This window comes from Actinopolymorpha sp. B9G3 (genome assembly GCF_040120725.1).
Classification (GTDB): domain Bacteria; phylum Actinomycetota; class Actinomycetes; order Propionibacteriales; family Actinopolymorphaceae; genus Thermasporomyces.
In genome coordinates this window covers 516,136-631,478 of sequence record NZ_JBEEAB010000001.1, presented here as the reverse complement: position 1 = coordinate 631,478, position 115,343 = coordinate 516,136, and the positions used below count along the sequence as shown (strand labels likewise).

General features: G+C 67.7%; 99 protein-coding genes and 1 pseudogene (2 of these 100 only partly in view). 50 read left to right on the top strand and 50 right to left on the bottom strand.

The annotated features are described in order from the left end of the window. Positions 1–534 carry the 3' portion of a CU044_5270 family protein gene (locus tag ABNF93_RS02795; protein WP_349325898.1) on the top strand. The gene continues 405 nt to the left of window position 1, outside the view, so the window shows 534 of its 939 coding nt (coding positions 406–939); its start codon lies off the left edge, out of view; its stop codon occupies positions 532–534. Positions 535–605: 71 nt separating this feature from the next. Here ABNF93_RS02795 and ABNF93_RS02790 read toward each other — a convergent pair whose 3' ends face one another. Together ABNF93_RS02790 and ABNF93_RS02785 are read right to left on the bottom strand one after the other, a co-directional pair. Then, entirely contained in the window at positions 606–1,625 is a 1,020-nt protein-coding gene (locus ABNF93_RS02790) for a DUF4331 family protein (RefSeq protein WP_349325897.1), read from the bottom strand. 90 nt (positions 1,626–1,715) lie between these two features. Next, positions 1,716–2,630, bottom strand: coding sequence for an arginase family protein (locus ABNF93_RS02785; RefSeq protein ID WP_349325896.1), 915 nt, complete (start codon positions 2,628–2,630; stop codon positions 1,716–1,718). A 249-nt stretch (positions 2,631–2,879) separates the two neighbouring features. Here ABNF93_RS02785 and ABNF93_RS02780 point away from each other — a divergent pair, with 249 nt between their 5' ends. Both ABNF93_RS02780 and ABNF93_RS02775 read left to right on the top strand, forming a co-directional pair. Further along, positions 2,880–3,956 (top strand): Gfo/Idh/MocA family protein, encoded by a 1,077-nt coding sequence (locus ABNF93_RS02780; protein ID WP_349325895.1) that lies wholly within the window; start codon positions 2,880–2,882, stop codon positions 3,954–3,956. 80 nt (positions 3,957–4,036) lie between these two features. Then, complete coding sequence (locus ABNF93_RS02775) at positions 4,037–4,912, top strand: TIM barrel protein (RefSeq protein ID WP_349325894.1); 876 nt, start codon at positions 4,037–4,039, stop codon at positions 4,910–4,912. Between the two features lie 48 nt (positions 4,913–4,960). On the opposite strand, the gene ABNF93_RS02770 is transcribed toward ABNF93_RS02775, so the two are convergent. Further along, the gene (locus ABNF93_RS02770; RefSeq protein ID WP_349325893.1) at positions 4,961–5,347 is read right to left on the bottom strand and encodes a RidA family protein; all 387 of its coding nucleotides are present in this window, start codon (positions 5,345–5,347) and stop codon (positions 4,961–4,963) included. A 407-nt stretch (positions 5,348–5,754) separates the two neighbouring features. Here ABNF93_RS02770 and ABNF93_RS02765 point away from each other — a divergent pair, with 407 nt between their 5' ends. Together ABNF93_RS02765 and ABNF93_RS02760 are read left to right on the top strand one after the other, a co-directional pair. Next, positions 5,755–6,084, top strand: coding sequence for a YciI family protein (locus tag ABNF93_RS02765; protein ID WP_349325892.1), 330 nt, complete (start codon positions 5,755–5,757; stop codon positions 6,082–6,084). Further along, positions 6,084–6,668, top strand: a complete 585-nt coding sequence (locus ABNF93_RS02760) for an SRPBCC family protein (protein WP_349325891.1) — start codon at positions 6,084–6,086, stop codon at positions 6,666–6,668. Before ABNF93_RS02765 ends, ABNF93_RS02760 begins: the two co-directional genes overlap by 1 nt. On the opposite strand, the gene ABNF93_RS02755 is transcribed toward ABNF93_RS02760, so the two are convergent. The 5 genes from ABNF93_RS02755 to ABNF93_RS02735 all read right to left on the bottom strand — a co-directional run bounded on the left by ABNF93_RS02755 (position 6,645) and on the right by ABNF93_RS02735 (position 11,249). Further along, the gene (locus tag ABNF93_RS02755) at positions 6,645–6,785 is read right to left on the bottom strand and encodes a hypothetical protein (RefSeq protein ID WP_349325890.1); all 141 of its coding nucleotides are present in this window, start codon (positions 6,783–6,785) and stop codon (positions 6,645–6,647) included. The two genes, ABNF93_RS02760 and ABNF93_RS02755, sit on opposite strands and share 24 nt — an antisense overlap. A gap of 47 nt (positions 6,786–6,832) precedes the next feature. Then, entirely contained in the window at positions 6,833–7,585 is a 753-nt protein-coding gene (locus ABNF93_RS02750) for an SDR family NAD(P)-dependent oxidoreductase (protein WP_349325889.1), read from the bottom strand. A 215-nt stretch (positions 7,586–7,800) separates the two neighbouring features. Beyond that, positions 7,801–8,100, bottom strand: a complete 300-nt coding sequence (locus tag ABNF93_RS02745; RefSeq protein ID WP_349325888.1) for a zinc finger domain-containing protein — start codon at positions 8,098–8,100, stop codon at positions 7,801–7,803. Positions 8,101–8,370: 270 nt separating this feature from the next. After that, positions 8,371–9,564 (bottom strand): helix-turn-helix transcriptional regulator, encoded by a 1,194-nt coding sequence (locus tag ABNF93_RS02740; protein ID WP_349325887.1) that lies wholly within the window; start codon positions 9,562–9,564, stop codon positions 8,371–8,373. 137 nt (positions 9,565–9,701) lie between these two features. Further along, positions 9,702–11,249, bottom strand: a complete 1,548-nt coding sequence (locus ABNF93_RS02735) for a tyrosine-protein kinase domain-containing protein (protein WP_349325886.1) — start codon at positions 11,247–11,249, stop codon at positions 9,702–9,704. A gap of 140 nt (positions 11,250–11,389) precedes the next feature. Here ABNF93_RS02735 and ABNF93_RS02730 point away from each other — a divergent pair, with 140 nt between their 5' ends. The 4 genes from ABNF93_RS02730 (at position 11,390) to ABNF93_RS02715 (ending at position 16,768) form a co-directional block, all read left to right on the top strand. After that, complete coding sequence (locus tag ABNF93_RS02730; RefSeq protein ID WP_349325885.1) at positions 11,390–13,264, top strand: polysaccharide biosynthesis protein; 1,875 nt, start codon at positions 11,390–11,392, stop codon at positions 13,262–13,264. A 164-nt stretch (positions 13,265–13,428) separates the two neighbouring features. Further along, a complete protein-coding gene (locus ABNF93_RS02725) occupies positions 13,429–14,565 on the top strand; it encodes an MraY family glycosyltransferase (protein WP_349325884.1) in 1,137 nt (378 codons plus the stop codon). Then, positions 14,562–15,830 (top strand): glycosyltransferase family 4 protein, encoded by a 1,269-nt coding sequence (locus ABNF93_RS02720; RefSeq protein WP_349325883.1) that lies wholly within the window; start codon positions 14,562–14,564, stop codon positions 15,828–15,830. The genes ABNF93_RS02725 and ABNF93_RS02720 overlap by 4 nt, the downstream gene beginning before the upstream one ends. Further along, positions 15,827–16,768: an NAD-dependent epimerase/dehydratase family protein gene (locus ABNF93_RS02715; RefSeq protein WP_349325882.1), complete on the top strand. Its 942-nt coding sequence runs from the start codon at positions 15,827–15,829 to the stop codon at positions 16,766–16,768. The genes ABNF93_RS02720 and ABNF93_RS02715 overlap by 4 nt, the downstream gene beginning before the upstream one ends. 190 nt (positions 16,769–16,958) lie before the next feature. Here ABNF93_RS02715 and ABNF93_RS02710 read toward each other — a convergent pair whose 3' ends face one another. The 6 genes from ABNF93_RS02710 to ABNF93_RS02690 form a co-directional block, all read right to left on the bottom strand. Next, positions 16,959–17,684, bottom strand: coding sequence for a glycosyltransferase (locus tag ABNF93_RS02710; protein ID WP_349325976.1), 726 nt, complete (start codon positions 17,682–17,684; stop codon positions 16,959–16,961). Positions 17,685–17,698: 14 nt separating this feature from the next. After that, positions 17,699–18,343: a glycosyltransferase gene (locus ABNF93_RS34805; RefSeq protein ID WP_502877527.1), complete on the bottom strand. Its 645-nt coding sequence runs from the start codon at positions 18,341–18,343 to the stop codon at positions 17,699–17,701. A 472-nt stretch (positions 18,344–18,815) separates the two neighbouring features. Continuing rightward, the gene (locus ABNF93_RS02705; protein WP_349325881.1) at positions 18,816–20,177 is read right to left on the bottom strand and encodes an O-antigen ligase family protein; all 1,362 of its coding nucleotides are present in this window, start codon (positions 20,175–20,177) and stop codon (positions 18,816–18,818) included. A gap of 2,249 nt (positions 20,178–22,426) precedes the next feature. Beyond that, positions 22,427–23,539 (bottom strand): non-hydrolyzing UDP-N-acetylglucosamine 2-epimerase, encoded by a 1,113-nt coding sequence (gene wecB / locus ABNF93_RS02700; protein WP_349325880.1) that lies wholly within the window; start codon positions 23,537–23,539, stop codon positions 22,427–22,429. Beyond that, positions 23,536–24,648, bottom strand: coding sequence for a polysaccharide biosynthesis C-terminal domain-containing protein (locus tag ABNF93_RS02695; RefSeq protein WP_349325879.1), 1,113 nt, complete (start codon positions 24,646–24,648; stop codon positions 23,536–23,538). The genes wecB and ABNF93_RS02695 overlap by 4 nt, the downstream gene beginning before the upstream one ends. Before the next feature lie 31 nt (positions 24,649–24,679). After that, the gene (locus ABNF93_RS02690; RefSeq protein WP_349325878.1) at positions 24,680–25,714 is read right to left on the bottom strand and encodes a polysaccharide biosynthesis protein; all 1,035 of its coding nucleotides are present in this window, start codon (positions 25,712–25,714) and stop codon (positions 24,680–24,682) included. Between the two features lie 116 nt (positions 25,715–25,830). Here ABNF93_RS02690 and ABNF93_RS02685 point away from each other — a divergent pair, with 116 nt between their 5' ends. After that, entirely contained in the window at positions 25,831–26,148 is a 318-nt protein-coding gene (locus tag ABNF93_RS02685) for a hypothetical protein (protein ID WP_349325877.1), read from the top strand. Positions 26,149–26,918: 770 nt separating this feature from the next. Here the strand turns inward: ABNF93_RS02685 and ABNF93_RS02680 are convergent. Further along, on the bottom strand, positions 26,919–27,125 hold the full coding sequence (locus ABNF93_RS02680) for a hypothetical protein (protein WP_349325876.1): 207 nt from the start codon (positions 27,123–27,125) through the stop codon (positions 26,919–26,921). Between the two features lie 176 nt (positions 27,126–27,301). On the opposite strand from ABNF93_RS02680, the gene ABNF93_RS02675 reads away from it, so the two are divergent. The 4 genes from ABNF93_RS02675 (at position 27,302) to ABNF93_RS02660 (ending at position 35,073) form a co-directional block, all read left to right on the top strand. Then, complete coding sequence (locus ABNF93_RS02675) at positions 27,302–28,186, top strand: class I SAM-dependent methyltransferase (RefSeq protein ID WP_349325875.1); 885 nt, start codon at positions 27,302–27,304, stop codon at positions 28,184–28,186. 934 nt (positions 28,187–29,120) lie between these two features. After that, positions 29,121–31,505, top strand: a complete 2,385-nt coding sequence (locus tag ABNF93_RS02670; RefSeq protein ID WP_349325874.1) for a glycosyltransferase family protein — start codon at positions 29,121–29,123, stop codon at positions 31,503–31,505. Positions 31,506–31,612: 107 nt separating this feature from the next. Then, on the top strand, positions 31,613–32,422 hold the full coding sequence (locus ABNF93_RS02665; RefSeq protein WP_349325873.1) for a class I SAM-dependent methyltransferase: 810 nt from the start codon (positions 31,613–31,615) through the stop codon (positions 32,420–32,422). Next, positions 32,419–35,073, top strand: coding sequence for a glycosyltransferase family protein (locus tag ABNF93_RS02660; RefSeq protein ID WP_349325872.1), 2,655 nt, complete (start codon positions 32,419–32,421; stop codon positions 35,071–35,073). Before ABNF93_RS02665 ends, ABNF93_RS02660 begins: the two co-directional genes overlap by 4 nt. 72 nt (positions 35,074–35,145) lie before the next feature. Here ABNF93_RS02660 and ABNF93_RS02655 read toward each other — a convergent pair whose 3' ends face one another. Together ABNF93_RS02655 and ABNF93_RS02650 are read right to left on the bottom strand one after the other, a co-directional pair. Next, positions 35,146–36,111, bottom strand: coding sequence for an NAD(P)-dependent oxidoreductase (locus tag ABNF93_RS02655; protein ID WP_349325975.1), 966 nt, complete (start codon positions 36,109–36,111; stop codon positions 35,146–35,148). A gap of 164 nt (positions 36,112–36,275) precedes the next feature. Beyond that, on the bottom strand, positions 36,276–37,064 hold the full coding sequence (locus ABNF93_RS02650) for an isocitrate lyase/PEP mutase family protein (RefSeq protein ID WP_349325871.1): 789 nt from the start codon (positions 37,062–37,064) through the stop codon (positions 36,276–36,278). Between the two features lie 177 nt (positions 37,065–37,241). Between ABNF93_RS02650 and ABNF93_RS02645 the strand changes: the two genes are divergently transcribed. The 3 genes from ABNF93_RS02645 to ABNF93_RS02635 all read left to right on the top strand — a co-directional run bounded on the left by ABNF93_RS02645 (position 37,242) and on the right by ABNF93_RS02635 (position 41,923). Beyond that, positions 37,242–38,024 (top strand): class I SAM-dependent methyltransferase, encoded by a 783-nt coding sequence (locus tag ABNF93_RS02645; protein ID WP_349325870.1) that lies wholly within the window; start codon positions 37,242–37,244, stop codon positions 38,022–38,024. Between the two features lie 271 nt (positions 38,025–38,295). After that, positions 38,296–39,549 carry a glycosyltransferase family 61 protein gene (locus ABNF93_RS02640; protein ID WP_349325869.1) on the top strand — a complete coding sequence of 418 codons (1,254 nt, stop codon included), beginning with the start codon at positions 38,296–38,298 and terminating at the stop codon, positions 39,547–39,549. Positions 39,550–39,619: 70 nt separating this feature from the next. After that, the gene (locus ABNF93_RS02635; RefSeq protein WP_349325868.1) at positions 39,620–41,923 is read left to right on the top strand and encodes an asparagine synthetase B family protein; all 2,304 of its coding nucleotides are present in this window, start codon (positions 39,620–39,622) and stop codon (positions 41,921–41,923) included. A 134-nt stretch (positions 41,924–42,057) separates the two neighbouring features. On the opposite strand, the gene ABNF93_RS02630 is transcribed toward ABNF93_RS02635, so the two are convergent. From ABNF93_RS02630 to ABNF93_RS02615, 4 genes are all read right to left on the bottom strand, one after another. After that, positions 42,058–42,741 (bottom strand): class I SAM-dependent methyltransferase, encoded by a 684-nt coding sequence (locus ABNF93_RS02630; RefSeq protein ID WP_349325867.1) that lies wholly within the window; start codon positions 42,739–42,741, stop codon positions 42,058–42,060. A 73-nt stretch (positions 42,742–42,814) separates the two neighbouring features. Then, on the bottom strand, positions 42,815–46,063 hold the full coding sequence (locus tag ABNF93_RS02625) for a glycosyltransferase (protein WP_349325866.1): 3,249 nt from the start codon (positions 46,061–46,063) through the stop codon (positions 42,815–42,817). A 3-nt stretch (positions 46,064–46,066) separates the two neighbouring features. After that, positions 46,067–46,645, bottom strand: a complete 579-nt coding sequence (locus ABNF93_RS02620) for a hypothetical protein (RefSeq protein ID WP_349325865.1) — start codon at positions 46,643–46,645, stop codon at positions 46,067–46,069. Further along, positions 46,639–48,327, bottom strand: a complete 1,689-nt coding sequence (locus ABNF93_RS02615; protein ID WP_349325864.1) for a rhamnosyltransferase WsaF family glycosyltransferase — start codon at positions 48,325–48,327, stop codon at positions 46,639–46,641. The genes ABNF93_RS02620 and ABNF93_RS02615 overlap by 7 nt, the downstream gene beginning before the upstream one ends. A 133-nt stretch (positions 48,328–48,460) precedes the next feature. Between ABNF93_RS02615 and ABNF93_RS02610 the strand changes: the two genes are divergently transcribed. The 5 genes from ABNF93_RS02610 (at position 48,461) to ABNF93_RS02590 (ending at position 52,539) form a co-directional block, all read left to right on the top strand. Beyond that, the gene (locus ABNF93_RS02610) at positions 48,461–48,856 is read left to right on the top strand and encodes a Vgb family protein (RefSeq protein ID WP_349325863.1); all 396 of its coding nucleotides are present in this window, start codon (positions 48,461–48,463) and stop codon (positions 48,854–48,856) included. After that, complete coding sequence (locus ABNF93_RS02605) at positions 48,789–49,361, top strand: Vgb family protein (RefSeq protein WP_502877526.1); 573 nt, start codon at positions 48,789–48,791, stop codon at positions 49,359–49,361. Before ABNF93_RS02610 ends, ABNF93_RS02605 begins: the two co-directional genes overlap by 68 nt. Before the next feature lie 273 nt (positions 49,362–49,634). Beyond that, complete coding sequence (locus tag ABNF93_RS02600) at positions 49,635–50,867, top strand: MFS transporter (RefSeq protein ID WP_349325861.1); 1,233 nt, start codon at positions 49,635–49,637, stop codon at positions 50,865–50,867. Between the two features lie 408 nt (positions 50,868–51,275). Then, positions 51,276–51,560, top strand: coding sequence for a hypothetical protein (locus tag ABNF93_RS02595; protein ID WP_349325860.1), 285 nt, complete (start codon positions 51,276–51,278; stop codon positions 51,558–51,560). Positions 51,561–51,645: 85 nt separating this feature from the next. Then, entirely contained in the window at positions 51,646–52,539 is an 894-nt protein-coding gene (locus ABNF93_RS02590; RefSeq protein ID WP_349325859.1) for a GNAT family N-acetyltransferase, read from the top strand. A 69-nt stretch (positions 52,540–52,608) separates the two neighbouring features. Here ABNF93_RS02590 and ABNF93_RS02585 read toward each other — a convergent pair whose 3' ends face one another. Next, entirely contained in the window at positions 52,609–52,986 is a 378-nt protein-coding gene (locus ABNF93_RS02585; RefSeq protein ID WP_349325858.1) for a VOC family protein, read from the bottom strand. A gap of 299 nt (positions 52,987–53,285) precedes the next feature. Here ABNF93_RS02585 and ABNF93_RS02580 point away from each other — a divergent pair, with 299 nt between their 5' ends. The 4 genes and pseudogenes from ABNF93_RS02580 to ABNF93_RS02570 all read left to right on the top strand — a co-directional run bounded on the left by ABNF93_RS02580 (position 53,286) and on the right by ABNF93_RS02570 (position 57,067). Then, positions 53,286–54,053 (top strand): phytanoyl-CoA dioxygenase family protein, encoded by a 768-nt coding sequence (locus ABNF93_RS02580; RefSeq protein WP_349325857.1) that lies wholly within the window; start codon positions 53,286–53,288, stop codon positions 54,051–54,053. Between the two features lie 45 nt (positions 54,054–54,098). Beyond that, entirely contained in the window at positions 54,099–54,920 is an 822-nt protein-coding gene (locus tag ABNF93_RS02575) for a phytanoyl-CoA dioxygenase family protein (RefSeq protein ID WP_349325856.1), read from the top strand. 191 nt (positions 54,921–55,111) lie between these two features. Next, positions 55,112–56,227 (top strand): annotated as a pseudogene (locus tag ABNF93_RS34800) (BNR repeat-containing protein); the annotation flags it as partial. 12 nt (positions 56,228–56,239) lie between these two features. Beyond that, positions 56,240–57,067, top strand: a complete 828-nt coding sequence (locus tag ABNF93_RS02570) for a hypothetical protein (protein WP_349325855.1) — start codon at positions 56,240–56,242, stop codon at positions 57,065–57,067. A 52-nt stretch (positions 57,068–57,119) separates the two neighbouring features. Here ABNF93_RS02570 and ABNF93_RS02565 read toward each other — a convergent pair whose 3' ends face one another. From ABNF93_RS02565 to ABNF93_RS02540, 6 genes are read right to left on the bottom strand one after another with little or no spacing between them, the layout of a single operon-like run. After that, the gene (locus tag ABNF93_RS02565) at positions 57,120–58,097 is read right to left on the bottom strand and encodes an Lrp/AsnC family transcriptional regulator (protein ID WP_349325854.1); all 978 of its coding nucleotides are present in this window, start codon (positions 58,095–58,097) and stop codon (positions 57,120–57,122) included. After that, entirely contained in the window at positions 58,097–58,936 is an 840-nt protein-coding gene (locus tag ABNF93_RS02560; RefSeq protein ID WP_349325853.1) for an alpha/beta fold hydrolase, read from the bottom strand. Before ABNF93_RS02560 ends, ABNF93_RS02565 begins: the two co-directional genes overlap by 1 nt. Positions 58,937–58,939: 3 nt before the next feature. Further along, the gene (locus tag ABNF93_RS02555) at positions 58,940–59,914 is read right to left on the bottom strand and encodes an ABC transporter permease (RefSeq protein WP_349325852.1); all 975 of its coding nucleotides are present in this window, start codon (positions 59,912–59,914) and stop codon (positions 58,940–58,942) included. Beyond that, a complete protein-coding gene (locus ABNF93_RS02550) occupies positions 59,911–60,870 on the bottom strand; it encodes an ABC transporter permease (RefSeq protein WP_349325851.1) in 960 nt (319 codons plus the stop codon). The genes ABNF93_RS02555 and ABNF93_RS02550 overlap by 4 nt, the downstream gene beginning before the upstream one ends. 33 nt (positions 60,871–60,903) lie before the next feature. Then, positions 60,904–62,529, bottom strand: a complete 1,626-nt coding sequence (locus ABNF93_RS02545; protein ID WP_349325850.1) for an ABC transporter substrate-binding protein — start codon at positions 62,527–62,529, stop codon at positions 60,904–60,906. After that, on the bottom strand, positions 62,526–63,737 hold the full coding sequence (locus ABNF93_RS02540) for a dipeptidase (protein WP_349325849.1): 1,212 nt from the start codon (positions 63,735–63,737) through the stop codon (positions 62,526–62,528). Before ABNF93_RS02540 ends, ABNF93_RS02545 begins: the two co-directional genes overlap by 4 nt. A 210-nt stretch (positions 63,738–63,947) precedes the next feature. Here ABNF93_RS02540 and ABNF93_RS02535 point away from each other — a divergent pair, with 210 nt between their 5' ends. The 3 genes from ABNF93_RS02535 to ABNF93_RS02525 are packed head-to-tail and all read left to right on the top strand — an operon-like array spanning position 63,948 to position 66,989. Next, complete coding sequence (locus tag ABNF93_RS02535; RefSeq protein WP_349325848.1) at positions 63,948–65,015, top strand: ABC transporter ATP-binding protein; 1,068 nt, start codon at positions 63,948–63,950, stop codon at positions 65,013–65,015. Position 65,016: 1 nt separating this feature from the next. After that, positions 65,017–66,144, top strand: coding sequence for an ABC transporter ATP-binding protein (locus ABNF93_RS02530; protein ID WP_502877520.1), 1,128 nt, complete (start codon positions 65,017–65,019; stop codon positions 66,142–66,144). Continuing rightward, positions 66,144–66,989: an SAM-dependent methyltransferase gene (locus ABNF93_RS02525; protein WP_349325847.1), complete on the top strand. Its 846-nt coding sequence runs from the start codon at positions 66,144–66,146 to the stop codon at positions 66,987–66,989. The genes ABNF93_RS02530 and ABNF93_RS02525 overlap by 1 nt, the downstream gene beginning before the upstream one ends. A 13-nt stretch (positions 66,990–67,002) precedes the next feature. Here the strand turns inward: ABNF93_RS02525 and ABNF93_RS02520 are convergent, their stop codons facing one another. After that, entirely contained in the window at positions 67,003–68,211 is a 1,209-nt protein-coding gene (locus ABNF93_RS02520; protein WP_349325846.1) for a cytochrome P450, read from the bottom strand. 76 nt (positions 68,212–68,287) lie between these two features. Between ABNF93_RS02520 and ABNF93_RS02515 the strand changes: the two genes are divergently transcribed. The 6 genes from ABNF93_RS02515 (at position 68,288) to ABNF93_RS02490 (ending at position 73,485) form a co-directional block, all read left to right on the top strand. Beyond that, positions 68,288–69,337, top strand: a complete 1,050-nt coding sequence (locus tag ABNF93_RS02515; protein WP_349325845.1) for an alpha/beta hydrolase — start codon at positions 68,288–68,290, stop codon at positions 69,335–69,337. Between the two features lie 219 nt (positions 69,338–69,556). Then, on the top strand, positions 69,557–70,414 hold the full coding sequence (locus ABNF93_RS02510; protein ID WP_349325844.1) for a PAS domain S-box protein: 858 nt from the start codon (positions 69,557–69,559) through the stop codon (positions 70,412–70,414). Continuing rightward, positions 70,407–70,784, top strand: a complete 378-nt coding sequence (locus ABNF93_RS02505; protein WP_349325843.1) for an STAS domain-containing protein — start codon at positions 70,407–70,409, stop codon at positions 70,782–70,784. Before ABNF93_RS02510 ends, ABNF93_RS02505 begins: the two co-directional genes overlap by 8 nt. 1 nt (position 70,785) lies before the next feature. Continuing rightward, positions 70,786–71,190 (top strand): anti-sigma regulatory factor, encoded by a 405-nt coding sequence (locus tag ABNF93_RS02500; RefSeq protein WP_349325842.1) that lies wholly within the window; start codon positions 70,786–70,788, stop codon positions 71,188–71,190. 6 nt (positions 71,191–71,196) lie between these two features. Beyond that, the gene (locus tag ABNF93_RS02495) at positions 71,197–72,273 is read left to right on the top strand and encodes a SpoIIE family protein phosphatase (protein ID WP_349325841.1); all 1,077 of its coding nucleotides are present in this window, start codon (positions 71,197–71,199) and stop codon (positions 72,271–72,273) included. Positions 72,274–72,327: 54 nt separating this feature from the next. Continuing rightward, positions 72,328–73,485, top strand: a complete 1,158-nt coding sequence (locus tag ABNF93_RS02490) for a PAS domain-containing sensor histidine kinase (RefSeq protein WP_349325840.1) — start codon at positions 72,328–72,330, stop codon at positions 73,483–73,485. 54 nt (positions 73,486–73,539) lie between these two features. Here the strand turns inward: ABNF93_RS02490 and ABNF93_RS02485 are convergent, their stop codons facing one another. Further along, positions 73,540–74,376 carry an IclR family transcriptional regulator gene (locus tag ABNF93_RS02485; protein WP_349325839.1) on the bottom strand — a complete coding sequence of 279 codons (837 nt, stop codon included), beginning with the start codon at positions 74,374–74,376 and terminating at the stop codon, positions 73,540–73,542. Positions 74,377–74,519: 143 nt separating this feature from the next. Between ABNF93_RS02485 and ABNF93_RS02480 the strand changes: the two genes are divergently transcribed. Next, on the top strand, positions 74,520–75,485 hold the full coding sequence (locus ABNF93_RS02480; RefSeq protein WP_349325838.1) for a magnesium transporter: 966 nt from the start codon (positions 74,520–74,522) through the stop codon (positions 75,483–75,485). A gap of 244 nt (positions 75,486–75,729) precedes the next feature. Here ABNF93_RS02480 and ABNF93_RS02475 read toward each other — a convergent pair whose 3' ends face one another. From ABNF93_RS02475 to ABNF93_RS02465, 3 genes are all read right to left on the bottom strand, one after another. Then, positions 75,730–76,326 (bottom strand): DUF4352 domain-containing protein, encoded by a 597-nt coding sequence (locus ABNF93_RS02475; protein ID WP_349325837.1) that lies wholly within the window; start codon positions 76,324–76,326, stop codon positions 75,730–75,732. Positions 76,327–76,487: 161 nt separating this feature from the next. After that, positions 76,488–77,114, bottom strand: coding sequence for a GTP cyclohydrolase II (ribA, locus tag ABNF93_RS02470; protein WP_349325836.1), 627 nt, complete (start codon positions 77,112–77,114; stop codon positions 76,488–76,490). Continuing rightward, positions 77,111–79,738 (bottom strand): bifunctional FO biosynthesis protein CofGH, encoded by a 2,628-nt coding sequence (locus ABNF93_RS02465; protein WP_502877525.1) that lies wholly within the window; start codon positions 79,736–79,738, stop codon positions 77,111–77,113. Before ABNF93_RS02465 ends, ribA begins: the two co-directional genes overlap by 4 nt. 230 nt (positions 79,739–79,968) lie before the next feature. On the opposite strand from ABNF93_RS02465, the gene ABNF93_RS02460 reads away from it, so the two are divergent. From ABNF93_RS02460 to ABNF93_RS02445, 4 genes are all read left to right on the top strand, one after another. Beyond that, entirely contained in the window at positions 79,969–81,858 is a 1,890-nt protein-coding gene (locus ABNF93_RS02460) for an IS1634 family transposase (RefSeq protein WP_349325834.1), read from the top strand. Positions 81,859–81,869: 11 nt separating this feature from the next. Then, positions 81,870–82,715 (top strand): alpha/beta fold hydrolase, encoded by an 846-nt coding sequence (locus tag ABNF93_RS02455; RefSeq protein ID WP_349325833.1) that lies wholly within the window; start codon positions 81,870–81,872, stop codon positions 82,713–82,715. 215 nt (positions 82,716–82,930) lie between these two features. Further along, complete coding sequence (gene mptB / locus ABNF93_RS02450) at positions 82,931–84,556, top strand: polyprenol phosphomannose-dependent alpha 1,6 mannosyltransferase MptB (protein WP_349325832.1); 1,626 nt, start codon at positions 82,931–82,933, stop codon at positions 84,554–84,556. Continuing rightward, positions 84,553–85,845, top strand: a complete 1,293-nt coding sequence (locus ABNF93_RS02445; RefSeq protein ID WP_349325831.1) for a glycosyltransferase 87 family protein — start codon at positions 84,553–84,555, stop codon at positions 85,843–85,845. The genes mptB and ABNF93_RS02445 overlap by 4 nt, the downstream gene beginning before the upstream one ends. A 238-nt stretch (positions 85,846–86,083) precedes the next feature. Here the strand turns inward: ABNF93_RS02445 and ABNF93_RS02440 are convergent, their stop codons facing one another. Next, positions 86,084–86,896, bottom strand: a complete 813-nt coding sequence (locus ABNF93_RS02440) for a helix-turn-helix transcriptional regulator (protein WP_349325830.1) — start codon at positions 86,894–86,896, stop codon at positions 86,084–86,086. Positions 86,897–86,997: 101 nt separating this feature from the next. Here ABNF93_RS02440 and ABNF93_RS02435 point away from each other — a divergent pair, with 101 nt between their 5' ends. Next, a complete protein-coding gene (locus ABNF93_RS02435) occupies positions 86,998–87,771 on the top strand; it encodes a phytanoyl-CoA dioxygenase family protein (protein ID WP_349325829.1) in 774 nt (257 codons plus the stop codon). Between the two features lie 57 nt (positions 87,772–87,828). Next, a complete protein-coding gene (locus ABNF93_RS02430; RefSeq protein WP_349325828.1) occupies positions 87,829–88,266 on the top strand; it encodes a hypothetical protein in 438 nt (145 codons plus the stop codon). A 178-nt stretch (positions 88,267–88,444) separates the two neighbouring features. Here the strand turns inward: ABNF93_RS02430 and ABNF93_RS02425 are convergent, their stop codons facing one another. Next, positions 88,445–88,774 carry a hypothetical protein gene (locus ABNF93_RS02425; RefSeq protein ID WP_349325827.1) on the bottom strand — a complete coding sequence of 110 codons (330 nt, stop codon included), beginning with the start codon at positions 88,772–88,774 and terminating at the stop codon, positions 88,445–88,447. 262 nt (positions 88,775–89,036) lie between these two features. Between ABNF93_RS02425 and ABNF93_RS02420 the strand changes: the two genes are divergently transcribed. From ABNF93_RS02420 to ABNF93_RS02410, 3 genes are all read left to right on the top strand, one after another. After that, on the top strand, positions 89,037–89,909 hold the full coding sequence (locus ABNF93_RS02420) for a helix-turn-helix domain-containing protein (protein WP_349325826.1): 873 nt from the start codon (positions 89,037–89,039) through the stop codon (positions 89,907–89,909). Continuing rightward, on the top strand, positions 89,906–90,118 hold the full coding sequence (locus tag ABNF93_RS02415; protein WP_349325825.1) for a DUF397 domain-containing protein: 213 nt from the start codon (positions 89,906–89,908) through the stop codon (positions 90,116–90,118). The genes ABNF93_RS02420 and ABNF93_RS02415 overlap by 4 nt, the downstream gene beginning before the upstream one ends. Positions 90,119–90,293: 175 nt before the next feature. Further along, positions 90,294–91,457 carry a winged helix-turn-helix domain-containing protein gene (locus ABNF93_RS02410; protein WP_349325824.1) on the top strand — a complete coding sequence of 388 codons (1,164 nt, stop codon included), beginning with the start codon at positions 90,294–90,296 and terminating at the stop codon, positions 91,455–91,457. A 38-nt stretch (positions 91,458–91,495) separates the two neighbouring features. Here the strand turns inward: ABNF93_RS02410 and ABNF93_RS02405 are convergent, their stop codons facing one another. Beyond that, a complete protein-coding gene (locus ABNF93_RS02405) occupies positions 91,496–93,094 on the bottom strand; it encodes a serine/threonine-protein kinase (RefSeq protein WP_349325823.1) in 1,599 nt (532 codons plus the stop codon). 88 nt (positions 93,095–93,182) lie between these two features. On the opposite strand from ABNF93_RS02405, the gene ABNF93_RS02400 reads away from it, so the two are divergent. Next, a complete protein-coding gene (locus ABNF93_RS02400) occupies positions 93,183–95,273 on the top strand; it encodes a DNA polymerase (RefSeq protein WP_349325822.1) in 2,091 nt (696 codons plus the stop codon). A gap of 63 nt (positions 95,274–95,336) precedes the next feature. Next, positions 95,337–95,597 (top strand): DUF6458 family protein, encoded by a 261-nt coding sequence (locus ABNF93_RS02395; RefSeq protein ID WP_349325973.1) that lies wholly within the window; start codon positions 95,337–95,339, stop codon positions 95,595–95,597. Between the two features lie 96 nt (positions 95,598–95,693). Here the strand turns inward: ABNF93_RS02395 and ABNF93_RS02390 are convergent, their stop codons facing one another. Both ABNF93_RS02390 and ABNF93_RS02385 read right to left on the bottom strand, forming a co-directional pair. Continuing rightward, complete coding sequence (locus ABNF93_RS02390) at positions 95,694–96,521, bottom strand: SigB/SigF/SigG family RNA polymerase sigma factor (RefSeq protein ID WP_349325821.1); 828 nt, start codon at positions 96,519–96,521, stop codon at positions 95,694–95,696. A gap of 130 nt (positions 96,522–96,651) precedes the next feature. Next, positions 96,652–97,119: a Dps family protein gene (locus tag ABNF93_RS02385; RefSeq protein ID WP_349325820.1), complete on the bottom strand. Its 468-nt coding sequence runs from the start codon at positions 97,117–97,119 to the stop codon at positions 96,652–96,654. Between the two features lie 241 nt (positions 97,120–97,360). Between ABNF93_RS02385 and ABNF93_RS02380 the strand changes: the two genes are divergently transcribed. Then, positions 97,361–98,185: an MBL fold metallo-hydrolase gene (locus ABNF93_RS02380; RefSeq protein ID WP_349325819.1), complete on the top strand. Its 825-nt coding sequence runs from the start codon at positions 97,361–97,363 to the stop codon at positions 98,183–98,185. An 8-nt stretch (positions 98,186–98,193) separates the two neighbouring features. Here the strand turns inward: ABNF93_RS02380 and ABNF93_RS02375 are convergent, their stop codons facing one another. Next, positions 98,194–99,000, bottom strand: coding sequence for an AAA family ATPase (locus ABNF93_RS02375; RefSeq protein WP_349325818.1), 807 nt, complete (start codon positions 98,998–99,000; stop codon positions 98,194–98,196). 146 nt (positions 99,001–99,146) lie between these two features. Next, a complete protein-coding gene (locus tag ABNF93_RS02370) occupies positions 99,147–100,619 on the bottom strand; it encodes an HNH endonuclease (RefSeq protein WP_349325817.1) in 1,473 nt (490 codons plus the stop codon). 182 nt (positions 100,620–100,801) lie between these two features. Between ABNF93_RS02370 and ABNF93_RS02365 the strand changes: the two genes are divergently transcribed. Then, positions 100,802–101,677, top strand: coding sequence for an SDR family NAD(P)-dependent oxidoreductase (locus ABNF93_RS02365; protein WP_349325816.1), 876 nt, complete (start codon positions 100,802–100,804; stop codon positions 101,675–101,677). Between the two features lie 14 nt (positions 101,678–101,691). On the opposite strand, the gene hpnH is transcribed toward ABNF93_RS02365, so the two are convergent. The 8 genes from hpnH to ABNF93_RS02325 all read right to left on the bottom strand — a co-directional run bounded on the left by hpnH (position 101,692) and on the right by ABNF93_RS02325 (position 111,369). Further along, positions 101,692–102,702: an adenosyl-hopene transferase HpnH gene (gene hpnH, locus ABNF93_RS02360; RefSeq protein WP_349325815.1), complete on the bottom strand. Its 1,011-nt coding sequence runs from the start codon at positions 102,700–102,702 to the stop codon at positions 101,692–101,694. A gap of 2 nt (positions 102,703–102,704) precedes the next feature. Then, positions 102,705–104,270, bottom strand: coding sequence for a 4-hydroxy-3-methylbut-2-enyl diphosphate reductase (ispH, locus tag ABNF93_RS02355; RefSeq protein ID WP_349325814.1), 1,566 nt, complete (start codon positions 104,268–104,270; stop codon positions 102,705–102,707). Between the two features lie 161 nt (positions 104,271–104,431). Then, positions 104,432–106,396, bottom strand: a complete 1,965-nt coding sequence (gene shc / locus ABNF93_RS02350) for a squalene--hopene cyclase (RefSeq protein ID WP_349325813.1) — start codon at positions 106,394–106,396, stop codon at positions 104,432–104,434. Next, positions 106,396–107,412 (bottom strand): polyprenyl synthetase family protein, encoded by a 1,017-nt coding sequence (locus ABNF93_RS02345; RefSeq protein WP_349325812.1) that lies wholly within the window; start codon positions 107,410–107,412, stop codon positions 106,396–106,398. Before ABNF93_RS02345 ends, shc begins: the two co-directional genes overlap by 1 nt. Before the next feature lie 64 nt (positions 107,413–107,476). Continuing rightward, on the bottom strand, positions 107,477–109,027 hold the full coding sequence (gene hpnE / locus ABNF93_RS02340; protein ID WP_349325811.1) for a hydroxysqualene dehydroxylase HpnE: 1,551 nt from the start codon (positions 109,025–109,027) through the stop codon (positions 107,477–107,479). Further along, positions 109,024–109,962 carry a phytoene/squalene synthase family protein gene (locus ABNF93_RS02335; RefSeq protein ID WP_349325810.1) on the bottom strand — a complete coding sequence of 313 codons (939 nt, stop codon included), beginning with the start codon at positions 109,960–109,962 and terminating at the stop codon, positions 109,024–109,026. Before ABNF93_RS02335 ends, hpnE begins: the two co-directional genes overlap by 4 nt. Next, positions 109,959–110,837, bottom strand: coding sequence for a squalene synthase HpnC (gene hpnC, locus ABNF93_RS02330; protein WP_349325809.1), 879 nt, complete (start codon positions 110,835–110,837; stop codon positions 109,959–109,961). The genes ABNF93_RS02335 and hpnC overlap by 4 nt, the downstream gene beginning before the upstream one ends. Positions 110,838–110,880: 43 nt before the next feature. After that, positions 110,881–111,369 (bottom strand): MarR family winged helix-turn-helix transcriptional regulator, encoded by a 489-nt coding sequence (locus ABNF93_RS02325; RefSeq protein ID WP_349325808.1) that lies wholly within the window; start codon positions 111,367–111,369, stop codon positions 110,881–110,883. Positions 111,370–111,780: 411 nt separating this feature from the next. Here ABNF93_RS02325 and ABNF93_RS02320 point away from each other — a divergent pair, with 411 nt between their 5' ends. Further along, positions 111,781–113,010 carry a hypothetical protein gene (locus ABNF93_RS02320; protein WP_349325807.1) on the top strand — a complete coding sequence of 410 codons (1,230 nt, stop codon included), beginning with the start codon at positions 111,781–111,783 and terminating at the stop codon, positions 113,008–113,010. Positions 113,011–113,065: 55 nt separating this feature from the next. Here ABNF93_RS02320 and murJ read toward each other — a convergent pair whose 3' ends face one another. Together murJ and ABNF93_RS02310 are read right to left on the bottom strand one after the other, a co-directional pair. Then, on the bottom strand, positions 113,066–114,634 hold the full coding sequence (gene murJ, locus ABNF93_RS02315; RefSeq protein WP_349325806.1) for a murein biosynthesis integral membrane protein MurJ: 1,569 nt from the start codon (positions 114,632–114,634) through the stop codon (positions 113,066–113,068). A gap of 9 nt (positions 114,635–114,643) precedes the next feature. Continuing rightward, on the bottom strand, positions 114,644–115,343 hold the 3' portion of the coding sequence (locus tag ABNF93_RS02310; protein WP_349325805.1) for a sensor histidine kinase. Its footprint extends 434 nt past the window's final position; 700 of the gene's 1,134 nt are visible here — the last part of the coding sequence; its start codon lies off the right edge, out of view — the gene reads right to left on this strand; it ends in the stop codon at positions 114,644–114,646.

Sequence of the window (115,343 nt, the reverse complement as noted above, 5' to 3'; positions counted from 1 at the left end):
TGCGGGAAGTGCCCGGACGGCCTCCTGTCCTCACCGCTGGAACCTCGCGGCGAGCACGGCGGTCACGGCGAGGAGCGCACGCTGTCTCCGCAGCGGGTCTGGCACCACCACGAGTCGCTGCCGCGCGATCCGGCCCTCCTGCTGGGCGAGCTTCGCCGGCTGGGCGTGTGGGCCAGCTTCGGCGACCTCGACCCCGACCAGACCGCGGACAGCCAGGCGTTCTGGGTGGCGAGGGACCTGCTCGGTGCCGGCGGACTCCTGCCGCCACCTGACCTGCACGCCGCGCTGTTCCGCGCGCTCGCGCGGATCCCGGGGGTCCAGGTCACCGTCGACGGAGAGGACCCGGCCGGGCGCGCAGCGGTGACGATCAGGTACCAGCCGTCGACCCAGCCGCCGGGCCAGAACTTCGAGGGGTACGAGTTCCTCGTCGATCCGGAGACGTACGGGTATCTCGGGGAACGCGGTCAGGACGGAAGCGGTTCCGCCCTCCTCGAGTCCGCTCTCACCGACCGGGCCGGAGAACGGCCCCAGTGAGACCGGAGAACGGCGCCAGTGAGACAGGCACACGCGACCTGGGGCAGGGTCCCGCAACCGAAGAGGGTCCGTCAGGAGGTGCCTGCCGGGTGCGGGTCGCCGAGGTACGGGAACCTGTCCAGGGTGTCGGTGTGGGGCGTCAGGCCGGTGGGCGGCGCCTCGTTCTTGGTGAGGAACGCGACGCGGATGTCGATGACGTCTTCGGTGAATGTCCGGCCATTGGGGTACGCGGCCGGCTTGGCCGGGTCGAAGTGCAGCACGTCCGGCAGGAGGCCGTGCTCGTCGAGCGCGGTGATCGCCTCCTCACGCGAGTAGCCGCCCGTGTGGCCCAACAGGTGGACGAACTGGTCCGTCCACCTGGCCCGGTCGTTGACCGGTTCGCTGGCGTTGTACTCCTCCTTCGTGTCGTCGGTGTTGAAGAAGCTGCTCATTGACGGGTGTCCGGCCCGGTCCGCGTGGACGAGTTCGCCGTCGCGTAGGACGCTGCACCGGCCCCAGATGTGCAGCTCGGGCTTTGGCACCAGCTCCGCGGTCGGCAGTTCGATGGCCATGGAAAAGACGTTCGCCGTGCTGTTGGAGTCGACGCCGGTCCACGGGGACTTCCCGCCCAGGTGCGGTGCGGTGAAATTCCTGTTGCCGCTGGTGTCGAACAGATTCTTGATTCCGTCGAAGTCGAAGAAGAAGGCGTCACTGCGGCTACCAGCGGCGACCTTGTAGTCGCCGCTGCTGACCACGTTGGCCTCAGGACCGAAGGAAACGGCAGCGTCCGACACGATCTTGGTGCCGGCCGCCTCGGGCCTGCGGGAGTCCGCACCGGTGGCCATGAAGACGCTGTAGGTCTGCGAACCGTCGGATGCCGGCGGGCTGAAGACCCAGCTGAAGGCGACGTCGGTCAGGTAGTCGCCGTCGTTGTCGACGTTCAGGCGGTATATGGCGTCGGGGTGCAGGGCATCTGCGCGAGGATTGGCGTTGAGGATGAGGACGGTCCTGCTCGGATCGTCGGGTGCCGCGAAGGCGTACAGGTCGCACAGATCGAGGCGCTGGTCGCCAAGTGGCGGCCCGAGGCTGAGGCCGGTGAAGTGGTTGGACACGTCTGGCCCTTACCATCGCCCGCCCGCCGAAAAACCGCGGAACACCGGAACGCTCGAACGGTCGTACCGCTGACGCGTGAGCGCTCGGAGTCACCTACCCGCCAACGGTCTCAGCGCACTTGTCAGAGCCTCGGCGAGAACGCGGGCGGTCGAGCCGTCCGGTTCGCCGTGGTCGGGATTGAACTCGGCGAACGTCATCCCCGCAAAGCCCGGGTGCGCCACGATCTCGGAAAGGGCCGTCATCGCCTCGGCCGTCGTCAGCCCCTTGTTGTACAGCGGTACGTCGGCGACGGGAAGATCGTAGAAGTCGATCACGTCGACGTCGAAGTGCACCACGAAGCGATCCGCGGCGAGGGCCGCCAGCGCGCGGCGCGCGGCGTTTCGGGGATCGGCCCTGACGTCCCCGGCGGGGAACCGAGGGCTCGGGACCAGGCCGTCCCGGTCCTCCTCCGGCTCGCCATATCCGAAGAAACACAACCGTTCCGGGCTCAGCAGCGGACGCCGAGGTCCAAAGTCGGCCAGGGCGGAAGCCATGCCCGGCCGATCGAGCAGGTGGCCGACTCCGAGCCCGTCCAGCACGCCCTCAGGGTTGTCCGGGTCGTTGGACAGGTCCTGTCCTCCGTCGAAGTACAGCAACGCCACGTCCTCGTCGTGCGCCACCGCGGCACTGTAGAGCGCGATCGCCAGCGTGCACTCCCCGCCAAGCACGAGCGGGATCTGGCCGGCCTCGACGATCCGGGAGATCTGCGCCCGGGCGTCGGACAGGACGTCCAGGACCCGGCTCAGATTGTGCGGCCGTTGCTCGGTCGGGTGTGGCCGCCACCGCACGACCGGGCGGTCGCCGTGGTCCTCCAGGTCGAGCCGGGCCTCGCGGAGCAGGCGGATCAGCCCGGCGTCCCGTAACGCCGCCGGCGCCTTCTCCTGCCCAGGCCAGTGCGCCGCCGCACTCGACGGAACGCCGAGCAGTCCCAGAGTTGTCGTACCCAGAAGGTTGTCCTCGCTCATGAGCACGACCATAGGAGCAATTCCGGACGCTATTCTTCCGGATCGCAACGAGCGTCGCGTCACGGCCGAGGACGACGGCTCCCACTGCACGGCCACGCGGTCACGCGGTCACGCGGTCACGTGAAAGATCAGGGGCAGGGAGCCGCCCAGAGCTCTCCATGAGCGCCAACAGCTTGGGTCAGGTTTCGGACACACCGGTTCCCGGTTCGACTGCTAGCGTCGAGGCGAGACGACGGGAGCAGGTGAGTGATGGAGTCGACCGGAATCGGCATCGTCGGGTGCGGCAATGTCAGCCGGATGTATCTGCCCATTCTCGCAAGGATTCCCGACGTCGACGTGGTGGCGGTCGCCGACGTCGACGCGGCCCGCGCGCAGCAGACGGTGGAGGAGTTCGACCTGCCGAGGGCGATGTCCGCGGAGGAGTTGATCGCCGACCCCGCCGTCGACGTCGTACTCAACCTCACGCCCATCGTCGCGCACACCGACGTGAGCAAGGCGGCCTTGACAGCGGGCAAGCACGTGTACTCGGAGAAGCCACTCGCCACCAGTGTGGTCGCCGCACGCGAACTCGTCGACGAGGCACGCCAACGTGGGTTGGCGTTCGGCTGTGCACCTGACACCTTGCTGGGTTCGGGTTTCGAGGCCGCGCGGGAGGTCGTCGCGAGCGGAGCGATCGGGCGTCCGCTGGCAGCGTCGGCGGCGATGTTCCGCAGCGCGATGACCCGGGCGAGCTTCTACAGCGAAGGTGCGACGCCGATCTTCGACATGGCGCCGTACTATCTCAGCGCTCTGGTGAATGTCTTCGGCCCCGCGGTGCGGATCAGCGGGCTCACGCGAACTCTGTCCGCAGGCGAGACCCCGGTGGAGCCGCCGGCCGGTGGTTCGATCGCATCGTCGGGAGTCATCGAGTTCGCCTCCGGAGTGCTGACGAACGTCACACTGGTCTGGGGAAGCGACCACCGGCACGAGGTGCCGGCGTTCACCGTCTATGGCAGCACCGGGGTGGTCGACTTTCCCAATCCGAACAACTTCGGCGAACCGGCGTACGTCCGTCAGCACGGCGAGGACTCTCGGACCGAGATCCCCGGCAGTCGCCAATCGGAAAGCTGGCCACACAACCTGCGTGGTCTGGGTGTGGGAGAGATGGCCAGGGCGATCCGCGCGGGCCAGACGCCGCGGGCGAGTGCCGAGATCGCCTGCCATGTCGTGGAGATGATCGAGGGTCTGGTGACGTCGGCTCGGACCGGCAGCCGGGTGGAGCTGACGACCACGTGTACTCCCGCGCCGCCACTGTCGGCGGAGGCTCGCGAGTCGCTCGTCGGATAAGGCGGTCCAGCGGTCGGCGCGGCGTCGCGCCCCAGTCGGCTCGGGTCGAGTTCATCGTGAATGTGCCGAGGAGGCAGCTGATGCAGGTCAGGCTTGGATGCGGTCAGATCACCTGGCGGGGAACCGGCTCGGAGGAGGCCGTCCTCACCGACATCGCGCAGGCAGGCTACGAAGGTGCGCCGATGAGCGCCCGCGGCGGCCGGACGGCGCGCGATATCAAGGAGTTGTACGAAAGCCACAACCTGGTTCCCGCGCCCGGCTACTTCAGCGGCAGCTTCTGGGACGAGAGCAAACGTGACGAACACGTGGAGTCGGCGAGGCGCGTGGCGAGCATCTCGGCAGAGCTCGGCCTGACCGAGATCTACGTTGCCGACGGTGGTTTCAAGGAGCCGACCCGTTCCGGCCGCACGCGCTGGGAGGTCGCGGCCCATCCGAGTCCCGAGGATTCCTTGTCAGACGAGGATTTTGCGCGTCTGGCGGTCGGGCTCGACGCGGTGGGTCGGGCGACCCTGGAGTTCGGCGTACGCAGCTGTTTCCACAATCATGTCGGCACCTTCGTCGAGACCGAAGCCGAGATCGAGCGGTTGCTCGCCTCGGTCGATCCGGACGTGTTGTTCCTCGGTCCCGACACCGGGCACCTGGCGTGGGGAGGCGTCGACGTCGTCGAGTTCACCCGGCGCCATGCCGAACGGATCAAGACGATGCACCTGAAGGACATCGTGGAAAGCGTGTCGCAGAAGGGCAAAGCGGCCGGCTGGGACTATTCCACGTTCGAGAAGAACGCCATCTGGACCGAGATCGGCGAGGGGAGCATCGACTTCGCCGAGGTGCTGCGGATCCTCGACGGCGCGGGCTTCGAGGGCTGGCTCATCGTCGAAACGGACGTGACGCAGCTGCCCACGCCGCTCGAGAGTGCCGTCGTCAGCCGGCAGGCCCTGCGTACTCTCGGCGTCTGAGGCTTCAGGGGGTGGGAGCTCCCGGCGGGTCGAAGGAGTCGCACCGGCTCAGATCGCTGCCAGGGCGTCGATCTCGATCCGGAACGACGGGTTGACCAGGCCGCTCACCTGGACCAGCGAGCAGGCCGGCGGGGTGTCCGGTGAGAGATAGTCGTCACGTGCGGTTCGGAATGCCGCAAGGTCGGCGAGGTTGGTGAGATAGACGGTCAGCTTGACGACATGCCGCATGCCGGCGCCTGCCGCGGCGAGAGCGGCCGCGAGATTGTCGAAGACCTGTCGCGTCTGGATCTGGGCATCGTCTCCGCCGACCAGGTTGCCCTCCGCGTCGAGCGGTACCTGCCCGGAGATCGCGATCATGCGCCCGCTGAAGGCGACCGCATGGCTGTAGCCGTTGACCGGTGGAAGACCGTCGGGGCGAACGTAGTGCTGCTGCACGGATCTCTCCAGATGTCGGGTTGGCTCCAGGTGGTGCCCATCCAGCGAGTGCGAGCTGGAGCTGATCACGATAGCCGGCCATGGAGTGGACGGAGTGAGGGGAGCGGTGGATTCCCTGATCACTGCGGCGTGAGCTGTGCGACAGCTACCTGACCGGCGTCGCAAATGACCACGCTGAGCATGCCTGTAACACCAGGCACGGGCGTCGACGCCTGTCCTGCGTACACAGGCCTGCTCAGCGTGGTCATTCACAGGGCGCAGGCCTGCTCAGCGTGGTCAATCTTGGCGCCCTCCGCCGCAAAGTCCTGTCGGCCCGGCCCGAGCAAGTTTCGCCCGAGGAGTCTGTCGATTCGGCCGGCGCCCGTTCGTCATCGTCGGTGAGGACCGCCGACGAGAAGGGGAGAACGATGAAGTACATGCTGTTGATCTGCGCCGAGGAAGGGCTCGAGGTGCCGCCCGAGGAGGCCGACGCCACGCCCTGGCTCGAGGAGATGGAGCGCCGTGGCGTCCGGCTGGACGGTGATCGGCTGCGTGGTGTCAGCGACGCCACGACGGTACGGGTGCGGAAGGACGAGCTCATGGTCACCGACGGGCCGTTTGCGGAGTCGAAGGAGCAGTTGGCCGGGTACGACGTGATCGAGTGCGCCGACCTCGACGAGGCGATCGAGATCGCGTCGAAGCACCCCGTCGCGAAGTTCGGCACCGTCGAGGTGCGGCCTTTCTGGGAGGGCGACTGATGGGTACGCAAGGCGACCGCGACCAGGCGGCGGAGGTGAGGGTCACCGGCGCGCGGACCCACATCGACCTCACCATTGCCCTTCCCCAGTCCCGGGTCTGGGATCTCATTGCCGACGTCACCCGGATCGGTGAGTGGAGCCCGGAATGCGTCCACGGTGCGTGGCTCGACGACGGTGCCGGGCAGGCACACGCGCAGGTGCAGGCGCAGGTGCCGGCGCCCGCGCAGGCGTACGCGCGGGTCGGTGCGAGGTTCGCCGGCGACAACCGGTTCGCCAACGGGAACGTCAGCACTGTGACCTGCGTGGTGACGCAGGCCGAGCGCCCTCACAGGTTCGCCTGGGTGGTACTCGACGGTGCCGAAGATCCGGACCGGCCTGGGTCGATCTGGTCGTACGAACTCACGCCCGGAGGATCGGCGGACGAGACCCGCGTCCGGCACACCTTCGTCCACGGCCCGGGCGACACCGGGGTGCGCGCGGCCGTACGCCAACACCCGGAGCAGGCCGCGGAGATCGTCGACGGCCGGCTCGCCCAACTGCGCCGGCACATGATCGAGACGCTACGCGGGATGGAGCGCGCCTGATCCCGTAAGCCAGGAACGGATCTGGGCGAGATGCTCGGAGAATCCGAGTGGCTCGTCGAGCTCGGCAGCCGAACGACTGTCGATGAAGGCCACGGCCTGCTTGACGAGCCCGGCCACCCAGGGGCACGGTACGCGGCAGACCGCCCGGTCGGACGGCGGTCGCGTCACACGGCAGCGCCCCCGGTGACCGGCAGCACCACGCCCGTCACGTAGGACGCGCGATCGCTCAGCAGCCAAGCGGCCGACTCGGCGATTTCCTCCGGAGCGGCGGCCCGGCCCATCGGCGTGCTCGAGATGATCCGGTCGATCACCCCAGGGTCGTGACGATTCCACTCCTCTACCATCTCGGTGATCGTCAACCCCGGGGCGATCGCGTTGACCCGAATTCCGGCCGACGCATATGACACGGCCGCCGACTCTGTGATGCTGTTGACGGCACGCTTGGCCGCCCCGTACGCGGGCAACGCCGGGTTTCCGATCAGGCTGCCCACGCTGCTGGTGTTGACGATCGCCCCGCCGCCGCTCTGGATCATCGCCTTCACCTCCGCCGACACGGCGTAGAACACGCCCTTGAGGTTGACCCGCATGACGAGGTCGAAGTCGTCCTCCGGAAAGTCCGCGACACGGTGTGGCGGCACCCCGACCCCGGCGTTGTTGAACGCGACGTCCAGCCGCCCGTGCCGCTCGACCACAGTAGCTACCGCCCGATCGATGCTCGCAGTATCGCCGAGGTCAGCGACCACGTACGAGGCGCCAGGGATCTCCGCGGCGACGGACGTCAGGGCGCTCTCGGTACGGGCGGCGAGGACGACGGTCGCGCCCTCCCGAGCGAACAAGCGGGCCGCAGCGGCCCCGATGCCGCGGCTGGCGCCGGTGACGAGCGCGACCTTGTCCGACAGCATTCCGGAGGAAGTCATACCGGCAGAATGCCACGGAGAAGGATGAACGGCCCGGCCGCAACTTCTCCCCCGCTCGGCGATCGGCCACGGCGTGACCTTCGGTGAAGTTCGGCGGCACGGTTCCGGCGGCAGATCTCAGGTGGCCCAACAGAATGGCAGGTGGACGGCGGCGCGCGTCACGGTACTAGTGCGACAGCGCGGTGAGTACGCAGCGGCCGTAGGTCCCAGCTTCTTTAGCCTCCGGGACGCGGTGATGCATCCTCAGCACCTGGGCGAGCTCGCGGCGGCGTGCGGTGTGCCGGGCCGCCGGTGATGCGGCGGGCGACGTGCTGCCGGTCGAGGTCTTCGATTGGCCGGCCAGTGCCGGTGTTGCGGCACCACTCGCCTGGCTGGGCTTTGCAGTGCGGGCATGGGCGAGACAGCACGCGTACCAGGGTGGCGAGGTCGTGGGTCGTGTAGCCGCGACCGGCGAGCGTGCCATCGAAGATCCAGTCGAGCTTGCCGGTGTCGACGGGTTCGACCGGGTAGCTCATCGCCCAATCACCGCCACATACGCGATGCCGACGGTCATCCAGATGGTGAACGTGGCCGCTTTCCACAGCCTGGACCGCATGGAGTCCCTCCCCGCGCGTCGGGCGCGGCGACCCGCCTCCAGGCCGCCGCGCCTGTCTGTTGGATGCGACGCAGCGGCCGGGCGTGGGATGGGATGCTGGGGACATCCGACCGCCGCGTCACGGGAAAGACGGTAAAGGCGGTTCAGCAGATTCCGGGGTACTCGTTGTCCCCGGTGACGGCGAGTACCCCTAGTCGCGGAGGCTGATCCGTGACGCGATCCGCTCGACATCTTCCCGAGTCGACGGCGGCACGATCCGCAGCAGCTCACGGGTGAGCAACCTCGCCGGTGGCGAGTAGACCACGGTCTCCAGGGAGGCGTCGACGGCCTGCGCGAGCAGGTGGACAGCGCCGATGTCCTCGCCGGCCAACCGGTAGCCGCGTGCAAGTTCGAGCAGGTGGCGTGCGCGGCGTTCGGTGGAGGGGATGGACGCCGGGTCGAGGTTGGCGGCGCGTCGGCGGGCTTCGTCGCCGCGTCCCATGGCGACGGCGATCATGACGGCATAGACGTCGACAATCGCTTGGCCGACGCGCGTGTAGGGGTGGGCGTAGCCGTCGGGCAGGAGTCGTTCGGCGGCGAGCTTGGCGTCGTCCCAGTGGGACCAGGCGGATTCGTCGCCGGCTCGTGCGAGGGTGAGCGCGGCGCACAGTTCGAGGTCGACGTAGGCGGCTGCGTAGTCGCGGTCGGAGTCGATCCGGTCGCGGACGAGCGGAATGGCGTGGCCGAGTTCGGTGATGGCGTCTTCGTTGTGTCCGATGGCGCGGACCAGGTGGGCGTAGTACCAGGACGCCCGTGCGCGGGAGAGTGGGTTGTCGGCGGCTTGGGCAGCGGCGACGGCGCGGTCGGCGGACATCCAGCAGAGTTCGCGGTCGCCGTGCCATGCGAGCCATGCCTGCGTGAGGTGGTAGACCTCGGCGAGTAACCGGTTCGCTTCGCGGCGATCGTCGCCGACTGCGGCGGCGGTGCGGGCGTCGCGGATCAGCTTGGGCAGCACCTTGCCGGTCTCGGTGCGCTGTTTCGCCGAGGAGTGCCAGGTCTGCCAGGCGGAGTCGAGCATTGTGCGGATGTAGTCGGTGGCCTGGGGCGAGCCGTCGTCAGGGTGGTGGAGCAGCAGGGCGCGGCGGACGTCGGGGAGTGCTTCGTGGCTGGGCCGTTCGAGGACGGTGTAGGCAACGTCGGCGCCGAAGAGTGCGGAGAGGTCTTTGATGTTGAGTGCGCGGGCTGCGCGGACGGCCATGGTGAGGGTGAGTTCGCGGCGGCCGGTCTCGATGGCCTTGACTGATTCGGGAGAGCAGCCCATGAGGCCGGCGAGTTGGGGGCGGGATCTGCCGGCGGCTTCGCGGAAGAGTCGGAGGCGGGCTCCGGGTGACATGTCGTCGGTCATGGCGGATGTCCCCTCGTGATCGCTTCACCGCAGGGTACATCTGTACCCCTCGGGTGGCTATCCCTTCACCCGCCCGGCAGGCACAGCGTTCGACGAGGCGCCAACACACCGGCGGCGTCGGCGGGAACTGATGAGGGTCAGCTGGCGCCGGACCGCGCGCCGCCCTTCTGGGCGCTCGTCCGGTCGGGAGAGCCCGTCCACGGTCGAGCGAGCTGCCGTACGTAGTCACTGTCGGCTCGTCGGCGGCGGGTTACTGGGGCATAGCCGGTGCCGTAGCCGTAGCCGTAGCCGTACTTTCCACCGTCGCCCTTCTGCGGGCTCCGGTTGAGCAGGGTGCCGATGAGTCGGGCGTTGACCGAGTTCAGGCGGGCGACGGATCCGCGGATCTGGTCGTGGGTGGTCTTGCCGTAGCGGACGACGAGCAGGGTGCCGTCGGCTTGGGTGGCGAGGATGCCGGCGTCGGTCACCGGGAGCAGCGGTGGGGCGTCGATGATGATCGAGTCGAAGTGTTCCCGGAGTTTGGCGAGGAGTTCGGCGAGTGCGCGGGAGTGGAGAAGTTCGGCCGGGTCGGGTGGGAGGACGCCGCTGGTGAGGACGGGGATGCCGTCCGGTCCCCATCTCTGTATGGCTGACTCGAGCCGGGTACGGCCGATGAGGACGGTCGTGAGTCCGAGGGCGGACTCGAGGCCGGTGTACTCGCCGACCCGTGGCCGGCGGAGGTCGGCTTCGACCAGCACGACTCGTTGCCCGGCCTGCGCGAGAGTGGCGGCGAGGTTGCACGCGTTGGTGGTCTTGCCGTCGCCTGGCACGGAACTGGTGACGACGAAGATCTTGTTCGGCTGGTCGATGCCGACGAACTGCAGGTTGGTGCGGAGAACCTTGAACGCCTCCACCCTCGGAGCGTGTGGCTCGAGGGAGGTGATGAGCTTCTTCTCCTTCGCCTCCGGGTCGAACGGTATGGACCCAAGCACGGGCGCGTCGGCGAGGTTGGCCAGGTCGTCCGCGCTGCGCAGCGTTGTGTCGAGGCTCTCCCGCAGTGCGGCAATGCCCACGCCCAGGAGAACGCCGAGCAATGCGGCGATGCCTATGTTGCGGACCGGTTGCGGTGAGACTGGCTGGTCTGGTGTGCGGGGGACGCCGAGAATGCTGGCTTTGATCGCTGGACGTGAGCTCTTGGCACCGGGTGACGTCTCGAGCTCGCCGACGAAGGCGACGAACTCCCTGCCCACGGCGCCGGCGAGCATGCTCGCGCGGATGCGGTCAGGGTCGGTGACCGTGACGTTGAGGATCACCGTCTTGGGAACCACGGTCGCCGTGATCTGGTTGCCCAGCGACTCGGCATCCTGGTCGAGGTCCAGCCTGTCGACCACGCGATCGGCAAGCTCGGGCCCGGTCACCAGGTCGGCGTAGGAGGCTGCGCGTTGTTCGGAGAACAACCCGCCCTGGTACGCAGCTGCCGCGTCGGACTCCGGCACCGAGACGAAGAGCCGCACCGTCGAGGCGTACTGCGGCGTCGTCTGCAGGGTCACGACAGCGGCGGCGCCGACCGCAAGCAGACCGCTGAGGGCGATCACGATCCAGCGGCGTTTGAGCACCTTGAGGTAGTCGCGTAGGTCCACTGGGCGGCGTCCGATCTCCCGTTGCCGTAGTCCGGCCCACCGCCGGTCCACTTGAGTTTTCTGCATCCTCCTCCGTGCTAAACGCGGGCTTCTGAAGCTTTTGAGACTTTGGCTACGCACAGTGCGAACACGGCTACATTGGCCTGGCGTCCCCAGGCGATGGGTAGTACGGGGAACTGATTCGCGGTAACACGGGGGAGAGCTGGATGCCGAGCGAGCTCGACGCACTACTACGGAAATGGCGGGTCGTCGTCCTCGCCTCGCTGGACTGCATAGCCTGGCTGATCGCGCTGGTGGCGTTTGCGGCGCTGCGAGTGGACCTTGTCGACCGGCCCCTTCCGTGGGTCGGCACACTTGGCCTAGCCGGGCTCGCGGCCGTGCTTCAGGTTCAGATCGGCTGGATCGTACGACTCCACCAGGGCCGGAGCATGCTGGGCAGCTTCGAGGAGATGGTCGTTCTCGGCGCAGTGACAGGGTCAGTTGGCATAGTGATCGCCACTGTCAACGCGCTCGCGGCGGAACTTCTGGTGCCGCGCTCGGTACCGGTTGCCGCCACGTTCATGGCACTCGCTCTCGGAGCGGCGGGCAGGGCGGGCTGGCGCTGGTTGCGTGAACTCGGCATCTTCCGGCTGCGACGCCCGGGGGGCACACCCGCGCTGATTCTCGGAGCGGGTGACGGTGGACGTCAGCTCATCGACTCCATGATGCGAGACCCCGCCAGCGGGTGGTTCCCGGTAGGTCTGATCGACGACGACCGGCAGCTGCGGCACCTGCGGATCCGCGGTGTTCCCGTTCTTGGTACCTCCCGCGATCTGGACCACGTGGTGTCGCAGACAGCTTGCCGCACCGTGATCGTCGCGATCCCGAGTGCGGGTAGTGAGCTGATCCGGGCGATCGGGCAGCGAGCGGCGGAACTCCGGCTTGACCTCAAGGTGGTGCCACGGGTCGCTGAGCTCCTCGATGGCCGAGTCGGGGTCACCGACGTCCGCGAGATCCAGCCGACCGACCTGCTCGGCCGTCACCAGATCGACACCGACGTCGGCGCGGTCGCTGGATACCTCGCAGGACGACGGGTCCTTGTCACCGGCGCCGGAGGTTCGATCGGTTCGGAACTGTGCCGGCAGATCGGGCAGTTCGCGCCCGCTGAGCTGATCATGGTTGACCATGACGAGTCCGCCCTGCACGCGGTCCAGCTCGCCGTCAAGGGCGTGGCACTCCTGGACACGCCCGACGTTGTCCTCGCCGACATTCGCGACGCCGAGCGGATGATGGGGCTCTTCCGGCAGCGGTGCCCAGAGGTGGTCTTTCACGCGGCCGCGCTCAAGCACCTGCCAATGCTCGAGCAGTACCCCGTTGAGGCAGTCAAGACGAATGTCTGGGGAACTCTCGCGGTCCTGGAGGCGGCGAAGGCGGCGGGAGTCGCGCGGTTCGTCAACATCTCGACCGACAAGGCGGCGAACCCGAGTAGCGTGCTGGGTTACTCGAAACGGATTGCCGAAGGGCTGACGGCGGGCGCGGCGAGGGACTCGTACGGCAGCTTTGTCAGTGTCCGGTTCGGCAATGTGCTCGGGAGTCGGGGCTCGGTCCTCACGGCGTTCACCGCACAGGTCGAGGCAGGTGGACCGGTGACGGTGACCCACCCCGACGTGACCCGCTACTTCATGACCGTGCAGGAGGCTGTGCAACTGGTGATCCAGGCGGCCGCCATAGGGTCGGGCGGCGAGGCTCTCGTTCTCGACATGGGTGAGCCGGTCCGTATCGCTGACGTTGCCCGCCAGCTGATCGAGGCGTCGGGCCGGCGCATTGAGATCGTCTATACCGGCTTGCGCGACGGCGAGAAATTGCATGAGGAGTTGCTCGGTGGCGGAGAGCGCGACCACCGCCCGATGCATCCGTTGGTGTCGCATGTCACCGTGCCACCGGTTCCACCCGCGGCGCTTCGCAAGATCGACGTGAACGGCGGACCCCAGGCAGCGACCTCGACGCTTCGGGCGACCTGCATGGAGATGGTCGACGGCACCGGAGTGCCCAGCGACGTTCCCCTAGGCACCGCCAAAGCGGCAGCTCTCTCAACCGGCTGAAAGCGATCGGGAGCACTGGCCGGAAGTGTGCGGATCGCCTTTCGCAACCTGGTGCCGCGCGCGGGCGTTTAATGGTTACATATTGTGGTTAATCAACTACACGCTGGAGTGTGTCGCTGGGCTCGTCTGGTGACGCGTGGGTGTTGTGTACAGGGGGTGGCACGGTGACCACGGCAGCGATCGTCCTGGCTTCCGGGCTGGCCTGTATCAGTCTGCAGGGAGTGCTGCTGCCAGTGCTGCGCCGGTACGTTGTCGACGTCCCCAACGGGCGTTCCTCACACCGGTCGCCCACGGCCCGCGGCGGAGGCATCGCGGTGGTGGGCGGCGTTTGGCTGGGCGTCATCGCCGGTTGGCTCGTCGGACTGCCCATACCTTGGGCGGTCGTCGCCGTCGCTCTGGGCCTCTCCGCTCTGCTCGGTCTCGCCGACGACCTACGGAGCGTCGGTGTACTCCTTCGACTGGCGATCCAGCTCGCGCTGGGTCTCGCCCTCGCGCTGTGGGTGTTCCGGTCTGGCGCACCGGAACTGACGGGACTCGAGTTCGGCCTGCTGGTCGTCCTCGCTGCCATCTGGCTCGCTGGTTTCACGAACGCATACAACTTCATGGACGGCATCAACGGCATTTCGGCGTTCACCGCTGTGGTCGCCGGCAGCTGGTATGTCTACGTCGGCTGGGAGTGGCAGGTCGAGCAACTCGGAGTCCTCGGCCTGGCCGTCGCTGGCGCCGGCGCCGGGTTCCTTCCGTGGAACCTGCCGCGGGCCCGGGTCTTCCTTGGCGATGTGGGTGCTTATGCCATCGGCATGTCGCTCGCCGGACTCGCCCTGTGGGCGGCCGTAGCAGGCGTGCCGTTGTGGTCGGCGGCAGCGCCGCTTCTCGTGTACGTCGTCGACACCGGCTGGACGCTGACGCGCCGGATTGCGACCGGCCAGCCCTGGCGCCAGGCGCACCGCGACCACGTTTACCAGCGCCTCGTCGACGGGGGCTGGAGCCACACCCAGTCGTCGATGTTGTCAGCGTTCGCGGCGCTCGCTTGCTGCGCGGTGTCGATGGTGGCCAACAGTGTGGACGTGGCGGTCGGGCTGCTGCTCCTTGTCATCGGCGCGGTCTGCTACCTCCTTCTGCCGCAGGCGATCCACGGCACGCAGACCTCCCTGCCACCACCGGTTGCTCCCTCGGTCCAACCGGATGGCGTCGCTCTGCCCCCCCGCTCGGTCCACGGAATGATGCCGGCTTCAGGGAGTGAGCCCGGTCGCCATAGTCGATCCGCCCAACCTGGCCGTAGGGAGTTGACCAGGCAGTGAAGATCGGCGTCATCACCCAGTGGTACAGCCCCGAGCCGGGTGCGGCCGCACATCCGACCGCAGTCGCGAACGCGTTGGTCGATGCCGGTCACGACGTGACCGTCCTGACTGCGTTTCCCAACTATCCGACCGGACGCTTCCTCGAGCCTCGGCCGCGTGGGCTGGTCCGGCGGGAGACCGTCGATGGCGCCCGCCTGACCCGAGTCCTGCACTATCCGAACCACGATGACTCTGCCAAGAAGCGGATCGCGAGCTACGTGTCGTTCGCCGCGTCGGCGACCGCGGCCGCGCTGGCGCTCGCGGCCTGCGACGTCTGCCTCGTCTACTGCACGCCCGCGACCGTGGCCATTCCTGCCGTCTTCCTGAACGCGGTGGCTCGCGTGCCGTTCGTTCTGTACGTGCAGGACCTCTGGCCCGACTCGGTCACCGCGAGTGGCTTCGTCGGTAGCCAGCGCGCGAACCGCTTCATGACCAGGCAACTCTCCCGCTACTGCGACAGCATCTACCGCCGGGCCAGTGCGGTCGTGGCAATCTCACCCGCCATGCGCGACCTGCTCCTGGACCGTGGGGTCGACGACGACAAGCTGGTCACGGTCTACAACTGGGTGGACGAAGGGGTCTTCAGGCCCGTACGTGATCAGCGCACTGATCGCGCGCGGTTCGAGTTGATGTACGCCGGCGGTCTCGGCGAGGTCCAGGGCCTCGGCAATGCCATCGACGCGATGCATCTCCTGCGCGATCGTGACGACGTACGCCTGACGTTCGTCGGTCGAGGCGTTGCCGAGTCCGGGCTGCGCAGTCGGGTCGCGAACCTCGGCCTGGAGAAGACCGTTCGGTTCGCTCCTGCACGGAACCTGTCCGACATGGCCGAGGTGATCGCGTCGGCGGACGCCCAGCTCGTGTCGTTGCGCGGAGACCCCTTCCTGGCCACGACCCTGCCCAGCAAGGTCCAGGCAGCGATGGCGTGCGCCGCCCCGATCGTCTGCGCAGCTCCCGGCGCCGCGGCCCAGCTTGTTGCCGAGGCGGACGCCGGTATCTCGGTGGTGCCAGGCCAGCCAACCGTTCTGGCGGCAGCGATCGCAGACATGGCGTCGGCCTCGACGCAGAAGCGTTCGGCAATGGGAGACAACGGTTTCGCCTACTACCACCGGCATCTGTCGCGATCGGTGGGCGCCACGCGTCTGGCCGACACGCTGGGCAGGGCAAGCACGGCCCGGCATGGTCGCAAGGCCGCCCGAAGGGCTCACCGAGGAGCGCTGCGATGACGGCCGTCGCTGTCCTTGGCGCGACCGGATTCGTCGGCACCGCGATCACGGAACATCTCCGCGAGTCGGGAATCGACGTGCACAGGGTCCTGGCGCCTCGACTGACCTCCAGCGGTACGACCAGCGATGACCTTCTCGCGCAGCTGTCAGCCCGAGACGACCTGATGGATGAGCTCAGCCGCTGCCTCGACGGAGCTGACTGCGTAGTCAACGCGGCCGGGGTCGCGGATGCTACTGGCGGCGACTGGCGTTCGCTGTGCGGCGCGAACGCCCTACTTCCACTGGTCGTCCAACGCGCGTGCCGCAGGGTCAGGGTGAAGAGACTCATCCACGTGAGTTCGGCTGCAGTGCAGGGACGACGCCACAGGCTCGACGAGTCGGACGACCGGCATCCGTTCTCCGCGTACTCCCGGTCGAAGGTGCTTGCCGAGGAGAGCCTGCAGCGCATGGGTCCCCACCCGCACACTGTGCTGTTCCGGCCCACATCGGTGCACGGGCCCAGCCGGTCCGTCACGCAAAGCCTGGCCCGCCTGGCCGCATCGAAGGCCGCATCGGTCGCAGGAGAGGGCCAGAGTCCGACTCCGCAGGTCCTGGTCGACAACGTGGGCGCTGCCGTCGCGTTTGTCGCCACGTGTCTGGAAACGCCGCCACCGATCGTCCTCCAGCCCTGGGAAGGGTTGACGACGGCCGGACTGCTCCGAGTCCTGGGCGGCCGCGAGCCGCGCCGCGTCCCGACAGGTGTCGCCCGAAGTCTGGTGACAGCGGCCAGCTGGGCCGGCAGGCAGCACGTCAAGGTCGCGGGTCACGCACGCCGGCTCGAGATGGTGTGGTTCGGCCAGGACCAGGAGAGGGGCTGGCTGGCGACGAAGGGTTGGCGGCCGCCTGTGGGCGAAGAGGGTTGGCGCCGGCTGGCATCGACCGTGCAGCCGAGTGCATGACTGGGAGACAGCCTGTGACTGAGCTAGGAGGGGGCTCGACGAGCGGCGCGTTGAGCACCGCCCTCCCCGCTGGTAAGCGCCCCGATGGACCTCTCACCCGGGCGCAGCTTTGCGCCGGCGCGCCGCTCACCACCATCGGAACTCGAAAGAGGCTTTGGTCGAGACATGCCTGGGATCGGCTCCGCCGTGCCTAGTGACTGGCCTTGCGAAGCCGTCCAACCCGAAAAGACCGCCTTGCCGCAACGAGCATACAACAGAGAAACCGCCACCTGCTCAACGCCACCGATGGCAGAGATCGCCGGCTGACCGCCGAAATGTTGCGGGTGTGCACCCGTCGATGGACAGTGACGTCCTCTAGGTGCGACATTTCGCCCGCCACGTTAGCGGCAATAGCGATCCAGAGATCATGGCTCGGGGCGAACCGGGGAAAGGGCATAGCGACATCGAGAAAGTCCGCTCGCAAACCCATGGCGCACCCGTAATACGGAATGGTGCCAACCATCAGCCTCCAGAGACACCTCAAGCCTTGGCCCTTCTCCCGGGCGCGGAGATCCCGATGCCGATGCGCCGTAGGTTGGCCCTCCATAGACCTAAGATTGGACGCAACTACCGCCCCCTCGCGCAAGTGACGAGTAATCTTCTCAACGCGCCCAGCCACCCAAATGTCGTCTTGGTCAGCGAACAGAATTAGGTCGCCGCGCGCAAGCCCGATGGCCCGCTCGAATGTCTTCACGTGGCCGAGATTCACCTCCTGCGTGTGAATCTTCACGCGCGGATCGCGAATGGCTCGCAGTACCGAAACCGTTGAATCCTCACTGCAATCATCAACAACTACAACTTCATCATCCCGACCGAGTTCATCAAGGATCGAGGCAATTTGCTCCTGCACATAGGGCACACCGTTGAATGTAGCCATACAGACAGACGTCGTCACGAGTCAACTCCGACCACTGCCCGAACCTGCGTGACGATCCGAGAGGCTGACAGGCCAGGACTCCATCGGGTTCTGACCTCCCTTAGGCAGTTGGAACGCATCTTAGCGATCCCTTCCGGGTTGAGACTCAGGTAGCGTCCAATCGCATTCGCAGTATCCTCCGGTGAGTTGCGGTGATGCAAAAATCCCGTCTCGCCGTCCCGCACACTCGCCGCCTCGGGACCCTGTTGTAGATGGTCTCCATGGGTTGCGACTGGGACGCCAAACGCCATGCTCTGAATGGCTGTCAACCCGATGGGACCTGGCACTACGGTTAAGTCCAAGACTTCATAGACCTCTTTCAGATTCGCCTCGCCATAAATCGGTCGAACGAAGGTGCAGGGCACCTCCAGCTCTCTCGCCAGACGAGCTAGAGGAATCTTCTCGGGGCCATCCCCCACCAACAGCACGGATACGTCCTTGCCCCTCGATCGAAGAATAGCGGACGCTCTGACTGCTACATCCAACTGTTTCGCGGCGATCAGCCTAACGACCGCTCCTATCACAATACTTCCGCCTCCACTGCCGCATGGAGCAAAAGGTAGAGAGACCGCTGGTTCGGTGACGTTCCGGACGGTGAGGCTATTTCCAATGACCGACATTCGATTACTCGGATAGCCCATTTGTCGACCGAGATCCCGTCCCCACTGGCCATACAGAAGAAGGTGATTTGCCAGCCGATAGAAGCAGAGCCGCACCCGACGCCGTATCGCCTGGTCGGGCCTGTGCCATCCGATGGTCCAGAAGAGCACGCGCCTGCGACGTAGCCTGCATATCGCCGCGCCCAACCAAGTTGACAAGAAGTGAGCGGAGCCAACAAAGATGAACACGTCGTGCCGTGAGCGAAGACACCTAGCAAGGACGCCGCGCTGCCATAGCAGACTCCCACGCCAGACGTTCCTCAACTCAACGGTCGACTGGAAGAGTTCATGGGGCAGGACATCGACACCAGTAGCGCCGGCATCCGGGGCTGCGGCAATGGTTAGCTTGATCCTGGAGTCGTTATCCAACGCCGACAGCACGCCATACCGATAGTGCGCCAGGTACGGATAGACCAGGAGCACCTCGATCTCCTTATGCGACATTCGACATCGCCTTCCGCCTATCACCCTCACGCCTCCTGGATGCACAGGCCGTGTACAGAAGTATGATTCCCAAACCGAGGCCCTTATCTTCGGAGATGGCACCGAAAGGTATAACCGCGGCCCAAGCTACGAGAGTTCCTATGGTGGCTAGAGCTCGCCAGTCGGGGCCGCTGTCCGTAGGGGGCCTGCTCCGCCAAATGCTTCGCACTCCGAATGCCACAGCAGCGACGAATACCGCGCTGCCGAGCCATCCGAACTTCGCGGGTAACAGGAGTGGCGTGTCCAGATAGAAGCTTGTCGGCACACCGTCAGGGCCTATGTTACTTGTGACGACCCCGAACCCCGCGCCTAGCAGTGGATGCTCCTCGGACATTCGCAGGCCGATGCCGTACTCGGTAGCGCGCTCAATCGCCGATTGATCCCTTTCTAGACCTTCAGATATGACAGTCCTCGTTGCCTCCACGCGACTTGCTAGGAAATCGCCATCAGTGACGAGCGGAGCGAACACGAGCGTACCTATTGCCAATACTCCTCCAACCACGAACAGTTGACGGACAATGCCGGTTCGCCCCCCAAAGAGTTTCCGTGTCGCGGCAACCGCTGCAAAGGCGGCCAAGAGCGTCAAGCCCGTGCGAGTACCTGAGACCAGAACCAGGCCAATCAAGACTCCGCTGTAGGCGACCAACAACCAGCCGGAATTGCCCGCGGCAACGCGCGCCGCAGCGACTGCTACTCCCACCCCCACTACCAGCATCGACCCGGCGGCAAAGCGGGACAACTCGATCGCGCTTTCGCCTCGCGCCGTTAGAATGTTCAAGCAGAAGGCTGCCGCCGACAATCCAGCGAATGCGTATAGTGACGGCAGTGCCTGTCGCTTGGTAGTCGTCCTAGCGAGCCCGATACCAACAGGAAGGGATGCGGCCAGCATTACATACGTAGACGCGTCGCGGAGCAGCCATTCGAGCGGTGCGCCATGGGCGAGCCCTTTCCCGATACCGATGGCTATGCAGCAGCTAAGCAGCGTAAAGTAGGCAAGAGCGTCTACCTCGGACTTTCGGACTCTCTCGCTGGGCGCATCTCGGCCGAGTCGGACCACCGAAGTGAGACCTAGGCACAAGAGGAATAGTAAGTAGCCCAACTTGGGCAAACTCAACCCGCCACTCGCAAAGGCGAAGGCGCCACCCCAGAGGGTTACCTGCAGGCGAGCGGGTGGCCAGGCGAGTGCGACAATGACAATGAACGCGAACATCACCGCCAGTGCCAGACCTGTCGCCGCAGCGTATGCCATCAGGATCGCACCCAGTGGCACTCCGAACCAGAGTGCGCCCCAGCTAGCTAGCGAGTGCTTCATCGCACACTCCCGGGGTCCGGCGTAAAGAGGTGACGAGACAACCAAGAATGCTCACTTGCATGAGAATCAAGGCAACGGACAGGCCAATCCAACCTAGCGTCGCTCCGAGCACTGCAAGGCTTAGTAGCCCGACCAACGTCCCAATCAGAATCCCCCGCGCTGCAATCGTGGGGCGGCCCGTCGACACAAACTCAGACAGCAGCGCCTGACTCACCAACGATATTCCTGCTGCTACGACTGCTGCAAACATCAACCATGTGATGCCGTGATAGTCCGAGCCAAGCAGCACAGGAGCGATAAGGCTCGCTGGTAACGCAAGTAGGCCGACTATGACGGCGAGTGCGACCGACAATTTTAGAGTGGCACGCGAGGTCTGGCCGCCGATAGCCATCGATGGCACGAACACGCTCTGAAGGGAGGAGCTGAAGACCATTACCGGGCTGGCTAGTCGAACCCCAGCAGCGTATAGGCCAGTAACCGTTGACGAAGTTACGAGCGCTACGACTGGGACGTCGAGCAGTGAGAGTTGTGCGGCAGCACTTGCAGTCCAGTATCCGTAGACAGCGCGAACATACTCGACGAGCCCGCATGGCCGTCCGAAGCTCAAGGACACCAGCGTGCAACCGAGAACGACAGCCAAGCTGTGCCCTAGAATCGCGACACAAGCAGACCTCGCGTCAACAGCCAAAACTGAGACAAGCAATGCTAGGGTGCCTCGTCTCACCAAAATGAACGCTGCGGCGCGGCCGAATTGCATCCTGCCCGACATCGTTGCGGTCCAAAGGTCACCGGAAATCTCAGCTGCTGCCCAAATGAGACCCGCAGCCGTCAGGAGAAGTCCGGAACGGAAGGCGGTTAGCGTCGCCAATAGGCATGTGGTAACTGCGATTGTGAGTCCCAACCCCCATTGGAGGCAACTGGCTCGAGTGCGCTGCGCATCCTTCTCTGAGCCGACCCGCAGTGCCAACGATATTGAACCTGCGGTTCCGAGCCCGGCGAAGAAGGCGCCAATCGTGAACGCTTCCAGAAATCTGCCCAGATCGCCCGGTCCGAGTGCGCGCGCCACGAGCAGTAATGTGACGGCCTGCAGGAGGCCTCCGAGAAGGCGCGCCCCAGAGGTGCTAGCGAGCGCAAGAGTGAAGTTGCCGTGCGCACGTTTCGGGTTCACCGCAGTGCTCCTAGAAAGAGGCGCGAGGCAAAGGCGCGAGAGTCGTATTCTTCAGACGGCTGAGGGCATGCTGAATGCGCGGCTCGGATAATTGCCTCGGCGATACTGTCCACGTCAAGACGGCAGCTGAAGACGCCATTCAGGCCCTTTACGCGGTCTCGTGTGAATGTATCACCGGCGACAACTGCTCGCACCCCAAGGGACCTAGCCTTAATGAGGGTAGAATTCGGGTAGTGGACTGAGTACGCAGTCACAATCACTCCGGAGGCACTCACCACCGTGTTGAGTTCGTCGTTCGTCATGACTCGATCTACTCTTCGGTATTCGAGCTTCGCTTTTGCGGCGGTACGGCAAAGGTCGAGCTCGCTCCAGTCGCAGTCCTTCAGTCGAGGGCCTGCAAGGATGAATCCAATGGGCAGATCGGTGCGCGATCGTGCTTGGCGCATTGCCTTGAGGATTAGGGGGATATTCTTTCGATGCGACAAGGACCCAACGGCACCCACCCACAGGTGAGAGTCATGCATGCCGTGCTGAGTTCTGAACTTGTCCGCCATTTCCTGTGTCTCGCGCCGAGTCACGCTAGCGATGTAGGGATCGACAACAACAGGCTGACCCAGCCGGGTAGGGGCATCCCCGGCTTGACCCAGCCAGGACAGGTGGACGTTGCGCCTCGTGCTGACAAGTGCGGCTGCGGAGAGCTTGACCCGCCCCTTGATCCAACGCGATGGGCGGAACGACTCGCCTCGCGGGTCTCGCATGATCAGGAGACTCAGTTCACCACGTCCCCGCCATCCGCGAATGGCTAATTCGCGTAAGAGGACGTCGCCATGAGGTACGACAGTGAGGTCTGCCTCTTGTTGACTACTATGGTCTTCAAGTTCGGGTAGGGACCCGGACCAGCTGTGTCGAACGTGCACGGCGCCGGAAAGTGGCCGCACATGGCGAAGATACTCGGGCTCTCGCTCGACGTTTCCCAAGCACAGTGCGGCGTCAAGACCGGCGGATACTGCCTCTTCGGCTAGAATTCGAACGTAGACCAGCCGATGGCCACCAGATCCAGGCTCTGCGATCACTATCCTAGTCATTGATGCAGGCCCGACCACGTGCGGTGTAGAGGTGCGGTGGATTGAATAAAGTGCAGCACACGCGTTGACGTATTGGTAACCATGTATTCGTGTGGAATGGCCGGACGGTCCGTTTGAAGGGCGTGGCTGAGTGCTGCATCTACCGTCAGGGGCGATGTCCCACCAAGGATGAGGGATCCCGCGTCGAAGCTCTCAGGTCGTTCTGTCGATTCTCGGAGACTGACAGCGGGGAATCCGAGCAGCGTTGACTCCTCGACGATCGTGCCGCTATCGGAGAGCACGCAAGCAGCTTCCAATTGAAGCTTGTTGTAGTCATGGAAGCCAAACGGTCCGAGCCATCGTACGTCAACCCCGTCCAAGTCTAGGGCGAGTGCGTCGAGGCGCTTGCGGGTCCGGGGATGAGTGCTGACGATTATTGGCATTCCCCACCTTTGATGCACCGCCACAAGGCATTTGAGCAGCATCTCGAGCCGCTGGGGTGAGTCGACGTTCTCCTCTCGATGAGTGCTGACCAGGAAAAACTTGCCCGGCTCGAGGCCCAGTGTGGCCAAGGTGTCGGACGAATCAATCTGAGGTCGATAGTGCTCTAGCACCTCGCGCATGGGTGACCCGGTCACGAGGACGCGCCGCGGGTGCAGGCCTTCGGCCAACAGATTGCGGCGCGCGTGCTCGGTGTAGGCCAAGTTGAAGTCGGCGATATGATCGACGAGCCGCCGGTTGGTCTCCTCCGGGACGTTCTCGTCGAAACAGCGGTTGCCGGCCTCCATGTGGTAGGTGGGGATCTTCATCCGCTTGGCCATCAGTAGCGCTATGCACGAATTGGTGTCGCCTAGCACCAGCACGGCGTCCGGCCTCTCGGCCTTCAACACCTGCTCGGTCTTGATGAGCGTCTCGCCGAGCACAGTGCCGAGGGAGGACGTGTCTACTGCGAGGTAGTGGTCCGGTGGCCGGAGGGCGAGGTCGTCGAAGAACACTTGGTTCAGCTGGTGGTCGTAGTTCTGGCCGGTGTGCACGATCACGTGGTCGACTGTCTGGTCGAGGCGCGACATTACGCGGCTGAGGCGGATGATCTCTGGACGGGTTCCGACGATCGTCATCACCTTGATCATCGCTGCATCACACGCTCGGGATACTGGTCAGGGTTTGTGGGATCGAGGAGCTGGTCGGACCAGAAGACCGTCACCAACTCGTCGTCTCCCACATTCTCGATGTTGTGCACCCACAAGGTGGGCATGTCGACGTACGCCGGAGTGTCACCGGAGAGGTGGAAGGAAACCACCTCGTCGTGTAAGAGGCGGCGCAGGTTGATCCGGGCCGACCCCTTGAGCACGAAGAAGCGCTCAACCTTGTGTAGGTGGTAGTGGTCGCCCCGCGTCTGTCCCGCACGTGTCGTCGAGACGAACGACTGACTCGTCCCGCCGTGCGCACGCACGATCTCCGTCAACACCCCGCGCTCGTCCGCATGCAGGTCGGGAGCGACCGGGAACATGTCGGGGAACCGGAATGCGCGATAGGTGTTGAAGAGGTTGACCGTGAGCCGTGAGCTCAACTCCGCCATCTCGCCAGTGCGATATCGGTCGTGAAGCCTCGCCAGGGTGTCGGCCACCCACGAGACCAGCACCGGTTCGCCTCGAGGTCGCAGTTCGCCCAACTCGGTCTGTTCGCCGGCACGGATCAATGCCGCCGCCGCGTCCTGGACGTGCAGCAACGGGATCTCGCGGTCGTTCGTAACGCTTGGGCGACGGTCTGCGGCCACCTCGGCGGCGAACGTCGCCACGAACGAGTTGTAGTGCGGCAGTCCGTGCTCGCCGAACAGGTTCGGTAGGCGGACGTCCACGAACCTCACCCTCGACGCCTTACACACGGTTGCGAGTACCGCGGCAGCCTTCCTCTTGCCCCGGCCGTATGCGGTGTCGGTTCCTGACTGGATGCTGTTGGCGTTCACAATCGTCATTCGGTGCCGAAGACGGCACACCGCTGCGGCCAGCCGATCGGCAATCTCTACGTTTCCGTCTTCAACCTCGGCGTCGCTGTCGGCGCGATTGACGCCCGCGAGGTGGAGCACGATGTCGGCGCGAGACAACGCGTCGTGGAGGAGCATCTGGTCGGCAAGCTCCGCACGGCCGATGCGCAGGGGCTCCACTCCATGGACGGCCCGCAGGCGGCAACAGACATGCCAGCCGAGGAAACCCATCGCGCCCGTGACTGCAACCTTCACACCAACCGACCTCCGCCGGTGATTGCCACTTTCACGCAGGCACTCCCTCGAGCTCACGCTGGACCTCCGGAATGCCTTTCAACATCTCGATCGTCCTTTCGATGTCCAGACGATCGGTGTTGCCGGATGAGTAGTCGACGGCGACCGACGTCTTCTGCTCGCCTTGGTCGAAGTAGAGTTCGTACTCCAGCGATCTCGCGTCGAGCGGCACGCGGTAGTAGCTACCCTGGTCTACTGCCTGAACCATCTCCTCACGGCTCAGCAGGGTCTCGTGTAGCTTTTCGCCATGTCGGGTGCCGAGTACCTTGATCTCGGGCTCACCGTGACCAAGCATTTTCGCCAGCGCGCGTGCCAGGACATCGACCGTGCAGGCTGGCGCCTTCCGTACGAAGAGATCGCCGGGCTCGGCATGGAGGAATGCGTGCTCGACAAGTTCCACGGACGACTGCAACGACATCAGGAACCTGGTCATCTGTGGCTCGGTAATCGTGAGTGGTTCACGACGGCGCAGCTGCTCCACAAACAGCGGGATTACAGATCCGCGGGAGTACATCACATTGCCGTAGCGAGTGATTGACACAACCGTCGACGAGCGAGGGTGGTTCCGGGCGAAGGCCTGTGCCGTCTTCTCCATGAGAGCTTTCGACATCCCCATGGCGTTCACCGGGTAGACAGCCTTGTCGGTACTAAGACAGACGACAGAGCGAACGCCAGCGAATGCAGCAGCCTCAATGACGTTGCGGCTACCTATGATGTTTGTCTGGACTGCTTGGTGCGGGAAGAACTCACACGAGGGTACCTGCTTGAGTGCGGCCGCGTGAAACACGTAGTCGACCCCGGTCAGCGCGTCGGCAACGCTCGCCCGATCTCGTACATCACCGAGAAATAGGCGTAGTCTCGAGTCTCCGAATCGACGGCGCATCGCGTCTTGTTTCGCCTCGTCACGGCTCAGCACGTGGACGGCACGCACGTCCTGTTCCAGCAGACGTGCGACCATGGTCGAGCCAAACGACCCTGTGCCGCCCGTGATGCCGACCGTGGCTGCGGCCATGAGGTTGCCGGTCATCCTGATCCCCCAGTTCTCGCGGCCTCGCAGAGGGCCGCCTGCGCGTTGCTCGGAGTTGTGTTCGGCGGCCCCTTCCGGGAAGGTCCCCGCGCACCCCGGAAACGGCAAGGAGGCTGGTGAACCTGATCGGTGAGTCTGGAGCACCCATCGATCAGGGACTCCATTCCCTGCGCCTCACCGAGCGTGCCGGCGTAGACCAAGACGGCCTGGTTGTCGAGCATCGGCGGCGCCGCCCGAAGGTCAGTACATGCGCCGTGAATGAGAGCGTCCTCATCTGCCCGCAACTGTCGATACGGGATGTGCAGGGACTCGTCGCGCGGGACGCCGCTCTGGACGAGTGGGTCTCCTACCTCGGGGGAGACGTGAGCAATCTGGGCCGCAACTCTGTAGATGGCACGGCACCAGGTCGCCAGTGCATGTTCGAGCCTCCGTAGTGTGCGGCGCTGGCTGACCAAGCCGCTCGCTAGGGCCGAAGCCGCGAATGAGCGGCACGTCGCAGGGCAGCGCCGCACCGGCGAGCTGTCCCTGGCTCGGGTAGAGAGTGACCCTGCGGACCCGGACGCTGGTGGTCCGCTCGTCCATGGGCCGTGAGAGGTGGCAGCCGGCCATGGTCGTGCCGCTACTGCAGGTCGGATAACCAATGAGCACTCGGACCTCATGTCCACGGTCTGCCAAGTCGTGCGCGAGCACGCCGGGCTGGCTCGCCATCCCCGATGCCAGGGTCGAACCACTGGCTGAGCAGGCCAAATCGCATGCTTCCCCCGTCAGAGCCAGGTCGATCAACCGGCCCTGGATCACGACATTGCATCACTTGAGATTGATCAACCGACACTATACTCACGACAAGTAGGTGGGCGACTACAGATGGTGCAAGTCTCGATGAGATTCCGGGCCGCGCCATGCGCTGGCCCCTCGGCATTGCGCCTGGCGACGAGGTAATCGTGCCGACCTGATGGTCACCGCCACTCTTGTCGTCCACCTGGGCACAACGCCGTTGTCGACGGCGGGCCACTCGTGTTTGCGTCGGGTGGAGCTCGGTGACGAGGTGCGGCATCTGCTTGTTGCGCTTGGCGCGGCGGAACGATTGATCGGCGTTAGGCACGCCGGCGCCAGTCCGGTCCGGTCCAGCACCCGCCAGCGGGTGAGGCGGTGTGGGTTGGCGGTTCGGGCGATGGCGATCATCGCCTCGATCGGGTTGAAGATGTCAGCGTTCTGGCGAGCCCGCCGTAGGCCGCCGAGCCCGGGTGACGGTGAACACCTCGGCCAGCCCTTCCCGTGAGCGGGCGGCTGCACCGTGGTAGCTGCGTTGCAGGTTGGTGGCCAGCCTTGGGTGTCTGGCGCGAAGAGGTTGGGTGTGTGCCTTGACGACGGTGTCGATGAAGCCTTCTCCTTGCCTGGCGTCTACGACCATGGGCCACCGAGATTAAACGGAAAGCATATTAGGGTTCCATAATCTGGGGTTTTTGGTTACCTCTAGGTGGATATGAGAATGACATGCATCGACATGAGTTCCTGAGTAGGCTGCATGACGTGTGTCGGCCGCGTACCTACTTTGAGGTTGGGGTCAATGAGGGTCATAGTCTTTCGTTGTCGCGGGCACGCACCGTCGCAGTCGATCCCTCATTCACAGTCACGCAGCCTATCCACTGTGAAGTCGAACTTGTCCGGGCTACAAGCGACGCTCTATTTGCATCAGGTGAACCCTTCGATCACTTCCGCGGTGCCCATGTAGATCTCGCCTTCATCGACGGGATGCACTTATTTGAGTTTGTTTTGCGGGACTTTATAAATACCGAGGCGCACTCGGCGGCATCAACTGTCGTGGTTCTCGATGATGTGTTTCCTCGACGCCTAAGCGAGGCTGCTCGTAACCGGTATACGGCCGACTGGACCGGAGACGTTTACAAGATTATCCCCGTTCTGCAACGCTATCGGCCCGACCTGTGCTTAGTCCCGGTCGACACCTACCCGACTGGCGTGTTACTCATACTAGGCCTAGATCCTGCCAATACTGTCCTATCGAGCAATTATGAAGAGATAGTCAAGATGTTCGTGGTCCCCGATCCACAGCCAGTTCCCGAGGCGCTTCTTAAGCGCGCATTCGCGCTGTCCCCGGAGATGGTACTGGCTGCCCCGTTCTGGGCGCAGATTCTGGCTACCCGCACGACCGAGGCGCCCGCGTTGTCCAAGGAGTTGGCAGACGAAGTGCGAAGCATTTTTGCGCTCGACTCAAGGGGCTCGATGGCCGATTGGCTGCCCGAGTCCGGAGGGGTCAAGGAGCCGTTCCGTGAGGGAATGACTCGCCGCGTCCTCTGCTCCAGAGGGGTACGTGCGGCGGTCAGGAATCCGCTCCTGCAGAAGCTGGCCGTCGGCCTTATCAAACATTTCCGTGACGGTTGCGGTTCTCCTGCTGCCACCGCCTATCCCAGCTTGCGGCCAACCGGTACTAACGCCACTGCATCCAGGCTCTAAGCACGTTCGCCCAGACGCAACACCGGTGCTCATCGACAGCGACTCGGCCAGGCACTGCCACCTCTTGAGCACGCACGCGGCTCGGAGTGGTTGAGGATGCCGCGCCGCCGTTCTCGCGACGAGCGGAGGGAACAGTGGCGGATGCCGGAAGTAGGGCCGCGACGCTGTCCTCTTTCTACCTGACTTGGCACACGCCGGGCCGGTCACAGTTCAGGCGCAGGGCGTTGAGCTGGAGGTTTTGTTGATGGCGAGGCTGAGTTTGGCACACTCATCTTGGCTTAGGCGCCGGTAGCTCCGTACGTTCAGACGTGACGTGAAGACCGTTGCACGGGCGACCGCGGTGCAGATCGTGCACTCGATGTGGCGCGGTTCCCACAGGATCGAGCGCCTCGGTCGGAGTGGCATGGGCAGCCTCTGGAGGCGCTGAGGCGTACTCGATGAGTCGGACACGACGGTCGTAGACAATGTTCTCGTGGGTCACGGGAAGTCTCCCTCTCTAGATCTCAGCAATCCAGAGACTGCCTCCCGTGACCCACACCCGCACGGAGGCTGGCCGGGCCAGGTGTCACCCCAACCCGTGATCCCTACGACCTAGACCTAGTGTTTGGTCGGGTCATCGACCGACCAGGAAGGCCGATTCCCCGCTGATGTTGACCCAGGTCGGGTCGAGCCGGCGTCGTGTGCAGATGTTAAGCATGGTCTGGCGGCCATTCGACGATGACGCATGGCGGCAGCAGTTCGCGGCGGTGTGTGCCAAGTACGGCGCCGCGCTCTGCGACACGCTCGGGCAACGAGGTGCACCGAGCGAACTGAACGGGCGCCTATTGGATTGGTGTCTAGAAGGAGTGGGAAGGAAAGGTCCCAGCCGTCTGCGGATCGCTCGCCATCATTGGCTTGGCCGAGCGGGGATTGTCGCCTCGTGGGGGAGGGTTGAATGTTCCCGCGAATTCGTTCGCTTCAGCCGTTGCGGGATCTTCACCGGATCAGAGGTAATGCAGAGGGCTCGGTGGGCTTCGCCGTGATCGCGCGGTCGGGGCTGGTCGATCCGCACTGGTACAGCCGGCAGCTAGGTCGCGCGACCACGATGTCACGCCTGGAGGCGACAGCACACTACGTGTGGGCCGGCCGGGTCCGAGGCCTGTCGCCGCATCCGCTCTTCGAACCCGAGTACGTCGATCCGACCGGCTGGCGGACGAATCCCGTTGATCCGTTGACCAGGTATCTCCGCGACCCGAGGAACTGGACGACGGCGACCCACCCCTGGTTCGACGGCGGTGCTTATCTGGCAGCCACGCCCGCCGCCCGATCCCATCCGTATGGGCCGTTGGGCCACTTCACCGCCACAGCGCACTCCGGTACACCGCTGCCCGTCGTCCCGATGCATGGTGAGCACGCGCCGACACCGATCACCTGGGGCGAGGCGCGTGACTTCCTGCTCGGCAGGGAACGCAGAGAGGGCCGCCGAGACGCCGACCTCACCAAAGCGACGGCGCAGGAAACGAAGCGAGTGGTGGGCCGAGTGAGTGTCCTGGTCCGGGCCACCGGCGACTGGCAACGTGCGCGCCAGTGCCTCGCCGCGCTCCTGGCCGAGACCGACGCGGGAGATCTCGAGGTCATCGTGGTGGACAGTGCGTCCCGACGCTCGGTCGGCACCATTCTCGCGGCGACCGGTGCCACCGACCCGCGCATCCACGTCGTACGGCACCACATCCATCAGCCCGCGACACTCACCCGCAATCTCGCGTACGCCCAGTCGACGGGTGAGGTCGTGGTGTTCCTTGATGACAGCGGGATCGTCCAGCGTGGGTGGCTTCCGCCCCTGCTCCGGTCGCTCGACGCGCCGGACGTCCTGGCGGCGCAGCCCCTGCTCGTTCATCCGGACCACACCGTCCGCAGCGCTGGCATGGTCTTTCCGCGTCGCGGTACGTTGCCGGTCCACTTCCTCGATCGCCATCCGGCGGAGGACGCGCGGCGGGTCGGCACTCACGTCGAGGTGCCTGCCGTCACGGCGGCGGCGATGGCGATCCGGGCAGCGAACTTCGCGGCCCTCGACGGGTTCGACCTCGACCAGAACGGCTGGGCGGACGTGGACCTGTGCCTGCGCTTGCGGGAAACCCTGAGGAACGAACGGCACGCGCCGGCGGCCGGGGTCGTCGTGTCGACGGACAGCGTGGTTGTCCAGCAGGAGAACACCGCGGCCGACCGGGCTCGGGAGAACGCGCACGCATTCCAGCGCCGATGGTCCCGCCGCACCCCGCGCGGAGACGAGCGGCTCTGGCGTGCCGCGGGCTTCACGGTGTCCCACTACAGGCCGGAGATCTCGCCGGCAGCCGCCCGTCCTCAGCTGGCGCGGCCCGTTCTGACCCGCCCCGTCACCCTCGTGTCACAGGGCCCGGCGCGCGGCCTGCCCGCCCTGCGGTGGGCGATCAAGACCGCCGCGCCGGCGGGCGAGGCCGGCAAACGATGGGGCGACGTCCACTTCGCCCGCGCTCTCGCGGCCGCCCTAGAGCGGCTCGGGCAGACCGCGGTGGTCGATCCGAGGGAGGCGCATCATCGCGGAACGGCATATCTCGATGACGTCGTTCTCACCCTCCGCGGACTACACCCCGTGTCGCCACAGCCGGGGCGCATCAATCTTCTCTGGGTGATCAGCCATCCGGATCGAATCACGCTGGCGGAGATGGATCAGTACGACCGGGTGTTCGCGGCAAGCACCCAGTGGGCGGCGCGAATGTCGGAGTCTCGGGAAGATCCGGTCATTCCTCTCCTGCAGTGCACGGATCCGGAACGCTTCCACCCTGGAGTCGCGCAACCGGACACCGGGCACCGCTGTCTCTTCGTCGGGAACTCCCACCGGATGCTGCGGCCCGTCGTGCGAGATGCCATCGACGCTGGTGCCGACATCGCGGTGTACGGGCTGCAGTGGGAGGGCCTGCTGGATGCCCGGTACATTCACGGTTCCCACCTGCCGAACTCCGACGTCGCCGCGGCCTACCGTTCCGCCGGGGTCGTCCTCAACGACCACTGGAGCGACATGCGCCGGGAAGGATTCCTCTCCAACCGTCTCTTCGACGCGACGGCGGCCGGCGCACGTGTCGTCAGCGACGACGTCGCCGGAATGGCGGAGATCTTCGGAAAGGGAATTGCCACCTATCGCGGCGTCGAGGAGTTGAGCGCTCTTCTCACGAGGCCGTTCGATGAGAGTTTTCCCAGCGAGGAAGATCGTCTGCTGGTTGCCGAGAGAATACGTCGTGAACACTCCTTTGACGCCAGGGCAGGAACACTGGTGAAGGCGGCTTCCCGGCTCTGGGAGCGTTAGAGACCGTCCCTGCCCAACGACGTCTCAGAACAACGGTTTGGTTACGATCGCCACCGCGGTTGCCCGCCTCAGGTTGACCGATGGTGGGGGAGAGAAAGTCAGGTTCCATGAAGCGTCACGACTTTCTGGGCGGGCTGCACGGCATTTACCAGCCGCGTACGTACTGCGAGATCGGAGTCTATGTCGGCGGCAGTCTCGCCCTGTCGCGCGTGCCGTCGGTCGCCATCGATCCAAACTTCAGGATCATGCACGAGGTGCACTGCGATCTCCAGCTCGTCAGGGAGACCAGTGACGACTTCTTCGCCCGCGAGTCACCATTCGATCATCTACCCGGTGGCGTGGTGGATCTTGCGTTCGTCGACGGAATGCACCTGTTCGAGTTTGCCCTGCGCGACTTCATGAATCTCGAACGCCATTCGGCGTGGTCGAGTGTGGTCGTCTTCGATGACATGTTGCCCCGCAACGTGGACGAGGCGGCCCGTGACCGGCACACGAAGGACTGGACCGGTGACGTCTACAAGCTCATTCCGGTGCTCCAGCGCTATCGACCCGACCTCGAGGTCGTTCCCCTCGACACTCAACCGACCGGCCTCGTGATGGTGCTCGGCCTGGATCCGGCCAACAGAACGCTTTCCGAGCATTACGACGAGATCATCACGACGTACGCGGTCGACGACCCGCAACAGGTCCCGGAGCCGGTGCTCGACCGCAGCTGTGCCGTCTCACCTGAGCTCGTGCTGGAGGCATCGTTCTGGCCCGATCTCGTCGCGGGACGGTCCGGACAGGCGGGCTACGACCGCGCGGACCTACGCCACAGCATGGAGGAGGACCTCGCGCTCAGCGCACGAGGCACCCTCGCCGACTGGCGACCCGATGGCGTACGTCAGGACATGGCGTCCGCGGTCACGTCCGGATGAAGGTCGACAGCCGTGTGCGTTGGCTCGCCGGCCAGGCGCGTGGCGACGTCCTCGACCTCGGGTGTGGGACCGGCGAGGCCTCGATCCTGTGCGCCCGGCAGGGGATGAGGACGCTCGGAATCGACCTCGCGCCCGCCCTCGTCGACCTGGCGAACGCGGCAAGGGACGAGGAGCCGGAAGCCGTCCGTGCGCTGCTTTCGTTCGAGGTGGGCGACGGGCTGACGTCCGAAGTTCCGGACGCGGTCTTTCACAGCGTCCTGTTGGGCGATGTCATCGAGGCGCAGGCCGATCCGGACCCCTTGGCCGCGGAGGCGGTCCGGGTCCTTCGACCTGACGGCGTCCTCGTCCTCACGACGCCGCTCGGATACTCGGCGCGTGCCGATCAACGCACCGTCTTCTTCGTCTCCTCACTGGTCGATCTGCTGGGCCGCCACGTGAGCATCGAGACCGTGGACATGGTGGACGGCAGCTTCCGCGTGGTGGCGCGCCCGGGCCCGATGGCGTGGCGCGACAGAGTGCAGTTGAGCGCTGACCTGCAGCCGGCATTCGAGGCCGCGCTCCTCCAAACCCAGCAGTCCCTCGTGCATGAACGCGCGGTCGCCGACACGCGGGCGCGCCAACAGGCGTACCACACGCGTTATGCGACCTGGCGGCTCGAGTCCATGCAGCGGAGTCGTTGGTGGCGCCTGGGCAAAGTCCTCACCGACCTGGCACGGCAACCGTCACAGGCCGGCGGGCTGCCGCGTGAGGTCGCCCGTGCCCTGCGTCCGCTCCCGCGGCCACAGAAGCCGGCGAAGGAAGCGGCCGACGTGGCCCCACCGACACTGCCCGTCCTCCCGGATGGCGACGGAACCAGCAGGACTGCCGTCGCCGGCGGTCCACCCGAGGACGGGACCGACTACTTCTGCGAGGTCGACCTTCCGAACGCGGTCGAACTTCCCGCCGGCCCCGTGGCCCGCCCCGAGCTCACCGCCGCCGTGATCCTCGACGAGTTCTCCGCTCCCGCGTTCACCTACGAATGGAACCAGGTCCAACCAGGGCCGGATGACTGGCGCGAGGTCCTCGAACGCAGTGCGCCGCACCTGCTCTTCGTCGAGTCGGCATGGGCCGGCAACGGCGGGCGATGGACCGGCATGATGAGTACGCCGGGTCGCGGCTCGACCCACGCGTCGTGGGGGCCGCGGGAACCCCTGTGTGAGTTGGTTTCCTGGTGCCGTGAACACGGAATCCCCACCGTCTTCTGGAACAAGGAGGACCCACCGCACTTCTACCGGTTCCTCGAGACGGCCAGACTCTTCGACCAGGTGTTCACCGTCGACGCCGACCGCATACCGCTCTACCAGGAGATCCTCGGCCACAACCGGGTCGGCGTGCTGCCCTTCGCGGCACAACCCCGCATCCACCACCCCGTGTCCGTTCCCGGCGGTCGCCGGCACCCCGTGGCCTTTGCCGGTACGTACTACACGAACAAGCATCGGGGCCGGGTCTCCCAGATGGAGGCGGTTCTCTCACCCGCCCGCGAATACGGCCTGCACATCTTCACGAGGCGGGCGAATGACCCGAAACTGCAGTTCCCGTCGGCCTACGCCGACCAGGTGGTCGGGTCTCTGCCGTACCCGCGCATGCTCAGCGCCTACAAGGCGTACCAGGTGTTCCTCAACGTCAACTCGGTCACGGAGTCGCCGACGATGTGCGCCCGGCGGGTCTTCGAACTTTCCGCCTGTGCGACACCCGTCATCTCCGGTCCGTCCCGCGCGCTGGAGGAGACCTTCGGCGACCTCATCCGGGTGAGTGACTCGCCGGAGGACACCTCGGAAGCCCTCAAGGACCTGCTCGACGACAGTGCTCTGCGGGCCCGGCGTGGCCACCTGGCGATGCGAGAGGTCTTCGCCAGGCATACGTACGGACATCGGGTCGACACCGTGCTGGACGCGGTCGGGCTGCGGAGGGAGCCGCCGGATCGGTCGGTGTCGGTGGTGGTGTGTACGAACCGGCCCGACCAGATCTCCCACGCCCTCGGCCAGGTGGCCCGGCAGAAGTACCGGCCACTCCAGCTGGTCCTCGTCCTGCACGGTGTCGATCGGGAACCCGGAGCGGTCGAGAGGGAGGCGCGGGATGCCGGAGTCGAGAATGTCGTGGTGCTCCGTGCCGATGCCGCACGCAGCTTCGGCAGTTGCCTGAACCTTGGTATCGAGGCGGCGGACGGACGCTACATCGCCAAGATGGATGACGACGACCTCTACGGCGCCGAATACCTGGGCGATGCGATGAACGCCTTCTCGTTCACCGACGCGGCGGTGGTCGGCAAGGGGGCCCACTACGTTCAGCTCCGGGGGAGTGGGGTGACCATCCTGCGGTTCGCCCATCAGGAGCACACCGGGGTAGATCTCGTCAAGGGCGCGACCCTCGTCGTCGACGGGGATCTGCTGCGCACGTACCGTTTCGCCGACCTGCCGGCGAAAGTGGACACCGAGTTGCTACGGCGGCTCCGGGCAGACGGCACGAGCATCTACTCCGCGGACCGGTTCAACTTCGTCGCTGTGAGAAGAAGTGACCCGCGTACGCACACATGGAAGATCAGCGACGAGGAGTTGCTGCGTTCGGGCCAGGTGGCGTTCCACGGCGATCCCGCACCGCACGTCCTCATCTGACCTGCGTCAAGAGCTCCAGTTCAGGCGACTTGCGCGATCGTGTAGTGCTCGTCGTTCCGGCAGGATGACAAATTAGGCGTCCGAGGGCTGGCCGATTCGGAACTCCTTGTAGATGCACTCATATGCCTGCCGAGCCAGCGCATCCTGGGCTTCCTGCGTCATAGCACCAATGTGTGGTGTAAGAATGAGATTTCGAGCCAGTCCACTTTGGTCACGGCATCGGAGAACCGAGCCGTCTTGGGCGACATTCTTTCTCTCTACTGGATCAACAGCCAAACCGCCGATGAGCCCTTCGTCGAGTGCTGAAAGTGCCGCATGAAAGTCAACGACGTCCCAGCGTCCCAGGTTGACCAGGATCGGTTTGCGCGGCCTCATCGCGAGCAATAGGTCATCGCTGATCAACTGCCTGGTCTCGTCCGTGAGTGGCAGGGCCAGGATGTGAATGTCCGCTATTCCACATGCCCACAGTGACGCTCTACGACTAGCGCCAGGGTCATGGTGGTGCCTCACGTACTCGACCTCAGCGCCAAGGTCGCCGAAGAGATGGCCAACCGCCGTGCCAATTTCTCCAGCCCCCCAGATGGCAACAGTTCTGCCCGCCAGATTTCCGCCGAGCGACTCTTCCTTGAGCCAACGTCCGTCCGCGACTCCGGCAGACACGACGGGTATCCGGCGTAGTAAGGCGATAGTGAATGCGGCAGCCAGCTCCGCAACGGACCGAGCGGATTTGGAGGATCCCAGACGCTGAAGTACTACCTTGTGGTCGCGAATAGCTTCCAGGTCGAGGTTATCTAGCCCAGAGCCAGAGCGTACGATGAGGCGCAATGCAGGCAATCTCATAAGTGCAGCTCGATCTATCGCCAGAGTACTTCGCACTACTATGCATTGCGCACGTTGGACTTCCGCCTCATCAAAGACTGCCTCAGTTGCTGAATATCGCTCGTGAACTTCAAAGGAGCAACTGCGAAGAAGGCGCGCGAGGATAGGCGAGACGGGAGACAGTATTCCTACCGACTCTCTGCCCTCACCGTCAACCATAGTCATCGGCCACCAACCCCCATCGGCTGGGCATGGCCTGAGGTGGTCAGTATCCACCTGTGCCCGGGTTCTGCTCTAGTAGCAGATATGTTCACGCCCGCAATGCAACACCGATCCTCGCCGCTCACGCTGCGTGCACCTCCGCGGGTTGGGCGATGGAACGACTACCTGGAGACCAGTTGGTGCAGATCCTCAATCGACCCTCCGTTGCGCAACGCCTCGGAAAGTCGTCCCTCGCTCAGGGTCTCCTGGAGGGCCAGGTCAATGGCTCTGTAGGCCGTACGAAGCGCTACGTTCGCGACGACACAGATGCCGAAACCAGCCGATGCAAATTCTGCAAAGTGGACGTCCGGCGCAGCCGTCGGGATCACGATGAGTTTGTGTGCAAACGGCGACCTACGGGCGACGCGCAGCACCGCCTCTGGGTCCTTGCGAAAGTGAACGACTACTCCGTCTGCGCCCGCGTCCAGATAGCGTTCCACCCGCCTGTACGCTTCATCCTCTGACAAACCCTCGATGAGAGCTTCGGTGCGTGCATATACTTTCCCGCCCACTACCGAGGCGCACTTGGCCCATCGAGATAGCGTCTCCTCGAACACGGCTACATCGGTAAGGCCGCGGTGCGTACTCAAGAAGCTGTTCTGCTGCGGCCCCAGCGCATCCTGAATGCAGACCCCTCGTGCGCCGGAGCTGTAGAGTTTCTCCGCGCAGCGGTCTATGTGGTCGCCCTGCAGTCCATATCCATTCTCGATGTCGACACACACTGGCGTCGCAGTGATACTGGTAATCTCCGAGGCAAGTTGAGCCATGCGATCGGCGCCAATTCGACCATCGTCGGGGACTCCCAACATCCCGACCGCTGCGCTGAGACTGCCTAGCCAAAGCCCGTCGTAGCCCATCCGCTCCGACAGGAGGGCTGACAAGCCGTCGTAAACACCGGACCAGACTTCCACGATAGCTACTCCGAAACCTGGGGTTGAATGCTTGACCATTGGAGGTCGTAGACTACACACCGTACGGCCCCGTGTGCGAACTGTAAAGTTCGGTGTGTCCGAAGGGGAAGCTGAACGAGCGCCGCCGGATGCTGGATGGCGGGCCACTCCCTAGCGTCGGAGGCGATGTAGATGGTCATGAACCGTCGACACGAGGACGGCAGTGCTGGCGACACGAACTACGGACGGATCGGTGTCGCCTATTCGACCTACCGGCAACCGGATCCGCGGTTTGCGGCCGCGATTGTCGAGGCGATCGGGGGCGCCCGGACAGTCCTCAACGTTGGCGCGGGCGCCGGTTCCTACGAGCCGACCGATCGCGACGTGACGTCGGTCGAGCCGTCCGCGTCCATGCGGGCACAGCGTCCGTCCCACCTGCCACCGGCCATCGACGCGATGGCTGAGGATCTTCCGTTCCCGGACAAGGCGTTCGATGCGGCGATGACGACGTTCAGCATCCATCAGTGGAGCGACGTTGCGGCGGGTCTGAGCGAGATGCGGCGCGTGGCGCGCGGGCCGATTGTCATCATGACCGAAGACCCCGATCTCCTCGACCGCTTCTGGCTGGCTTGCTACGCACCCCAGGTCATCACCTCGTCAGCGCGCCGCTATCCGTCGATTGCCTCGATTGCCGAAGTTCTCGGAGAGGTGGAGGTCGCCAACATCCCGATACCGCTGGAGTGTGTCGACGGGTTCAATGAGGCCTACTACGGCCGGCCCGAGATGTTGCTCGACCCGCTTGCCCGCACCTCCTGCTCGGCGTGGAGCTTTGTTGACGAGCCGACTGCGGCCAGCTATGTAGAGCGTCTCGCGTCCGACCTTGCCGACGGGACCTGGGATCGGAAGTACGGGCACCTGCGCATCCAGCCAGCGTTCGACGGCTCGCTGGTCCTGATCGTGAGTCGCGGAGAGCCGATGTGACGTCGCAACGGGCGAAGTCGTCGAACGTGTCGCCAGGAATGGACTGCCGTTCTGCGCCGGAGTAATTGGCAAATACTCATGACGGATCCGCTGCCGGATATAGGTAACGGCACGTAAGATTCCGCATACCTAACGTAGTCGGCCCTTGCTTGGCTCGCGGTCAGGGTTCGGTGTTTCGCCACCAGACCTTCGGCTGTGGCGCGCGCTGGACTCCTAGTCACGCCAGGCGGGGCGGCGTACGTGCTGACGTCCTTGGGGTGAGGTGACAGCGTTGCGGCAGGCTCCTGCTCGGGCCTACCAGGCTCAGGTCGACGCGGGGCCAGTTCCCATCGGCCGAGGCGGGCTGAGTGCAGATCATTTCCAGGGTGAGGCAGTTCGTTACCGGGTCGACGGCATCCGCGAAGTGCCGTCACCGGTCCCGAGCGACGTTGTCCGTGTGCTCGACGACGGCCCGATTGACCGGTGCGGCGCGCACCGGTTGAGTGTCCCGGACTTGTGGGAGGACGAGGCGCCACGCCTGCCGTCGCTGTGGTGTCTCGAAGACGCGCATGTCTTCGGCGGCAGCATCCGGGAGCTTGCCTGGGGACGTCACCAGAGCGGCCAACTGCTCTTGACTTCCAGCGGCGGAATTCTGCCGTGCTCCCGCGGGGTTCTCGATGGTCACTGGACCCTCTCCGCTGACCTGCTCTGCGCCGAGGGATCAGGCTGGATCGTCAATGCGCCACCCTCGAGCAGGTGCCTCGACGGTACCTACGTCCTGCTCGGCAGTGTGCACACCCACTTTGGTCACAGCATCCTGGAAGGTCTCACCCGCGCGTGGGTATTGCCCTATCTATCCGCAGAACTGCGAGCCTCTGTGCGGTTCCTGACCTACGAGCCGCGGATCGATGCCTATGCACGAGAGTTCCTTGTCCGGGCTGGCGTGCCGTCCGAGCACATCGTTCACGCGTCCGCGTGGGACGTGGTCGAACGGCTGATCGTGCCCGGAGTTGCGATGCGCAGTCACCGCTGGATCACTTCTGCGCAGTCCGAGGTGTGGAGCCGCGTTGCCCTGAATTCCGGGACGCCGGAGCGTCGGGTGTTCCTTTCCCGGTCCGGTGTGAAGAACCGCCCTGTGTCCAATGAGCAGCAGCTCGAGCAGGCGTTTCGGTGTGCTGGCTGGGAAGTCGTCCGGCCGGACCGTTTGGCCATCGAGGAGCAGTTGAAGCTGGCCGCGGGGGCCAGGTCGCTGGCCGGATGTGTGGGTAGCCAGATGTACCTCGCGTGCTTCCAGCCGCCAGGTGGTTCGAACATCGTTCTTGCGCCCCGCAACTTCTTCCTCCGCGATGACACGCTGATCGCCTCCGCACTCGGGCATGACCTGCGGATCGTGTTTGGCGGGACGATCGACTTCCGCCTCCCCAAGGCCGAGCGAGTGTGGAGTATCGATGCGGAACCGGTCGAGGAGCTTCTGCGGTCGCATCAGGTGCAGGGACCGCTGGTGGCCGGTGACCAGGTGCTCAGTGCCCAGGCCGATGACAGATGAAGTGAGACCGCAGAAACTCCGAAGTGCAGGATCACGCGGGGGATGCTCCACTCAGCTCTGAAGGAATCCGATGAACAAGTACCTGGTCGTCCGGATGAAGTCGGACTGGGCGCGGCGCCACATTCTGCAGCGCATGCTCAGCCGAGCCGAAGGTCTCATCCCCTTCGAGCCAGACCGCATCCACTACTACCGCTTCGGTGACGTGCTGGTGTTCTCAGCCGAAAGCACCGAGGTAGGTGGCTACGTAGGCAAGGATCACGTGGACGTCGACGGCAACGGAGTCCTGCTGTACGACGGCACACCACTCATGCCGGCGCCTGCGCGCTCCGGACGATGGGCCGCCGCGCTCCGCACCCACCTGTCGAGCATGAAAACTGAGGAAGTGTTCCGTCGAGTTCGGGGAACATACAATCTCACCTACGTCGACGGGGAAAGCTTCACCGCCTTCAGCGACTACGCCGGATACACGCCTCTCTTCTTCCTCGACGACGATGACGTCTGCGCCGTGTCGAATCGGCAGCTCTTGCTTGCACGCGTCGCCAGGTGCCAGGACAATATTGCGTTCAACTACGCGGCGCTTTCGTGGCTCCCGGGGCAGGCGAACATCATCGGTGCCGACACGGTTTTCGCGGGAGTCAAGCTCCTCCAGCCGGGGACCTATTTGCAGTCGACTGCGGAGGTCACCCGCACGGTTGAGCTTCCAAAGGTCTGGGACGGCGTGCGTGCGCCGGTGACGCCGGCCGATTACGACGAGATCACCGAAGGCTTGCTCGAGCACACTCGTTCGATGTCTGCACTGCCCTTCCAGAAGCTCACCATGTCTCTGACCGGTGGGAAGGACACTCGTCTTGTCCTGGGCCTGGCCATCGGTTCAGGCCTCATCGACCGTGTGGATGACACCTTTACCTATGGGCGGGAGGGCTCGCCGGAGGTCGAGGTCGCCCAACACGTCGCGGCGGTGGCCGGCGTACCACATAGAGCACAGGTGACCAACCCTGAGCAATTCGACCTGGAGAAGGCGTGGTGGCGGTTGCGGTATCACGTCTTCCGGTTCGAGGGCTCGGTCTGCCCATGGGACGGCGGCGGCGACCCAGCGACCACCAGCATTCTCGAGTTGCACGGCTGGGGCGCAGCAGCGCTGACCCGGGCGGTGCGGTCGCACAACGGCATCCAACTAACGAATCTTTCCGAAGCGGTCACGCTCTTCGCCAACTATCAACAGCGGACGGATCCTCTCGACGTACAGCACATCGACGTAACCATGGCACAGCAAGAGGCCATGCGATCCACCGTCGAATCTTGGTATCGGGAAGGTCGAGACCTCGATGACCTGATTGATGTCCTCCATATGCGAAACCGCATGCCATATTGGTGCGGAATCCTGGCGGCGAACACATATGCCATGTCCCGGTTGTTTCCACTGATCCACTTCGATACTGCCAAAGCTGCATTCCGCGGAGGGTCGGACCAGCGGAAGACGTGCAGAATACATTTCGAGGTCCTCCGGCGGGTGAATCCAAAGCTGGTGGAACTGCCATTCCTTTCCACTCGGTGGGACCCTCGTCTCGACCCCCACCTCGAGGCGGCAGGGCTCAAGGCCGCGTCTGCGTTCAAGCCTCGTAACGAGGTCAGGAGCCAGAACATGGTGACCTGGCAGTGGGATTTTCTCGACCAGGGCTGGGACGAGATCCGAGCCGTCCTGCTGGACTCGCCGCAGTCTGGACTCTTCGACATCGTCGACCGTGACCGGCTCGAGAAGGTCATGAACGATCGCGCCGCGGTTGTGCGAGTCACCCACGCCAAGGAGATCCTCAGCCTGCTGGCGATGCAGATCTTGATGACTGGACAGTTCATTGCACTTCGTGAAGGCGCTGATGTCCAGCCTGCGTACCTCACCAACATCACCGATCTAGTTTGCGATAGTGAAGGGATCCGGCTCCGTCGGACATCGCCAGAGGAATGCGACCTGCCTACCATCACCTTCGAAATCCCGGCTGCCGGTCTTTTGCGGCTGCGTATCGATCCGACCGACAGATCTGGGACGTTCGTCCTGGGCCGCGTGTGGCTCACCCTGAATGATCGGACGATCATCGTCAGCGGGGATGGCCGCTTTGGACTCACGCCGAGCCGGCAGGTGGCACATCGGCGCAGTGCTCCGCGGGCAACCGTGTATGAGGCCCTCGGCACCGATCCTCAGTTCGTGCTGCAACTCCCAGCGGAAGGGCTTGATATCAACGGCGTCGACACAGTGAGACTGCATGTCGAGACCGCGAGCGTGCGTGGTGGCCGGGCCGTGGCGTACTTCGACTCCGGCCATGGAATGTCCGAGCGGTGGAAGGTCACCACAGCAACGCCATACCTCCGCCCGGCGTGAGACCCGCTGAGCCAAGGCGTCAGGAGTCGCCGACAGGTCCGCACTCGGACGGACGCCACGATCGCCCGGTGGCTCGACGAGCGCGACACCCAGGTACGCAAGCTGCAGGCGAAGGTGCAGGAATTGCGGAATGCTCAGACTGGCCTGCAGTTGTAGGCGGACACATTCGAGTGCGCCGTGTTCGCGCCGGTCTGAAAGGCCCGCTTGCCGAGGTGGCGACCCTTCTCGAAGACCAGAAGACTGTCGTAGAAGTGCATGGAGAGCGTCGACCGGCCGAAATCCGTGACCGGGGGAGCGCCACGTTGACCGGCGTACAACTGGTCGATCAGTGTCTTGGCCTTCTCGACGAAGCTGTCCGGCGATCCGAGCCCGCCGCCGAACGCCGGCAGATAGGCGGTGTGCAGGTCCTCGACCAGATAGATGCCGTCAACGGGCACGGTGGGATAGAGATGGTTGAACGTCGCGGCGATCTGGCTCATGTGGTGGCCGCCGTCGTCGAGGACGATGTCGAACGGCCCGAACTCGGTGAGCAGCCGGCTGAGGAACTCGGGATCCTCCTGATCGCCGATGCGGATGGCGATCTGGTCCGACTCGTACTCCTTGCAGGCCGGCCGGCAGTCGATGCCGACGATCTGAGCGAACGGGCCGAGAAAGCGCCGCCACATCTGCGACGAGCCGCCACTACCGACACCGATCTCGAGCATTGCCACTGACCGGTTGCGAAACCGCTCCAGGTGGCGCTCATAGGCCGGGAAGTAGTGCGTCCACTTATGAATGCTTCGCTGATCGTTGGTCAGGAAGTCGGCCCAGAGGCTCATGGTTTCTCCTGGTCGGGACGCTCAGATGTGGGACCTGCGTAGGCGCCGAATGCCGATTGCCCGGTGCGACCGTTCAAGCCGGACCGCCCGATCCTGGCGCCACGCCAATGGAGCCGAGGACGGCATCGCACCACGCGTCGACGCCGGCGTCGGTCAGCATCCGATGGGCGATCACCCAGTCGCGCGCCCTTCCGGCCTGCACCTGGGCGGCGATCGGGTTCTGGAGAACCGAGACGAGTGCACTCGCGAACGACGCGCAGTCGTTGCTGGCCAGGCGGGCAAGGTGCCCGGCGTTGCCGTACGGACCGACGTGAGAGGCGACGGTCGGCAGGCCGAGCATGGCGTACTCGAGCAGTTTCAGGTCGCTCTTGGCGCCACTACGCGAACTCTCCACGAGGGGGGCGACCGCGGCCGACCACCGGTGAGCGTGCGTACGCAGCCATGGAACGAACCTGGGATAGCTGGCGCCACCCGGTGGAATGGGGAACCGCCGGAACCACGACTCGTCCTGCGCCGGCTCGGTGATCCCGACAACCTCGAGGACGACGTTCTGGCGAAGAACGCCTGCGACGGCGGGCACGGCCTCACGCAGCAACCGCAGGTCCTCGCCGTGCGTTTTCGAGCCCATGTAGAGGATCCGCACCTCGTCCGTCGCGGGCGGCGGCAGGGCAGTGACCTCGCTCCGCCACAGCCGCGGATCAAGACAGTTGGGTACGACGACCACCCGGTCGGTCAACTCCCACAGGGATGTCGCGAGCGAGTCGGTACTCGTGACCACGACGTCGGCTGCGGTCAGGAGCCGGACAACGCCGTCCAGTCGTTCGCTGTCGTAGCCCTCCCGCATCAGGTGCGCCCGCGCCGTGCGGCTGGACAAGTCGTCGTCGATCTCGACCGCCAGCCGGATCCCCGACTTCTCGATGGTCTCCAAGAACGGCTCGACAAGCTCCGGCGACAGCGCGTCCCTTTGGACCAGACAGACGTGGTACGGCGTCGCGTCCGCTCCGTTGATCAGGTCCGAGGGATCCACCATCCGCCACATGGCACGCTGCCGGGACCGTTGGTGGGCGATCCGCGGCAGGATCCGCACGTGGGTCGACGCTGCATGGGCGTCGGGGCGGCCACGTACGATATAAGCCGCTGACGGCACCGGCCCACCCCGGGTCACCTCTTCGTACAGCTGGCGATAGTCGTCGGCCATAGTCCGCCGGCTCCGGATGCTCTCCCGTGGCACTGGTCGCAGTGTGCTTGCCACCTTCGCCGGACTGCCGGCGAGGCTGGTGATGATCCGCGCCGCATCGTCGAGGTGGTCCAGGGGCAGGAGAACCCCACCGCCGTGGCGGCGTACGCGATCGGCAACCGCTCCCACATCGGTGGCGACCACCGGGATACCAAGACCCCACGCTTCCGACAAGGTGTGTGAGTACGTCTCGGACCAGATCGAGAAGAGCCCGACGAGATCGGGATCGATCGCCTCGGCACGCGGGCGTAGACCCTCGCGGCCGTACTCTCCATGAGCGATCCCGACATCACCAAGGAACTCACTGCGTTGCCCTATGATGTGCCATTCGACGACGGGACCTACGCGTCGGGCGAGCTCCCGTAGGTACTCGATCCCTTTGTGGGCGGCCCAGTTTGCCGGCGCCATGATCCGTAACGGACCGGGCAGTCGCTCATCCGACTCTCGGACGGGAGCCCATTCAGGGCCGAGATCGCGGCCATGCTCGATCACGCGCAGATTGCCCTTGAACTTCTCGCCGAACACGGTGGAATAGACCGTCGCTGCGCTTTCTGTCGTCGCGACAACGGCGTCGGCAGACATCAGCACATCGGTCGCGCGGCGCCGCCATTCGTTCACCCACTGATGTTTGAGCGGCGGCACGCCCATGACGAATCCCGTGGGTAGCCGGCATGCTCCGTCGCCCGGCGTGCAGCTGCCACCGCAGTAGCGGTCCTGCTCGTCGAGCAGATGCACCGTCGGGCACACGTAGTAGAAGTCGTGCGTCGACAGGACGAGGGGAACTCCGAGCAGGCGTGCCACCCGCGGCAGTGTGGTCAGTGGCTGTTTGATGAGGTGCCGGACGTGAATGGTCTCGAACCCGAGACCGATGAGGACGTCGACCAGAAATGTCGCGTAGTCGAGTCGCCATGAGTCGACGACCGAGAATGGTGCGTCCGGGCGCCAGGTGAGGACACGGTGGGTGGCCCCGTTCTCCCACCGCGACAGGTCGACGGTCCCGCCACTGCTCTCCAGCAGGTACGAATCCTGGAAGGGTTCCAGCTCGGTGAGCAGGTCTCGGTTGGTCGCGGGTGTACCGCCGCCACCCCGGTGCAGGACGTAGAGCCGGCGCGGTCGTACCTCGGTCCGGGCAGCGATCGTGCGGCGAACGTCCGCGGCTTCGCGCCGCATGGCGGTCATCTCCGGGCCGGCCATCCACCCGCGCACCTCATCGGTGTACGTGGGATGACGACGGTCGATGACGGCGCGGCCGGCACGGACCAGATCGTCGCGGGCGCTGCCGAACGACTGGGCCCTGGCATGCCGGACGAGCACGTGCGGAGCGATCAGGTTCGTGAGGCCGGCTTCCCTTGCCCGCATGCACCAGTCGTTCTCCTCGCCGTAGCCGCGTGGAAATGCGGTGGCGTCGAACGGCCCGACCGTGTCGATCGCCGCACGGCGTACGTACATGCAGAAGCCGTTGCCGGTCGGCACCTCGATCGACCAGGGGTGCAGGTTCCAGGTCGCGAAGCGGGCGACCTCCTCCCAGGGCAGGTGATCCCCCCAGGCGTTCGGCCTGCCGGGTACCGGCACCGCCATCGCGCCTGCGTTGTCCGAAACGGCGGTGACCGTCGCCACGTAGTCCTTGGCATACGCGACCCATCGCAGGCGTTGCAGCCAGCAGGGTCCGACCTCGGTGTCGCTGTTGAGCAGCACGACGTCGGCCGGTGTCGACAGCTGGAACGCATGGTTGGCCGTCCTGGTGTACCCCTGGTTGTCGTCGTGACGCACCAGCTCGAGCGCACCGGACGATGCGTAGTGAGCAAGGACCTTCAGGACCTCGGGATCGGTGCTGGCGTCGTCGATCACGACCAGCCTGGCGTTCCGGGTGTGCCTGACGAGCGCGGCCAGGCAGCGTTCAACGGCCGGCCCGCCGTTGTGGACCGGAACCACGACGGTGGTCTCCGGTGCCGAATGGAGTCGGGAGAGCAGTCCCTCGATGTCCACGCCAGGAAGGTGTTCTCCTGACCGGACCTCCGCGGCGCGTGCGGTGTGCTGGCCGGCAGCTGTGGTTCCGGGTCCGGTCGTGAGCGGCTGTGTCACCATCGTTCAGCTTCCCGGAGACCGGCCACTCGGCCCGCGGACCCGCTTGACCGCGGCGGCGAGTCGCAGAGCGAGCCGGACGCCGCGCCGCTGCCGGAGGCTCCGATAGCGACGTACCGCTGCCGCCAACTGCTGTTGATGTTCGCGGCTGCTCTGCTGGACCTCCGAGCGCAGCTGCGCCAGCCTGGTCTCGCGTTCGTCCAGATCCGTGAGCAGTTGGGTGATCCTCAGGGCCCGTTCGGCAGCGGACTCGCGGTATCCCTCGTAGAGGTCGACGGCGTGGTCGAGGCTGTGGCGAAGGCTGGCAAGCTCGGCCGCGACCGGATCGGTCGGGGTGGCCGTGCCCGACCGACCGGGCGTCGAGTCACCGTTCACGTCGGTGAGCTCGCCGCTCGTCGCCGGCACGTCCGGTGGCGCATCCCGTGCCGCGTCCTGTGCCGCATCCCGTGTCGCATCCCGTGCCCCGTCCCGTGCCCCGTCCCGGGTCACCTCCGGTGTCACGTCCGACGCCAGGTCCGATGTCACGTCTGAGTCGTTGGCCGCCGTCAAGCCGTTGACCGCGGTCGCGACGTTGCCATTCACCATGAGCGCTTTCCAAGGATGCTGTGGAGTGCCTCCTCCAACGGCCGTCCCAGATCGATGTCCGCCGACGCGGGCGTGTGCGCGGCGAGCGTCCGGCTCCGGCGGACCGTCTCGTCCAGCGCCGTGGCGATACCGGACGGCGTGGCCGCGCCGAGGTACAACCCGTCGACCCACTCCGTACGGAAGGACTCGAACGTGTTGGAGACCGTCGGAATCCCCGCCATCGGCAGTTCGAGCGCGAACCGTCCGGGCTGCGGGCTGTGCATGAGGCCAAGCCCGATGTCGACCCGTGACAGCAGGTCGTAGTAGGTGTCGGGCGAGAGGTGACCGAGCGGTTCGACGACATGGCCGCCACCGAGGTCCACCGGGGTGTGCGGTTCACCCGCGGAATAGATGACGGGCTGGACGCTGGAGTCCTCGAGAGTTCCGACCCAGCGCTGCAGTGCGGCAATTCCCAGCGAGAACATCGTGCGCGCCTGGCTCGGCCGGCTCTCGAAGAGGACTCGCACTTCGTTGCCCTGGCCCGGCTTCCACGCCCGCGCCGCATCCTGGAGTCGGGGCGTGTCGAGGGTGGGGCCGAAGATGTGGTCCGCGTCGATCGGCGTACCTGTCTGCTTGGTCAGCGCCTCGGCGAGCGGACGGGTGTTCACCAGGGAGTGGAAACCCTGCCGGTGCGTCTCCACGGCGAGCGCGTGGTCGCTGCCCCAGCCCAGGAGACCGGGTTCGTAGTCCTGGATCAGGTAGATGACCTGCTCCGGTGACACGGTTTCGTTGTGGCACGCGGCCGACAACGCATGCGCGGTTCGCCAGCTCGTCACGATCCAGGCGTCGGTGGGATCAAAGGGCTCCTCCGCGACCGCGTCGCCGGGCGTCACGGAGACATCGCCGGCCTGGAACTTCGATGCGGTGTTCTCCGTCACCCACGTACGAAGGTGTCCGGTCACCTCGTCGCGCGGCCGCGCGAGTGTGAGCGCGACGACGCGCAGCGGACGCTGCAGCTTCTCCGCTGCGGCCAGACCGGTCGCGAGGGCGGTCCCGAGGTCGTCGAAACGATGCGGATCGAGCTCGTCCACGACCAGCACCACGGACGCCCGACCAGGCTGCAACACCACGGTCCGGAACGTGTGCTCGCCAGGAACGAGGGTGTCCAGTGTGAGCGCGCCGCCACTCGCGTGTGCACCCGCGCCGGAGCGAGCGGGCCGGTCGAGGAACGAACGCAGCTCCGCCGGCCGCCCGAGAAGCGCGTTCACCGAGTCTGAGAGCGCTCTCACCTGGGTGGTCGCCGCGTCGCCCTGCTCCTGTATCCGGTCCAGGCGGGAGATCACCGTCGACGCCTGCTCCTGCCAGGTGGTCGGGCGACCCGCGATCTGCAACTGGTCCTGGCGAACGCGTCGAAGGTCGCTGCGGATCTCGCTCACCGTCTCGTCCACCGCGGTCGCGCTGGAACCGTCTGGGTTCCTGCGTTCGGCGGCGGCTTTGCGTTCGGCGGCGGCCTTGCGTTCCATCCTGGCCAGGCGGGCCATCACCGAACGGTTCTGGCGCCATCCCTGGACGAGGACGAGGCCGAGGGTGCAGCTACCGGCGACCGCGAGGATGGCGGTCCTCTCGAATATTCCGGTCACAATGACAGCGACGGCCGAGGCCGCGATGAACAGCGCAGGTATAACTCGTGTACCGGTCGGCATTTTGGGCTCCCCCCACGGGACAGGATGATGTGACCGTTCCCGCGGGTGCGGATTGGTATGCACGCCGTGCCGGACCTGAACCGAAGCGCGGGGCGTGAACCCCGGCGGGACAAGGACATAGGAGAAACACCTCATGCCACAGGCCGTGTCGATCGAGGAGTACGCCGTACCCGATCGTGAGTCCGGCCCCTACGCCGTCACCACCGGACCAGACAATGCCCTCTGGTTCACGATGGTCAGGGCCGGCCGGATCGGGCGGATGACCACCACCGGCGAGGTGACGTCGTACCCGCTGGAACCGGCCACCGGCGCGCCGACGGTCATCGTCGCCGGGCCGGACGGTGCCCTGTGGTTCACGGAGTACCAACGCCATCGGATCGGGCGGATCACGACGACTGGCGAGGTGCGTTCGTTCGATGTGCTGACGGCGGAGGCCGGCCCGTACGGTCTCGCGGCCGGCCCTGGGCGGCGCAGTCTGGTTCACCGAGATCAACGCCGACCGGATCGGGCGGATCACCACCACCGGTGAGGTGACCGAGTTCCCACTCCCGATGACCGGTACCTTCCCGTCGGCGATCGCGGCAGGTGCTGACGGCGGGATGTGGTTCACGATGAACCAGGCGCACGCGATCGGCCGGATCGAGACCACCGACGGCACCATCAGCTTCCACCCGCTCCCCACCGCCGACGCCGCGCCGGTCGGCATCGCCGCGAGTGCGACGGACGGTTCCCTGTGGTTCGTCGAGATCGGCGCTGGCCAAGTCGGCAGGATCAGTCCAGGCGGCACGATCGAGGAGTTCCCGCTCCCCGACCGGCAGGCGCGCCCGCATGCCGTCACCGTCGACGCAGGCGGCGACGCGTGGTTCACCGAATGGGCAGGCAACAGGATCGGCAGGATCACGCCGGCGGGCCAGGTCGACAGACATCCGTTGCCGACCGCGGGATCGGAGCCACATGGGATCACAGTGGGGCCCGACGGCGCCATCTGGACGGCCCTGGAGATCGGTGTGATCGCCAGGCTCCCGCCGGCCTAGCCCGCTCGCGGCGGGAGACTCGGGCCTGGCCGCTCACGGTCACCTCCGGCCGGCGGCATCTCGGATTCCGGCATCCCAGTGGGCATTCCGCGCCGCCCGGGGCACGGTGGAGGCGCCGCGTGCGACGAGATGGGAACCCGCTTGCCAGCCACCAACCGAAGCTCCACCCCTGGCTCACGTCCCGCGACCGACCCGTCATCACCGCCAGACCGGCCGCGCCGGTCCGCCGGCTGGCGAGGCTCCCGCTTCCCGTGGCACCATCCCCATCCGCTCGTGGCGACCAACACGACCTACGCCACGTTGTACGCGGTCGACGGCGCGCTGCTGCCGTTCCTGTCGCTCTTCCTTGCGTACGCTCATGGGCTGAGCGCGAGCCAGATCGGTTTCGTCATGGCGGCCGCCAGCGTGTCCGCCATCGTGGCGCCACCGGTGCTGACGGTGCTCGCGGACCGTTACGGCCGCGCCGAACTGCTGCTCGTCACGATGCTCGCGGCTTCGTCGGTGGCGCTGCTGGTGTTCGCGTTCGTCGGCGGGTTCTGGGGGCTGCTCATCGTGTACGCGGCGTTCAGCCTCGTCCGCGAGCCCACCCGGCCGCTGCTGGACGGCATCTTCTTCACGTCGCAACGGACCATTCCCGCGCTGGCTGAGGTGAAGTACCACCGCGTGCGGTTCTGGGGGACCTTCGGCTTCATGGTCCCGGGCGTGATCCTCTACTTCGTCCTCGTCGACGGCGACGCGTTGGACTCCCTCCCGTTGCTCTCCTGCGGGCTCGCCGTGCTCGGGTTGGCGGCGGCGTTGTTCCTGCCGAGCCGGCGCCGGGCTTCGGTCTCGGCCGCTTCGCTACCGGGCGGCGGCCCGGGCGGCCAGGGCGCCCCGGCCGGACGGACGCCGACGCCGGCAGCGGGACGGACGGACATGCGGGCGCTGGCGCGGGCGGCCGGGCGCCTGCTGTGCCGGCGTACGACGGTCGTCTTCATCACCTCGATGTTCCTGCTGCAGGCGTCGATGAGCGCGTACTTCGCGTTCTATCCGCTCCAGGCGACCGAGGTCGTCGGCCTCTCGCCGCGCTGGATCGGGTTGATCACCAACCTCGGTGTGGCGTTGGAGCTCGGCTACATGGCGGCGTTCGGCTGGCTCGTCGCCCGGCTGGGCTGGCGGTGGCTCATGGTGCTCGGCGCGGCGGGGATGGCGGTCCGGGTCGCCCTGCTCGCCGCGATCCCGACCGTCGGCATCGTCGTGGGTACGCAGGTGCTGCACGGGCTGGTCATCGTGGTGTCGATGGTGGCCGGCCGGGTGATCCTTGACCGGTACGCGCCCGACGAGATCCGGCACACCGCCCAGGGTCTGTACGCGATGATCGTCCTCGGCGGCGGCAAGATCGTCGGCAGCGCCCTCGGCGGACTGATCGCCGCGCAGGACCTGTCGGCGGTGTTCTGGAGCGCGGCGGCAGTCGCGTCGGTCGCGGCGTTCGGGCTCGCGTGGGCGCTGCGTGAGGAGCCGGCGTAGCCGGTAGTCGGTAGCCGCGCCCTCCGAGCCCGTCCTGTCGCGGCGACCGAGCCTGACCCGCCGCGCCCTCCGAGCCGGACCCGCCGCGCCGGACCATCTGCGGAGCCCCACCGCCGGCCCATTCATGATCATGCGCGAGAAGCTGGTCGTTTCGCGACCTCGAAGTGCCCGGTTTCTCGCGCATGATCATGAACGGACGCCGTTCCCGACGCCGACCTGTGCCGTTCCCGACGCCCACGAGCGAGGTTCCGCGAGGCGGTTGCCGGTGCTACTGTCGAGTCCGGCTTCCAGGGAGCCGCCGGTCCGCGGGAAGGGCACAAGCCCACCTGTGCGTGGACTCCGGTGTGGCCCTGGCCCTCCTTTCGCCCCTGACGATGCGGACATCAGGTGGTACGAAAGGGGGTCGCTGTGCCGACCATCTCCCTCCCGCCGAATCCCGATCTCGACCATCTGCGACACCTGGCGCGTGCGCTGCGCGAGGCGGTGCGCGCCGGCGATCCCTCGGCCGCCGAACGGGTGGAGCGGCAGCACCCCGGTGGCGTACCCGACGATCCGGCCGCGTTCACGTTGAGCACCGCGCAGCTCGCGGTCGCCCGGGTGTACGGCTTCGCCAGCTGGCCCCGGCACACGGGCCAGGAGGCCGTGATCGCCCTGCTCAGCCCGCTCACTGCTGCCGAACGCCCCGATGAGTGACCCTCAGCCGACCTGTTGGAGGTTCATCGGCTTCTAGAGCGACAAGCCTCCAACAGGTCGCCGAGCACGCACGACAGGAGACCCGATGCAGACGCTGACGACTGAACGCCTCGACCTCGTACCCCTCGATCCCGACCGGGACGCCGAGAGCCTGCACGCGATGCACGGCGACCCGAAGATCGATCCGTACGGCCCGTACGAACCGACCCCCGACGTGGCTGCGACCCGCACCCGGCTCGCGGAGGAGCTGGAAGGCAACGGCGGCTGGACCTGGGTACTCCGGCTCCGCCCGGCGACCGATGCCCTCGGCACCATCGGGCTGTTCTTCGACCAGGGCACGTCGATCCGCGGTCTGAGCTGGTACCTCCGGCGTGACCACTGGGGTCTGGGCCTGATGAGCGAGGCCGCGCCGGTCGTCGTCGACCACCTCCTGGCGCAGCCGGGCATCGACGGGGTGGAGGCGTGGATCGACACCCGGAACACCCGGTCGCTTGGCGTCGCGCGGAGGGCGCGCCTCGACGAGCGGGCCAGGCTACCTCGGGTGTACGCCGACCACACCGCCCAGCAGATCGTCATGGCCCGGGCGGCCGAACCGCGGGACCAGGACGTACTCGCGGCCCGGCCGAGCCTGCCGGTTCGCGACGTCCCGGCGACCTGCACGCTCCTGACCGGCGTCCTCGGGCTGAGTCTCGGTTTCGACCACGGCGACCCGCCGACGTTCGCCCGGCTGGGTGTGGGGCCATGGTCGGGGAGCCCGGGCATCGACGTCAGCCGGGCCGCCGACGGCGACATCGCCGCCGTCACGGTCTCGGTCGACATCGGCGTACCCACCGACGTGGTCCACGAGCGCGCCCTCACGGCCGGCGTGAAGGTCGTCGCGCCGCCGGAGGACATGCCGTGGCACAGGCGGGAGTTCGTGTTCTGCCTTCCCGAGGGCCACCGGGTCCGCGTCATCGGCCCGTCCCGCCCGGCAGGCTGACGTGGGGCCGGCCCGACCGTGCGGCACGTTGCGGAGGGTGATCGCCGCCGCGTCGATCAGGCTCCCGTTTCAGCTGTCCGCGCGGCCCACGGAACTGCGGAGAACGCAGAGCTCATTACCTTCCGGGTCGGCGAGGATGACCCACCCGCGGCCCTCCGGACCACGCTTGTCCTCGACCAGGCTCGCGCCGAGGGCGATGAGTCGCTGGACCTCGAGGTCCCGGTCCCCGTCCGGACGCAGGCACACGTGAACCCGGTTCTTGAGGATCTTGGGCTCGGGCACACGCTGGAAGTACAGGTTCGGCCCGCCGGGGAGCGCGATCATGGCCTCGTCATCGCCGGGCCGGTCCTCCTCGTGGAGCGGCTGGTCGACGACCTTGCTCCAGAACTGGCCGAGCTCATAGGGGTCGGCACAGTCGAAGGCCACGTTGTACAGGGAAACCGGCATGCCTACTCCGTTCGGATCATCGAGCTGCTCCGCGAATGATGTCCCAGGGGCGGAGCCCGAGGCGACCGTAGATCCGCGCGCGCACCGGGTGGCTACGGGGATCAGGCCGGCGTGCGGCGAGATCCGGTATGCCGATCTCGGTCGATGTCGGGCCGACACCGGCCCGCTCGCGGACGCGGACCCTTGGATGAGGGGACCCTTCATACGGACCTGTTGGATGAGGCGCGCCCGCGACCACGGCCACCCCGCCGCCCAACCACGTGGCCCGAATCGTGGGACGCCGAGGCGGAGGTAGGCGCATGACGGCAACCGTCACACCGGAACAGTGGGAGTTCTACGACGAGCACGGCTATGTCGTCCTCGACGGGGTGCTCGATGACCGTGAGCTCAAGGCCCTCGGAGAGCGCATCGACGACATCATGCTCGGCCGCGCCGACGTCGACTACGACAAGATGCTGATGCAGCTCGACGGCCGGACCGGCGACTATGCCGACGCGGGCAGGCAGTCCAAGGGGTTCAAGGGCGCGACGCTGGACTATCGCAAGATCCAGGACCTGGAGTTCGATCCGCTGTTCCTTGCGTACATGCGGCGGCCGGTCTTCGCCGACATCTGTCGGCGTACATACGGCGACGCGCCGGTCGCGGCGTTCCGCGCGATGTTCATGAACAAGCCCGCCCGGCAGGGTACGCATCTTCCCTGGCACCAGGACCGGTGGGCGTTCCTCGACCGCGACCCGCTCATCACCGTATGGACGGCACTCGACCCGGCGACCGTGGCCAACGGCTGCGTCAAGGTGATCCCCGGCAGCCACCGGCTCGGGCTGATCAACCCGTCGCACGGATCGGGATTTCTCGACCAGGACCAGGCGGCACACCACTGCCCGGAGGACAAGATCACCCACCTCGAACTCGATGCCGGGCAGGCGGTGCTCCTCCACAACTGGCTGCTGCATTCGTCCGACGTGAACTCCACCGATATTCCGCGTCGGGCGTTCAGCGTCTGCTATATGGACGCGCGCACACGTCATACGAAGGGCCGGGAGAACTACACCCTGATTTTCGACTGATCCCGGTCGCGTCCCGGGCGAGAGTGAAAGATTGGATGGCGCAGAATGGACCCTCAAAAACCCACGCCGCTGGATGACTTCCTGTTCGACCTTCGCGGCTATCTCATTCTCAAGAACGCCGTCGAGCCCGAACTGCTCGATCAGCTCAATCACGCTTTCGACAATTTCCCCGAGCTCGCACCGGGGCAATGGTGGGGCAACGCCCAGCGCCGGGACTACACCGAGGAAACCGGGTTCGAGCTGCACAACTGCGTGGAGGCGGGTGAGCCGTTCGAGCGGCTGATCGACCATCCGTCGTGGATCAACCACGTCCTGCACTTCGCCGGTGAGGAGGACTGCTACGTCCAAGGCGTCTTCATCGACGAGTGCATCGCCTCGATCCGTACCTCGGGTGGGCATCACCCGGTGCACAGCGGCGGATACCGCGGCGCGATGCGTGGTGCGTACGGCTACAAGAACGGCGTCTTCCGATGCGGCCAGGTCAACATCATCCTCGCGCTCACCGACATCGGCGAGGGCGACGGCGCGACCATGGTGATCCCGGGCAGCCACAAGTCGAACTTCCCGCACCCGCTGTCGGGAGACTACGGACGTGGCGAGCGCATGGACACCCTCGACGGCGCCGTTCCGGTCTATCTCGACAAGGGCGACGCCCTGCTCTTCGTCGACGGGATGATGCACGGCGGCAGCAGTCGTACGAACGAAGGCGAACGCCGCATCCTCATCTACCGTTACGGACCCTCGTGGGCGCGGACCCGGTTCAACTACGAGTATTCTCGTGAGCTCCTCGACCGGCTCCCGCCCGAGCGTCGCAAGATCCTCGAGCCCGTACCCCCCGCCCGCCCCCCGCGAAGTGAGGCTCGTTAGCTGATGCGACGGCCGGCACAGCATTGACTGCATTGTCGCGAATTCGGGATCCACAACCATGCGGGGTTGGACCTGAGTTGCCGTGGGCACGTTGGCTACGGGGTCTTTGAGGACGATTCCCTGGGTTGATCTCCTGCGTCGTGCCGTGAGCCGACCCACAGCGGAGGCAGGCAAACGGCAACGGGGGAACGATGGCGGGGGACGATCTCACGCGCAGAACGCTGTTGGGCGCGGCGCTGCTGGCAGGTGTCGGAGAAAACTTGGCGCGCGCGAGTCGTTCCGACAGGGAGAGGCCAGGTATCCCATCAGGTGGCGGTGGTACGGCATCGCCATCGCCGTTCTCACCGGGGCCGCAACAGGACGCGCCCTCAGCACAGGTCACGGAACGGGGGAGTCCGCCAGTACGCCTGACTCGCATGCTGGGTCTCGCCGACAACAGGGCCGGATACAACGGTGTGCCCTTCATCCAGGACAACATCGTTACGACCAACTTGCCTGGCGGCGGTCCGGTGCAGTATGCGGTCGCGTGGAACTCCTCACGTAGGCCCATCATCCAGCGCCGCGTTCTGCCTGATGGCCTATGGTCCCAATTCGACCTCGCCACGGTGTCGGGCAATCCGCTGGCGTCGCCAGTAAGCGTTGACCCGCATAACGACATCTGCACCGGCATCGACGCTAGCGGCCGTTTGCACGTGGCCGGAAACATGCACAACGCGCCGATGCGCTACTGCCGTAGCGTCAACCCGCATAGCATCACCTCGTGGACTTCGACAGGGCGACCTGGCGGGGGATCGACCAGTATCACCTACCCACAGTTCGTTCGACTGAGCGATGGCACCCTCTTCTTGTTCTACAGAGTGGGGACTTCAAGCTCGGGAGCGATCTACTCTGAACGTTGGAACCCGGCAACTCAGACGTGGACCGCACGTACGAAGGTGCTCGATGGGGCACCAACGTCTGACAACCCCTACCTCCACCACATCGCTGTGGGAAACGATGACGCCGTGCACCTAGCGGTGATATGGCGCGCGACAGGCATGGCTGCGACGAACCGAGATCTGTGCCATCTGGTGTCAAGGGACCGGTGTGTCACATGGCAGTCACAGGCGGGCGCCCCGCTGTCCCTCCCTGTCACCCGCCCTACCGCACCGGTCGTCTTCACTGCGGGCAGTAACTCGGGAATCCTCAACACTGGCGGGCTGGACGTAACTCCGGCCGGAACTCCCCATATCGCCACGCACATCTGGAACTCAAGCGCAACAGCATCTCGCATTCTTCATTCCTGGTGGAATGGTTCTGCCTGGGAAAATGAGAGGCTGATGGGCTGGACCTACAAGATGCCGCTTGACGTCAGTCTCGTCAACGCAGAGGTGGCCCGTCCGGGTGTCTTCTGCACATCCGACGATCGCGCCTTCATCATCTACCGGATGAACAGGGACCGGCTGCGCGGTGCGGTCCACATTCTTGAAGTCACGCCTGGCGCGGAACGGACAGACACGCCGATCTGTGCGATCGACCTGCACGCGTGGGAGCCCTCGTTCGACAGCCGCGCCATCCGGGACCGTGGCGAGCTCCACATGCTCTTGACGCCCTGCAAGTCGCCTGATGCCGCACTTGCCGAGAACAAGAACGTGTCTGACACTGCGTGGACGCGGGAGTGGCTCGGAGTTCTCACCGTCGACCTCACCTATGTCGATGAAATCTCTACGGTTCCGCGCATAGAGCCCGTCGAAGGCGGGGCGTTGTCCGGCGCGGCTCCTACATTCACGAACCCGAGCTTCTCTGATGTCTCGCTCCAAGCGGTCCCAATCCCTGGCGACTACGCGGGGCATCAGTTGCTAGCGCGTTCGACGGTCCGCGCAAACATCACCAGAATCACCAGTACTGGACGGTTGCGCCTCCAACAGAAGAATTCGAACGGACAACTGGTCGGTACGCTGGCGGAACACACTCTGTTGCCTGGCTCTACCGGAAGCCGCATCTCCTGGAGCCCGTGGACCTCGCTCACGTTCAACGAAGCCGCCAACCTCAACGGGCAGTATGTCAACTACAGCGCCCAGGTCAGCGGTGGCGGAGGACTACGGGTGACAGCCGGCAGCGTCGAGATCGGTGTCCTGGTCGACGCCGACGGGTCTCCGGCTCGCTGACATCATCCACACCTGAGTGGCCGTACGTCCTCGCGCTGCTCGCGGCACCACGTCAGGCGGACTGCGACCAGGGGCACATGACGAAGCCGCGCTTGAGGGTGAGCATCTCGATGCTCGCCTGCCACGACTGGATCCCTTCCAGGTGGGCGAGCGTGGACGTCGTGAAGGTGAACAGGTCGTTCGTCGTCGGCATGATCACCTCACACATCAGCGAGGACTGGCCGAGCGTCGCGGCGATGAACCGGACGCCGCGGTGCGCGATCAGCTCCCGCGCGACCGCGTCCAGGCGGGACGGTGACACCTCGAGCCACAACAGGACCTCGGTCTCGTAGCCCAGCAGGGCAGCCGGCACCAGCGTCACCATCTGCAGGCAGCCGCGCGACGTCAGCGTCTCGTATCGCCTGCGTACGGTCGACTCGTTGACGCCCAGCACCTGCGCGACCGCCGGGAAGCTGGTCCGCCCGTCCTCGCGGAGGATGCTGAGGATCTTGTCGTCGGTGTCGTCGAAGTCGCCCGGTGCGCATTCGTGCTGCTCCGATCGTTTCGCGGTGCGTGCGCTTTCGCCGAGGATCTGCCGGCTCCAGTCGTGCCCGACCTTGTACGTGTGCAGCACCAGGTCGGCGTCGCTGGACACCACGCCCCGGATGCTCAACAGTTCCTCGGTGAGGACGCTCACCAGGTCGCTGCCCTTGGGGACGATCACCTCGACGACGATGTCGTACGCGCCGGTGACCAGGCAGATGAAGCGGACGTACGGACGTTCGGCGATGATCCGCGCCACCCGGGCCTGCAGGCCGGCCTCGCAGCGGACGCGGATGAGCAGCTGCTCGGTCGGTCCCCACTGGCCGAGGCTGGGGACCGCCGCGATGCGGACGAGGCCGTTGCTGATGAGGTGCTGGCCACGACGGGTGACGGTGGCGACGGACGTCTGGGTGGTGTGGGCGATCTCGGTCCAGCTCGCCCGGCCGTCGTTCTGCAGGGCTACGACGATCCGCCGGTCGAGGTCGTCGAGCGGTTCGAGGCGGGCCATCAGGTGTGCGCCCGCAGGAACTGGTGGACGACGCTGGAGAAGCGGTCGTACTCCTCGACCTGTGGTGAGTGTCCAGAATTCTCGAAGACGACGAGCTCGGAGTTCGGGATGAGCGCGGCAATGGCCTCGCTGCACTCGACCGGCGTGATCCAGTCGTGGCGCCCGACGGTGACGAGGGTCGGACAGGTGATCTGGGGAAGCCGGTCCCTGATGTCGTAGTTCTTGTGCAGGACCGAGAACGCGTAGTTGTGCGTCCGGTAGCGGTACGGCGTCGCCTTGGCGCGTTGCTCGACCGCTTCGGGGTTGTAGTCGTGGTCGTACAACGGCAGGATCTCCCGCCAGCAGTCGGCAAGGTCGGCGTCGTCCTTGACCGTCCCGCTCACGATCCGGTCGAACTTCGCCCGGTCGATCGTGACCCGACTCGACTCCATCGCGTTGCGCAGCGCCACGTCCATGTGGGTGTTGTCGGCGGTGGTGTCACGCAGGATGAGGGCCTGCACGCGGTCGGGATAGTTGATCGCGTACTCCATCGCGATGAATCCGCCGTACGAACCACCCGCGACCACCACCTTCTCGGCACCGCTCCACACCCGCAGGCCTTCGATGTCGTCGGCCCACTGCGCGTGGCTGAAGGGAGGTTCCCCGTCGCTCCTGCCTGAGCCGCGGGCGTCGAAGACGAGCAGCGGAAGCTCGTGGGCGAACCGGGCGAACGCCGCGTCAGGTTCGGCCATCGACCCCAGCCCAGGCGCCCCGTGATGAGCGATCATGACGGGTCTGTCGACGAGCTCGCTGCCTAGCAGTTTGACGTTCAGCCGGGTCCCATTGATGGTGACGTACATGGCTTACTTCCTCATCCGTGGGTTGCGGGCATCGTTGTAGGCAAAGGAGGCGAGGGTGGCCGCGACCACCAGCGTGAGGATGGCGAGCGACGGGAACAACGTCGTCCACCACGCCGATGCGAGCGAGCCCGAACGCTGTGCGTTGTGCAGAATCGTTCCCCACGACCAGCTGTCCGGGTCGCCGAGGCCGAGGAACGACAGGGACGCTTCGGTCAGCACCGCGCGCGACGCGGTGAGGACGACCGAGACCGCGACAACGGGCGCGACCGCGGGGAGCAGGTGGCGACGGATGATCCAGCCGTGTGAACCGCCGATGACCCTCGCGGCGTCCATGTACGGCAGGCGTACGACGGACAACGCCTGGGAACGCACCACCCGGGCGACCTCCGGCCAGGAGAACGCCGCGATGACGACGACCAGCGTGCCCATGCCGGGCCCGGCGAGGGCCGCGACGAGAATCATCAACGGCAGGATCGGCAGGGACAGGCACAGGTCGACGACCAGGCCTACCGCGGTGTCGATGCGGGGGAAGTAAGCCGCGGCCATGCCGATCAGCGCACCGGCCACGATGGCGAGCAGCGAGGCACCCAGGCCGACGGTCAGGCTCACCCGGGTGCCCCACACGACTTGGGCGAAGAGGTCGCGCCCGAGGTCGTCGGTGCCGAACCAGTGGGTCGTCGACGGGGGCGCGAGGACGGCCTCGCCGTAACCTCGCGGGAACGCCGCGATCAACGGCGCGGCGAGTGCGACGACGGCGAGCAGCAGCAGGACGACGAGCGAACCGACGCCGATCGGGCTGCGCCGGAACTCCCGCCAGGTGCGTACGCCAGGCGGACCCGGCGAGCCCGGTGCGCCAGGCGAACCGGGCCCGCCGGGTCCACCCGGCGCAGATGGGGTGCCGCCCGCGGTGGCGCCACCCGCGGTGGTGCCACCAACTGACGTGCCACCACCTGACGTGTCGGCGGGTGTCGTCGTCATCGCGACCTCACCCTCGGATCGAGCATGCCGTAGAGCAGGTCCGTGAGCAGGTTGGCCGCCACGACGGTCGCGGCCAGCAGCAGGAAAGCCCCTTGCAGGACAGGAAAGTCGAGGCGGCCGACGTTGTCATAGATCGCGCGGCCGAGCCCAGGATAAGCGTAGATCGTCTCGGTGAGGACCGCACCACCCACCAGGAAACCGAGCTGCAGACCGGCCAGTGTCGTCGTGGGAAGCAGGGCGTTGCGCAGGGCGTGCTTCCACACGACCACCCGCTCGGGAACACCCTTGGCGCGGGCGAGCTCGCAGTAGTCCTCGCCGAGACTCTCGATCAGTGTGGCGCGCAGGGTGAGGACGTACGGACCGAGCTGCACCAGCACCAGCGACATGCAGGGCAGGACGAGGTGGTGGAGCATGCTGAGGTAGGCCTCGACCGGGCTGCTCACGTCGCTGTCCATCGCCCCACCGATCGGGAACCACCCGAGCGTCAGCCCGAAGACGTACAACAGGAAGACGCCCACGCTCGGCACGAACAGCGACTGCCCAAGGACACCGCCGATCTGCACCAGCCGGTCGATCCCGCCGCGGGCACGCGTGGCCGCGAGCACACCAAGGGGTACGCCGACGAGCAGCGTCACGAGCATCGCCGACCCGGTGAGGATGAGCGTCCACGGGATCCGCTCGGCGAGGATCGCGCTCACCGGCACGGACTCGCGCAGGGAGACGCCGAGGTTTCCCTGCAGGAGTTGCCCGAGGTACGCGGCGTACTGCACGACCAGTGGCTGGTCGAGGCCGTAGTCGCGCAGGAGTTCCTGCCGTAGCTCCTCGGTCATGCCCGGGTCGGCGACCACGAGCGCGGGGTCACCGGGCAGAAGCCGGACGAGAAAGAACGTCACCGTCACGGCGAACCACAGCGTCATCAGCCCACGCAGTAGTCGCCGCCCCGTGAACGCCAGCATGCCCAATCAGTCCAGCCTTGTGGTCATATCTCTTCAGTCCCGCTGACGCACCTGGGCCAGCGACTGGGGGTTGATGATGGAGAGCAGTTCGCTCGGTTGCACCACGAAGTTGCCCCACGACGAGTCGTGGGCGATGTTGAACGTCTGCACATAGAGCACTACGTCATAAACCTGGTCGTGTACTCGACGCGCGATCTGATGGACCGGCTCCCGCGCCTCTTCGGGGGTCGTCGCCTTCTGCGCCCGGTCGATCAGTGCGTCGAGGGTGGGATCGGTGACCTGCCCGTAGTTGATGAAACCGCCGGATCTGAACGCGAGTCCGAGGTAGGCCGGTGGGTCCTCCATGATGGCCCACGACCCGACGTAGATGTCGAAGTCGCGTTCGGCGGTCTTCTCGCCGTAGGTGTTGCGTTCGAGGCCCGACAGCTTGACGTCGATGCCGGCCTCCCGGCTGGAGTCGCGCACCAGCTGTGAGAGCGAGGCGAGGATCGGGTCGGCCTTGTCATAGATCAGCGTCGGCTGCAGACCGTCGAGCAGACCGTCGCCGTCGCCGTCCTCGAACCCGGCCTTCTCCAACTCGGCCCTGGCGGCCCCCGGGTCGTATGCGTACTCCTTCAGGCTCGGGTCGTGCCAGAAGTCAAGGGTCGGCGTCACCACACTCGAGCCGGTCGACTTCGCCTGCCCCTGCAGGACGACCCGGCGAATCGCGGCGGCGTCGATCGTCTTGGCCAGTGCCCGGCGTACCTCCACGCGGTTTAGCGGCTTGCGCTTGGTGTTGTACTGCACATGGGCGTAGCCGAGCGACGGCACCTCCTGCAGGCTGACGCCCTCGACGTCCTGCAGCGACTTCGCCTGTGCCGGCGGGATGGCGTTGGAGATGATGTCCAGCTCACCGCTACGCAGCGCCAGCACCTCGGTGTTGACGTCGGGATAGACGCGGAACTCCACCTCGTCCAGGGTCGGCTTGCCGCCGGGTGCGAAGGGATAGGAGTCCACCGCCTCGAGCTGGTAGCTCTCGCCCTTCTTCACCGAAGTGAGCTTGTAAGGGCCTGCGCTCACCCAGTCCTCGGTGTTGGGGAAGTCCTGCACGCTCTCGGCCTTGCCGAAGACGTGGGCGGGCACGATCGGCACCCAGAAGCCGAGGCTGGTGAGGAACGTGCCGTCGGGACGCGACAGATCGAACTCCACCCGGGTGTCGGACACCGCGGTGGCCTTCTTGAACGACGGGATCAGGCCGGCGTAGACGCCGATCTTCTCCTTCCAGATCGCCGAGACAGTGAACGCGACGTCCTCGGCGGTGAACGGTGTCCCGTCTGACCAGGTGAGGTCGTCGCGCAACGTCATCCACGCGGTGCGCCCCCCGTCCTCGTACCCCCACTCGGTGGCCGCGAGCGGCGACTTCGTCCCCGTGCGGTCCATCTGCATGAGCCGCGGATACATGAGGTTGGTGACGATCAGGTCCGTACGACTGTTGCCGACGAGCGGGTTGAAATTGACGACGTCGGCGGTCGTGCCGATGACGAGCTTGCTCCGCTCGGTGGACTTCTTCTCGCCGGGGTCGGTACCTGGACCGGTCTCGTCGGGGACGGTCGGCGTGCACGCGGCAGCGAGCAACGCGGCCGCCGCCACCACCCCGGTCAGGGCCCTTGACCAGCTCATGAAACCCATACCTCCTCGAGGACGCGGAGGATGTTTCCCCCGATCACCGCACGGATCTCCTCGTCGGAATAGTCGTGGGAGACGAGCCAGCCGACGATGTTGGCGAAGGACTCTCCGGGGTTCTCCATGCCGTCGACGTAGTCGACCTTCTCGTAGCTCAGGTCGCCCTGGACGGCGTCGAAGGACACATGACCGGCGAACACCTCGTGAAGTCCCACGTGGTCGCCGAACAGCGTGTCGGGCCCGAAGGCGACGTGGTCGATCCCCACGAGGTCGACGCAGTAGGTGAAGTGGTCCATCACCGACTCGAGCGAGTGCCGTGGGTGCGCGAGCGACATCGTGGTGTGCGGCGCGGCCTCGATCCCGATCACCCCGCCCCGCTCGGCGCACGCCTCGAGCACGCTGTCGGGCTTCATCCGGAGGCTGCCCCAGACGGCACGCGCGCCCGCGTGGGTGAGGAAGATCGGTACGGTCGAGTGCTCGATGGTCTCGAGCGACGTGAGGTCACCGGAGTGGGACACGTCGATCGCCATGCCGAGCTTGTTCATGCGGGTCACGGCCCGCCGGCCGAAGTCGGTCAACCCGCCGTCACGGCGTTCCTTCAGCCCGCTGCCGAGCGCGTTGGTCTCGCTGTAGGCGATGCCCATCTGGCGTACGCCGAAGCCGTAGAGGATGTCGATCCGGTCGAGTTCGTTCTCGATCGGCGTCGCGGCCTCCAGACCCGGCACCAGCGCGATCCGGCCGGACTCGTGCGCGTAGCGGATGTCGGCGACCTTCTCCGCCTTGAGCACGAGGTCCTGGTGCGCAAGGTCGGAGAACCGCATCCCCAGGTCGGCGAGGATGTCGGTCCACTTCCAGCCCGCCTGACTCGTCACGCAGGCGATGCCGTCCATGAAGTTGTCGAACACCGCCGTCAACCCTGACTGCGCGAGTCCTTCATAACCGGTGCGGTGCCGCCCGGCACGGTTGTAGTCAACGCTGTCGGTGATGGGGTCGGGAAACACCGCAGGGTGCTCGTGCAGGGAGATGACGATGCTTTCGTCGAGCAACCGGTCTGTACGGACGCGCTGGGAGTCGGACAGGTGCAGCCGGGAGTAGGCGGGTACGCGACCGATCTCAGGGGCCAGGGCGAACTGCTGGTAGTCGACGCCGGCATCGAGGTAGCTGTATGAGCGGTAACCGGTGTAGCGCTTCAAGCTCTCCCGCACCGGGAGCTCCCTTCGCGGAGGGCCGGAGTCCGAACGCCGACCCTCGTCCCCGGACCACAACTTTTCGGCAACGCCAGGCCCCCGCATGATTGGTACTCGGCGTACGTAAGATCATTCTTGCCATAAGTCGGCATCATGGTCAATTATGGGGATATCGGCCGTAGCGCCGATGCCACCAAGCCGGCGCTACGGCCGATGCCAAGGAGGCGCATGCCGCACGCGGGTGGGGATGCGGTCCTCGAAGTCGTCGGCCTCTCGGTGCGTTTCCGCACTGACGACCGCGTGCTCACCGCCGCCGACGAGGTGTCCTTCGCGATCGCACCCGGTGAGACGCTGGCGCTGCTCGGCGAGTCCGGTTCAGGCAAGTCGGTGACGGCGCGTGCAGTCATGGGCCTGTTGGCCGGCCGTGAGGTCGACGTCGAGGCGACCCGGCTGGTGCTCGGTGGCACGGATCTGCTCCGGTTACCCGTCGACCAGCGGCGGGCGTTGCGCGGTCCGCAGATGACGCTCGTCTTCCAGGACGCCTTGTCGGCGCTGAACCCGGTGTTGCGCGTCGGCGATCAGATCGGCGAGCTCTTCCGCGTCCACGAACGGACATCCCGTCGCGTCGCGCGGTCCCGGTCGGTCGACCTGCTGCGCAGGGTGGGGATCCCGGCACCCGACAGCCGCGTCGACGACTATCCGCACCAGTTCTCCGGCGGCATGCGGCAACGGCTGCTCGTCGCGATGGCGATCGCGCTCCAACCGCGGCTGCTCATCGCCGACGAACCGACGACGGCACTCGACGTGACGGTGCAGGCGCAGGTGCTGGAGCTCCTTGCCGAACTCTGCGGCGAGATGGGCACGGCGGTCCTGCTCATCACCCACGACATGGGCATCGTCGCCGAGGTCGCCGACCGGGTAGCGGTGATGTACGCCGGGCGGATCGTCGAGACGGCGCCGGTCGAGGACATCTTCGTTGCGCCCGGCCACCCCTACACCGAGGCGTTGCTCCGGTCCGTGCCGCGGATCGACCGGCCCGCGGCCGAGCTGCACCCGATCGTTGGTACGCCGCCGAGTCCGCTCGCGCTGCCGTCGGGATGCGCCTTCCGGCCGCGGTGCGGATACGCGGTCGACGTGTGTGCGGAGGTCCGCCCCGATCTCGCGCCCGTCGGCGGCTCGGACGTACGCATGTCCGCATGCCACCGGCGCGAGGAGGTCGGCCGCGCGGGCGTGACGGGCGTGGTGGGCGGCGCGGGCGTGACGGGCGGTGCTGACCAGCTGGAGGGGAGCGGCTGAGGTGACCCTTGACCGGAAGCCGGTATTGCTGGAGGCGCGCGATCTCCACAAGGGGTTCGCCTCCGGCCGGTCACTGCCGCTCGTCGGCGCGCGCCGCCCCCGGACCAGCGCGGTCGCCGGTGTCAACCTGACCTTGCATGCGGGGGAGACGCTCGGCATCGTGGGCGAGTCAGGGTGCGGCAAGTCGACGTTGGCGCGGACGCTGGTCGGGCTCGAACGCCCTGATGCCGGGCAGGTGTTCTTCCGTGGCACCGACGTGACGGGGGTGCGTGGCCGGGCCCGGCGTGGGTTGGCGCGCAAGGTGCAGATGGTGTTCCAGGATCCGTACCTTTCTCTTGACCCGCGCATGAGCGTGCTCGACCTCGTCGCCGAGCCGTTGGACGTGCACGGGCTCGCCGGTGATCGCACGGCGCGCCGGGTCCGTGCGGCGGAGCTTCTCACGCTCGTGGGGCTGGACCCGGGCCTGCTGTCCAGATATGCGTACGAGTTCTCGGGTGGTCAACGCCAGCGGATCGGAATCGCCCGGGCACTCGCCCTCGAACCCGAGGTGTTGATCTGCGACGAGCCGGTGTCGTCCCTCGACGTCTCGGTGCAGGCCCAGGTCGTGAGGCTGCTGCGAAACCTGCAACGTCAACTGGGCCTTGCACTCGTCTTCATCGCCCACGACCTCGCACTGGTGCGCGTGGTGGCGGACCGGATCGCGGTGATGTATCTCGGCCGGCTCGCCGAACTCGGTAGCGCGGGCCGGGTGTTCGAGGCACCCGCACACCCTTACACGCATGCGTTGCTGTCGGCCGTTCCCATCCCTGACCCGACGCTGCGCGCTTCCCGTGCCGGAGGGTCGTACGCCCGGGTCCGGCTCGCCGGTGACCCGCCCAGTCCGGCGGATCCGCCACCGGGATGCAGGTTCCACACCCGCTGTTGGCGGGCGGACGAGCGGTGCCGGTCCGAGGTCCCCGAGCTGGCGCCGGTGGCCGGGACCGACCAGGGACTCCGCGCGGTCGCGTGTCATCATCCGATCCATCCGATCCTTCCGGGTTCGGGCGACCGGGGGCGGTCACCCGCGCAACCGGACGCCGATGGCCGACGTCCTAGAATGCGTTCGACCGCGGGGACGGAGGAGCGCTGATGAGTGTCGACGGCACACGGCATGACGACGGTGATACCGCAGCTGCCTCCGCAGTCCCGCGCATGAGCGTGGCGCGGGTCTATGACTACCTCCTCGGCGGTACCGACAACTCCGCCGCGGACCGCTTCGCCGCCGAGCAGATCAAGGCCCTCTTTCCCGAGCTGGAGGACTGGGCATGGTGCAACCGCGGGTTCCACCAGCGGGCCGCACGATGGCTGGCTGCGGAGGCAGGCATCACGCAGTTCCTCGACATCGGCTCGGGGCTGCCCACCCAGAACAACACCCATGACGTCGTGCAGGCGGTCGACCCGGCCTGCCGGGTGGTCTACGTCGACAACGACGAGCAGGTCGCCGAGCAGGCACACCGTCTGCTGAGCGACACCGGTCGGGTGAGCTTCGTCCACGGTGACCTGCGCAAGCCGGACGGCATCCTCGCCAACCCCGACGTGCGGGCACAACTCGACTTCGCCCAGCCCATCGGCCTCTTGATGACCGCCGTCATCCACTTCGTGGCCGACGAGCTCGACCCCTGGAAGCTCGTGGGACGCTACCTCGACGCGTTGGTGCCGGGTAGTTATCTCGTGCTCTCCCAGGGGACCTACGACAAGCAGGCCCCCGCCACCGTCGAACGCGCCACCGCCATCTACCAGAACGCCAACGAGCAGGTGTACCCGCGGTCGAAGCCCGATGTGGAGAGGTTCTTCGCCGGTCTGCAGATCGTCCCGCCGTATGACGGTGCGAAGCCGGACGTCACCTTCGGCGGCCTCTGGGGGGCAGAGGATCCCGAGGTCGCTGACGACGACGCGTCGCGTGCCCTCTATGCCGCGGTCGGCCGCAAGCCGTGAGCGGGCGCGGTACCTACCACGTCACGGGAAGCTCGGGTATGCCGTAGACCGTGGTCATCGTACGGAACTTCAGCTCATCGAAGTTCACGGCCAGCCGCAGGGTGGGGAAGCGGCGGAGCAGCGCCGGAAACGCGATCTGCATCTCCATCCGCGCAAGGGGTGCGCCGAGGCAGTGGTGGATGCCGTGGCCGAACGCCACATGCGGCTGCGGAGTCCGCGCGAGGTCGAACGTGTGTGGATCTGAGTAGAGCGCGTCGTCGCGGTTGGCCGACGGGAGCGACACCATGACGTAGTCGCCGGCCTCGACCTGCTGGTCGCCGATCGTCAGGTCTTCGGTGGCCGTACGGATGACGGCGGTCTGGGCGATCGTGAGATAGCGCAGCAGTTCCTCGACCGCGGGCGCGGCAGCATCGGGGTCGTCCCGCAAGCTGGCCGCCTGCTCAGGATGCTGCAGCAACAGCAACGTGCCGAGTGCCAGCATGTTGGCCGTGGTCTCGTGTCCGGCGAACAGCAGCAGCCGGCCGATGCCGGCCAGCTCGGCATCGGAGAGATCCTCGCCGTGCTCGCGGACCAGCCGGCCGAGGAGCGCGTCGCCCGGCGCGCGGCGTTCGGCGGCGACCCGGCCGGCGAGATACATCGCCATGTCCTTGAAGGCGAGCAACAACTGCTCCCGTGGCTGGGAGAGGTCAAGGATGAGGTTGCTGCGGTCGCGGAACTCCTCGCGGTCGGCGTAGGGCACGCCCAGAAGCTCGCAGATCACGAGTGCAGGCACGGGGAACGCGAACGCCGACACGAGGTCGACCGGCGGTGCGGACCCGGCGATCCCGTCGAGGTGCTCGGTCACGATGTCGGTGACCCTCGGACGGAGTTCGTTCATCCTCCGGGCAGTGAACGCTCCGGCGAGGATCCGGCGGAACTTCGTGTGTGCGGGCGGGTCGAAGCCGATGAAGCTGCCGGGTTCGGTCGGGGCCGCCTCGGCGCTGCCCTTCACCATCGGCAGGCGCAGGAGCCATGGTGGGGTCGCGGCGTTGCTGAACCGGGCGTCACCGAGAACCTGACGGGCGTCGGCGTACCGCGTGACGAACCACACGGAGACGTCGCTCGGCAACTGGATCCGGCTGACGGGCTGCTCGGCGCGCAGCTGGTCGATCTCCGGTGCGGGATCGAACGGGCTGGCGCCGCCGCGTCGGTAGGGCAGCGGTGTTGCCGGCGTCTGACTCATCACGGAACCCTCCGCTCGGGGCTGGCAGTTGATCACTGTACTGTCCCGCATCGCCGGGGTGCACTATCGTGCCCGCATGATCATCAGCGGTGCTCTTCGGCGTGCTGTCGCAGGCGTCCTTGCCGCCGGCTTCACGGTCGCCACAGCCTTGGTGTCCACACCGGCTAGTGCCGAGCAGGCGGCTTCCTCGTGTCGCGACGTCGAGCGCACGGTGGCGTTGACCGAAGGGGCGCCGCCCGCGGCGACCATCTCCGGAACGCTGTGCGTCCCCGCTACCTGGTCCGCCTCCGGCCGGCAGGTGGATGTCCTCGTCCACGGAGGCAGCTACAACCGCTCCTACTGGAACTGGCCGCAGGGCGACGGGAAGTACTCGTACGTACGCAGCGCGCTGGCCGACGGTCGGGCGACATTCGCCTACGACCGATTGGGTGTCGGGGAGAGCAGCAGGCCGCCGAGCACAAGGGTGAGTGTCGGCACGGACGCCTACGTCCTGCACCAGCTTGTTCGCGGGTTGCGTGCCGACTATCCGACCATCAACGTCGTCACGCATTCGATCGGCGGCCTGGTCGGAATCGAGGAAGCGGCGCGGTTCGGCGATATCGACCGACTGGTCGTCACCGGAATGCTGCACGGCACAGGTGTCGGTATCGGCGGGCTGCGTACCTTCACGAACTTCTATCCCGCCATGCTGGACCCGGTCGTATCCGCGGACACCGCTGACGTCGGCTGGGTCACGACATTGCCGGGCACGCGCGACGACGTGTTCTTCCACCCGCCCGCAGCGGATCCCGCGGTCATCGCCTACGACGAGGCACACAAGGACGTCACGACCGAACTCACCCTCGCCACGTCCGCTCTGGTCAACAAGCTGCCGCCGGCGCTCAACTCCACGAGCAGGGTGCGCGTTCCCGTCCTCGTGATGGTGGGTGAGCACGACGCGTTGTTCTGTGGCCTGCTGCTGGACTGCCGTGACCGGCAGGCGGTGCAGCAGAGCGAGGCGGCGTTCTATCCTCGGGCCGCGTCGTTGACCATTCTCACGGTCCCCGACACGGGTCACAATCTTGCATTGCACCGGTCGTCCAATATCACGCACTCCACGATTTCCGAATGGCTGCATAGCGCCTGATATGTGGGCTTGCGTTATTTCCGTCAAGCCCACAACGGACAGCTGAGATCGGGCCGACCTCCCGCCGGACCCCACGCGTCCCTGCCGCGCGGCTGCCCATGTGCGGTGGGCAGTGGCATCATGGCAACCACGGCTCGAGAGGCAGACGTGCATTCCCTTGGGTAGTCGAGGGAAGGAGTCCGAGCCACCGGGAAATTGAGAATAACGGGAGGTCCGCTCATGCCAACATTCCCGGTCGGTGCGCAAGACCCGGATGAGCGTCTCCGCGAACTCGAAGCGATGCTCAATGCCATTACTGAGTATCAGATCATCAAGTTGGACGTGTCAGGCAATATCGCCAGTTGGAATCCAGGCGCCGAGGCGGTTCAGGGATATTCCGCGGACGAAGTCCTCGGGCAGCCGGTCTCGATGTTCTACACAGAAGAGGACAACGCGGCCGGTCTGACCCAGCGGGAGTTGCAGACCGCGCGTGACACGGGACGGGTGGAGTTCGAGGGCTGGCGGGTACGCAAGGGCGGCAGCAGGTTCTGGGCGAGTGTGATTCTCGCGCCCATTCGGGACGAGAACGGCGACGTGACCGGCTTTGTGAAGGTCACCAGGGACGAGACCGAACGCCGTGAACAGGAAGTACGACTGCAACGCCAACGCGACGAGATCCTCGAGCTGTCGACCCCGGTGATCCAGGTGTGGGACAAGGTTCTCGTCCTCCCGATCATCGGCACCCTCGATTCGCAGCGGGCCGCCCGGCTGACCGAGGACCTGCTGGAGAAGATCGCCGAGAACCAGGGTGAGGTCATCATCCTGGAAGTGAGCGGCGTACCCACGATCGACACCCAGGTCGGCCAGCACCTGTTGAAGACCGTCCAGGCCGCTGCGCTGATGGGGACCGTCAGCATCCTTTCTGGCGTGCGGGCCGAGGTGGCCCAGTCGATGGTGAATCTTGGTGTGGACCTGGGGCAGTTGCGCTCCCGTAACACGTTGCGCGACGCGTTGCAGCTGGCGTTGCAGGTGTTGCGCGACCAGCCGGGCGCAGCCGGCTCTGGTCAGACCTTGGGCGGGGGGACTCCACGTGAGTGAGGCAGCACCGATCCTGCGGATCGAGGACACGCTGTTGGTCAGCCTGCAAGGTGACCTTGACGACACGACTGTGATCGCGATCGAGGACCAGCTGACCAGGGAGGTCGTACGTACCCATGTGACGGGCATCCTGATCGACGTGAGTGGGTTGTCCGTCATCGATTCGTTCAGTGCAAGGGTCATCGCCCGGTTCATCGGCATGGTCCGGCTCCTCGGGTCCCAGGCCGCCGTCGTGGGAATCCAACCAGCGGTGGCGATCACGCTGGTCGAGCTGGGAGTGCCGATGGGTCATCTGGACACCGCACTGAACGCCGAGCAGGGCGTCGCACTGTTGCGACGGCTACGCCGAAATGCCACTCGAGCTGACTGACATGACGCAGGTCGCCCTGACGATCTCTGCTGAGGCCGACCTCATCCGGGTGCGGCAGGTCCTGCGCGCCAGATGTCAGCGGGTCGGACTCGGTCTGGTCGACGAGACGAAGCTGATCACCGCTGGCAGCGAGCTGGCCCGCAACATCCTCACCCACGCGGTCGGTTCCCGCGGTGGGGTGCGGGTGGAGGACGTCGCGAGGTCGGGCCGGCAAGGGGTGAAGGCGACGTTCTTCGACGAAGGGCCGGGGATTCCGGACGTGGACCAGGCTCTCGTCGATGGTTTCAGTACGAGCGGAAGTCAGGGAATCGGTCTGCCGGGCTCGAAGCGGCTGGTCGACGAGATGACCATCACCACCGAGGTGGGCTCGGGCACCGTTGTCGAGATCGTCAAGTGGCGGCGGTGATCGGTCGTGGCGCCCGTGAACAGCCCTGTCCACCAACGGCACCCGATCCAGGTCGAAGAGGACGTCGGTGCGTTGCGCCGGACGGTTGCCGAGATGGCCGCCGACCTGCCGTCCCTTCGTGACGGCGACGCGGATCTGGTCGCGACCGAGCTGGGTACGAACCTCCTCCGGCACACCGACCAGGGTGGCTACGTCCTCTACCGCGCGCTCACCGACGGGATCGAGTTGCTCGCCCTCGACGGCGGCCCGGGCCTGCGGGCGGGAGATGTCCCGCCTGACCCGAACCGCGAGACAGGACGACCAGTCCCGCAGGAGTCGCCACGGCCGTCTGTCCCGCGTGAGTCCCGGGACGGGAGTCGTGGCCTCGGCGCGGGACTCAACACCGTCCGCCGGCGTTCGGTCGACTTCGACTGGTACGCCACCTCGGCTGGCACCGCGATCCTCGCGCGGCTCGGCGCGTCAGACTCCACCCGGACCGCGTCCTGGCAGTGGGGCGGCGTCAACGTCCCGCTGGGTGGGTCCGGCGTCTCCGGAGACGGCTGGGCCGTCCGCGTGGACCAGCGGCTTGTCGCCCTCGTCGTCGACGGGTTGGGCCACGGCGAGCATGCGGCCGCCGCGACTCAGGTGGCGTTGACGGAGTTCCAGCACTGGTCGATGCGCGATCCGCGGAGCTTCGTCGGCCATGTCCACGAGGCCATGCTCTCCACCAGGGGAGGCGTCCTCGGCCTCTGCGTACTGGATCAGGAGAGCGGAGAACTCACCTACGTCGGCGTGGGAAACATCCACGGGCGGGTCTTCTGCGGCCAGGGCAGCCATCGGCTGCTCAGCCGGGTCGGAGTCCTCGGGACCGAGATTCCGGTGCCGGACATGCAGGTGGCGACCGGCGAGTGGAGGCCGGGTGCCACCCTGATGCTCGCCACCGACGGGATCAAGGCGCACTGGGACCAGGATGGTGAGTATCCCGCCCTGCTCGCACACGACCCGGCGCTGATCGCCGCCATCGTCGAGCGCGACCACAGCGAGGGCAACGACGACGCCGCCCTCCTGGTCGTCCGCGACCTGAGGAACCCGGTACATGCCTAGGAGCTCATGGCCGGCGGCTCACGGACGGCGGCTCACGGACGGCGGTGATGACCCATGGCTGCCGATGCGGAACTGACCCAGCTGCGGGCCGCGCTTCGACGTTGCCAGGAGCGAATGCGCGAACGCGAGCTGTCGGTCGCCGAACTCAACCACGAGCTCCAGAAGACCAACCGGGGGTTCATCGCCGTCCACGCCGAACTGGAGGACGCCCGCCAGGCCGAGGCGCGGTTGGCGGCCATCGTCCAGTCGTCCGACGACGCGATGCTCGCGTTGGGTCCGGAGCTGACCATCCAGACGTGGAGTCCCGGCGCGCAACGCCTGTTGGGCTATCGCAGTGACGAGATCGTCGGGCACTCGATGCAGGTGCTGGTCGCCGACGAGTCGCCGCCACAGTTCGATGCGGCGGTAGGGCACGTACGCGCTGGCCGGCGTGTGCAGGCGTACGACACCAGGTGGCGGCATCGGGAGGGAACCCCGATCGACGTGGGCGTGGCCGTCGCGGCGATGCGGGAGGTGCAGAACCTCGACCTGATCGGCTTCAGCGTGGTGGCGCGCGACATCTCCCACCGGCTTCGTACGCAGGCTGAGCTCGCCGAGGCCCGGGCGCTCCAGGAGGTCATGAACGACCGGGACCGGATCGCCCGCGACCTGCACGACATGGTGATCCAGCGGGTCTTCGCCGCCGAGATGATGCTGCACAGCGCCGCCACACTGGTCATCCGCCCTGAGGTGGCGGAGCGGATCGAGACGGTGATCGGAGAGCTCGACGGGGCCATCCAGGACCTTCGTACGACGATCTTCGCGCTCCACGGCGGTTGGCAGCGCTCGACGAGCGTGCGTGGGCAGGTTCTCGACCTCGCGACCGCCGCGCAGGACGGGCTCGGCTTCTCGCCCAACGTCCGCTTCGACGGGCCGGTCGACATGACGGTGACGGACGAGGTGGCTGTCCAGGTGCTCGCCGTCCTGCGCGAGGCGTTGACCAACATCGCGCGGCACGCCCAGGCGAGCAGTGCCTCGGTCGTGCTCAAGGTCGCCGACGGCGAGGTGGTCCTGCAGGTGGCCGACGACGGCCGGGGCTTCGACACGGCCCGCCATCAGGGCGGACTCCGCAACTTCCGGGAGCGGGCGGAGTCCCACGGTGGGCGCTTCGAGCTGCATAGCGAGCTCGGCGCCGGCACCAGGATCGACTGGCGGATCCCGTTGTCGCGGTGATCGGCATGCCCACGGTCGCGGTGATCGGCATCGCCACTGTCGTGGTGACCCGCCTCAGGACCTGAGCTCGGCCGAGAGCCTGGCCGCCGCCTGCTGCAACTCGGGCGCGACGTGCGCGACCACCTCGTCGGTGATCCGGGCGGCCGGACCGGAGATGGACAGCGCGGTCGCGATCGGCGTGTCCGGGACCGTCACCGCCACGCAGCGGACGCCGACCTCCTGCTCGCCGTCGTCGACGGCGTAGCCCTGGCCGCGGATGGTGTCGAGCTGGGCGAGGAGGGCGGCGTGATCGGTGAGGGTACGCGGCGTGCGGGGCTGCAGGTCGGCCCGCTTCAGCAGTGCGGTGGCGCGGTCGTCCGGCATCTGGGCCAGCAGGGCCTTGCCGACGCCGGTGCAGTAGAGCTCGACGCGCCGGCCGACCTCGGTGAACATCCGCATCGCGTGGCGCGACGGCACCTGGGCGACATAGACGGCCTTGTCGCCGTCGAGCAGGGCGAGGTTCGCGGTCTCGCCGGTGGCGTGCATGAGCTCGTCGAGGCAGGGCCGGGCCCAGGATCCGAGCAGCCGGCTCGCGCTCTCGCCGAGGCGGATCAGCCGCGGGCCCAGGGCGTACTTCCGGGACTCCTCCTGGCGTACGTATCCTCCAGCGATGAGGGTCCGCAGCAGCCGGTGGATCGTGGGTGCGGGCAGGCCGGACGAGCTGGCCAGCTCGCTGAGGGTGACCTCCCCGGCGGCGTCGGCCATGAGCTCGAGGAGTTCGAGGGAACGCTCGACCGACTGGACCGCCCCGGACGGCTGGGACGGGGACGGCTGGGACGGGGACGGCTGGGACGGGGACGGCTGGGACGGGGACGGCTGGGACGGAGTGCCTTGCCGGCTCTGCTTCCGCATGGCGAAACCTTAGTGGTCGTCGGACGGGGAGGGTACAAGGAGCCGGTTCCAGTGCGCGAAAGCTCTGATCCGTATCAAGGAATAGCAGAGCGTGACGATGCTGTCCAATCCGTGGCGGGGTACGTGGAGCGTGGAGGAACCTCATGGCAGAGCGGCAGATCCTCGGTACCGCGGCCCAGCACGCATCGACCGAGATCCCGGTGGCAGGGCCCGAGGACCGGGTAGCCGACGTGATCGACGCGCTGCGGGGCCGGCGGTTCGACAGCGCGGCCGTCATCGCGGTCTGCACGTCGGGCCGGTTGGTGGGCCTTGTGACGATCGAACGCCTCCTGGTCGCGCCGCCTGACGCGCGGGCCCTCGACGTCTCGGACCGCCAGCCACCCGTCGTCGCACCGGACACCGACCAGGAGCACGCGGCGTGGGCGGCCATCCGCCAGGGCGAGTCGGGGCTGGCCGTCGTCGACGCCGACGGGACGTTTCGCGGGCTCATCCCACCCCAACGACTGCTCGCCGTCCTGCTCGAGGAACACGACGAGGACCTCGCCCGACTCGGCGGGTACCTGAGGTCGGCCGCCACCGCACGGGCCGCGAGCGAGGAGCGGGTACGCCTGCGGCTCTGGCACCGCGTGCCGTGGCTGCTGCTCGGTCTGCTGGGTGCTCTGGCGGCGGCCGGGCTGATCGGCGGCTTCGAGGCGGACCTGGAGCGGCAGGTGCTGCTCGCGTTCTTCGTCCCTGGCGTCGTCTACATGGCCGACGCCGTAGGCACCCAGACCGAGACGCTGGTCATCCGGGGGCTCTCGGTCGGCGTCGGGATCCGGCGGGTCGTCGTCCGCGAACTCGTCACGGGACTGCTGGTCGGCCTGCTGTTGGCGCTGCTCACCCTGCCGGTGACCGTCGCGGTCTGGGGCAACGTCGGTGTCTCGCTCGCCGTCTCCCTCGCGCTCTTCGCCGCGTGCTCGATCGCCACTGTGGTGGCCATGGCGTTGCCGTGGCTCTTCCATCGGCTCGGCAGGGACCCCGCCTTCGGCTCCGGTCCGCTCGCGACGGTTGTCCAGGACCTGTTGTCCATCGCGATCTACCTCGTCATCGCGCGGGCAATCCTCGGCTGAGCCGCCCGGACGATCCTCGGCTGAGCCGGGTGCCGGCGTACTCCCGGTGAGTTTCTCCGATCGCCCACGACCGTCGGTGGGCAGCGCGAGGATTGCGTCGTGCAAAGACGCACAGCGGTCGAGACCGCCGGTGGCACCGTCCTGTCCGCGCCGATGAGCGTCATGGCCTACGGCCGGATGGCGGTCTTCGCCGACCCGCCCGACGACCACCGGTTGATCGACGCGGCGACGTCGTGGGGCCGGTTCAGGGTTTGGACGCGGCGACGTAGGTCCTTGCCTTCCGCCCCACGGCGTTGTCGTCGGTCTGCACGATCACATGGGCGAGCGCGACAGTCGGCGCGACGTCGAAGATCACGACGCCATGGGTCATCTGGTCCGGATTGAGTTGCGCCCGGTAGTCGAAGCCCCGGACCTGGGTCGGACCGAAACGCCGTCCCCTGGTGTCGACGATCCGATGGAAGTCGCCGCCGAACTGCGCCGGGGCCATGCCGACGTTCTTCGCCTTCATGCGTACGACGATGAGTTGACCGTTTCTGGCGACCGGAGGGGCGACGCCGAGCTCCTTCGCGTACTTCTTCACGCCGGTGGTCAGCTCGGTGACGGTCACCTCGAAGCTGCCGTTACGGAAGGTCTGCCCGACCCCGACCATCGTGGTCGATGGTGTCCCCGGCTTCGCCGTGTTGGCGGGTGTGGCCATCGTCACCGGAACCGGTGGACGGCTGCATCCGCACAAGAACAACGTCGCGGCGCAGGCGACCGCAAGGACTCCTCGCGCCAACCGGTGCCGGCTTCTTCCCTTCGCGCACAACGATGCGCCCCGCGCCGCAATCTGGCTGTTCATGGCTGTTCCCCCCTGCCTGCAGGCTTTCACGGCAGGTAGGGCTTCTGCGGGCGTTTGGTTTTTGGTCGAACCCTCCTGCTTTTTGGTCGGCCATAGTTTCTTGGTTGAATACTCAGCCGCGACAAGGGCCGTTCATGAAACGTGATCGCGGATCCTGCCCCTCAGGCGTCGTGCGCTTCGGCCGGGAGGTGGTGGCCCAGGCGTGTCCGCTTGGTGCGCAGGTAGTGGGCGTTCTCCGGGTTGGCCGGGACGTGCAGCGGGACGCGGTGAGCGACCGTGATGCCGTGGGCGGCGAGGCCGGTGGTCTTGGCGGGATTGTTGGTGAGCAGCCGGACGGTGCGTACGCCGAGATCGGTGAGGATGAGCGCTCCGGCCGAGTAGTCGCGGGCCTCCGCCGGAAGGCCCAGTGCCAGGTTCGCGTCCACCGTGTCGTGCCCCGCGTCCTGCAGGGTGTACGCCGCAAGTTTGGCCAGCAGCCCGATCCCGCGTCCTTCGTGCCCGCGGAGGTAGACGAGGATGCCGCGGCCTTCCGCGGCGATGGCGGCCAGGGCCGCTGTGAGCTGCGGCCCGCAGTCGCAACGCAGAGAGCCGAACACGTCGCCGGTCAGGCACTCGGAGTGCACGCGGGCGAGGACCGATTCGCCGGCCGCCTGCACCTTGCTGAGGTCGCCGTGGACGAGCGCGACGTGCTCCCGGCCGTCGATGGCATAGCCGTACGCCGTGAACACGCCATGAGCCGTCGGCATCCGGGCCTTCGCGACCCGGCGGATCCGCTTGGTCGCCGTCATTCGGCGGCGGGCCCGGACAGCGACACCACCGGGAGGTCGCGTCGGCCCGGATTGCGTACCGCGGCGCAGACACCGTCGCTCGCCTCTGCCGCGGCGATGCGTTCGGCGGGAGGCGTGCCGTAGTCGGTGGTGCGTTGGCGCAGCGGCCGGCCGGTCGGCGCGACGAGCGCGCGCAGGTCGCTGATCGTCTTGTACGACCCGTGGCCGGCGCCGGCCATCCGGCTGATCGTCTCCTCCATGAGGGTGCCGCCGACGTCGTTCACGCCACCGTCAAGGACGGCTTGACAGAGCTCCGGGCCGAGTTTCACCCACGAGCACTGGATGTTGTCGATCAGCCCGTGGAGCAGCAGCCGGGCGACGGCGTGCACGGCGCGGTTCTCGCGCGGTGTCGGACCCGGGCGCGCCAACCCCGCAAGGTAGATCGGCGCGCTGGTGTGTACGAACGGCAGCAGCACGAACTCGGTGAAGCCACGATGGCCGTTGTTTTCCAGCGATCTGCGCTGCAGGTCGGCGATGACCCGCAGGTGGGCGACCCAGTGCGCCGGCGTGTCGACGTGTCCGTACATCATCGTCGACGTCGTGGGGATGCCGAGCGCGTGCGCGGTGCTGACCACCTCGACCCAGCTCGCCGTCGGCAGCTTTCCCTTGGTGAGCACCCAGCGCACGTCGTCGTCGAGGATCTCGGCGGCCGTTCCAGGCAGCGAGTCGACGCCGGCCTCGCGGGCCCGGACGAGCCATTCACGCACCGGCAGGTTGGTCCGCGACGTGCCGTTGATGACCTCCATCGGGCTGAACGCGTGCAGGTGGACATCCGGCCGACGGCGCTTCACCTCCTGTGCGAGGTCGAAGTACGCCGTCCCGGGCAGGTCCGGGTGGATGCCGCCCTGCATGCAGATCTCGGTCGCGCCGGCCTCCCACGCCTCGTCGACCCGATCGCCGACCTGGCTGAGGGAGAGCGTGTAGGCGTCGGCGTCGGTCCGCCGCTGGGCGAACGCGCAGAAGCGGCAGCCGGTGTAACACACATTGGTGAAGTTGATGTTGCGGGTGACGACGAAGGTCACGTCATCGCCCGCGACGTCCCGGCGAAGCCCATCCGCCAACCGGCTGAGGGATTCCAGCGCCGGACCGTCGGCGTCGAGGAGGGCAAGCGCGTGGCCGTCGGTGAGGCCCGCGGGGTCCCTCTCCGCCTGACGCAAGGCGTCCTTGACGGCGCCGTCGAGACGCGCCGCAGCCGCCGGCGACGCCGGTGCCGGTCCGGCCGCTCCGGACGGGACGTGCGCGGCGAGTTCGTCCCAGTCGCCGTAGACCGAGGAGAAGTCCTCCCGGCGGTCGGTGGTGCGGCCCCGCGAGTCGATGGTGACGTGCAGGTCGGTCCGCCCCGAACCGGTGCCCGCCGACTCCCACCCGCCGTCGGGCTCCTGCCACGGCAGTCCCTGGGGGAGTGCGCCGTCCTTGGCGAGCCCGGTGGCCGGATCGACCAGGGCCGCCACGTGTCGCGCGAGCCGCGGATCGAGCCACGGTTCGCCGGCGCGGACGTACTCCGGATAGATCGTCAGCCGCTCCCGCAGGGCGTACCCGCCCTCAGCCGTGCGCGCCGCCAGGTCGTCGATCTGCGGCCAGGCCCGCTCGGGGTTCACGTGGTCCGGTGTCAGCGGCGACACGCCACCCCAGTCGTCGATGCCGGCACGCAGCATCAGGGCGTACTCGTCGTCGATGAGGTTCGGCGGCGCCTGGATCCGGACCTGCGCGCCGAGCACCAGCCTCGCCACGGCGATCGTCGCCGCCAGGTCCTGCAGGTCGGCGTCCGGTGTCGCGCGCATCTTGGTGTCGGGCTTTGCCCGGAAGTTCTGGACGATCACCTCCTGGACGCCGCCGTACGCCCGGGCCACCTGGCGGATCGCGAAGAGCGACTCGGCCCGCTCCGTCAGAGTCTCGCCGATCCCGAGGAGGATCCCGGTCGTGAACGGCACAGAGCTGCGGCCGGCGTCCTCGAGCACCCGGAGCCGGATGTCCGGGTCCTTGTCGGGCGAGCCGAAGTGCGGACCGCCGCGCTCGGTGAACAGCCGCCGCGCGGTCGTCTCGAGCATCATGCCCATCGACGGCGCGACCGGCTTGAGCCGCTGCAGGTCCTGCCACGACAGCACGCCCGGGTTGAGATGGGGCAGCAGACCGGTCTCCTCCAACACCCGGATCGCCATCGCACGGACGTAGGACAGCGTGTCGTCGTATCCGTTCTCGTCCAGCCACGTGCGCGCCGCCGGCCAGCGGTCCTCCGGCCGGTCGCCGAGGGTGAAGAGCGCCTCCTTGCAGCCCATCGCGGCACCCTGGCGAGCGATGTCGAGCACCTCGTCAGGGCTCAGGTAGGCGGCGGGGAGCCGGTGCGGGACGGTGACGAAGGTGCAGTAGCCGCACCTGTCGCGGCACAGGCGGGTGAGCGGGATGAACACCTTCCGGCTGTACGTGATGACGCCAGGCCGCCCCGCCGCTTCGAGGCCCTGGTCGCGCAACCGGCTCGCGAGGCTGGTGAGCGTGTCGAGGTCGCCGGCGCGGGCGTGGAGGAGGACCGCGGCCTCGTCGACGTTCAGCGTCTTGCCGTCGCGCGCGCGGGCGAGAGCACGGCGCATGGCCGACGCGGGCGGCTGGTCCGGGACCTGCTGGGGACCGTGGGCCGGGGGATCTGGACGTAGGACAGTCACGGCCGAGACCGTAGGCAGGTGCAGCGTCGCCGGACCAGCGTGTCGGCACCCGAACCGGAACCTGGTCGCCGTTGGCGGTGGCGGGGACGCTTATCTGCGCTGGTCACCGGCCTTGCTGCGGTTTGCGGCCAGAGCCTGCAGCAGGTATTACCTAAAGTGTGGCATCGGTGGTCGGCAAGCGCATCAACGGCCGGACGTACTACTACCTCGCGGAGTCGCGGCGGGTCGGAGGCAAGCCGCGCATCGTGGCGCAGCGCTACCTCGGTACCGCGGCCGACATCGCGGCGGCGGTCTCTGCCGTACTGGACGGTGATGCGCCGGGAGGGGGAGCGCCAGGTGGGGGAGCGTCGGGAGGGGAAGCGCCGGGAGGGCGAGCGCCGGGCCGGGGCGGTCCGGACCGCACGCGGCACCTCGCCTTCGGCGACGTCGCCGCGGTGTGGGGAGTGCTCACCGATCTCGGCCTCGCGGAGCTGGTGGACGAGGTGGTCGGCAGCCGCCGTACGAAGGTCTCGACCGGGACCTACGTCGCACTCGGCGTACTCCACCAGGCCGTCGCGTCCGGCGCCCGGTTCGCGTTCGACGGCCCCGGGCTGGACCTCGCGGCGTGGTGGCGGCAGTCGGCGGCGGCACGTTTCGTTCGGCCGCGAATCGATCCCGACCTGCTGGACCGGCGCAGGTTCTGGCGGGCGATGAGCCGGATCACCGAGTCCCATCTCGAGCAGCTCGAGGCGGCGCTGTTTCCCCGCCTCGTGCACGCGCTCTCGGAGGTCGGCCCGCCTCTGAGCAGGCAGGCCTCCGACGACCCGAGGGTGCCGGTGCTGGCGGTCGACGTCCCTGCGTTCGCGACGTACGCACGCACGTCGACCACGGGCGACCGCGGTCGTGGGAACGGCGGCGACTCAGGAGATCGGCTCGCCGGGCTCGGCGTGGTCGTCACCCTCGACGGCGCCGTCCCGCTCGTGTCGGACGTCTACTGGCACCGCGAGGACAGCCGGCGGGACTCGCCTGGCGACACGTTCACCGCCCTGGTCAGGCGGCTCGCGGACCGGCACCGCTCGCTCACCGCCCAGCGCCCGGACGACTGGGGCGACCAGGGCAGCGACGACAGCAGGGACAGGGGCGATGCGCCCACCGGCAAGGACGGCATCACCGTGGTCGTCGACGCCGGTCAAAGCAGCCAGCCCGGCGCCGGCAGCTTCGCCGGGCTGCACGTCGTCGCCTCCCTCCCGCCCGGCGACCACCCCGAGCTGCTCGCCGTCCCCGCCAGCAGGCGCCGCGCCGTCGACCCTGCCCGCTTCCCGGGCGTGACGGCCTATGACACCCGCATCCGCGTCGCCGGCGTCGACCGCCGCGCGGTCGCTCTGCACTCCCGCCTCCTGCACGACGCGCAGGCCCGCGGCCTCGCCCAGGACCTTGCCAGCGCGACCCGCCGCCTCGACGAGCTCGCCGCCGCCCTGCGCCAGGGGACCCAACGCCTGCCGCGGGAACGGGTCCTGGCTGAGATCGCGCGCATCACCAGATTCCGGTGGGTCGACCGGGTGCTGTCGACGACCCTCACCGGGACCGAGCCAGCCGACCTGCGGCTGCGCTGGTCTGTCGACGAGTCCGCCAGGGCGCGGCTGGCGCAGGAGGTTTTCGGTCGCCAGCTGCTCGTCACCGACCACGACGACTGGTCCGTCGCCGACGTCCTCACCGCGTACCGCGCCCGCTACCGCATCGAGGGCACCCTGCGGCACTGGGGCGGGCCGGTCATCGGCTCGCCGTCGACCGGCTGGCGATGGGACGATCACCGGATCGCGGTCCATTCCTACGTCCGGATCCTGGCGACGACGGTCACCCACCTGATGCGGCAGTCGGCGCAGCGCGAGGGTCTCGACCTGTCGGTACGGGAGCTGTTCGACCGGCTCTCCGGCATCGAGGAGACCGAGCTGCGCTACCGGTCGACGGGCGGTCGGCCGCGCACCAGAAGGATCCTGGCCGAACGCGACGCCGACCAGGAGCGGCTGTTCGACCTCTTCGGGCTAGCGAGGTACGCGCCCGATCCGTAACGTCGGCGGACATGGGCCACACATCTGAGGCGAGCGACCGGAGCCCGTTCACCGAACGCGGCGCGACCGGTCACCTCGCCTGGGCGCGGACGGCGCCCCTCGTCGACCTTGTGCTCCTCCACGGATTCTCCGACTCGGCGGACTGCTGGGGGCCGCTGGTCGGCGCCCTGCAGGGCCCGTGGGAGGCGCTCGCGATCGACGCCCGCGGGCACGGTTCGTCCGGGCTCCCCGAGGAGACGTTCGGCCGGACCGCCCACGCCCGCGACGTCGCCCAGGTCCTCGACGCTCTGGCGGCGGAGGGAGGCGTACGATCCGGCGGCGCGATCGTCGCCGGCCACTCGATGGGCGCCGTGACGGCCGCCGCGTTCGCGGAGAGCCGGCCGGACCTGGTGGCCGCCGTCATCCTGGAGGACCCGCCGCCGGGTCAACGCCAGCCGTCCGAGGGCACGCCGCCGCGCCGGCTCACACCGGACTGGCTTGTCGCCGCGCGCGACCGCGACCTTCCCGAGAGGATCGCGACGAACCGGGCCGGCAACCCGGACTGGCCCGACGACGAGCACGAGCCATGGGCGCTGTCGAAGGAACGCTTCGACATGCACGTGTTCGACCTGCCGTCCGAGCCGATGGCCTACCTCCCGGGCGTGCTGCCGAAGGTGAGCTGCCCTGTTCTCCTGCTGTACGGCGACACCGATCGTGGGTCGCTCATCTCGGCCGAGGTGGCCGCCGAGTGTGCGAACGCGGCGGCGGGGGAGTTCGCCTCGGTGCACATCGAGGGCGCCGGTCACAACATCCGCAGAGACCGCCGCGAGCCCTACCTCGCCGCGGTCACCGAATTCCTCCGCCGCTACGCGGGGTGACATCGCTCGGCGGCGTACGCCGCGTCATCCGCACAACCTGCGCGGGACACTCCGTGCGTATGTGACTCGCGGTACACCGAACGCTATCGTCGGCCCGTGCGGACAGGACCTATGCGAACGGGTCGACGGCGGGCAGCTCCCGGGCCGGCGGGCGGGACACCGTCCCGACAGGGCCACGTCGACTGCGCGCAACACGCCAGTGGCAGGGTGCCGGGGTGCTGATCGCCGCACCGCGCCTGTCCCTTGTCCAGATTCGCGCACTCGGGACGATCGGCGCTCTCGCTGTCGCCGCGGGCGGTTCGTTCGCGGGATCGCTCCCGGTCGGTGGACCGCAGCTGGTGGCCCTGCGTACCCGCCTCATCGGCGACCACGTCGATCCCGCCGTCGTCTGCGTCTATCTCGGACTGACGCTGCTGGTCGTGGCCTGGTGGCGGTTGGGGCGACTTCTCACGAACCCCGAGACCGGAGTGACGAGGCACGCGTTGCTCGTCACGCTGGTGTCCTGGTCGGCGCCGCTGGTCCTCTGCCCGCCACTGTTCAGCCGCGACGTCTACAGCTATCTCGCCCAGGGCGCGATGGTGCGTGCGGGAATCGACATCTACAGCCACGGTCCAGCCACCCTCGGAGGGCCTCTCGCGGCGGAGGTGCCGGCGATCTGGCAGGACACGCCGGCACCGTACGGTCCGGTGTTCGTCCTCTACGCCACCGCGATCGCGCACGTCGTCGGCACCAACACCGTGCTGGGCGTCTTCGCCATGCGCGCGGTCGCGTTGCTCGGCGTCGCCGGGCTCGCGGTCTGCCTGCCCTGGTTGGCGCGCCGGTGCGGCGCCTCGCCCACCAAGGCCCTGTGGCTCGGTGTCCTCAACCCGCTCGTACTCACGCACCTGGTGGCCGGCGCCCACAACGACGCGGTGATGCTCGCCCTGCTCGTCGCCGGGCTCGCGCTCGTGACGGCCGGACGCCGGGTCGTCGGCGTCACGCTGATCGCCATGGCGGCCCTGGTGAAGGTGCCGGCGGTGGTGGGGTTGCTCTTCGTCGTACCGCTCTGGGCCGCGCACGCGGCGACCCGGGCGACTGCCCACTCGGCGACCCGGGCGACTGCCCACTCGGCGACCCGGGCGACTGCCCACTCGGCCGCTCGCGATGCCTCGCCCTCGGCGGCCCGGGCGACAGTCCGGTGGCGGGAGGTGCAGGCCGGCCTGGGCACCGCCGCGGTCGCCGCCGGCGCGACCGTCGTACTGACCGCGGCAGCGGGCACCGGGTTCGGTTGGGTGCACGCGCTCGGCACGCCCGCGTCACCGAGCAACTGGTCGATCACCAGCGCCCTCGCCAGGATCACCGCACGCTTCCTCGACCTGGTCGGCGTCGGCGTGGCCGCCGACGTGCTGGAGCTGTGGCGGTGGGTCGGCCTGTGTGTCGCGGTCGTCGCGGCTGTCGCCTGCTGGTGGCAGCGCGAACGGCTGGGGCCCGTCCGCGCGCTCGGGCTCGCGCTGGGCGCGATCGTGTTGCTCGGTCCGGCGCTGCGGCCGTGGTACCTGCTGTGGGCCGTCGTCCTGCTCGCCGTCACTTCGCTGTCGCCTCGACTGTTGTGGGCCATCGCGGCGAGCTGTGGCGTGCTCGCGATGGTCGTGCTGCCCAACGGCTTCGCACCTGAGTACTCCGACATCGGACACGCGGTGCTCGGTGTCGCGATGGCCATCGGGGCGTTGCTCATCGCCAGTGCCCTCGCCGACCGGGAGGACTGGCCGCTCCACCAGGCCGAGCCGCTTCCGCAGGCGGCGGGGACCGCGGCGTACCGGCCCGCTCAGGCGGTGCGGGCCTACCAGGCGTACCCGCGATGAGAGCCCGGCCGGCGCTCGCGATCGCCATGGTCACGGTGACCGTGGGGTTCCTCGCGGGCGTGCAGTACTGGCGGGGATTCTTCGATCTCAGCATCTACTTCGGCGCGGTGCGCTTCTGGTCCGACGGCGGCGCGTTGTACGACTACCTGTTGCCGGAGACGTCGTACGGCTTCACCTATCCGCCGTTCGCCGCGCTGGCCATGGCGCCCATGGCGGTGGTGAGCTGGCCCGTCGTGATCGCGGGAAGCGTGCTGGCGAACCTCGGCTGCCTTGCCCTGCTGGCGTACTGGTTCGTGACCCCGATCGCCCGCCGACGGCGATGGACGCCCTGGTTCGCCGTCATCGCGGCGGCCTGCCTGCTCGCGCTGCTCGAACCGGTGTACGACACGTTCAGCTTCGGCCAGGTCAACCTCGTCCTCATGGTGCTGGTGTTCGCCGACGCCCGGCTGCTCGCGGGGACGACCCGGTTCCGTCGCTTTGGTCGGTACGCAGGGGTGGGCATCGGTCTCGCCGCCGCACTGAAGCTGACCCCGGCGATCTTCGTCATCTACCTCGTGCTGACCGGCCGCCGGCGTGTTGCGGCGATCGCCACGGGGACGGCCGCCGGCGCGACGTTGCTCGCGGCCGTGATCGCGCCGGGGACGTCGTGGACGTACTGGACGGCGACGTTGTGGCAGACCGAGCGGGTCGGCTCGTTGGCGTACATCTCGAACCAGTCGATCCTGGGGGCGCTCGCGCGGCTGGACCCGTCGAGACCGCCGAGCACGCTGGTCTGGCTGGTGCTGGTGGCCGCGGCGCTGGCGCTGTGGGCGTACCACGTCCGGCGCTCCCTCGACCGGTCCGACGTCCTGACTGGCTTCGCGTTGACCGGTGCGGTGGCATGCCTGGTGAGCCCGATCAGCTGGGTCCACCATCTTGTCTGGCTGATCCCCGGGCTGGTGCTGACCGTGGACGCGGGACTGCGCGAGCCCGTGGTGGCGCGACGCCGCCGGCTGCTGGGCGCGGCCGCGGCGGCGTACCTCGTCCTCTGCAGCAGCCTCGTCTTCCTCTGGCGGTTCGATGCCGGCGGGGTGGACGGGTTCCTCGGTGGGAGCGCTTTCACGTGGGTCGCCCTCGGCCTGCTGATGAGCCTGCCGGTCGTGCGGGGAACGGCGACCGCCGCTCTGCCCTTGGGAACGCATCCGGCAGCCATGGCGGGCGCCGCGTCTGGGCACGTGGGCCCGGGTGCGGCCTATCGTCAGGCAGGCCCGGGAACGGCCCCCGGTCGGGAAGGCGTCGGCCGGCGGTAGCCGCCGTCCGCCCTGGTCCTCCGCCCTGGTCCTCCGCCCTGCGGCGCCGGGCCGCGTTGCTGCGAATGACCACGCTGAGCATGCCTGTAGCCCCAGGAACGGGCATCGACGCCTGTCCTGCGCTCACAGGCATGCTCAGCGTGGTCATTCGCAGGGGATCGCCATGCTCGGCGTGGTCATTCGCAGGGGAGGGGACCCTTCCCAGCGTGGTCATTCGCAGCGGACGCCGTGCCAGCGGCTACGGACGGCGGTAGGCGCTGGGCGGCATACCGAAGTGTGCGCGGAACCGCCGCGACAGGTGGAACTCGTCGGTGAACCCCAGCGTCCGCGCGATCTCCCGGAGCGTCATGTCGGTCAAGCGAAGCAGCGTCGCCGCGACCTGGAGCCGCCGGGAGTTGCGGAACGCCAGCGGCGGCTGGCCGACCTCCGCGGTGAACCGCCGGCGGAACGTGTCGTAGGACAGGCCGGTCTCCGCGGCGACCGTGCGCATGTCGACCCGGGCGGTGAGGTCGTCGGCGAGTCGGTCGACGGCCGCGGCGATGGCCGCGCTCGGCCCGGTGGCGCCGACCGGATCGGCGGTGTCGAGGAGCCAGTCGGCCAGGGCGAGCAACTGGTGCTCCGCCGCCCGGTGCGAGCGCGGAGTGGCCCGCAGGACTGTACGCAGCGCAGCCATCGACGGTGCGGGTCGTGGATACCGCGGCCCGGTCGTCGCCAGTGCCCCGGTCTCGGCGAGGGTGTCGAACAGCGGCCCGCTGAAGACGACGAACAGCTCGGTCCAGCGCTCGCCGGGCGCCGTTCCGTACCAGTGGGGATCGCCCGGACCCACCAGGGTGTGCGCGCCCGCGGTGATCGGCTCGTCGCGCCCGTCGGCATCGCGGTAGCGCCCCTGCCCGGCGAGGATGACCGACAGGACGTACGCCGGCATGACGCGCAGCCCCGCCGGCATCACCGGTTCGTCGTCGACCACCTCGCCGGCGAGCACCAGCTGCCCGAGCCTCGTCTGCGGCGCGTCGGAGACGGCGATCCTGGCGCGGGGGTCCCGGGGATCCACACGCCAGAACGTACATGTCCTGGTCGGGCTCGACCATTCCAGTAGGTCGCCTTCGCGGCTTAGCGTCGTAGCACCGAGACGACCCCGCCATGGAGGAGCCCATGACCGCGACCGACGCCCGACGCACCGGCCTGGTCACCGACGAGATGCGTGAGCAGTACCAGAACGAGGGCTACTTCGTCCTCGAGCGCGCCCTGACCGACGAGCAGCTGGAACTGCTCCGCGGCGGCGCGCAGTACTCCGTCGACAAGCTCGACGCCGCGTTCGACGAGGCAGGTGTCGACCGGATCGGGATCAACGCGCGCGGCAAGCGGTACTTCAGCAACATGATCTACCAGGACCGTCCGGAGCTGCGGCAGTTCCTGTTCAGCGACACGATGGCGCAGATCTGCCAGGCGACGCTGGGGGAGAACGCCTACCTGTTCTGGGAGCAGTACGTCATCAAGGCCGCCGACCCCGACACGTCCTTCGCCTGGCACCAGGACTCGGGCTACGTCCACGAGGACCACGAGCCCTACCTCACCTGCTGGATCGCGCTCGACGACGTGACGGAGGAGAACGGCTCGGTCTACCTGCTGCCGTACTCCCGCTCGGGCATCCGTTCCTACGTCAAGCACATCGAGGACCCCAGGGTGAACGACCGGGTGGGCTACTTCGGCTCCGATCCCGGCCTGCCGATGACCGCGCCGGCCGGGTCCATCGTCGTCTTCTCCAGTGTGGTCCTGCACCGCAGTGGGCCGAACACGACGGACAGGCTGCGCCGGGTCTACCTCGCGCAGTACTCCGGCGAGGTCATTATGAGCAAGGACGGGACCGAGCCGTGGGGGTCGTTCGAGCAGTTCCTCGACGGCGGGAACGTGGTCGCCCAGCTCTGAGGCATAGCACACGACCGGGCGGGTATGCCACGGAGCGTGATTGCATCAGGTCACAAAGTGACAAGTGCCGGGCGCACAGCAGCAGCAGCCGCCGCCGCGATCGCGTCGTTCGCCGTGGCCGCCGCGCTCGCCACGGCGGCCGGCTGTGGCGCGCCGGCCGATGAGGAGAAGGCGGCCGCCTCGGTCGCGCGCGCCTTTCACGCCGCGGTCGACCACCGCCAGGGCACGGCGGCCTGTGACCTGCTGGCACCGCAGACGAGGCGAGCGCTCGAACGTGTCAGCCAGCTCCCGTGCGCAAAGGCTGTGCTCGCCGGGAAGCTCGCCGCGGCGGGCGACGTGCGTACGGTCCGTCTCGCCGGCGACCAGGCCCAGGTGGCGCTTGCCCGCGACACCGTCTTCCTCGCGGTGAGCGCGAAGAGCTGGAAGATCGTGGCCGCCGGCTGCCGCCCACGCGGCGGGCAGCAGCCGTACGTCTGCCTGATCGCCGAAAGCTGATCGGACAGGTCAGGAGTCAGGCGCCGGCCGTGTCCAGTGGTGCGAGGCAGAAAGCGACGAGGGCCACCGTGTACTCACTCGGGTGAGGCCACGGTGGCCCTCGCCGGATCACCCTCCCCCGGGCGCGTGCGGTGCCGTGCGGTGCTTCTGGGCGTACGGCAGGTCGAACCGGCGTAGGTCAGAAAGCCTGGTCGGGGGCGCCGAGCAGATCGCGGAGGAAGGACGCCGCGGTGTCGATGTCGTCGGCCGCGCAGGTCCACGGGAGCCACCTGCACCATTCGAAGCGGGCGCGACCGTCGGCGACGACGCAGCGCACGGTGATCCACACGTCGGACGACGGCGGGTACTGGACGCGGACGTGCCAGCCGTCGCGTGACTGGTCGAGGACCTCCGCGCGGTAACCGTCCGTGATGACACGGTCGTAAAGCTTTCGGACGTATTGTTCCTGGATCGATCGTCGCTCCGCGAGACGTCGGTCGGCGATTGCTTCGAGCTCAGCCCAGATCATTCCGAGTCCTCCCCGTCGAGGTCGGGTCACCCTGCCGTTGTTCGGTCGACCCGCAAGGTGCCGAGCAATCGGGGGCAGGGACGCTACAGACTGTTCGCGGGACGAAACCGACCGTAGTACTCAAATCGTGTAGCCGGCAAGCAATTGCGGTAAGAATTCTCACCCAGAGTCAAAAGTTGTCGTGTCCGACGGGCAGGGCACAATAGCTCGCAATCGATTGCAGACCGCGACCGCTCGACCGCGGGGAGGCGTAACACCGCACATGCCACGCCGACGACAGCCCACTCTGCGAGAACGCCGTCTCGCGGCTGAGCTCCGGTTCCTCCGCGAGACCCGGCAGACCACGCTTGCGCAGGTCGCAGAGGCCATCGGATGGAAAACCGCCAAACTCGGTCGGGTCGAGACCGCGGTCAGCGGGGTCAGCCTGAAGGACCTCGGCGTCCTTCTCGACTACTACGGCGTCGCCGCCGAACGCCGCGAGCAGCTCATGGAGCGGGCCTCCACTGCCGGCCGGCGACAGTGGGCGGCCTACGAGCAGTTCGTCGCCGCCGACTACACGGAGTATCTGGAGATGGAGGTACTCGCCGTCGGCGTCCGTGCGTTCGACACCAGCGTGCTGTACGGCCGGTTGCAGACCGAGAGCTACGCCCGGGCGATCATGGAGGGCCACTCGATGGGACTGCTCTCACCCGGCGAGATCGACCGCCGGCTCGAGATCCGGATGGCGCGCCAGGGCGCGTTGACCAGGCAGACGGACCCGCTCCACGTGTGGGTGATCGTCGCCGAGACCGTGCTCGACACTACTGTCGGGGCGCCGGAGGTGATGGTCGACCAGATGAGACACCTGCTCGACCTGGCCGAACTCCCCAACATCGATCTGCAGGTACTCCCCGCGGTGAAGGGCGCTCACCCGGGTCTGACCGGGGCATTCGCCATCCTCGAGTTTCCGGAGAGCTGGGAAGCCGACGTGGTTTACCTAGAAACGATGACCAGAAACACCTATCTTGCTGACCCGCACGAAGTGCACCGGTATAGCCTGGCCTATAGACATTTGAGCGCAATGGCACTGGACCCTGGCGAGACAAAGGCGCTGCTCGCCCGACGTGTCAGAGCGCAGGAGGCGAAGTCGAGGTGAGGTCCGTGAAGTCCACGTCCACTGCGCCCACGTGGCGCACAAGCAGCTACAGCGCATCCAACGGAAATTGTGTCGAGGTCGCTGTTCTCGACAGAGCGGCGATGGGTGTTCGTGACTCAAAAGATCGCAGCGGTCCCGTGCTCGCGTTCACATCACGCGAGTGGAACGTTTTTGTTTCGAGCATCCGTGCCGGTGACTTCGATCGCTAGCTGATCGGGCTCAGTCGACGCAGGGCAGCGGCACCCCACAGGCATGTGGGGTGCCGCTGTCGTTTGGCGGACCGTTCTCACGGTCCGTACCGATGTTGCGGGACCAGGGCCGGGCCCATCGGCGGCAGGTCGGAGGGCTTCTGCGCCGAGCGCGCTCCGGTTACCCTGACGCGCCATGGCCACCTCGCCCCGACGCGCACCGTTGGCGCTCACCAAGACCGACGCCAGGCGCATCTGGCTGCGTGCCCAGCGGCTCGACGCCCGCGCACCGTTCGGCGGTGGGGCCGGAGCGACGCACTCCGCGGTCGAGCACCTGGGCTACGTGCAGATCGACACCATCAACGTCATCGAGCGCTGCCACCATCACATTCTCTGGACCCGGATCCCGGACTATCGACGCGCGCATCTCCATCAGGCGCAGACCATCGACAAGACCGTCTTCGAGTACTGGACCCACGCCCTCGCGTACGTACCGTCGAAGGATTTCCGGTTCTTCATGCCGGGGATGAAGCGCAACCGTCAGGCGCCGAGAATGCCCTGGAACCGCACGGTCACCGACGAGGATCTGCGCAAGGTCCACAACCTGATCCGCAAAGACGGCGCCCTCACCATCCGCGATATCACCGATGACGTCCTGGTGGAAAAGGACTGGCTTTGGGCGAGCCGTAAACCGTCGAAGCATGCGCTGGAGGAGCAGTTCCGCCGCGGCGTGGTCACGGTCAGCGAACGCACCGGCATGGTCAAGACGTACGAACTCACCGGCCGGCACTTCGGCTGGGACAAGCCACCCAGGCCGGCGACCGAGCGGCAGATTCTCGCCTACAAACTCGACCGCGCTCTGCGCGCGCAGGGCCTGGTGAGCCTTGACTCTGCCTGCTACCACGAGCCCAGGGCCAAGCCGGCCATGCGTGCCCTGATCGAGTCCCGCGTGCGCCGGAAGGAACTCGTACCGGTGACGTTCGACGGTGCCGGCAAGGTCGAGCACTGGGCCGAGCCGCACGCCCTCGAGTCGACCGTCGCCCCTGCCGAGGAACTCGTGCACGTCCTGTCGCCGTTCGACCCGCTGATCATCCAACGCAAACGGCTCGCGCTCTTCTTCGACTACCGGCACATCTTCGAGGCGTACGTACCGAAGGAGAAGCGGGCCTTCGGCTACTTCGCGCTCCCGGTGCTCGTGGGCGACGAGATCGTCGCGGCCATCGACCTCAAGACCGACCGCGAGAAGGGCACGCTGCTCATCCAGCAGTGGACCTGGGTCGGCAACGGCACGGCCGCCGCCCACAAGGCGCGCATCGAAGCAGAGCTCGACCGGTTCGAGACGTTCCAGCTGCGCTCCTGAGCGCGCGCCGGTGACGGATGCTGGGCGGTGCGCGGCGGTCAGGGGCTGCGGTCGAACGCCTGTGGACCGTGCCAGGCAAGTGCCGCGCGGAGTTCGCGGACCTCACGTTCCCGCCGACGCCTCCGGCGCTCGTGGGCGACGGGAAAGAGCCGGATTCCACCGTGGTACGTGCGACTGGCGCTGCCGCCCAACGCCCGCGGCGGCATCCACCCAGGGGCCAGCCACACCGCGAGCCACGGACGCGAGCCCTGCTGGACGACCCGGGTGCGGGCGACCGCGTACCACGGCAGCTGCCACCGGTCGCGGCCCTTGGCGACGGTGAGGCCTTCGGTGCTGACCTCCAGGCTGAGCTGCGGGCGCGCGGCGATGTAGAGCAACCGCGCGGCCGTGACGAGGAGCATGACGAACGCGATGAACGCGATGAACGCGACCACAGGCTTCTGGGCATCGCTGGAATCCCGGGCGATGTCGGCGGCGATCAGCGACAGGAAGGCGCTTGCGCCTCCCCAGGCGAGCGCGGTGCCGCGGGAGCTGCCGAAGCGTACGCCCCCGGTGGCGGCGCCGTTGTAAGCGGGCGCGGCGGCCGGTGGCTGCGGCTGTACGGCGTTCCCGGGCTGGAAGAGCTGGGTGTACGGCCTGGTCCGTGTCGGACCGGCGCCCGTCGGACCGGCGCCCGTCGGACCGGCCCCGGTGCCCGGGACCTCCGAAGCGACGACCAGGGCGCTGGACGGTATCGCCCCGGCCGGTCCGGCATGGTCCCGCAGCTGTGTGGCGTACTTCTCCACCAGGGTCTGGACCGGCGGCGGTAGCCATCCGGGCGCCGTCGCCGGCGGGATCTCGGCCCCACCCAGCTCGCTCAGCAACGCGGCGGGTGACGGCCGCAGCGCCGGGTCGCGTCGCAGGCACGCGGCGATCCGCTGGCGCAGCGCATCGGGTACGCCGTCGATCTGGGGTTCGGCGTGCATCGCGCGGTACATGAGGGCGGAGGTCTGCCCATCGCCGAAGGGCCCGTGTCCCGTCGCGGCGTAGACCAGCACCGCTCCCAGCGCGAAGACGTCGCTCGCCGGCCCCACGGCATCGCCCGCGATCTGCTCGGGGGAGAGGAACCCGGGTGTGCCGAGGAAGGTCCCGGTGGCCGTCAGCTTCGCGCACTCGAGCGCCTGGGAGATGCCGAAGTCGATGACGCGTGGCCCGTCGCCGCCCAGCAGGACGTTGGACGGCTTGAGGTCGCGGTGGATGAGGCCGGCCGCGTGGATCGCCGCCAGGGCCTCGGTGAGGCCCGCGGCGAGCCGGCGTACGGCGGACTCGGGCAACGCGCCGTGCTCGGAGACGGCCTGGTGCAGGCTGGGCCCGGCGACGTACTCCGTGGCGAGCCAGGGCCGCTCGGCGTCGGGATCCGCATCGACGACGGCGGCGGTCCAGAAGCCACCGACCGAGCGGGCCATCTCGACCTCGCGGCGGAACCGCTCCCGAAAGTCCGGGTCGTCGGCGAGTTCGGCCCTCGCCATCTTGACCGCGACCGGACGCCCGCCGGGGGAGATGCCGAGGTAGACCGTGCCCATCGCGCCCGAGCCGAGCCGGCTCTGCAGTGCGTACACGCCGATCTGCCGCGGGTCGCCGCTCTGCAATGGCTGCACCGGAAGGATCTCCCACTCCTGACGCCTGCGTCGTCAGGGAGGAGCCTAATCGCCACGGGGTGTCGGTGGGTCGCGCGAGGATGGGCGGGTGCGGCAACCGAGCCTCGGCGGTCAGGTGGTGGACGTCCCGCGGCTCGTCGACGCCCTCATCGCAGCCGGGGTCGGCCCGGGTGAACCGCTGGCGCTCGTCGTGGCGCCGGGGACGGGCGTCGGCGTCGCTGCGACCCCCGACGGTTCCGCCCAGTGGGGCATCGCCGGCGATCCCGCGCGGGTGGTGGGCGAGATCGCCGCGCGGCTGCGGCCGCGGTGGGTGTGGTGGGACGCGCGCACGACCGCCAGGCCGCTGCTCGAGTCCGGCGTACGTCTGACGACATGCTGGGACCTCGCGGCCGTTCACCGGGTGCTCCACGGCGGTCACCGGGGGGACCCGGGCGCCGTGTGGGCGGCCTGTCACGGCCTGCCTGAACCGCCGAGACCGGTCGTACGCCGGGAGGTGACCCTGCTCGACTTCGCCGCGTCCGAGGACGACGAGGCGGTCGCGCCGGCCACCGGCGCCAGCCGGATCAGCCGCGGGATCGATGGCCGGGTCGCCGGCGGGATGGCGGGCGGGGTGGGCGGCGGGATGGCGGGCGGGGTGGGCGGCGGGATCGATGGCGTGGGCGGCGGCGGAATGGGCGGCGGAATGGGCGGCGGAATGGGCGGCGGAGCCGAGGCCGCACTCCGCCCGGACGGCCAGCTCCGCCGCCGGTGGACCGACCGCGACTGGGCATTGGCCGGCGTCCCTCCCACCGGGGCCAACGCCCCCGCCGACGCTGTCGACGCCGCTGACTCCGCCGAGGCTGCAGACCTGCTCGCGGCCGCGCCGACCTGGGCCACCCTCGCCCTGGCGGTCCAGACCCGCCAGGAGCGCGCCCTCCGCGCCCTCCCCGACCCCCGGGCGGCACCACGGCCGCTGCCACTGTCCGTCCTCACCGCGTACGCCGAGTCGGCGGCGGCACTACTCGCACTCGAGCTCGAACACGACGGTCTGCCGATCGACCGGCAAGCCGCGGAGGCGATGATCGCGGAGTTCATCGGTCCGCGTCCCGCCGACGAACAGGAGGCGGTCGCCGTCCGCGAACGCCGGGACGCGGCCGTCCTCGCGCACTTCCCGGCCGGCGTGAGCTGCGACCTGCGCAACCCCGCGCAGGTGCGTGACCTGCTCTCGCGGGTCGGCTTCGCCTATCCCGACACGCGGTCCTGGCGGTTGGAACCGTTCCGGTCGACCCATCGTGGCGTGGCGGCACTGCTCGACTGGCGCAAGGCCGAACGCATCGCCACGACCTACGGCTACGGCTGGCTCGACCGGCACGTCGGGTCCGACGGCCGGCTGCGCGGCGAGTGGGGCGCCGCTGACGCCGCCGCAGGCCGGATGACCGCGTCGGCGGGCCTGCACAACCTTCCGGCGGGGCTGCGGGTCGCGGTCGTGGCCGAGCCGCGCCACACGCTGGTCCGTGCCGACCTCGGCCAGGTCGAGCCACGGGTGCTCGCCGCGGTGTCGGGCGACGCCGGGCTGACGGCCGCGGCGCGCGCCGACGACATGTACGCACCGGTCGCCGCCGCGCTCCGCTGTGACCGGCCGACGGCCAAGGTCGCGGTGCTCGCCGCGATGTACGGCCAGACCTCCGGCGCGGCAGGGGAGGCGCTCAAGCGGATGGAACGCGCCTATCCGGACGCGATCGGTTATCTCCGCGCCGCCGAGCAGGCCGGCAACAACCGCCAGGACGTACGCACGTTCGGCGGCCGGCTCATCCGGTTGGGTTGGCCGGAGGCCACCGAGGAACGCGTCGAGGGCGCTGATGCCGCCTTGGTCCATGACGTGGGGCCGGGCCAGGGTAGCCACGCCGTCACCGGGCACGGCCGGTTCGCTCGCAATGCCGTGGTCCAGGGCGCGGCAGCCGAACTGTTCAAGGCGTGGGCTGCCGCCGTCCGGATCGGGCTGCAGGCTTTCGGCGGCCAGATCGTCCTGTGCCTGCATGACGAGTTGCTCGTCCATGTGCCCGCCGAGCACGCTGAGGCGGCGGCCGGGCTGTTGGCCCGGGCACTGGACTCCACCGCCGGTGTGTGGGCGGCCGGCAGCGGTGTGCGGTTCGTCGCCGACATCACCTGCGTATCCCGCTGGTCCGACGCCAAAGGCTGAGCGCAACGTGTGATCGCCCGCCACCCGGGTAGCTGATCATCAAGGAGGTGGCACATCGTGAGCATGGGCGCAAGCATCTTCCTCATTGCGTTCGGCGCCATCCTGGCCTTCGCGGTGGATGCAGAACCAGACTGGCTCCGCATCAACATCGTGGGCTGGGTGTTGATCGTCACCGGCGTCACCATGTTGGTGCTGACGTTCACCATCTGGTCCAAGCGCCGGCGTGGCACGACCGTGACCCAGCATCAGGTGTTCGAGGACGGCAAGCAGACCAGCTCGGAGCGCAAGGTCTACCAGGACACCACCGCTCCACCACCGGAGTGATCCGGGCGCGAGAAGACCTGCGGAAGCGGGGGTGCCCGCGCTGGCAGTGGCACCCCCGCCTCGACCGTGCTCAGCTGACCTTTCCGGTGACGTGTCTCAGCTGGCCTTCCGGCGCTGTCGCGGGGATGGCCACCTGATCGGACCGTGATTCTCGTCGAGCACTGCCGATCGGATGTTGGCGAGGGTCATCGCGAGCAGTCGCGACACGTGCATCTGCGACATGCCCATCTCCTCGGCGATCTGTGCCTGCGTACGGTCGCCGAAGAACCACAGCGTGAGGATCTTCGCCTCCCGCGGCGGCACCTCGGCGAGGACGTCGCGCACGGCTTCCCGTTGCTCTACCCGGTCGAGCGCGGTGTCCTCGGAGCCGAGCAGGTCGCGGAGTGGCAGGCTGTCGCTGTCGGTTCCGTCAGCGGAGGCGGGGACGTCGAGTGAGAGGGCCGAGTAGGCCGACGCGCTCTCCTGCGCCTGGACGATCTGGTCCTCGCCGACGTCGAGGTGTGCGGCGAGTTCGCGGACGGTGGGCGTCCGCTGCAGCTTGCCGGTCAGCCGGTCGTTCGCCTGCAGCACGGCGTGGTAGAGGTCGTGCAAAGGGCGTGGGATGTGCACCGACCAGCAGTAGTCGCGGAAGTGTCGCCGCAGCTCGCCGAGGATTGTGGGGACGGCGTACGCGGTGAACGGCGATCCGCGGTCGGGGTCGAACCGGTTGGCGGCCTGGACGAGTCCCACCATCGCGACCTGGACGAGTTCGTCGACAGGTTCGCCGCGCCCGGAGTAGCGGTTGGCCAGCCTCCTCGCCAGGTAGAGGTGGTCGAGGACGAGCTGCGCCCGCCAATCGGGTGCCGCTGCCTGGCCGGTTTCGGACTGACCGTGTGCTGACGTGATGTCGTGTACGGAGTGGTCAACGTCGACTGGCGTTGTCATGAGCGAGTCCTCCGTTCGCGCGGGCTCTGGGCTTGAACGTGTTACTTCGCTGTCTTTTGCCCTGCCCAAGTCGCGGCTCGCCCAAACATCGACCTCGCCAACCAGGAAATCCTGCCGGCGGACGCGGTGCTCAGTTGATCTGTGCGGCGAACATCCAGCGGTGCTTCTCGAGGGCGCGCAGGAGCTCGATGAGGATGTCCTGGCTTACCTGGTCGATCTCGTCGAGTGGTTCCAGGGCGGCCCGCGCACGGCTGATCGCCGCGTCGATCTGGTCGACGATCGCGCTCACCACCTTGTCGTCGCTCAGGAACCCTTCGTCGAACTCAGGGAGTTCGGTGGTCTGTGACACCGTGGCTGGACGGCCGTCGACCGCGACGTCGAGGGCGACCAGCCGTTCGGCCACGTCGTCGGACAGCCTGCGCACGTCGTCGACGAGGGTGTCGAGCTGTTCGTGCACCTGGGTGAAGTGGCGGCCCTGCACGTGCCAGTGCGCCTGCTTCACGTTCAGCAACAGGGCGATCAGGTCGACGAGAACGGGCTGGAGAAGTCCGCCCACGTCCCTGCCCGCTACCGGGATGACACTGTTGTCGGCATTCACGAAGAACCTCCTCAGGCTGCGTGGACGCGATGCGTGTGTCCGTGCATCGATGTCCCCTACCCCACCCTGACCGCTGAAACACGAAGACACCGCGTTGATGGCGCCTGACTCCGGTCGCAGGTCGTAGGGCGATGGGAGCAGTGCTGATCCGACCTGCGACCGAGGACCGCGTTCCGGCGTTGCCCTAGCGTCGGCGGTCGGACGTGGCAGGAAACCGGTGCCAGGTAAAGGGAGGGCGTTCGTGACGGTCTGGATCTGCGCCACCTGTGCGGTCGAACACTCCGACACCGCTCAGCCGCCGGCGACGTGTGCGATCTGTGCGGACGAACGTCAGTACGTGCTGCCCGTGGGGCAGCAGTGGACGTCGCTGGACGAACTGGCAGCGGCTGGCCACCGGGTCCGGGTCGAGGCAGTCGAGCCGGACCTGTTCGGTGTCAGGGTGCGGCCGCAGGTCGGGATCGGTCAGCAGGCGTGGCTGCTGCGTACTCCTGAGGGCAACCTGCTGTGGGATCCGACCGGTTTCGTGGACGCCGCCGGGGCGGATCGGCTTCGCGAGCTCGGCGGTGTCGCCGCCATCGCGGCCAGTCATCCGCACATGTTCGGTGTCCAGGTCGAATGGAGCCGTGCCCTCAGCGGTGTGCCGGTTCTCGTCGCGGCGGCTGACAGGCAGTGGCTGCAGCGGACCGACCCGGTTGTGGAGTACTGGTCTGGTACGTACGACCTGTTTCCCGGCGTCACGCTGGTGCAGTGTGGTGGGCACTTCGCGGGGAGCGCGGCGGCGCACTGGGCGGGAGGTGCCGACGGGCGTGGAGTGCTACTGGCCGGTGACACCATCGCGCCGACGCCGGACCAGCGGTGGGCCTCGTTCATGCGGAGTTATCCGAACAACATCCCGCTGTCGGCCGCCGCCGTGGAACGGGTCGTCGGCGCGGTGGAGCCGTACGACTTCGATCGGCTCTACGGCAACTTCGGCGGCATGGTGGCGCGGGACGCGAAGGCCGCGGTACGCAGGTCGGCCGATCGCTACATCGGTTGGATCAGCGGTGCGTTCGACGCGGACACGTGAGTGGCGGTCTACGGGTCGATGACGTGGCGCAGGTAGCTGTGGGGGTTGCTGAGATATGCCTTCCAGTGGTCGACGAGCGCGAGCCGGTCCCAGCTGGTGCGGCGGATTCCGTGGTCGCCGACCTCGATGATGTCCGCGTCGGGCGTCGCAGCCAGGACGGGTGAGTGGGTGGCGCAGACGACCTGCGCGCCGGTCTTGCCGAGCTGGTGCATCAGCGCGACCAGGCGTAGGCAGGACGTGAACGACAGGGCGGCCTCGGGCTCGTCCATGACGTAGAAGCCCGGCTGGGCGAACATCGCATCGAAGACGGTCAGGAAGCCCTCGCCGTGGGACATCGCCATCACATCCTCGTCCCAGTAGCCAGGGATACCGAGTCCGGTGACGGTCTCCAGGAGCCCGAACGCGGTCTCCGCCCGCAGAAAGAAGCCCTTCTTCCTGCGCCGCGGACCTGTCATCATCTTCGATCCGGTGGGTGTGAGGTCGAGCTGGAGGACCTCGCCGAGCGGCGTCTTCTCGCGATCGTTGGCGTACTTGCGGCCGGCACGCCCACCCCGTGCGTCCAGCCCGAACGCCTCGGCGAGCGCCTCCGCCAGGGTGGACTTTCCGGACCCGTTCTCACCGACGAGAAACGTGACGGGCTTTTCGAACACGAGCCCGTGCTCGGCGAGTTCCGCGACGCACGGCACCGTGAACGGCCAGCCGTCGGCGGTGGTGCCGGCGGTGTCGGCGCGGTCAGCATGCAGGTGGTCTGGCACGAATGCGCGGCGGACGAGCACGATCATGTCCTTGAAGATCAGCGGGAGAAGATCACGCATATCGACTTGGGCGCTGCCAGCCTACTGGCGCAGTTTTTGGGCTTTGCGCGCCTTCCTGGCTGCAGATGGGCACGCCGGCGTACGTCCACGCCGTCGCACCTCCATGCCGGCGTACCTACACCGGTGTCAGTTCGCGTCGGGCGTTGCTAGCCGACGTGGCGTTCCCCGCCGCCTGGGACGGGATCGGGTCTTCGTTCGTAGCGGTGGCCAAGTGGGCTCCGGACCCTGAAGACGCCCTGCTCGGGTTGGATCCACCACCATCGGCCCTCGTGTTTTGCGCGATGGTGCCGTCGGCAGAGTGTTGCCAGGTTGCAGACGCACGTGGGACCGCCGAGTCGGTGCTCCATCGTGTGGTCGGCGTCGCAGCGTTTGCCAGGTCGGAGGCAGCCGGGTTGTCGGCAGGTGCGATCTCGGGCCCGGACGAATTCCTGCTGGGCCTTGGTGGGCCGGTAGGCACCGCGACCATGGACGACGACGGCGCCGTCATGAGTCGCAGTGTGGGAATACTCGAAGCCGGCGTGCGCGGCCTTCATGATTTCGGCGAGCACCTCGGCCGGCACGGGCCCGAACCCCACCAGCTCACCCGGCTCGCGTCCCGCACGGCCGGCACTGCCGGCACTGCCGGCACTGGTCGGCGCACATCCGCTGGTTGGCGGATCGCTGACTGCGGGGTTGCTGGTTGCCGGGTCGTTGTCTGCAGCATCGGCGTGGTCTGCGGGTCCGTCGTCGCGGGCCGGTGCGTCGTGGTCCGCGGTCGCCTCGCCGGCAACGCGGCAATCCGCCGCCAGGCGCAGCCAGGTTTCGAGGGGCGCGACGAGTTCGACCTTGGGTACGACGCCGTGCGTGTCGAGGTGATGACCCTGAAGCAGGTTGAGGTACACGTCCGCCTCGATCTGCGTGAGGGTTCGCTCGCCGTCTGCCTCGTCGTGGATGGCCTTCGCGACCGCCTTCACGAACGCCTCGGCCGCGGCGACGCCCTCCAACGGAAGCTGGTAGCCGCCGATCTCGCCGGTCCCCTCACAGCCTGTGCCGAATCTCACCCGGCGCTCCTCGGTCGTTCGTCTGCGGCGTTCCTCCGCTCCGTCGGGGTCGAGCGCCAGGACCTTGGCCCGCAACCGTCGACTGATCTGCTGCTTGGTCAACCCTGGCGCGAGGGGAAGGATGAATGCCTCTGCCTGCAGGGCAAGCTCGGGTGAGAGACTCGCGGTCTCGGCCGCGATCTCCTTGGCCTTGGCCAGGTCGATCCGCCCTGCGTCGAGCGCGGCCCGCGTGCCGGGGAGTCGTTCAGTGAGTTCGTATGCGAAGGAGAGTTCGCGGTCAGCTGATCCCGGCGACATGGTGAGGGCGGCACCGATCTCGGCGGAGGCGAACTCGGTGAAGTGCTTCGTCAACTCGGGCGCCGAGTCGACCATGCATTCGGGCGAGCGCGCGACGAGTGTCATCACGTCGTACATCTGGCACGACGCCCACGAGGACTGGCGTTGCCACGCCTGCATCACGATCACCCGGGCGTAGCCGTTGAGCATTGTCGGATCGATGCCGGCCAGGACGGCGGCAAGGTCGGGCCCCGGCGCCACTTCCTTCAGCGCCGACAGGTCGAGTACCCTGCTGTCGAACATGTCATCGAGTATAGCGTAATGATCACGGCGGTGCGGAACAGAAGGCCCTTGTGCAGCAGGCTCTCTGTTCGCCACGAGCGAACACGACGGATTCCTGCAAGCGGTGATGTCGGGCCGGCTGGTATTCGACAGCAACGGTGAGGTCCCACGTCGGGTGATGGCGACGTGGAAGGCTGGCCGGCATGGATGTGGCTGGTGCGTACGGCGTCGTGACTGGCGCGTCGAGCGGGATCGGGCGGGCGGTCGCGCTTAGGCTCGCCGGCCTGGGATGTCGCCTGGTCCTCGTCGGCCGGGACAAGGAACGCCTGGACGAGCTCGCCGGGCGCACGGGGGGCGAAGTGCGCATCGCCGATTTCGCCGATGAGGAGAGCGTCGCCGCGCTTGCGTCCTGGTTGGCCGCGCTCGATCCGGTGCCGGACATTCTCCTCAACAATGCCGGCATCGGTGCCGTCGCTGACGCGGCGACTGGCGACGGCGAACAGCTCCCCGGCTACGACGACGCCACCGGCAACGACCTCGGCTCAGGCGTTGACTTCGGCTCCGGCGTCGGCCGCGCCCTCCGTGGCGCCGAGCTCGAACGCCTGCTGGCCGTCAATCTCCGTGCGCCAATAGCGCTCACCAGGGCGGTGCTTCCCGGCATGCTCCGCCGCGGCAGCGGCCATCTCGGCTACGTCAGCTCGATCGCCGCGCTTCTCGGCGTGCCACGCGAGTCGAGCTACGCGGTTGTCAAGGCAGCCTTGCATGCGTACGGCAGAAGTCTGCACGCGGAAGTCACCTCTCGCGGTGTCGGCGTCAGCGTCGTCGCGCCCGGCATCGTCGACACGGAGTTCTTCGACCGAAGGGGAGTGCCTTATGTCCGGCGGTTCCCGCGTCCGATCTCACCTGACCGGGTGGCGGCGCGGATCGTTCGTGCGATCGAACGCGAGCGGGCCGAGGTGATCGTCCCGCGCTGGCTCCGTATCCCCGTCGCGCTACAGGCGGTCGCGCCGACGACGTACGCCCGACTCGCCGGTCGTCATGCCAGCTCGCGATCGTCACCGTCGCCGCGACGATCATGAACTGGCGCCAGGGCTCAGCGGCCGGTGACGGCGCGGAGGGACTCGCGCAGGGAACTCATCGTGGCGAGTACGGCGGTCGGTTCGTAGCCACAGTGGGCCATGCAGTTGGCACACCGGTCGTCCCGACCACGGCCGTAACGCTCCCAGTCGGTCTCCTCGACGAGTTCGCGGTAGGTCGCGGCATAGCCGTCAGCCATCAGGTAGCACGGCCGCTGCCAACCGTAGAGCGAGTACGACGGAATTCCCCATGCCGTGCACGAAAAGTCCCGACGTCCCTCGAGAAAGTCCAGGAACAACGGCGAATGGTTCAGCCGCCACCGCCGCCGGTTGCCTCCCGCGAAGGCCTTGCGAAACAGCTCGCGCGTCTGCGTCACCCCGAGAAAGTGGTCCTGGTCCGGCGCCTTCTCATAGGCGTACGCCGGCGAGATCATCATCTGGTCGACCCGGAGATCGTCGTTGAGGAAGTTGAGCACGTCGATGACGTTCTGCGGTGTGTCGTTGGTAAAGAACGTGGTGTTGGTGGTGACCCGGAAGCCCTTGTCCTGAAGGAATCTCACGGCCGCCACAGCCTCGTCGAAGACTCCGTCGGCGCACACGGACTCGTCATGGCGTTCGCGCAGCCCGTCGATGTGGACGGCGAACGCGAAGAACCGGGACGGAACGAAGGAGAACCGGTCCCACCACTTGCGCAGCAGCACGGCGTTGGTGCACAGGAAGACGTACTTCTTGCGCCGCACCAACTCGTTCACCAGCGTGTCGATCTGCGGGTGCATCAGCGGTTCGCCGCCAGCGATCGACACCATCGGCGTACCGCATTCGTCCATGGCGGCAAGGGCTTGCTCCACCGGCATCCGGCGCCGCAGCTCGTCGGCCGGATGCTGGATCTTCCCGCATCCAGCACAGGCGAGGTTGCAGGCGAAGAGCGGTTCGAGCTCGACCAGGAGGGGGAACTTCTCCCGACCACGCAGCCGCTGGGTGGCCAGGTAGCGCGCCATCCGCAGGCTCTGCCGCATCGGCATCCCCATCCTCAGCGCACCTCTTTCGGCAACATGAAGCGGATGTCCTCGCGGGTGACCTCGCGTTCCTCGACGACCAGCGGGCCGAGCCCGCCGAGCGCGTCGACCACGCTGTCGACGAGCTCGGTGGGTGCTGAGGCGCCCGCGGTCACCGCCACGGTGTCGGCGGTCGCGAGCCAGTCGAGGTCGATCCCGGACGCGTCGTCGACCAGGTGCGCCGGAGTGCCGAGGCGTTCGGCGGTCTCGACCAGCCGGTTGGAGTTGGAGGAGTTGGCCGACCCCACCACGAGAACGACGTCGGCCTCGTGGGCTACCGACCGGAGTGCGCGCTGGCGGTTGGTCGTCGCGTAACAGATGTCGTCGGACCCGGGTGCGGAAAGCGCCGGAAAGCGTTCGTGCAGGACGGCGAGGATCCCCGCCACCTCGTCGACCGCCAGCGTGGTCTGGACGAGATAGGACACGTGGTGAGGATCGGGCACCCGGACCCGGCGCGCGTCGTCTCGATCCTCGACGAGGAGCATCTTGTCCGGGCGTTCGCCCATCGTGCCGTCGGTCTCCTCATGACCAGCGTGCCCGATGAACAGCACCGTGTCTCCGCGATCGGCGAAACGGCGTGCCTCGCTGTGCACCTTCGCCACCAGCGGGCACGTGGCGTCGACGACGCCGAGGCCGCGCCTGTCCGCCGTGTCGCGTACGTCTGGAGACACCCCGTGGGCGGAGAACACCACCGTCGCGTCGGCGGGCACCTCGTCCAACTCGTCGACGAACACCGCGCCGAGACCTTCCAGACGTCGTACGACATGGGCGTTGTGCACGATCTGCTTGCGGACGTAGACAGGTGGTCCGTTCTGGGCAAGCACTCTCTCCACGATGTCGATCGCCCGCTCGACCCCCGCGCAGAACGACCGTGGCGAGGCGAGAAGCACCCGCCGGGAGGGCCGTAGCGCCGACCCCCACGCGTCGAGGGCGGGTACGACGAAACCAAGAACCCGCAGGGCCGTCCGCAGATGCCCGAGCGTCGCCGGACGCAGCAACCGTTCCTCGGCCGGGTCGGCGATCACGCGTACACAGGCGGTGGGCGAGGGTCTCGGGGTCCCCTCGAGAACGTGGCGCTCGCGGAGCGTATCCGTGGGATGAGACAGCAGCCACGCGGATTCCATGTCGACCGCGAGCGCCCCGGTCGCGTGCAGGTCCGCGCGGGAGGATCCCGACACGACGTGGTGCGCGCTCACCACCGGACCGGTGTGGACCGCCGAGCCGGCGCGTCGCAGTTCGTGCGTACGCTCGAGTGCGCCCGCGAGCAGCGGCGCGCTCGGGCAGGAGACCACTGCGCCGTCCGCGCCGTCGCGCACCTCGGTCGCCACCACCACGTCACCCGGGCGCAGGTCCGGCGACAGTCCGCCCGCGATTCCGGCGACCGCGATCCCCGCCGCCGTGCGTAGGTCCGCCGAGCCCGCGGCCTGCTCCGACCGCGACCTGCCCACGCCCGTGCGCAGAACGACGCCGGCACCCAGCCCGCGTCGCAGGCGTCGCGCCTCCGCGTGGGTCGGTGCGCAGACGACGTACTGTCGCGGCATCTCCTGCCTCCTCTCGGGCGTTCCAGTCATCGGCCTCCTGCCAGCCAGGCCTCCTACCGGCCGGACCCCACACCACCCCGGCCTCCCACCGGCCGGGCGCGGCACCCAGTCGGGCCCCATGTCGTCTGGACCTCACACCAGCCGGATGTCATGTGCCGCCGTTACATCGGCCCGCCGCCCCAGGTGGACCGGCCGAGCAGCCGGCCGAGGGCGCTGATCGGGAACACCATCCGGTAGAGGTGGTAGTTGATGTAGAAGTCGCCTGGAAACCCCGTACCCGTGAACTGCGGCTCGTCCCAGCTGCCGTCATCACGCTGCGAGGCCACCAGCCACGACATGCCCCGCATGGCCGCGTCGGAATCCTCCCGGTCGCCGGCGTGCAGGGCGAGCAGAGCCCAGGCGGTCTGCGAGGCCGTCGACGGACCGAGCCCCCGCCACGCGGGATCGTCGTAGGACCGGAGGTCCTCGCCCCATCCGCCGTCGTCGTTCTGGTGCTCCTCGATCCAGGTGAGCGCGCGGTGGACGGCCCGGTGGCTCCGCGACACACCGGCCGCGACGAGGGCCGGTACGACGGCGCCCGTTCCGTACACGTGGTTGGCTCCCCAGCGGCCGAACCACGACCCGTCGTCCTCCTGGTGGTCGAAGAGCCAGCGCACCGCCCGCCGCACCGTACGTTCCTGGGCGAGGCCCTCGCGGGCGAACATCTCGACGATGTGCGCCGTGACGTCGGCGCTCGGCGGGTCGATCACCGCGCCGAAGTCGCAGAACGGAAGCTGGTAGGCAAGCTCGCGGGTGTTGTCGGCGTCGAAGGCGCCCCACCCGCCGTCCTTGCACTGCATCGCCCGCAGCCAGGCCAGCGCCCGGCCCACGGCGTCGTCGACTTCGGGGACCGCGGCCGTACGCCGCAGACCGAGCACGACCTCCGCCGTGTCGTCGGTGTCGGGGTAGAGGTCGTTGTCGAACTCGAATGCCCAACCGCCGGCGGGCGCGGTTGGGCGGCGTACGACGTAGTCGCCGCGGACCCGGATCTCCTCGCCGAGCAGCCAGTCGCGGGCCCGCACCATGGCCGGCCGGTCGGCCGGGACGCCGGCGTCGCCCAGCCCGACGAGTGCGAGCGCGGTGTCCCACACCGGTGACTGGCAGGCCTCGATCCGCCGGACCGGGCCCTCCGGGCCGTCGGACCGGATCGTGAAGCGTTCCCACCCGGCGATGCCGGACGCCAGCACCGGATGGTCCAACGGGTAACCGAGCGCGTGCAGCGCCATCAGCGAATAGACCCAGGGCGGTTGGATGCCGCCCCACGAGCCGTCCTTCTCCTGCCGGGCGATGATCCACTCCGCCGACCGGCGCATCGCCTGCCGCCGCAGCGGAGTCAGCGGGCGGCGTTCGTACCCGTGCAGCAGTCGGTCGAGCCAACCGAACGCACCCTTCCAACTGGTCAGCGGGTGAGGCGGGCGGGCGGCGCGGGCACCGGACCGCAGCTCGCGTGTGGTCACCCCCAGGTCCCGTCGCGGTCGCAACGCGCCGAGAATCGTCAGCGGTACGACGGTCTGGCGCGCCCAGCATGCCCAGTCGTAGAGGTTGAACGGCACCCAGTTCGGCAGGAACACCAGCTCCGGCGGCATCGCCGGCACGTCGTCCCAGCTCCACTCCCCGAACAGCGCCAGCCAGATCCGGGTGAAGACGCGGGTGCGTTCGAGGCCGCCGCCGGCGAGGACGAACTCCCGGGCGAGTGCCATGTGCGCTGCTTCGGGGTCGTCGCCGGCCAGCTTCAGCGCGACGTACGCCTCAGCTGTCGTCGACAGATCGCCGGGTCCGAACCAGGAGTTCGCCCAGGACCCGTCGGCCCGCTGCCGGCCGCGGATGAAGCGCGCGCTCTCCTCGGTCTGTTCTGGCGTACGGATACCGAGGAACTGCCGCATCAGCAGGTCCTCGGCGTCCATCGTCACGTTCGTCTCCAGCTCGCCCTTCCACCAGCCGCCGGGATCCTGGAGCCCCAGCAGGTGGTCGACAGCCCGGTCGAGGGCGGCGTCCGCCTGGTGGAGGAGCGCGGAACGGTCCGCTCGACGTCGGTGCGCGACGACGGCTTCGCCGGATCGCCGACTGGAACGCGAGGTCGTCGTCATCAGCGGTCCCGCCCTCTCAGCTGCTGGGCCACTGCGGTCAGCTCCCTCTCGACCTCCTGGTGCAGGCCGAGCGGAGCCAGGGCGTCGATGCCCGCGGCGAGTTGCCGGTCCGCTTCGGCTTCGGTCCATGTCCGGCCGCCGGCCTCCTCGATCCAGGCGGCGGCGTCGGTGAGCTCGGCGTCGGTGAGGGGAGTGGGCTTCGCGTAGAGCTCCCGGAGCTTCCCACCCGCCGCGGTCTCGGACGTGAGCGCGACGACGACGGGCACCGTCTTCTTGCGTGTACGCAGGTCCGACAGGACCGGCTTGCCGGTCACGGCCGGGTCTCCCCAGATCCCCAACAGGTCATCGGTGAGCTGGAACGCCATGCCCACGTGGTCGCCGAACTCCGACAGTCCACTGCACAACGGCGCCGGCGCACCGACAAGGACGGCACCGAGGGACGCCGAACACGCGAGCAGCGCCCCGGTCTTGTCCGCCGCCATCGCGAGGCACTCGGTGAGGTTCACGTCGTCGCGCTTCTCGAACGCGACGTCCGCGCTCTGGCCGGCGATGAGCCGCCGGACCGTCCCACCCACCCTGCGGACGGCAGCCGGGACCGTGTCCGAGGCCACGTCGGCCAGGACCTCGTTCGCGAGGGAGAGGAGTGCGTCGCCGGCGAGGATCGCGTCGGACGTCCCGAAGCGGGCCCACACGGTCGGCCGGTGCCGGCGTTCGGTGTCACCGTCGATCACGTCGTCGTGCAGGAGGGAGAAGTTGTGCACCAGTTCGCACGCGACGGCGGCGGGAACGCCCTCAGCCGGCGGTGCCTCCGCCGCGACCGCCGAGAGGAGCGCGAGCGTCGACCGGACGCCCTTGCCGGCGTTGCCACCACGGGTACGGCCGTCGGCGTCCCAGAAACCGAGGTGGTAGCCGGCCGTGAGCCGCGTCGCGGCATCGAGACGGTCGATGGCCTTGCGCAGGGCGGGGTCCACCAGCCGGCGCGTGTCGATGCTGAACCGGTCCGAGGTCAGGGTCATGGGACCTCCTTCGTCGGTCCCATGACCAAGGTGCTGTGCTTATGTATGACCTCACTTCGTTCGGTCATGGGACCTCCTTCGTCGGCCCCATGACCATGGTGCTGTGCTTTTTCATGACCTCACTTCGTTCGGTCACTGTGGCCTCCGTGAGCACCCGTCCGAGGGCGTGTGGGTCGCGATCGATCGAGTCCGCCGCGCGGAGGCCACTGCGGACAGCGCCCTCCATCGTGTCCGGCCAGCCGGTGGCCGTCCACGCTCCGGCAAGGACCAGGCCGGGCAACTCCGTCCGCGGTGCCGGCCGCAACGCGGCCGTCCCGGGACCCTGGCGGAAGGTGGCATGCGGTTCACGGGTGACGAACGACTCGATGAGCCGTGCGTCGCGGGCCCGCGGAAAGAGAGCGACCATCGCGTCGGCGTACTGGCGCTCGAGCTCCTCGGCCGGCGTCGCGATGTGGCGGTGGGCGGCGGAGAGCGAGACGACAAGGTACTGGCCGCAGTGGACGCCGGCCGCCTGGCTCCGGTCGAACACCCACTGCACGGGAGAGTCGAGTGCGGCGGCGAACGCGAGCGGCATCACCGACCGGTCGTAGTGCAGGTGGACGTTGACGATCGGGGAGGACCCGAGCCCGGTCCAGCGGTAGCGCAGGGGTGCGGCTTGCTCCGGGACCAGGGTGCCCGCCGCCTGGTGGGGGACCGCGAGGACGACACTGTCGACCGCGACTTCGCCGTCGTGCGTACGAACGAGGAATCCCGCGGTGTCGCGGTCCCTGGCCGGCACGATGGCGGCTACTTTCGCCTTCGTGTGCAGGCGTACGCCGAGATGGGCGAGGAGCCGCGCGGCGGGTTCGGCGTGCAGCTGGCGGAGCGGCACGGCCGGGATGCCGAGGTCGGCGGCCCGGGAGTCCTCGAGCAGGCCGGTACGAAAGACGCGGGCGGCCAGCGCGAGCGAGGCGTCGTCCGGGTGCAGGTTCAGCGCAGCGACGGTGATGAGCGCCCACAGCCGGTCGACGGCGTGCCCACTCTGGCCGCGGATGCGCAGCCAGCTGCCGAAGGTGAGGGTGTCGTTCGCCGGGTCGTCGGGGTCGACCGTACGCAGGGCGAGGACGGCCGGCGTGAGCCGGGCGCGGTCGGCGAGCGACAGCGGTGCGTAGCGCGCGAGGGCCGCGCCCAGGTGCAACGGTGCGGGACCGCGGCGGCTGCGGCGGAGCCACGCCGTCCGGTAGGGCAGGTCAGCGGAGCCGCGGTGGAGGACCGGGATGGCGAACCGCTCCTGCACCGGGGCGTCGGCGCTCACGCCAAGGCGGTCGAGCAGCCAGCGGTAGGCCTCGTAGCACCGCAGGAACACGTGCTGCCCGGTGTCGACGGTCAGGTCGCCGCGAGGGAAGGAGTACGTCGCGCCGCCGAGATGCGGTCGCGCCTCGAGCAGCGTCACCGCAGCACCCCGGTCGGCCAGCCGGCAGGCCGCCGCGATGCCCGCGAGACCACCGCCGACGACCGCGACCGATCGTCCGGTGAGGGAGGCCGCCGGCCCTGCCTCCGGCTCCGGCGCCGCGCCCGGCCACGCCCCGGGCTCCGGCCCTGCCTCCGGGTCCTGCCCTGCCTCGGGCGCCGTCATGCCGTACCCCGCAGGATCGCGCGGGCAGCGACGGCTGCCTTCTCCCGGCCCGGCAACGACAACCGGGTGTGCCGGGTCGCGTCCGGGTCGGTAAGGATCCGGCCCAGCAGGCGGTGGTAAATGCCGGCCATCGCGGCCGTGCACGCGCGGCTGCGGCGGTCGAGCAGCGGGAGGAGTCCGAGCCCTCGGGCGTACCACGTCTCCGCGCGCTCGGCCTCGAACCGCACCAGGTCGGCGAACCCGGGCGAGCCCGCGAGTGCGCCGCCGGCGTCCACCTCCAGCGAGCAGCCGAACCGTTCGAGGTCCTCCTCCGGCAGGTAGATCCGGCCACGCTGCCGGTCCTCCCGCAGGTCGCGGAGGATGTTGGTGAGTTGGAGTGCGACACCCAGGGTGTCCGCCAGCGGTGCCGCGCGCGCCTGGTCGGGCGGGTCGAAGACGCCGAGCGACAGCCGCCCCACCGAACCGGCGACGCTCCGGGCGTAGCCGACGAGGTCGTCGAACGTCTTGTACTGGTGGCCGCGGACGTCCGCCTCGCAGCCGTCGACCAGCTCGTCGAACGCCGCCACCGGGATCGGGAAACGCCCGGCCGCATCGGCGAGCGCGGTGAGCACCGGGTCGTCGGCTCTCCCGTGCGCCAGACGTTCGTACGCCCCGATCTGACGTACCTGGGCTCGGACGGTGGCGAGCCCGCGGAGCTTGTCCTCGTCCGGCAGGTCACCGTCGCCGATGTCGTCGATCCGCCGCGCCATCGCGTAGACAGCCGACAGCGCGCGCCGCTTCGCCGCCGGCAGCAGCCGGATGCCGTAGGAGAAGTTCCGCGCCTCCTGGCGGGTGATGGCCTCGCAGACGGCGTACGCCCGGACGACTGTCGGCGTCGACGCCGGCTTCGACGCCGGTGCCGGCGACTCTGCGCGGTTGCTGTCCCCCGCGGTCATCCCCACCCCCTTGCAACGCTCCGTAACCAGGCACCCGCCACATGACGCGATGTGGGTTTCGGTACCCGTCGCAGCGGGTCGTAGTCGCCTCGGCGCAGAGCTGTGCACGCGGCCCGACCGCCGGCGATGTAGCCCGAGACGGCGAGCCGGGCCCGGCCGGTCAGTGCGGCGAGCAGGGGAGTGCCGGCGATCAGCCACGCCTCCGCGCGTTCGGTCTCGAACGCGATGAGGGAGCGCAGTGCGGCGGACGCGGACGGAAGGGCGAGGTCGGTTTCCGCGACGCCGAAGGCGTGGAGGTCCTCCTGGGGCAGATAGACCCGGCCCATGCGGTAGTCCTCCGCGACGTCCTGCCAGTGCTCGACCAGTTGGAGGCCGGTGCAGATCCGATCGGAGAGCTCGACCCGTTCCGGCGTCGCTTTGCCGAAGACGTGAAGCACCAGTTCGCCGACGGGGTTGGCGGACAGCCGGCAGTAGCCGACCAGATCGTCGAACGTCGCATACCGCGAGACCCGCTGGTCCTGCCGGTTGGCCTCGATCAGGCGGAGCAGCGGGTCGGCCGGCAACCGGCGCCGGGCGATGGGTGAGGCGAGCGCGGCGACCACCGGGTCCGATGGCGCCCGACTTCCGTCGTACAGCGCTTGGACATCGGCGCGGAGGGCGTCGAGGGTGCGCAACCGGGCCATGCGGTCACCGTTGCCCAGGTCGCCCGTGTCGTCGACATGGCGGGCGAAGCGGTAGAGCGCCTGCAGGTCATTTCTGATTCGTGGCGGCAGCACCCGCAGGGCCACCGGGAAGTTCTCGCCACCTGCTTTTGCCAACGGATCATCGGCTCCGATGGCAGGCGGGCCGACGCGTTGTGGATCCCAGGCACTCACCGCTCGCCTCCGCCCCGCTGAACCCTATCTATCGGGTCACGAGCTATTGCGATTTCAGCTTAGGGGGATGACCGTCTGAAGTGTGGGCAATGTCGCGGGAAACGCCGTGAAGATATCGTTCCGCAATTTCTCGAATGAGGCCCTCGGACACGTTGAGTGCCGCCGCCATCTCGTGCAACTCCGCCAGGTGGGTCGGGGCCATTTCCTCGATTCGTTGGCGGCCACGGGGGGTGAGGTGAAGGCGTACGATCCGTTGATCTTGGGGATCTGGCGCGCGGCGTACGAGTTCCATCGCCTCCACCCTGGCCACGAGTTCGACCGCGCTGTGATGTCGGACCAGAAGATAGTCGGCGATTTCGCGAATACTCGGCGGTGTGGTTTCAGGGCACGCCCGAAGGATCAGCAGAAGTTGATGTTGCTGGGAGGTGAGGCCGACCCGGGCGGCACTTTGTGCACCACGCAGCAGGAAGCGCCGCAGCGCATAACGATAAAGGAAGAGGCTGCGGAACTGCTCGTCGGTGAGGCGTTCCATGCAGGTGAGATCCGGTGGGTTGGGCGGCCCGTGAAAACCGCATGTCGCACTGCCACATCGTAGGCTGGCCGATCGCATTGTCGGGGCGTTCAGTGCGAATGTCGCCGCCGGATAATGACCACGCTGAGCATGCCTTGCGGTCGGTGGGACCCCTTCCCGGCTCGCCGAGGTGTCGAATGGCGGACCCGGGGTCGCCGCGCTCGACGCATGTCCGGCCCGCGCACAGTACGGCAGCCGCACGTGTTGCGCAGAGTGACGGGTCGGCGGAGTCCAACGCGGCTCGGACTACAGGCAGAAAACAGCGGAGTTCGAGAGCATCGCCCGGACTGGGTGGCACAGCACCGCGCTTGGCGCGACGTCGACTGTCGACTGCATGGCTGCCCGCGCGAAACGCTCGACCAAGGAGCCGCCATGACTGGGCTACTGGACAGCAACCTGCAACGGGCATACGACGATCTCGCTGATGTCCGCCGGGCTCTGGCCTTCCTGCACATCGCAGACAGCGGGCGCGGTGACCCGATCGCGACGATCCTGGCATGGATTGACTGGGACGAGTCGAAACCCTGGGACAGCGCCAACCACGTCGGCCGGGGGCCGAGCAGCGGGATGGGCGAGATGCAGACGGCGATCGACGAGCTCACCAAGCAGCGCAACGCCCTCGCGACAGCGTGGAAGGGTGCTGCCGCCGAGGTGTTCCTGGACTTTTCCGCCAGTGTCCTGGAGAACTGCCGCCGCGTCGTGGAGGAGCTCCAGGCCATGGTGAAGGTCATGGCGTCCGGAGAGGGAACAACTCATCAGGCGATGAAAGATCTCACCAAGAACGCTTGGAAGGCTGCTGGCGACATCGCCGACGACTCGAAGGTGAAGAGGTCGGTGGAGCGCATCTTCCACAGTAACGATCAGCAGGAGCGTAGCGATGCGCGGCTGGAGCTGCTGGGAGTGATCGAGCGCCTGAAAAGGGGGGTGACCGCCGAGGTCGATCGGATCGACGAGAACGTGCTGGTGCTGGTCAAACCCTTCGCGTACGAGCTGTCTTTGAAGAACCCCCTGACCGGTGCCGGCGGCCCGCCATCAAGGACCGAGATCGACTTGAACATCGCACGCCCCGCAGGACAGGCGATGCTCCCCGCGATCGCCGGGATCAAGCGGGCGGCGAGGTGTATGGAGGAGGCGTGGCATGCGGTCGACCAGTACTCCTTCGGAACGTCGGCCAACGCCCAACACGTCCTCCACATATGGCGGCAGGCACTCGCCCACCGTCGGACCGACATCGCCAACTGTTACGGCCAGGCCAAGGGCATGTACGGCGGTATGAGTGCCGTCATGCACAGGTACGCCTACATCGAGAACAACAATCAGGAACGCATCGACAACATCCTCAGCGGCGACATGCAACGTCAGAGGCTCGACGACTACTGGCACAAGAACGCCTCCGGCAAGGGTCCCGACGGCACTGCACCGATCTACAACGAAACTGCCGAAACGGAGGCAGAGCTCGACGCCCTCGACGAGGGATGGGACGGTAAGGGCGACGTGCCATCGGACTCGGGGCCTGGTGAGGTCAAGAACCCAGAGCCGCCCACCCCGGCGGAGATCGCCGACGAGATCGGCCAGAGAGGGGTCAGGGGCGGGCTGAGATAGGCGGAGCCGGTAGCGGACTGGAGGACGCATCCGGTAGCCGGACGGCAGGCGGAAATCAGTCGGGCGGAGCGGGCGGCGTCTTCCGCAGGCGAAGGTCGTGCAGGCTGGCGCGCAGTTCGGCGAGGGCGGGTACCCGCAGTGCCACCACGACGACCGTGTAGGACGCCAGGCAGACGGTGCCGGTCGCGCCCAACGCAAGGAGCGCGTGCACGGCGTCCCGGACGTCGACCGCCCGGAGGACGAGCCAGCCGGCGGCAGCGGACACCACCGAAGCGGTGAGGACCGCGACAACCGTCCGCCCGAGCGGCTTCAGGGCGACCGCCCGGTGCCGACGTGCGGTCAACACGCTGAGCATGACCGCCGCCACGAGGACCGAGAGTGACGTCGACGCCGCCAGGCCGCTCACGCCGTACCGCACGCCCAGAGTGAGGTCCCCGGCGACGTTGACCGCCATCGCGGCGAGCGCGGTGAGGACGGGCGTACGACTGTCACCCACGGCGAGGCAGGTACGCGCGACGACCTCGCGGACGGCCAGACCCGCGAGCGCGACCGCGTAGAGCGACACCGCGAGCGTGGTGAGCTCCACAGCGCGGGCATCGAAGTTCCCGCGCGCCAGCAGCAGGACGACGATCGGCTTGGCCGCAATCGCGAGCACGATGACGACCGGGGTGATGAGGACAAGGGTGACGCCGAGGACCCGCTCGGTGGTTCGACGCAGATGAGCCCGGCGCGACGGGTCTCCGAGCGTCGAGAACGCAGGGAACAGCGTCGTCGTGAACGCCGTCACCAGCACGACTTCGGCGAGCGTCACGATTCGCCAGCCGTAGCTCAGTGAGGCGATGGTTCCGGCACCCTGCGCCGATCCGACGGCCCGGTCGACCATGGTGTTGACGTTGAGGATCGCGCTGCCGACGAGGAGCGGCGGAACGAGGGCGAGCACCTCCCGGAAGCCGGGGTCGCGAAGCCGTAACGACGGGCGGAGCTTCAGCCGGATCGTGGTGACGGCGGGCAGCTGGAACAGGAACCTCGCGACCGACCCGACCACGAACCCGACCGCGAGCGCCCCGACACCGAACTGCCCACCGAGTAAGACCGCGCAGGCGATCATGATGATGTTGAACGGAATGCCCTGGATGCCGGACCAGAAGAACTTGCCGTGCGCCTGCGCGGCGGCGGCGAGCAGATTCGTACCCGCGATGAACACGGTGGCCAGCAGCACGATCCGGGTCAGCCGGACCGCCTCGTCGGCCGTCGCGGCGTCGAAGCCGGGTGCGAGCACGCTGAGAAGGGGTTTCGTCGCGACGAACATCAGGACCGACCCGGCGACGAGCACCATCACGGTTACCGTCAACGAGACCCGCACCGTGCGGTGGCCGGCCGCCACGTTGCCGACGTCCACCGCGCGCGCGACCGGCGGGATGAGGCCGCGGGCCATCGCACCGGTGATCAGACCCAGAACGACGCTCATCAGGCCCTGCGCGACGAGGAACGCATCGACCGACGACGACGCGCCGAACACCGCCGCCATCACCGCGTCGCGGCCGAACCCGAGAACCTGGCTCACTGCCGTGAGCCCGGCAAGCAGCACCGAGGAGCGGACGACGGTCCGCCGGGTCGCGCTCACGCCGGCCCGTCAGGTGCGTACGTCGCGGTTGTCGTAGCGATGGTGTGGCGCCATGGCGCCACCACGCGGGCCCTCGTGGCGTGCCGGCGAGGGCCACGCGCTGCCGGTCCGGTTCGCAAGCACTGTCTCCTGCTCTGGTCGGCTGGTCGTCGTCTCGCCCTCGCCGCCGCCGGCAGGGCTCCCGCCAGCGCCGACGCCAGCGCCGACGGCCGCGCCTACGCCCACGCCGACGGGACCGCCGCGGGCACCCGCGGTCCGGCTGTGGACGAGTGGGAGTACGACGGAGAAGGTGGCACCCGCACCTGGGGTGGACTCGAGGGTGACCCTTCCCCCGTGTGCCTGGGCGATGGCCCGCACGATGGCGAGGCCGAGGCCGGAGCCACGCAGGGGAGTGGCGGCCGTGCCGCGCTCGAACCGGCGGAAGATCCGTTGCGCATCACGCGGACGTACGCCGGGGCCGGTATCGCGGACCCACAGGCGTACGTCCCCGGCGGCGCGGTCGATGCGGCAACCGATCGCCACCGCGTCGGACTCGCCGGTGTGCTGGACCGCATTGTCGAGCAGTTGGAGGAGCGCCTGGGTGAGGCGGTGCGGATCGGCCACGACATAGCCGCGCTCGTGGATCTCGATCCGCCAGTCGCGGTTGCCGAGCGTCTGTGCCTTGGCGGCAACGTCGTCGACGAGCGCGCCGACCTCGACGAGTGAGGGC

Excerpts from the sequence above, each read along its gene's own strand:
- ABNF93_RS02785 (WP_349325896.1), bottom strand. The coding sequence starts at position 2,630 with ATGAGCGAGGACAACCTTCTGGGTACGACAACTCTGGGACTGCTCGGC.
- ABNF93_RS02780 (WP_349325895.1), top strand. The coding sequence starts at position 2,880 with ATGGAGTCGACCGGAATCGGCATCGTCGGGTGCGGCAATGTCAGCCGG.
- ABNF93_RS02775 (WP_349325894.1), top strand. The coding sequence starts at position 4,037 with ATGCAGGTCAGGCTTGGATGCGGTCAGATCACCTGGCGGGGAACCGGC.
- ABNF93_RS02765 (WP_349325892.1), top strand. The coding sequence starts at position 5,755 with ATGAAGTACATGCTGTTGATCTGCGCCGAGGAAGGGCTCGAGGTGCCG.
- ABNF93_RS02760 (WP_349325891.1), top strand. The coding sequence starts at position 6,084 with ATGGGTACGCAAGGCGACCGCGACCAGGCGGCGGAGGTGAGGGTCACC.
- ABNF93_RS02750 (WP_349325889.1), bottom strand. The coding sequence starts at position 7,585 with ATGACTTCCTCCGGAATGCTGTCGGACAAGGTCGCGCTCGTCACCGGC.
- ABNF93_RS02745 (WP_349325888.1), bottom strand. The coding sequence starts at position 8,100 with ATGAGCTACCCGGTCGAACCCGTCGACACCGGCAAGCTCGACTGGATC.
- ABNF93_RS02740 (WP_349325887.1), bottom strand. The coding sequence starts at position 9,564 with ATGACCGACGACATGTCACCCGGAGCCCGCCTCCGACTCTTCCGCGAA.
- ABNF93_RS02735 (WP_349325886.1), bottom strand. The coding sequence starts at position 11,249 with ATGCAGAAAACTCAAGTGGACCGGCGGTGGGCCGGACTACGGCAACGG.
- ABNF93_RS02730 (WP_349325885.1), top strand. The coding sequence starts at position 11,390 with ATGCCGAGCGAGCTCGACGCACTACTACGGAAATGGCGGGTCGTCGTC.
- ABNF93_RS02715 (WP_349325882.1), top strand. The coding sequence starts at position 15,827 with ATGACGGCCGTCGCTGTCCTTGGCGCGACCGGATTCGTCGGCACCGCG.
- ABNF93_RS02710 (WP_349325976.1), bottom strand. The coding sequence starts at position 17,684 with ATGGCTACATTCAACGGTGTGCCCTATGTGCAGGAGCAAATTGCCTCG.
- ABNF93_RS34805 (WP_502877527.1), bottom strand. The coding sequence starts at position 18,343 with ATGTCGGTCATTGGAAATAGCCTCACCGTCCGGAACGTCACCGAACCA.
- ABNF93_RS02705 (WP_349325881.1), bottom strand. The coding sequence starts at position 20,177 with ATGAAGCACTCGCTAGCTAGCTGGGGCGCACTCTGGTTCGGAGTGCCA.
- wecB (WP_349325880.1), bottom strand. The coding sequence starts at position 23,539 with ATGATCAAGGTGATGACGATCGTCGGAACCCGTCCAGAGATCATCCGC.
- ABNF93_RS02690 (WP_349325878.1), bottom strand. The coding sequence starts at position 25,714 with ATGACCGGCAACCTCATGGCCGCAGCCACGGTCGGCATCACGGGCGGC.
- ABNF93_RS02680 (WP_349325876.1), bottom strand. The coding sequence starts at position 27,125 with ATGGTCGTAGACGCCAGGCAAGGAGAAGGCTTCATCGACACCGTCGTC.
- ABNF93_RS02670 (WP_349325874.1), top strand. The coding sequence starts at position 29,121 with ATGTTCCCGCGAATTCGTTCGCTTCAGCCGTTGCGGGATCTTCACCGG.
- ABNF93_RS02665 (WP_349325873.1), top strand. The coding sequence starts at position 31,613 with ATGAAGCGTCACGACTTTCTGGGCGGGCTGCACGGCATTTACCAGCCG.
- ABNF93_RS02660 (WP_349325872.1), top strand. The coding sequence starts at position 32,419 with ATGAAGGTCGACAGCCGTGTGCGTTGGCTCGCCGGCCAGGCGCGTGGC.
- ABNF93_RS02655 (WP_349325975.1), bottom strand. The coding sequence starts at position 36,111 with ATGGTTGACGGTGAGGGCAGAGAGTCGGTAGGAATACTGTCTCCCGTC.
- ABNF93_RS02645 (WP_349325870.1), top strand. The coding sequence starts at position 37,242 with ATGAACCGTCGACACGAGGACGGCAGTGCTGGCGACACGAACTACGGA.
- ABNF93_RS02635 (WP_349325868.1), top strand. The coding sequence starts at position 39,620 with ATGAACAAGTACCTGGTCGTCCGGATGAAGTCGGACTGGGCGCGGCGC.
- ABNF93_RS02630 (WP_349325867.1), bottom strand. The coding sequence starts at position 42,741 with ATGAGCCTCTGGGCCGACTTCCTGACCAACGATCAGCGAAGCATTCAT.
- ABNF93_RS02625 (WP_349325866.1), bottom strand. The coding sequence starts at position 46,063 with ATGGTGACACAGCCGCTCACGACCGGACCCGGAACCACAGCTGCCGGC.
- ABNF93_RS02620 (WP_349325865.1), bottom strand. The coding sequence starts at position 46,645 with ATGGTGAATGGCAACGTCGCGACCGCGGTCAACGGCTTGACGGCGGCC.
- ABNF93_RS02615 (WP_349325864.1), bottom strand. The coding sequence starts at position 48,327 with ATGCCGACCGGTACACGAGTTATACCTGCGCTGTTCATCGCGGCCTCG.
- ABNF93_RS02610 (WP_349325863.1), top strand. The coding sequence starts at position 48,461 with ATGCCACAGGCCGTGTCGATCGAGGAGTACGCCGTACCCGATCGTGAG.
- ABNF93_RS02590 (WP_349325859.1), top strand. The coding sequence starts at position 51,646 with ATGCAGACGCTGACGACTGAACGCCTCGACCTCGTACCCCTCGATCCC.
- ABNF93_RS02585 (WP_349325858.1), bottom strand. The coding sequence starts at position 52,986 with ATGCCGGTTTCCCTGTACAACGTGGCCTTCGACTGTGCCGACCCCTAT.
- ABNF93_RS02580 (WP_349325857.1), top strand. The coding sequence starts at position 53,286 with ATGACGGCAACCGTCACACCGGAACAGTGGGAGTTCTACGACGAGCAC.
- ABNF93_RS02575 (WP_349325856.1), top strand. The coding sequence starts at position 54,099 with ATGGACCCTCAAAAACCCACGCCGCTGGATGACTTCCTGTTCGACCTT.
- ABNF93_RS02570 (WP_349325855.1), top strand. The coding sequence starts at position 56,240 with ATGGGCTGGACCTACAAGATGCCGCTTGACGTCAGTCTCGTCAACGCA.
- ABNF93_RS02565 (WP_349325854.1), bottom strand. The coding sequence starts at position 58,097 with ATGGCCCGCCTCGAACCGCTCGACGACCTCGACCGGCGGATCGTCGTA.
- ABNF93_RS02560 (WP_349325853.1), bottom strand. The coding sequence starts at position 58,936 with ATGTACGTCACCATCAATGGGACCCGGCTGAACGTCAAACTGCTAGGC.
- ABNF93_RS02555 (WP_349325852.1), bottom strand. The coding sequence starts at position 59,914 with ATGACGACGACACCCGCCGACACGTCAGGTGGTGGCACGTCAGTTGGT.
- ABNF93_RS02550 (WP_349325851.1), bottom strand. The coding sequence starts at position 60,870 with ATGCTGGCGTTCACGGGGCGGCGACTACTGCGTGGGCTGATGACGCTG.
- ABNF93_RS02545 (WP_349325850.1), bottom strand. The coding sequence starts at position 62,529 with ATGAGCTGGTCAAGGGCCCTGACCGGGGTGGTGGCGGCGGCCGCGTTG.
- ABNF93_RS02535 (WP_349325848.1), top strand. The coding sequence starts at position 63,948 with ATGCCGCACGCGGGTGGGGATGCGGTCCTCGAAGTCGTCGGCCTCTCG.
- ABNF93_RS02525 (WP_349325847.1), top strand. The coding sequence starts at position 66,144 with ATGAGTGTCGACGGCACACGGCATGACGACGGTGATACCGCAGCTGCC.
- ABNF93_RS02520 (WP_349325846.1), bottom strand. The coding sequence starts at position 68,211 with ATGAGTCAGACGCCGGCAACACCGCTGCCCTACCGACGCGGCGGCGCC.
- ABNF93_RS02515 (WP_349325845.1), top strand. The coding sequence starts at position 68,288 with ATGATCATCAGCGGTGCTCTTCGGCGTGCTGTCGCAGGCGTCCTTGCC.
- ABNF93_RS02510 (WP_349325844.1), top strand. The coding sequence starts at position 69,557 with ATGCCAACATTCCCGGTCGGTGCGCAAGACCCGGATGAGCGTCTCCGC.
- ABNF93_RS02500 (WP_349325842.1), top strand. The coding sequence starts at position 70,786 with ATGACGCAGGTCGCCCTGACGATCTCTGCTGAGGCCGACCTCATCCGG.
- ABNF93_RS02490 (WP_349325840.1), top strand. The coding sequence starts at position 72,328 with ATGGCTGCCGATGCGGAACTGACCCAGCTGCGGGCCGCGCTTCGACGT.
- ABNF93_RS02485 (WP_349325839.1), bottom strand. The coding sequence starts at position 74,376 with ATGCGGAAGCAGAGCCGGCAAGGCACTCCGTCCCAGCCGTCCCCGTCC.
- ABNF93_RS02480 (WP_349325838.1), top strand. The coding sequence starts at position 74,520 with ATGGCAGAGCGGCAGATCCTCGGTACCGCGGCCCAGCACGCATCGACC.
- ABNF93_RS02475 (WP_349325837.1), bottom strand. The coding sequence starts at position 76,326 with ATGAACAGCCAGATTGCGGCGCGGGGCGCATCGTTGTGCGCGAAGGGA.
- ribA (WP_349325836.1), bottom strand. The coding sequence starts at position 77,114 with ATGACGGCGACCAAGCGGATCCGCCGGGTCGCGAAGGCCCGGATGCCG.
- ABNF93_RS02465 (WP_502877525.1), bottom strand. The coding sequence starts at position 79,738 with ATGCGCCGTGCTCTCGCCCGCGCGCGCGACGGCAAGACGCTGAACGTC.
- ABNF93_RS02455 (WP_349325833.1), top strand. The coding sequence starts at position 81,870 with ATGGGCCACACATCTGAGGCGAGCGACCGGAGCCCGTTCACCGAACGC.
- ABNF93_RS02445 (WP_349325831.1), top strand. The coding sequence starts at position 84,553 with ATGAGAGCCCGGCCGGCGCTCGCGATCGCCATGGTCACGGTGACCGTG.
- ABNF93_RS02435 (WP_349325829.1), top strand. The coding sequence starts at position 86,998 with ATGACCGCGACCGACGCCCGACGCACCGGCCTGGTCACCGACGAGATG.
- ABNF93_RS02425 (WP_349325827.1), bottom strand. The coding sequence starts at position 88,774 with ATGATCTGGGCTGAGCTCGAAGCAATCGCCGACCGACGTCTCGCGGAG.
- ABNF93_RS02420 (WP_349325826.1), top strand. The coding sequence starts at position 89,037 with ATGCCACGCCGACGACAGCCCACTCTGCGAGAACGCCGTCTCGCGGCT.
- ABNF93_RS02410 (WP_349325824.1), top strand. The coding sequence starts at position 90,294 with ATGGCCACCTCGCCCCGACGCGCACCGTTGGCGCTCACCAAGACCGAC.
- ABNF93_RS02395 (WP_349325973.1), top strand. The coding sequence starts at position 95,337 with ATGGGCGCAAGCATCTTCCTCATTGCGTTCGGCGCCATCCTGGCCTTC.
- ABNF93_RS02390 (WP_349325821.1), bottom strand. The coding sequence starts at position 96,521 with ATGACAACGCCAGTCGACGTTGACCACTCCGTACACGACATCACGTCA.
- ABNF93_RS02375 (WP_349325818.1), bottom strand. The coding sequence starts at position 99,000 with ATGCGTGATCTTCTCCCGCTGATCTTCAAGGACATGATCGTGCTCGTC.
- ABNF93_RS02370 (WP_349325817.1), bottom strand. The coding sequence starts at position 100,619 with ATGTTCGACAGCAGGGTACTCGACCTGTCGGCGCTGAAGGAAGTGGCG.
- ABNF93_RS02365 (WP_349325816.1), top strand. The coding sequence starts at position 100,802 with ATGGATGTGGCTGGTGCGTACGGCGTCGTGACTGGCGCGTCGAGCGGG.
- hpnH (WP_349325815.1), bottom strand. The coding sequence starts at position 102,702 with ATGGGGATGCCGATGCGGCAGAGCCTGCGGATGGCGCGCTACCTGGCC.
- ispH (WP_349325814.1), bottom strand. The coding sequence starts at position 104,270 with ATGCCGCGACAGTACGTCGTCTGCGCACCGACCCACGCGGAGGCGCGA.
- shc (WP_349325813.1), bottom strand. The coding sequence starts at position 106,396 with ATGACGACGACCTCGCGTTCCAGTCGGCGATCCGGCGAAGCCGTCGTC.
- ABNF93_RS02345 (WP_349325812.1), bottom strand. The coding sequence starts at position 107,412 with ATGACCCTGACCTCGGACCGGTTCAGCATCGACACGCGCCGGCTGGTG.
- hpnE (WP_349325811.1), bottom strand. The coding sequence starts at position 109,027 with ATGACGGCGCCCGAGGCAGGGCAGGACCCGGAGGCAGGGCCGGAGCCC.
- ABNF93_RS02335 (WP_349325810.1), bottom strand. The coding sequence starts at position 109,962 with ATGACCGCGGGGGACAGCAACCGCGCAGAGTCGCCGGCACCGGCGTCG.
- ABNF93_RS02325 (WP_349325808.1), bottom strand. The coding sequence starts at position 111,369 with ATGGAACGCCTCACCGACGAGCAGTTCCGCAGCCTCTTCCTTTATCGT.
- ABNF93_RS02320 (WP_349325807.1), top strand. The coding sequence starts at position 111,781 with ATGACTGGGCTACTGGACAGCAACCTGCAACGGGCATACGACGATCTC.